Origin of the sequence: Acinetobacter chengduensis, from assembly GCF_003664645.1 — a bacterium.
Classification (GTDB): domain Bacteria; phylum Pseudomonadota; class Gammaproteobacteria; order Pseudomonadales; family Moraxellaceae; genus Acinetobacter; species Acinetobacter chengduensis.
In genome coordinates this window covers 1-115,343 of sequence record NZ_RCHC01000005.1, presented here as the reverse complement: position 1 = coordinate 115,343, position 115,343 = coordinate 1, and the positions used below count along the sequence as shown (strand labels likewise).

General features: G+C 40.3%; 97 protein-coding genes, 3 tRNA genes, 1 other RNA gene and 1 pseudogene (1 of these 102 running past the window's edge). 37 read left to right on the top strand and 65 right to left on the bottom strand.

Annotated features, from left to right (window positions below; all coding sequences use genetic code 11):
* The 5 genes in view from D9K81_RS06085 to D9K81_RS06065 are tightly spaced (at most 59 nt apart) and all read right to left on the bottom strand, a layout consistent with a single transcriptional unit that may run on beyond the window.
* Positions 1 to 76, bottom strand: partial view of an ABC transporter ATP-binding protein gene (locus D9K81_RS06085; protein ID WP_120374407.1) — the 5' portion only. It extends 1,517 nt beyond the left edge of the window; 76 of the gene's 1,593 nt are visible here — the first part of the coding sequence; it begins with the start codon at positions 74 to 76; its stop codon lies off the left edge, out of view.
* Positions 51 to 1,064: an ABC transporter permease gene (locus D9K81_RS06080; RefSeq protein WP_120374406.1), complete on the bottom strand. Its 1,014-nt coding sequence runs from the start codon at positions 1,062 to 1,064 to the stop codon at positions 51 to 53. The genes D9K81_RS06085 and D9K81_RS06080 overlap by 26 nt, the downstream gene beginning before the upstream one ends.
* Entirely contained in the window at positions 1,064 to 2,131 is a 1,068-nt protein-coding gene (locus tag D9K81_RS06075; protein ID WP_120374405.1) for a microcin C ABC transporter permease YejB, read from the bottom strand. Before D9K81_RS06075 ends, D9K81_RS06080 begins: the two co-directional genes overlap by 1 nt.
* Positions 2,132 to 2,155: 24 nt before the next feature.
* Positions 2,156 to 3,964: an extracellular solute-binding protein gene (locus D9K81_RS06070; protein ID WP_120374404.1), complete on the bottom strand. Its 1,809-nt coding sequence runs from the start codon at positions 3,962 to 3,964 to the stop codon at positions 2,156 to 2,158.
* A gap of 59 nt (positions 3,965 to 4,023) precedes the next feature.
* Positions 4,024 to 7,317, bottom strand: coding sequence for a lytic transglycosylase (locus D9K81_RS06065; protein ID WP_120374403.1), 3,294 nt, complete (start codon positions 7,315 to 7,317; stop codon positions 4,024 to 4,026).
* A 205-nt stretch (positions 7,318 to 7,522) separates the two neighbouring features.
* Here D9K81_RS06065 and dnaQ point away from each other — a divergent pair, with 205 nt between their 5' ends.
* The 3 genes from dnaQ to nudC all read left to right on the top strand — a co-directional run bounded on the left by dnaQ (position 7,523) and on the right by nudC (position 11,534).
* Positions 7,523 to 8,989, top strand: coding sequence for a DNA polymerase III subunit epsilon (gene dnaQ, locus D9K81_RS06060; protein WP_120374402.1), 1,467 nt, complete (start codon positions 7,523 to 7,525; stop codon positions 8,987 to 8,989).
* A 128-nt stretch (positions 8,990 to 9,117) separates the two neighbouring features.
* Entirely contained in the window at positions 9,118 to 10,761 is a 1,644-nt protein-coding gene (locus tag D9K81_RS06055; RefSeq protein ID WP_120374401.1) for a chemotaxis protein, read from the top strand.
* Positions 10,761 to 11,534 (top strand): NAD(+) diphosphatase, encoded by a 774-nt coding sequence (gene nudC / locus D9K81_RS06050; protein ID WP_120374400.1) that lies wholly within the window; start codon positions 10,761 to 10,763, stop codon positions 11,532 to 11,534. The genes D9K81_RS06055 and nudC overlap by 1 nt, the downstream gene beginning before the upstream one ends.
* 86 nt (positions 11,535 to 11,620) lie before the next feature.
* Here the strand turns inward: nudC and D9K81_RS06045 are convergent, their stop codons facing one another.
* The 4 genes from D9K81_RS06045 to D9K81_RS06030 form a co-directional block, all read right to left on the bottom strand.
* Positions 11,621 to 12,517, bottom strand: coding sequence for an alpha/beta hydrolase (locus D9K81_RS06045; protein ID WP_120374399.1), 897 nt, complete (start codon positions 12,515 to 12,517; stop codon positions 11,621 to 11,623).
* Positions 12,507 to 13,196 carry a BON domain-containing protein gene (locus D9K81_RS06040; protein WP_120374398.1) on the bottom strand — a complete coding sequence of 230 codons (690 nt, stop codon included), beginning with the start codon at positions 13,194 to 13,196 and terminating at the stop codon, positions 12,507 to 12,509. The genes D9K81_RS06045 and D9K81_RS06040 overlap by 11 nt, the downstream gene beginning before the upstream one ends.
* 65 nt (positions 13,197 to 13,261) lie before the next feature.
* Positions 13,262 to 13,681, bottom strand: coding sequence for a YraN family protein (locus tag D9K81_RS06035; RefSeq protein ID WP_120374397.1), 420 nt, complete (start codon positions 13,679 to 13,681; stop codon positions 13,262 to 13,264).
* A 41-nt stretch (positions 13,682 to 13,722) separates the two neighbouring features.
* Complete coding sequence (locus tag D9K81_RS06030) at positions 13,723 to 14,673, bottom strand: penicillin-binding protein activator (protein WP_120374396.1); 951 nt, start codon at positions 14,671 to 14,673, stop codon at positions 13,723 to 13,725.
* 10 nt (positions 14,674 to 14,683) lie between these two features.
* Between D9K81_RS06030 and rsmI the strand changes: the two genes are divergently transcribed.
* Positions 14,684 to 15,526, top strand: a complete 843-nt coding sequence (gene rsmI / locus D9K81_RS06025) for a 16S rRNA (cytidine(1402)-2'-O)-methyltransferase (protein ID WP_120374395.1) — start codon at positions 14,684 to 14,686, stop codon at positions 15,524 to 15,526.
* A 679-nt stretch (positions 15,527 to 16,205) separates the two neighbouring features.
* Here rsmI and D9K81_RS06015 read toward each other — a convergent pair.
* The 5 genes from D9K81_RS06015 to D9K81_RS05995 all read right to left on the bottom strand — a co-directional run bounded on the left by D9K81_RS06015 (position 16,206) and on the right by D9K81_RS05995 (position 21,504).
* Positions 16,206 to 16,457: a hypothetical protein gene (locus D9K81_RS06015; protein WP_117007963.1), complete on the bottom strand. Its 252-nt coding sequence runs from the start codon at positions 16,455 to 16,457 to the stop codon at positions 16,206 to 16,208.
* Between the two features lie 172 nt (positions 16,458 to 16,629).
* Complete coding sequence (locus D9K81_RS06010; RefSeq protein ID WP_120374393.1) at positions 16,630 to 17,871, bottom strand: FAD-dependent monooxygenase; 1,242 nt, start codon at positions 17,869 to 17,871, stop codon at positions 16,630 to 16,632.
* Positions 17,868 to 19,076, bottom strand: coding sequence for a 2-octaprenyl-6-methoxyphenyl hydroxylase (gene ubiH / locus D9K81_RS06005; RefSeq protein WP_120374392.1), 1,209 nt, complete (start codon positions 19,074 to 19,076; stop codon positions 17,868 to 17,870). Before ubiH ends, D9K81_RS06010 begins: the two co-directional genes overlap by 4 nt.
* Positions 19,077 to 19,497: 421 nt before the next feature.
* A complete protein-coding gene (pepP, locus tag D9K81_RS06000) occupies positions 19,498 to 20,823 on the bottom strand; it encodes a Xaa-Pro aminopeptidase (protein WP_120374391.1) in 1,326 nt (441 codons plus the stop codon).
* A gap of 51 nt (positions 20,824 to 20,874) precedes the next feature.
* Positions 20,875 to 21,504: a UPF0149 family protein gene (locus D9K81_RS05995; RefSeq protein WP_120374390.1), complete on the bottom strand. Its 630-nt coding sequence runs from the start codon at positions 21,502 to 21,504 to the stop codon at positions 20,875 to 20,877.
* A gap of 64 nt (positions 21,505 to 21,568) precedes the next feature.
* Between D9K81_RS05995 and D9K81_RS05990 the strand changes: the two genes are divergently transcribed.
* From D9K81_RS05990 to ssrS, 3 genes are all read left to right on the top strand, one after another.
* A complete protein-coding gene (locus tag D9K81_RS05990) occupies positions 21,569 to 22,120 on the top strand; it encodes a hypothetical protein (RefSeq protein ID WP_120374389.1) in 552 nt (183 codons plus the stop codon).
* A 2-nt stretch (positions 22,121 to 22,122) separates the two neighbouring features.
* Positions 22,123 to 22,410 carry a cell division protein ZapA gene (locus D9K81_RS05985; RefSeq protein ID WP_106986130.1) on the top strand — a complete coding sequence of 96 codons (288 nt, stop codon included), beginning with the start codon at positions 22,123 to 22,125 and terminating at the stop codon, positions 22,408 to 22,410.
* 99 nt (positions 22,411 to 22,509) lie between these two features.
* A non-coding RNA gene (ssrS, locus tag D9K81_RS05980) (6S RNA) lies at positions 22,510 to 22,693 on the top strand.
* Positions 22,694 to 22,904: 211 nt separating this feature from the next.
* On the opposite strand, the gene D9K81_RS05975 is transcribed toward ssrS, so the two are convergent.
* The 5 genes from D9K81_RS05975 to D9K81_RS05955 form a co-directional block, all read right to left on the bottom strand.
* Entirely contained in the window at positions 22,905 to 23,717 is an 813-nt protein-coding gene (locus D9K81_RS05975; protein WP_120374388.1) for a DUF4198 domain-containing protein, read from the bottom strand.
* A 122-nt stretch (positions 23,718 to 23,839) separates the two neighbouring features.
* Entirely contained in the window at positions 23,840 to 24,649 is an 810-nt protein-coding gene (locus D9K81_RS05970; RefSeq protein WP_120374387.1) for a hypothetical protein, read from the bottom strand.
* A gap of 62 nt (positions 24,650 to 24,711) precedes the next feature.
* Positions 24,712 to 26,976 carry a TonB-dependent hemoglobin/transferrin/lactoferrin family receptor gene (locus D9K81_RS05965; RefSeq protein WP_121523155.1) on the bottom strand — a complete coding sequence of 755 codons (2,265 nt, stop codon included), beginning with the start codon at positions 26,974 to 26,976 and terminating at the stop codon, positions 24,712 to 24,714.
* A 264-nt stretch (positions 26,977 to 27,240) separates the two neighbouring features.
* The gene (locus D9K81_RS05960; protein WP_120374385.1) at positions 27,241 to 27,918 is read right to left on the bottom strand and encodes a hypothetical protein; all 678 of its coding nucleotides are present in this window, start codon (positions 27,916 to 27,918) and stop codon (positions 27,241 to 27,243) included.
* A 48-nt stretch (positions 27,919 to 27,966) separates the two neighbouring features.
* The gene (locus tag D9K81_RS05955) at positions 27,967 to 28,626 is read right to left on the bottom strand and encodes a TetR/AcrR family transcriptional regulator (RefSeq protein ID WP_171406887.1); all 660 of its coding nucleotides are present in this window, start codon (positions 28,624 to 28,626) and stop codon (positions 27,967 to 27,969) included.
* A gap of 264 nt (positions 28,627 to 28,890) precedes the next feature.
* Here D9K81_RS05955 and D9K81_RS05950 point away from each other — a divergent pair, with 264 nt between their 5' ends.
* Positions 28,891 to 31,089 carry an OsmC domain/YcaO domain-containing protein gene (locus D9K81_RS05950; protein WP_120374383.1) on the top strand — a complete coding sequence of 733 codons (2,199 nt, stop codon included), beginning with the start codon at positions 28,891 to 28,893 and terminating at the stop codon, positions 31,087 to 31,089.
* A 157-nt stretch (positions 31,090 to 31,246) separates the two neighbouring features.
* Here D9K81_RS05950 and D9K81_RS05945 read toward each other — a convergent pair whose 3' ends face one another.
* Both D9K81_RS05945 and D9K81_RS05940 read right to left on the bottom strand, forming a co-directional pair.
* Positions 31,247 to 31,714 (bottom strand): hypothetical protein, encoded by a 468-nt coding sequence (locus D9K81_RS05945; RefSeq protein WP_120374382.1) that lies wholly within the window; start codon positions 31,712 to 31,714, stop codon positions 31,247 to 31,249.
* Positions 31,715 to 31,811: 97 nt separating this feature from the next.
* Complete coding sequence (locus D9K81_RS05940) at positions 31,812 to 33,038, bottom strand: YncE family protein (RefSeq protein WP_120374381.1); 1,227 nt, start codon at positions 33,036 to 33,038, stop codon at positions 31,812 to 31,814.
* A 264-nt stretch (positions 33,039 to 33,302) separates the two neighbouring features.
* Here D9K81_RS05940 and D9K81_RS05935 point away from each other — a divergent pair, with 264 nt between their 5' ends.
* Together D9K81_RS05935 and lon are read left to right on the top strand one after the other, a co-directional pair.
* Positions 33,303 to 33,899, top strand: coding sequence for a 5-formyltetrahydrofolate cyclo-ligase (locus D9K81_RS05935; protein ID WP_120374380.1), 597 nt, complete (start codon positions 33,303 to 33,305; stop codon positions 33,897 to 33,899).
* 146 nt (positions 33,900 to 34,045) lie between these two features.
* Entirely contained in the window at positions 34,046 to 36,472 is a 2,427-nt protein-coding gene (gene lon, locus D9K81_RS05930) for an endopeptidase La (protein ID WP_120374379.1), read from the top strand.
* 451 nt (positions 36,473 to 36,923) lie between these two features.
* Here lon and D9K81_RS05925 read toward each other — a convergent pair.
* Positions 36,924 to 37,872: pseudogene (locus tag D9K81_RS05925) on the bottom strand (M28 family peptidase).
* 185 nt (positions 37,873 to 38,057) lie between these two features.
* Between D9K81_RS05925 and rlmH the strand changes: the two are divergent.
* From rlmH to D9K81_RS05910, 3 genes are all read left to right on the top strand, one after another.
* Positions 38,058 to 38,540 carry a 23S rRNA (pseudouridine(1915)-N(3))-methyltransferase RlmH gene (gene rlmH / locus D9K81_RS05920; RefSeq protein ID WP_106986135.1) on the top strand — a complete coding sequence of 161 codons (483 nt, stop codon included), beginning with the start codon at positions 38,058 to 38,060 and terminating at the stop codon, positions 38,538 to 38,540.
* 136 nt (positions 38,541 to 38,676) lie between these two features.
* Entirely contained in the window at positions 38,677 to 39,453 is a 777-nt protein-coding gene (locus D9K81_RS05915; protein ID WP_120374377.1) for a dioxygenase family protein, read from the top strand.
* Positions 39,454 to 39,621: 168 nt separating this feature from the next.
* Positions 39,622 to 40,395, top strand: a complete 774-nt coding sequence (locus D9K81_RS05910) for a DUF4377 domain-containing protein (RefSeq protein WP_120374376.1) — start codon at positions 39,622 to 39,624, stop codon at positions 40,393 to 40,395.
* Positions 40,396 to 40,485: 90 nt separating this feature from the next.
* On the opposite strand, the gene gdhA is transcribed toward D9K81_RS05910, so the two are convergent.
* Complete coding sequence (gdhA, locus tag D9K81_RS05905; protein WP_120374375.1) at positions 40,486 to 41,829, bottom strand: NADP-specific glutamate dehydrogenase; 1,344 nt, start codon at positions 41,827 to 41,829, stop codon at positions 40,486 to 40,488.
* Positions 41,830 to 42,134: 305 nt separating this feature from the next.
* Here gdhA and D9K81_RS05900 point away from each other — a divergent pair, with 305 nt between their 5' ends.
* Together D9K81_RS05900 and nth are read left to right on the top strand one after the other, a co-directional pair.
* On the top strand, positions 42,135 to 42,962 hold the full coding sequence (locus tag D9K81_RS05900; RefSeq protein ID WP_227601946.1) for an RnfABCDGE type electron transport complex subunit B: 828 nt from the start codon (positions 42,135 to 42,137) through the stop codon (positions 42,960 to 42,962).
* Entirely contained in the window at positions 42,959 to 43,654 is a 696-nt protein-coding gene (gene nth / locus D9K81_RS05895) for an endonuclease III (protein WP_120374373.1), read from the top strand. Before D9K81_RS05900 ends, nth begins: the two co-directional genes overlap by 4 nt.
* A gap of 38 nt (positions 43,655 to 43,692) precedes the next feature.
* Here the strand turns inward: nth and D9K81_RS05890 are convergent, their stop codons facing one another.
* The 4 genes from D9K81_RS05890 to D9K81_RS05875 all read right to left on the bottom strand — a co-directional run bounded on the left by D9K81_RS05890 (position 43,693) and on the right by D9K81_RS05875 (position 46,602).
* A complete protein-coding gene (locus tag D9K81_RS05890; protein ID WP_120374372.1) occupies positions 43,693 to 43,878 on the bottom strand; it encodes a hypothetical protein in 186 nt (61 codons plus the stop codon).
* An 83-nt stretch (positions 43,879 to 43,961) separates the two neighbouring features.
* On the bottom strand, positions 43,962 to 44,621 hold the full coding sequence (gene adk, locus D9K81_RS05885) for an adenylate kinase (RefSeq protein ID WP_120374371.1): 660 nt from the start codon (positions 44,619 to 44,621) through the stop codon (positions 43,962 to 43,964).
* A gap of 83 nt (positions 44,622 to 44,704) precedes the next feature.
* The gene (locus D9K81_RS05880; protein ID WP_120374370.1) at positions 44,705 to 46,021 is read right to left on the bottom strand and encodes a hypothetical protein; all 1,317 of its coding nucleotides are present in this window, start codon (positions 46,019 to 46,021) and stop codon (positions 44,705 to 44,707) included.
* 62 nt (positions 46,022 to 46,083) lie between these two features.
* Positions 46,084 to 46,602 carry a hypothetical protein gene (locus D9K81_RS05875; RefSeq protein ID WP_120374369.1) on the bottom strand — a complete coding sequence of 173 codons (519 nt, stop codon included), beginning with the start codon at positions 46,600 to 46,602 and terminating at the stop codon, positions 46,084 to 46,086.
* A 236-nt stretch (positions 46,603 to 46,838) separates the two neighbouring features.
* Here D9K81_RS05875 and mrdA point away from each other — a divergent pair, with 236 nt between their 5' ends.
* The 3 genes from mrdA (at position 46,839) to D9K81_RS05860 (ending at position 50,424) form a co-directional block, all read left to right on the top strand.
* Complete coding sequence (gene mrdA / locus D9K81_RS05870; protein WP_120374368.1) at positions 46,839 to 48,902, top strand: penicillin-binding protein 2; 2,064 nt, start codon at positions 46,839 to 46,841, stop codon at positions 48,900 to 48,902.
* Positions 48,903 to 48,910: 8 nt separating this feature from the next.
* Positions 48,911 to 49,471, top strand: a complete 561-nt coding sequence (gene rsmD, locus D9K81_RS05865; protein ID WP_120374367.1) for a 16S rRNA (guanine(966)-N(2))-methyltransferase RsmD — start codon at positions 48,911 to 48,913, stop codon at positions 49,469 to 49,471.
* Between the two features lie 209 nt (positions 49,472 to 49,680).
* Complete coding sequence (locus D9K81_RS05860; RefSeq protein ID WP_120374439.1) at positions 49,681 to 50,424, top strand: sulfite exporter TauE/SafE family protein; 744 nt, start codon at positions 49,681 to 49,683, stop codon at positions 50,422 to 50,424.
* Between the two features lie 13 nt (positions 50,425 to 50,437).
* Here the strand turns inward: D9K81_RS05860 and D9K81_RS05855 are convergent, their stop codons facing one another.
* Complete coding sequence (locus tag D9K81_RS05855) at positions 50,438 to 50,695, bottom strand: hypothetical protein (protein WP_120374366.1); 258 nt, start codon at positions 50,693 to 50,695, stop codon at positions 50,438 to 50,440.
* A gap of 332 nt (positions 50,696 to 51,027) precedes the next feature.
* On the opposite strand from D9K81_RS05855, the gene D9K81_RS05850 reads away from it, so the two are divergent.
* Positions 51,028 to 51,345, top strand: coding sequence for a hypothetical protein (locus tag D9K81_RS05850; RefSeq protein WP_120374365.1), 318 nt, complete (start codon positions 51,028 to 51,030; stop codon positions 51,343 to 51,345).
* A gap of 71 nt (positions 51,346 to 51,416) precedes the next feature.
* On the opposite strand, the gene D9K81_RS05845 is transcribed toward D9K81_RS05850, so the two are convergent.
* Complete coding sequence (locus D9K81_RS05845; RefSeq protein WP_228199826.1) at positions 51,417 to 52,001, bottom strand: 1-acyl-sn-glycerol-3-phosphate acyltransferase; 585 nt, start codon at positions 51,999 to 52,001, stop codon at positions 51,417 to 51,419.
* Between the two features lie 217 nt (positions 52,002 to 52,218).
* Here D9K81_RS05845 and D9K81_RS05840 point away from each other — a divergent pair, with 217 nt between their 5' ends.
* Entirely contained in the window at positions 52,219 to 52,698 is a 480-nt protein-coding gene (locus D9K81_RS05840) for a copper resistance protein NlpE (RefSeq protein WP_120374364.1), read from the top strand.
* Between the two features lie 142 nt (positions 52,699 to 52,840).
* Here the strand turns inward: D9K81_RS05840 and D9K81_RS05835 are convergent, their stop codons facing one another.
* Both D9K81_RS05835 and D9K81_RS05830 read right to left on the bottom strand, forming a co-directional pair.
* Positions 52,841 to 54,886, bottom strand: coding sequence for a TonB-dependent siderophore receptor (locus D9K81_RS05835; RefSeq protein ID WP_227601960.1), 2,046 nt, complete (start codon positions 54,884 to 54,886; stop codon positions 52,841 to 52,843).
* 502 nt (positions 54,887 to 55,388) lie between these two features.
* Positions 55,389 to 57,116: a YadA-like family protein gene (locus D9K81_RS05830; RefSeq protein WP_120374362.1), complete on the bottom strand. Its 1,728-nt coding sequence runs from the start codon at positions 57,114 to 57,116 to the stop codon at positions 55,389 to 55,391.
* 467 nt (positions 57,117 to 57,583) lie between these two features.
* Here D9K81_RS05830 and D9K81_RS05825 point away from each other — a divergent pair, with 467 nt between their 5' ends.
* Entirely contained in the window at positions 57,584 to 57,967 is a 384-nt protein-coding gene (locus D9K81_RS05825) for a hypothetical protein (RefSeq protein WP_120374361.1), read from the top strand.
* Here D9K81_RS05825 and D9K81_RS18765 read toward each other — a convergent pair.
* The 5 genes from D9K81_RS18765 to D9K81_RS05805 form a co-directional block, all read right to left on the bottom strand.
* Positions 57,964 to 58,098 (bottom strand): hypothetical protein, encoded by a 135-nt coding sequence (locus tag D9K81_RS18765; RefSeq protein ID WP_268916019.1) that lies wholly within the window; start codon positions 58,096 to 58,098, stop codon positions 57,964 to 57,966. The two genes, D9K81_RS05825 and D9K81_RS18765, sit on opposite strands and share 4 nt — an antisense overlap.
* A gap of 258 nt (positions 58,099 to 58,356) precedes the next feature.
* Entirely contained in the window at positions 58,357 to 59,991 is a 1,635-nt protein-coding gene (groL, locus tag D9K81_RS05820) for a chaperonin GroEL (protein ID WP_120374360.1), read from the bottom strand.
* Between the two features lie 60 nt (positions 59,992 to 60,051).
* Entirely contained in the window at positions 60,052 to 60,342 is a 291-nt protein-coding gene (locus D9K81_RS05815) for a co-chaperone GroES (RefSeq protein ID WP_120374359.1), read from the bottom strand.
* Positions 60,343 to 60,541: 199 nt separating this feature from the next.
* Positions 60,542 to 61,300 (bottom strand): metallophosphoesterase family protein, encoded by a 759-nt coding sequence (locus D9K81_RS05810; protein WP_120374358.1) that lies wholly within the window; start codon positions 61,298 to 61,300, stop codon positions 60,542 to 60,544.
* Positions 61,281 to 62,219 (bottom strand): diacylglycerol/lipid kinase family protein, encoded by a 939-nt coding sequence (locus D9K81_RS05805; RefSeq protein WP_120374357.1) that lies wholly within the window; start codon positions 62,217 to 62,219, stop codon positions 61,281 to 61,283. Before D9K81_RS05805 ends, D9K81_RS05810 begins: the two co-directional genes overlap by 20 nt.
* Positions 62,220 to 62,630: 411 nt before the next feature.
* Between D9K81_RS05805 and D9K81_RS05800 the strand changes: the two genes are divergently transcribed.
* Both D9K81_RS05800 and D9K81_RS05795 read left to right on the top strand, forming a co-directional pair.
* Positions 62,631 to 64,460, top strand: a complete 1,830-nt coding sequence (locus D9K81_RS05800) for a phosphoenolpyruvate carboxykinase (GTP) (protein WP_120374356.1) — start codon at positions 62,631 to 62,633, stop codon at positions 64,458 to 64,460.
* A gap of 99 nt (positions 64,461 to 64,559) precedes the next feature.
* Positions 64,560 to 64,982 carry a DUF6988 family protein gene (locus D9K81_RS05795; protein ID WP_120374355.1) on the top strand — a complete coding sequence of 141 codons (423 nt, stop codon included), beginning with the start codon at positions 64,560 to 64,562 and terminating at the stop codon, positions 64,980 to 64,982.
* Between the two features lie 113 nt (positions 64,983 to 65,095).
* Here D9K81_RS05795 and glpD read toward each other — a convergent pair whose 3' ends face one another.
* Positions 65,096 to 66,610: a glycerol-3-phosphate dehydrogenase gene (glpD, locus tag D9K81_RS05790; RefSeq protein ID WP_407923622.1), complete on the bottom strand. Its 1,515-nt coding sequence runs from the start codon at positions 66,608 to 66,610 to the stop codon at positions 65,096 to 65,098.
* A 272-nt stretch (positions 66,611 to 66,882) separates the two neighbouring features.
* Here glpD and D9K81_RS05785 point away from each other — a divergent pair, with 272 nt between their 5' ends.
* Positions 66,883 to 68,190: an MFS transporter gene (locus D9K81_RS05785; protein WP_120374353.1), complete on the top strand. Its 1,308-nt coding sequence runs from the start codon at positions 66,883 to 66,885 to the stop codon at positions 68,188 to 68,190.
* A 151-nt stretch (positions 68,191 to 68,341) separates the two neighbouring features.
* Positions 68,342 to 68,770, top strand: a complete 429-nt coding sequence (locus D9K81_RS05780; protein WP_120374352.1) for a hypothetical protein — start codon at positions 68,342 to 68,344, stop codon at positions 68,768 to 68,770.
* A 62-nt stretch (positions 68,771 to 68,832) separates the two neighbouring features.
* Here the strand turns inward: D9K81_RS05780 and D9K81_RS05775 are convergent, their stop codons facing one another.
* A complete protein-coding gene (locus D9K81_RS05775; protein ID WP_120374351.1) occupies positions 68,833 to 69,501 on the bottom strand; it encodes a class I SAM-dependent methyltransferase in 669 nt (222 codons plus the stop codon).
* 137 nt (positions 69,502 to 69,638) lie between these two features.
* Complete coding sequence (gene folD, locus D9K81_RS05770; RefSeq protein ID WP_120374350.1) at positions 69,639 to 70,487, bottom strand: bifunctional methylenetetrahydrofolate dehydrogenase/methenyltetrahydrofolate cyclohydrolase FolD; 849 nt, start codon at positions 70,485 to 70,487, stop codon at positions 69,639 to 69,641.
* A 152-nt stretch (positions 70,488 to 70,639) separates the two neighbouring features.
* On the opposite strand from folD, the gene D9K81_RS05765 reads away from it, so the two are divergent.
* A tRNA-Cys gene (locus D9K81_RS05765) sits at positions 70,640 to 70,713 on the top strand.
* Positions 70,714 to 70,722: 9 nt separating this feature from the next.
* Positions 70,723 to 70,809 (top strand) — tRNA-Leu (locus D9K81_RS05760).
* A gap of 191 nt (positions 70,810 to 71,000) precedes the next feature.
* Here the strand turns inward: D9K81_RS05760 and D9K81_RS05755 are convergent.
* From D9K81_RS05755 to D9K81_RS05750, 3 genes are all read right to left on the bottom strand, one after another.
* A complete protein-coding gene (locus D9K81_RS05755; protein WP_120374349.1) occupies positions 71,001 to 71,909 on the bottom strand; it encodes a helix-turn-helix transcriptional regulator in 909 nt (302 codons plus the stop codon).
* Between the two features lie 97 nt (positions 71,910 to 72,006).
* Complete coding sequence (locus tag D9K81_RS18405; protein WP_171406885.1) at positions 72,007 to 72,171, bottom strand: hypothetical protein; 165 nt, start codon at positions 72,169 to 72,171, stop codon at positions 72,007 to 72,009.
* Between the two features lie 228 nt (positions 72,172 to 72,399).
* Positions 72,400 to 73,395: an NAD(P)H-quinone oxidoreductase gene (locus tag D9K81_RS05750; protein ID WP_120374348.1), complete on the bottom strand. Its 996-nt coding sequence runs from the start codon at positions 73,393 to 73,395 to the stop codon at positions 72,400 to 72,402.
* A gap of 132 nt (positions 73,396 to 73,527) precedes the next feature.
* Here D9K81_RS05750 and D9K81_RS05745 point away from each other — a divergent pair, with 132 nt between their 5' ends.
* A complete protein-coding gene (locus D9K81_RS05745; RefSeq protein ID WP_120374347.1) occupies positions 73,528 to 73,878 on the top strand; it encodes a thioredoxin family protein in 351 nt (116 codons plus the stop codon).
* 19 nt (positions 73,879 to 73,897) lie between these two features.
* On the opposite strand, the gene D9K81_RS05740 is transcribed toward D9K81_RS05745, so the two are convergent.
* The 3 genes from D9K81_RS05740 to D9K81_RS05730 are packed head-to-tail and all read right to left on the bottom strand — an operon-like array spanning position 73,898 to position 75,007.
* The gene (locus D9K81_RS05740) at positions 73,898 to 74,161 is read right to left on the bottom strand and encodes a DUF2798 domain-containing protein (protein WP_120374346.1); all 264 of its coding nucleotides are present in this window, start codon (positions 74,159 to 74,161) and stop codon (positions 73,898 to 73,900) included.
* Entirely contained in the window at positions 74,151 to 74,489 is a 339-nt protein-coding gene (locus D9K81_RS05735; protein ID WP_120374345.1) for a DUF3861 domain-containing protein, read from the bottom strand. The genes D9K81_RS05740 and D9K81_RS05735 overlap by 11 nt, the downstream gene beginning before the upstream one ends.
* On the bottom strand, positions 74,486 to 75,007 hold the full coding sequence (locus tag D9K81_RS05730) for a PadR family transcriptional regulator (protein ID WP_120374344.1): 522 nt from the start codon (positions 75,005 to 75,007) through the stop codon (positions 74,486 to 74,488). Before D9K81_RS05730 ends, D9K81_RS05735 begins: the two co-directional genes overlap by 4 nt.
* Positions 75,008 to 75,180: 173 nt before the next feature.
* Here D9K81_RS05730 and D9K81_RS05725 point away from each other — a divergent pair, with 173 nt between their 5' ends.
* Positions 75,181 to 76,338: a sterol desaturase family protein gene (locus D9K81_RS05725; protein WP_120374343.1), complete on the top strand. Its 1,158-nt coding sequence runs from the start codon at positions 75,181 to 75,183 to the stop codon at positions 76,336 to 76,338.
* Between the two features lie 92 nt (positions 76,339 to 76,430).
* Here D9K81_RS05725 and D9K81_RS05720 read toward each other — a convergent pair whose 3' ends face one another.
* From D9K81_RS05720 to cysD, 3 genes are all read right to left on the bottom strand, one after another.
* A complete protein-coding gene (locus D9K81_RS05720) occupies positions 76,431 to 76,706 on the bottom strand; it encodes a hypothetical protein (RefSeq protein ID WP_120374342.1) in 276 nt (91 codons plus the stop codon).
* Positions 76,707 to 76,851: 145 nt separating this feature from the next.
* Positions 76,852 to 78,465 (bottom strand): sulfate adenylyltransferase subunit CysN, encoded by a 1,614-nt coding sequence (cysN, locus tag D9K81_RS05715; protein WP_120374341.1) that lies wholly within the window; start codon positions 78,463 to 78,465, stop codon positions 76,852 to 76,854.
* Between the two features lie 152 nt (positions 78,466 to 78,617).
* Positions 78,618 to 79,532, bottom strand: coding sequence for a sulfate adenylyltransferase subunit CysD (gene cysD / locus D9K81_RS05710; protein WP_106985716.1), 915 nt, complete (start codon positions 79,530 to 79,532; stop codon positions 78,618 to 78,620).
* A gap of 323 nt (positions 79,533 to 79,855) precedes the next feature.
* On the opposite strand from cysD, the gene D9K81_RS05705 reads away from it, so the two are divergent.
* The 3 genes from D9K81_RS05705 to D9K81_RS05695 all read left to right on the top strand — a co-directional run bounded on the left by D9K81_RS05705 (position 79,856) and on the right by D9K81_RS05695 (position 83,250).
* Positions 79,856 to 80,398: a hypothetical protein gene (locus D9K81_RS05705; protein WP_120374340.1), complete on the top strand. Its 543-nt coding sequence runs from the start codon at positions 79,856 to 79,858 to the stop codon at positions 80,396 to 80,398.
* 443 nt (positions 80,399 to 80,841) lie between these two features.
* Complete coding sequence (locus D9K81_RS05700; protein WP_120374339.1) at positions 80,842 to 81,480, top strand: YqiJ family protein; 639 nt, start codon at positions 80,842 to 80,844, stop codon at positions 81,478 to 81,480.
* A gap of 66 nt (positions 81,481 to 81,546) precedes the next feature.
* Entirely contained in the window at positions 81,547 to 83,250 is a 1,704-nt protein-coding gene (locus D9K81_RS05695; protein ID WP_120374338.1) for a flotillin family protein, read from the top strand.
* 151 nt (positions 83,251 to 83,401) lie between these two features.
* On the opposite strand, the gene sucD is transcribed toward D9K81_RS05695, so the two are convergent.
* From sucD to sdhC, 9 genes are all read right to left on the bottom strand, one after another.
* Complete coding sequence (gene sucD, locus D9K81_RS05690; protein ID WP_120374337.1) at positions 83,402 to 84,292, bottom strand: succinate--CoA ligase subunit alpha; 891 nt, start codon at positions 84,290 to 84,292, stop codon at positions 83,402 to 83,404.
* A 12-nt stretch (positions 84,293 to 84,304) separates the two neighbouring features.
* Positions 84,305 to 85,471 carry an ADP-forming succinate--CoA ligase subunit beta gene (gene sucC, locus D9K81_RS05685; RefSeq protein WP_120374336.1) on the bottom strand — a complete coding sequence of 389 codons (1,167 nt, stop codon included), beginning with the start codon at positions 85,469 to 85,471 and terminating at the stop codon, positions 84,305 to 84,307.
* A 172-nt stretch (positions 85,472 to 85,643) separates the two neighbouring features.
* Positions 85,644 to 87,074: a dihydrolipoyl dehydrogenase gene (lpdA, locus tag D9K81_RS05680; protein ID WP_106985722.1), complete on the bottom strand. Its 1,431-nt coding sequence runs from the start codon at positions 87,072 to 87,074 to the stop codon at positions 85,644 to 85,646.
* 60 nt (positions 87,075 to 87,134) lie between these two features.
* Positions 87,135 to 88,349, bottom strand: coding sequence for a 2-oxoglutarate dehydrogenase complex dihydrolipoyllysine-residue succinyltransferase (odhB, locus tag D9K81_RS05675; RefSeq protein ID WP_120374335.1), 1,215 nt, complete (start codon positions 88,347 to 88,349; stop codon positions 87,135 to 87,137).
* A 16-nt stretch (positions 88,350 to 88,365) separates the two neighbouring features.
* Positions 88,366 to 91,188: a 2-oxoglutarate dehydrogenase E1 component gene (locus tag D9K81_RS05670; RefSeq protein WP_120374437.1), complete on the bottom strand. Its 2,823-nt coding sequence runs from the start codon at positions 91,186 to 91,188 to the stop codon at positions 88,366 to 88,368.
* 822 nt (positions 91,189 to 92,010) lie between these two features.
* Positions 92,011 to 92,721, bottom strand: coding sequence for a succinate dehydrogenase iron-sulfur subunit (locus D9K81_RS05665; RefSeq protein WP_120374334.1), 711 nt, complete (start codon positions 92,719 to 92,721; stop codon positions 92,011 to 92,013).
* A gap of 14 nt (positions 92,722 to 92,735) precedes the next feature.
* Positions 92,736 to 94,634 (bottom strand): succinate dehydrogenase flavoprotein subunit, encoded by a 1,899-nt coding sequence (gene sdhA, locus D9K81_RS05660; RefSeq protein WP_120374333.1) that lies wholly within the window; start codon positions 94,632 to 94,634, stop codon positions 92,736 to 92,738.
* 12 nt (positions 94,635 to 94,646) lie between these two features.
* Positions 94,647 to 95,012: a succinate dehydrogenase, hydrophobic membrane anchor protein gene (sdhD, locus tag D9K81_RS05655; protein ID WP_106985726.1), complete on the bottom strand. Its 366-nt coding sequence runs from the start codon at positions 95,010 to 95,012 to the stop codon at positions 94,647 to 94,649.
* Positions 95,012 to 95,410 (bottom strand): succinate dehydrogenase, cytochrome b556 subunit, encoded by a 399-nt coding sequence (gene sdhC / locus D9K81_RS05650; RefSeq protein ID WP_130125670.1) that lies wholly within the window; start codon positions 95,408 to 95,410, stop codon positions 95,012 to 95,014. The genes sdhD and sdhC overlap by 1 nt, the downstream gene beginning before the upstream one ends.
* 1,030 nt (positions 95,411 to 96,440) lie before the next feature.
* Here sdhC and gltA point away from each other — a divergent pair.
* Positions 96,441 to 97,718, top strand: coding sequence for a citrate synthase (gene gltA, locus D9K81_RS05645; protein WP_120374332.1), 1,278 nt, complete (start codon positions 96,441 to 96,443; stop codon positions 97,716 to 97,718).
* Positions 97,719 to 98,011: 293 nt separating this feature from the next.
* Here the strand turns inward: gltA and D9K81_RS05640 are convergent, their stop codons facing one another.
* From D9K81_RS05640 to D9K81_RS05620, 5 genes are all read right to left on the bottom strand, one after another.
* Positions 98,012 to 99,592, bottom strand: a complete 1,581-nt coding sequence (locus tag D9K81_RS05640; RefSeq protein WP_120374331.1) for a flavin-containing monooxygenase — start codon at positions 99,590 to 99,592, stop codon at positions 98,012 to 98,014.
* A gap of 16 nt (positions 99,593 to 99,608) precedes the next feature.
* Positions 99,609 to 100,454 carry an SDR family NAD(P)-dependent oxidoreductase gene (locus D9K81_RS05635; protein ID WP_120374330.1) on the bottom strand — a complete coding sequence of 282 codons (846 nt, stop codon included), beginning with the start codon at positions 100,452 to 100,454 and terminating at the stop codon, positions 99,609 to 99,611.
* Between the two features lie 26 nt (positions 100,455 to 100,480).
* Entirely contained in the window at positions 100,481 to 101,437 is a 957-nt protein-coding gene (locus tag D9K81_RS05630; RefSeq protein WP_120374329.1) for a metal-dependent hydrolase, read from the bottom strand.
* 217 nt (positions 101,438 to 101,654) lie between these two features.
* On the bottom strand, positions 101,655 to 103,124 hold the full coding sequence (locus D9K81_RS05625) for a VWA domain-containing protein (RefSeq protein ID WP_120374328.1): 1,470 nt from the start codon (positions 103,122 to 103,124) through the stop codon (positions 101,655 to 101,657).
* Complete coding sequence (locus D9K81_RS05620; protein ID WP_120374327.1) at positions 103,112 to 104,614, bottom strand: AAA family ATPase; 1,503 nt, start codon at positions 104,612 to 104,614, stop codon at positions 103,112 to 103,114. The genes D9K81_RS05625 and D9K81_RS05620 overlap by 13 nt, the downstream gene beginning before the upstream one ends.
* 133 nt (positions 104,615 to 104,747) lie before the next feature.
* On the opposite strand from D9K81_RS05620, the gene D9K81_RS05615 reads away from it, so the two are divergent.
* Together D9K81_RS05615 and D9K81_RS05610 are read left to right on the top strand one after the other, a co-directional pair.
* Positions 104,748 to 105,257 carry a hypothetical protein gene (locus D9K81_RS05615; protein ID WP_120374326.1) on the top strand — a complete coding sequence of 170 codons (510 nt, stop codon included), beginning with the start codon at positions 104,748 to 104,750 and terminating at the stop codon, positions 105,255 to 105,257.
* A gap of 374 nt (positions 105,258 to 105,631) precedes the next feature.
* Positions 105,632 to 107,257, top strand: coding sequence for an NAD+ synthase (locus D9K81_RS05610; RefSeq protein WP_120374325.1), 1,626 nt, complete (start codon positions 105,632 to 105,634; stop codon positions 107,255 to 107,257).
* Between the two features lie 206 nt (positions 107,258 to 107,463).
* On the opposite strand, the gene D9K81_RS05605 is transcribed toward D9K81_RS05610, so the two are convergent.
* Positions 107,464 to 107,540, bottom strand: a tRNA-Met gene (locus D9K81_RS05605).
* 183 nt (positions 107,541 to 107,723) lie between these two features.
* Here D9K81_RS05605 and D9K81_RS05600 point away from each other — a divergent pair.
* Complete coding sequence (locus D9K81_RS05600; protein WP_120374324.1) at positions 107,724 to 108,125, top strand: hypothetical protein; 402 nt, start codon at positions 107,724 to 107,726, stop codon at positions 108,123 to 108,125.
* Positions 108,126 to 108,421: 296 nt separating this feature from the next.
* Positions 108,422 to 108,862, top strand: coding sequence for a universal stress protein (locus D9K81_RS05595; RefSeq protein WP_120374323.1), 441 nt, complete (start codon positions 108,422 to 108,424; stop codon positions 108,860 to 108,862).
* An 85-nt stretch (positions 108,863 to 108,947) separates the two neighbouring features.
* On the opposite strand, the gene D9K81_RS05590 is transcribed toward D9K81_RS05595, so the two are convergent.
* Together D9K81_RS05590 and D9K81_RS05585 are read right to left on the bottom strand one after the other, a co-directional pair.
* Entirely contained in the window at positions 108,948 to 109,268 is a 321-nt protein-coding gene (locus tag D9K81_RS05590) for an MGMT family protein (protein ID WP_120374436.1), read from the bottom strand.
* An 83-nt stretch (positions 109,269 to 109,351) separates the two neighbouring features.
* Positions 109,352 to 115,342 carry a BapA/Bap/LapF family large adhesin gene (locus D9K81_RS05585; protein WP_228199823.1) on the bottom strand — a complete coding sequence of 1,997 codons (5,991 nt, stop codon included), beginning with the start codon at positions 115,340 to 115,342 and terminating at the stop codon, positions 109,352 to 109,354.
* Between the last annotated feature and the right edge of the window lies 1 nt (position 115,343).

Sequence of the window (115,343 nt, the reverse complement as noted above, 5' to 3'; positions counted from 1 at the left end):
CGTTGTAAATACTCAGTTGTTGAACTGAAAGTATGCTATTCGTTAGCATGTTATTGACGTCTTGGATCGAATGCATCACGCGCCGCCTCCCCAATATAAATCAATAATGACAATACAATCGCCAATGTGAAAAAGCCCGATAGTGCTAGCCACGGCGCATTTAAATTATTTTTACCTTGTAGTAATAGCTCACCTAAAGAAGCCGCATCGGGGGGTAAGCCATAACCTAAAAAGTCTAAAGCTGTTAAAGCTGTAATATTGGCCGTCAGCATAAATGGCAACTGCGACAAGCTTGAACTCATCGCATTGGGCAAAATATGTCGAAAAATAATGGTTTTATCCGATACCCCTAGGCTCCGTGCTGCCCGCACATAATCAAAATTACGTGCACGCAAAAACTCTGCCCGTACCAGCCCCACCAAAGCAGTCCAGCCAAACAAAAGCATAATCACAAACAGCCAGTACACACTTGGGGTAAACATGCTGACCAAAATCATCACCATGAACAGCATAGGCAAACCGCCCCACACTTCTAATATGCGTTGCCCAATCAGATCAATCCATCCGCCATAATAGCCTTGCAGGGCGCCAACGATAATACCCAGAAATGCCGATGCCAGTGTCAGTGCAAAACCAAATAACAGCGATACGCGTAAACCATACAGAATACGAGCCAAGACATCTCGGCCTTGGTCATCCGTTCCCAACCAGTTTTGCGATGTAGGTGCTGAAGGTACTGGCACAGCCAATTCTAAATTTGGCGTTTGATAAGAAAAATGGTTAATTGGCCACACTGCCCAGCCTTTTTGCTCAATCAGCTGTTGCACCGCAGGGTCTTTATAATCTGCTTCCGTTTCAAATACACCACCAAATTCAGTTTCTGGATAGCTTTTGAAAGCAGGTACATACAGACTGTTGCCATACTTCACCAGTAGTGGCTTATCATTGGCAATCAGTTCTGAGCCAAGTGACAACACAAATATGATGGCAAATAAAATGAAACAGCCAAAGCCTAATTTATTCTCTTTAAAGCGCTTTAAACGCGCCTGCATAATCGGGGACATTATTTGGCTCCCCGTGAATCGAAGTTAATCCTCGGATCAATCACTTGATACATGACATCACTGATTAAACGTAAAATTAAGCCCAATAAGGTAAAAATAAATAAGGTACCAAAAATAACTGGATAATCTCGTTGTACAATGGCTTCAAAGCCCAGTAAACCTAATCCATCTAAGTTAAAAATAATTTCAATAAATAAGTTGCCGACAAAAAAGATGCCGATTAAAGCTTCTGGCAAGCCAGCTATCACAATTAACATCGCATTACGAAAAACATGCCCATACAACACGCGGGATTCCGTTAATCCCTTAGATCGCGCTGCCAAAACATACTGCTTATTCAGCTCTTCCATAAATGAGTATTTAGTTAAATAGGTGAGCCCTGCAAAACCACCAATCACCATGGCAAGTAAGGGTAATGCCATGTGCCAGAAATAATCTGCAATTTTTCCAAACAGGCTGAGCTCGGCAAAGTTTTCCGAGATCAAACCTTGTAGTGGAAACCACTGAAAATAAGAACCACCCGCAAAAAATACAATTAACAAAATAGCAAAAGCAAAGGCTGGAATCGCATAACCTACAGCCAACAGCAAGGAGGTCGCTTTATCAAAGATTAAGCCATGCTGGCGTGCCTTTTTAATTCCCAAAGGAATAGATACCAAATATATTAGTAAGGTGCTCCACAAGCCCAAAGATAAAGAAACTGGAAGCTTTTCCCACAGCAATTGCGTCACCGGCTTATCTTTAAAAAAACTGGTGCCAAAATCTAAAGTGGCGTAGCCTTTGAGCATGTTCCAAAAACGAATATGTGCAGGCTGATCGAAACCATATTGTGCTTCAATCTTTTGCACCATTTCTTCACTTAAGCCTTTTGCTCCTTGGTACTTACTTGTGTCTTGCGCTGTTTCCCCACCACCGCCTGTGCCCATCCCCTGAAAAGACTCAGCCTGTTGAATGGCTTGCTCTACTGGCCCACCAGGTGCAATCTGAATCACCACAAAGTTAATCAGCAAAATCACCAACAGCGTGGGGATAATCAGCAACAGCCGTTTTAATATATAAGTGCCCATTCTTATCTTCCTTTTACTTTGGGCCTATTGCTTACGCAAATATTGAGCAACTTTTTGTGCTTGCTTGGCATCGCTCCACCAGTAATCAATCCCTGTCGATAGCTTTGGTTTGATCGCTGGTTGCTTGTACATATTCCAATAAGCCAGCCAGTTTTCCCCTTTGCCATAGGTCGGAATTTGATAGTAACCCGCTCTTAACATACGGTCTAAGGCACGGGTACGTGTGACTAAAGCAGGTCTGTCTGGTGCTCGAATCACTTGTTCGATCATGGCATCAATCGCTGGGTTTTTAATGCCCGCATAGTTATAATTTCCCGGCTGATCTGCCGATGCACTACCCCAAAATTGTGCCTGTTCATTCCCTGGGCTTAAAGACTGTGGCATCACACTGGTAGTCATATCAAAGTCTTTGCTACGCATACGTTCAATATATTGGGGTACATCGACTTGGCGAATATTCACCTGTATGCCCAGACGTTTCATATTACGCACAAAAGGCATCAACGTGCGTTGTAAACCATCTTGATGAATCAAAAACTCAATTTGTATGGGTTGTCCTTTTTTATCCAGCAAATTACCATTTTTATATTGATAACCCGCATTTAATAACAGCTGACGCGCCGTTAATAAATTATTACGATTAAAACCACTGGCATCCGAAACAGGATACTTCCAATTTTTGAGCACCCCAGCGCGCTGAATCGGGTCGAGCTTTGCCAGCACGGGTTTTAATACCGCCATTTCTTCTGCTGAGGGCGTACCTTTGGCTTCTAACTCACTATTGGCAAAATAACTTTGCAGGCGCATATATTGACCATAAAACAGCGCCTTGTTTTGCCATTCAAAATCGTAAGCATACGTTAAAGCCTGACGCAGACGGATATCCTGAAAAGGGTTACGGCGAGTATTAAATACAAAGCTCTGTGTTGCAATCGGGTTATTGTGCTTAAAGCGGTATTTCACCACCATGCCGTCTTTGACTGCTGGAAAGTTATAAGCCGTCACCCATTTTCGTGCGGTGTACTCTTCATGTAAGGTGTATTGGCCCGATTTAAACCCCTCAAAAGCAATGTCTAAATTACGATAATACACATACTTTAAACGGTCGAAATTATAACGGCCTTTGTTGACTGGTAAATCTTTGGCCCAATAGTTCGGGTTGCGCTTATAACTTAAACTACGTCCTGCATCAATCCGATCTAGCACATAAGGGCCTGAACCTAAAATCGGTTGCATACTAATGCGGGTAAAATCTTTTTTGGCCCAATCTTTTTTGGAGTAAATCGGCAACTGCGACAAAATCAGTGGCATTTCTGCATTGTTGTCCGACTTAAAACTCATTTTGACTTGATGCTTAGACAGAACTTCTGTTTTTGCCAAATCGGCCAAATACATTTGTAAGCCTGGATTGGACTTGGTTTGATAAGCATCAAAACTGAATTTAACATCCTCTGCAGTGACAGCAGAACCATCACTGAACCGCGCTTTCGGATTTAGATTAAAAATCACATACGAGGTCTTTTTCGGATCAAAGGTCGCACTGGTGGCAAGCAAGGGATACATGACCCCCGGCTCATCTAGCGAACTACTCATGAGTGAATCAAACAGATAATTCACGCCATCAGCAGCACTTCCCTTACCGTTCATGCTATTGAGGTTATCAAATGTGCCATTGCTGGCAGTACTTAAATATCCCCCTTTAGGCGCTTGAGCATTCGCATACGGCATGGCCACTAAGTTGGCATATAAAGGCTGACTATGGATAGCAATATAGGGCGTAGTCTGAGCTGTAGCCCAAGCCCCTTGCATAGCCATGACACAGCCCAACGCCATTACATAAGAATGCCCCTTGGCAAATAAATTATTCACGTTGCTTCCTGCAAGGTATAGGCTTAGTTAGGTACTTTAATTACATCACCAATGCGTAATGATGCGCTCGGTTGCATATTATTCATATCAGCTAAAGTAGCAGTATCTAGACCATAGCGATTTGCTAAACCAATCATGGTATCACCGCGTTTAATACGGTATTCCGTAACCAACTTTGGCACATTAATTTTTTGCCCAACACGTAAACCTGCACGTGCATTAAGCTTATTCATAGCCGCTAAATCGGCCACACTCACGCCTGTACGACTTGCAATCGAATTGAGTGATTCACCTGACTTAACCGTGTAGCTTTCAGTGCTTCCGCTGTACGATGAGCTCGCTTGTGCAGTTGCTTTACTGGTTTTAGGCGTATCTACTTCTTCTTTAGGCACATCACCATCAATCTTTAAGCGTTGCCCAACACGTACCGTACTATTACGTGACAAACCATTTAGATCGGCTAAATAGCTCAACTGCAACTGATACTTTTGCGCAATCGCAGACAATGTTTCACCTGCTTTTACCACATGCGTGTCTTTCGCTTCACCGCTACTGACACGTGTATCTGCTTTGCTGTCCTTATGCACCTCAGTTTTAACTTCTACTGGTACTTCACCTGTCAACTTTAAACGCTGACCTACACGTAAAGATGCATTGCGACTAAAGCCATTTAAACTTGCAATATCATCCATGTTCAGTTCAAAACGATTTGCAATCGCACTGAGCGTATCACCAGACTGTACAGTATATTGTTCTGGAACTTTAGTTAACGCTGGAATTTTTAGAGTCTGACCAATACGTAAAGATGCTGTAGCAGCAATATTATTTAAATTTGCTAAGTCTGAAACCGACATTTTGCTTTGATTGGCTAAGCTGTACAACGTATCACCACGTTGCACATTGTAGCTTTCAGTTTTAAAGCTTGGCTCAGATTTTGTTTCTGGCTTCACTCCAACCTTATTTGAATTGCTTGAAGCGCTTTCAACTTCATTTAATGGCACATTAATTTTCTGCCCAACCATTAAACTACTACCTGCTGTAAGGCCCGTAGTAAGGTCTGCCAATTCCTGATTTGATAAAGCATAACGGTCAGCAATCAGTTTTAAATACTCACCACGCTTCACCGTATACACTTTGGTTTGTACCTTTTGTGCTTTACTTTCGGCTTCTACTTTTTTAGCTTCGGCAGCTAATTTTGCTTTTGATGCTGGTGTTTCTTTCAATGACAGCTTTTGACCAACAAATAAACCACTCGTGGTAGTTAAACCGTTAAAATCTGCCAGCTGTTTTACAGACAAATCAAACTGGCTTGCCACGCCAGTCAATGTATCATTGGCTTTTACCACATAATGCTCAGGTTGCGCTTTTGCTTTCGGCTCTTCAGTAACAGTCGGTTTTGCATCATATAAATAAATACTTGTACCCACATAAAGCTTGGCATCAGCATCCATTTGGTTCCACTTGGCTACATCACGCCAGTTGACGCCATTTTTCATCGCAATGACTGCTAAAGTATCACCCGCCTGAACGGTATAGGTACTACGTTTACCCTTAGGCGCAACCACAACAATTTCAGAGTCAGTTTTAATAACATTTTTACCTAGATTACGTTTTACTTCATCAGAATCATTGCTTGTCTGATCAGTAACGCTCTTCGGATAAGCGAAGCCTTTGGTTAACTCTTTACCTTGCTGATCTGCAATCGATTGGCTCGTTTGAATAGCGGTGAGCTTAATTTTTCCATCATAAGGATCGACAATTTCAGTTCCTTGAGGCGCTAAAGCTTTCAGCTCTTTAACCACCTCAGCTTGCTCGGCCTGAGTTGCAACTGGTTTTAAAACTTCATCAACCGTTTTATTTTCACCTTCGGCCTTAATGGCTGCCATAATCTGTTCACGCTCTTTCAAGCTGACAGGCGGTTCAGCACTCACTTTAACTGTCGTGGTTTTACTTGGGCTGACAGCAACAGGAATACGTGGTGCACTTGGAATATCTGTATTTGCTGCAAAGGCTGCCAAAGCAGAAGAACCTTGTGGTGTCACAGACAGCGGTTTACCTTTGGTTGTGGTAGCCGTACTTGCTATGAGCGTTGGTGATGTCGTTTTCGTTGGTTGCGTCGAAGCAATCACAGGTGGCGCCACTTTAGATGGTGTTATCACCGTTGCATTCATCTCAGGTGGTGTTACTTTTGATGGCGTAATCGTGGCATTATTTTTCGGTAAGCTTGGTGCCGCACCACCTGCCCAATAGCCAGTCGATGCAGAAGATAATTTTTTCAGTTTTGCATCCACTGAAGGGCTAATATCAGCAGGAATTAAAATCTTCATTGGACTTGCCGCATCAATTTGATCCCCACGATGACCTGGGTTCAATGCATACAGTTCCGCACGACTGAGTCCTGTTACAGAAGAAATTTCATTTAAATTGGCAGCCCCAACAGCCACTTCTCTAAAGTGTGGGCGGTTGGCAATCGGTGGCAAACTCACACCATACGCATTTGGATTTTTAATAATTTGTGCAACAGCCAAAAAGCGTGGCACATAATTCATCGTCTCTTGTGGTAATTTTAATGACCAATAATCCGTTGGTAAGCCTGCTGCTTGGTTACGGTTAATCGCCTGCTGAATACGGCCTGGGCCTGCGTTATAAGCAGCTAAAGCCAATTCCCAAGAACCAAACTGATTATACAAACTGCCTAAAAACTCATAAGCAGCACGTGTTGATTCCACTACATCACGACGACCATCGTATTGCGTGGTTTGTTTTAAACCATAAATACGGCCAGTACTTGGAATAAACTGCCACAAACCTGCTGCAGCTGCACTTGATGTTGCGGCGGGGTCATACGAGCTTTCAATTACAGGTAATAACGCCAACTCAGTTGGCATACCACGACGTTCAGCTTCTTTTACAGTATGGTACAAGTAACGTGATGCACGCGCACTTAAACGGTCAATATATGGCTGACGTGATGCGAACCAACCACGCTGCGCTTCAATACGCGAATCCCAATGATTCAAATCCATTTTGAAACCGACCGTCATTCGCTTCCAAACATCACCATGTTTGAGCACCAATAGGCGATCACCTTCTACTGCACGCATATCTGTTGCAGATAACAAATCCTCTAAGCCATCCAAGCTATTTGCATCTAAGAAACCTGACGAGCCTGCCGTTTTAGACTTATGCGCACTTGTCGCTGTGGTCGAGGATGCACAGCCCACTAAACCTAGGGTTGCTAGTGCCGATCCTAAAACAGTAATTTTGAATAATGCAGGCAAAGTCGACTCGTACCAGTTCTTGCTTGGTTTATACATAAAAGAATCCGAACATCTCGTATAAATTTTTTTTTGATATGCCATTGTAGTGAAGCATGGCGCAGACACAAGGCGTTAATTTAACGCTATTTCAGTATAAATGTTACAAGAAATTAAAAAATAAGCCTGATATAGACCTATCGAATGGATTTGCGTTATACAATATGCCATTCAGTTTTGATGTTTTTATTCGGATTCAGTTTTTATGGCTCAGACAATTACGCTTTATGTCGATGGCGCTTGCAAAGGTAACCCAGGATTGGGTGGCTGGGGCGCATATATTATTGGCGAAAATGCTGAGGAAAAAATCTGTGGTGGTGAAGCCCAAACCACCAATAACCGCATGGAACTTACTGCAGCCATCGAAGGCATTTTACACTGCCCAACAGATGCTAAATTAGTGATTTGGACCGACTCTAACTATGTCAAACAAGGCATTACCGAGTGGATTCATGGCTGGAAAAAGAAAAACTGGAAAGATGTTAAAAACCCAGATCTCTGGAAAAAATTAGATGCGACTTGCCAAGGTCGTGATATTGAATGGAACTGGATCAAAGGTCATGCAGGACACCCAGGCAATGAAATGGCTGACCAATTGGCGAATCAAGGTGCAGAAAACACCGCTTTAGCGCTCAAGCAAGCTCCCTTAACTGAAACGAAAAAAAAAATTGAACCCGACTGGCTATTAAACGATCCTTTTGGTTTAGACCTTGCGAGTGACGAGGAAGAACTCGAAGACGAGTCAGAATGGGAAGCTGAGATTGAGCCACAATCAGAACTTGCTGCTGTCGCAGAAACAGCGCCTGTAGTGAAAAATGATTCAGCTTTAAACGTAGCAGAAACACCTGTAGCTATTCAAAAATCGCAACCCAACGAGACACTTGCAACCACCTTTAACGAAAATTCAAGCTCAGTGATTTTGCCTGCCGAAGGCTTACATCCAATGATTGTGGTTACACCGCCTAGCATTGAAGCGCATGGCCCACGCCAACTGATTCTCGATACCGAAACCACAGGTTTTTACTATCAAGATGGCGACCGTATTATTGAAGTCGGCGCGATTGAAATGATCAACCGTAAGCTGACCGGTAGTTCTATTCATATTTATATCAAACCACTTAAGCCCGTGGGCGACTCTGAAAATGTCCACGGTATCAGTGATGATTTCTTAAAAGATAAACCGCTGTACGAAGAAATCGCCCCTGCACTGTTTGAATATCTCAAAGGTGCAGAAATTATTGCGCATAATGCCAGCTTCGACATGAACTTCTTAGATATGGAGTTCAAACGTGCAGGCTTCCCTGCACTTTCTGAAGTTTGTGCAGTGACCGATACATTGGCAATGGCGAAAGCCAAACATCCAGGGCAAAAAAACTCGCTGGATGCACTTAGCCGTCGTTACGAAATTGTACAGCGTGACCGTACCTTCCACGGCGCTTTACTCGATGCTGAAATTTTGGCAGATGTATACCTAGCCATGACAGGCGGTCAGGTATCTTTTGATATTGATGCCCTAACCCACGCCGAAAGTCAGCTCGGTGAAAACGTCCGTCAATCGATTCAAATTGATTTACCCGTAATCCTTCCAAGTGCTGAAGAACTCGAAGCGCATGAGAATTGGATCAAACAATTTGAAGAAAAACATGGAACGCCTTGCCTTTTTGCAAAATAAAAACTAAATTTCCTAGTATATTTTTGTATTTAAAACATTAACACTTACGTTATAGTTAAAGATAAAAGATGGTCCGCCTTTTATGGCGGTTCACAAACAAGATAAAACACTAGGAAAGGTGCAGATCCATGTCTTACCAAACCTCTATACATTTTGATCCAACAGCATTGCTGATAATAAAAAATGAGGTTGATAACTCGATCAAATTGGTCGAATCAGCAGTCAGCACTTTAGTCGAAGATCAAACCCTTCCTTTCGGTATTGACGACGCTCTTAATCAATTTGAACAATGTGCGCAAGTACTTGCACTGATTGATATGGCAAGTTTAGCGAAAATCGCTCAGTACTCAGCAGAATTGATGCGCAAGATCATGGGGAATCCTGCCACAATTCAAACCAAAGATGTCATCGCACTTAGCGAAGGCACCACCATGCTAAAACGTTATATCGAGTTCATTTGCTTACGTGAAGTGAAAATTCCGCAGTTTTTATTGGATACACTTAACCGCTTAGAAGCGTGTTTGGGTAAACCAATGACTACAGAGGGCCAGCACATTGAATCACTACTCGACTGCATTACTCCAGATTTCGACCTGCCTCAAGCACCAAGTCTAGAAAAATCTAAGTACGTGCATCGCTTATACAAGTTGTCACTCAACAAACTGATTAAGCAAGAAGAGAACGAGCTAGACTTACAGGCCTTGAAAATTGTAGGTACGTATTTAGCGAGTCTGTCGGAAAAACACCCGAGCAAACAGTATTGGAATTTGGTATTTGTCGCATTAAATCAAATTGATCAACTGCTGATTAATGAGCCACGCTTACGTACATTGGTGTCGATTGAGCGTAATATTGCTCAGTACTTCAACTCCCCTGATCGCTTTAAAGCTAATTTAGTAGATTTATCAAATATTTTAAGTCTATGTATTAGCCAAGAAGATGAAGTTTCTCAGCATATTCGTGGCAAGTTAAATATTGGTGAAGACCTATTAACTGACATGCAATTACAAGTGTTTAGCCGTCATTTATATGGCCCAGACTTTGGTACGATGCATACGATTAGCGAACTCGTGACCACTGAAATGGCACAGATTCGTAACGATATCGAGTTTAACTACCAAAACATGTCGCCTGAAAAAACACAGGAACTTCAAGCTAAGCTGTTAGAACTGGCAAATATCTTTAAAGTGCTGAACTTAAATGAAGCATATAAAGATTTAGAACGTCAGGCCAATTCATTGAGCCAAAGCGAAATCTTGAAAGAAGAGACTTTTGCCCAGCAATTAATGAATTGCATTCTATCTGCAATGAACTCAATTGGCGTTTTAGAACGTCATCATACGTCAAGCCGTCTACAACTTCGTGTAAACAACATGAATATTTCGCTAGACCGTTTAGATGAAGCACACGAAGTGCTATTGAACGAAACCAAAGCATTAATTGATCAAGCAAGCGAAACACTGGTTCAATATTTACAAAATAATGACCTACAGAGCCTTGCACCTGTCGCAACTCAATTACGTGAAATTGGCGGTTCAATGCTGTTCTTAAATGCAGAAACAGGACAAGCTGCGCTCAATACCAATGCACAATTCGTCACTGCACGTGTTGAGTCTTCTACGGCAATTGAGGCCGCTGAAATTAACCATCTGCTTGATGGTCTTGCAAGTGCAGACATGCTGATTGAAAATTTAAAAAACAAACAGCCTGTTCTACATAGCATGTTTCAGGTAGCATTGGACAGTAGTGAGAAACTTAAAGCCGTGGCCTAATGTCAAATCTATCGCTTGCCTATATTTTTAAACAACAGCAATTATTGGTCGATGACCAATTCCAACTTCCTCGCGTCGAAAGTATAGCAAGTGATTTGAGGCTTCAAACGGGTGATCAAGTGATTGCCCGTGATCTTACAGAACAAGATGAAATCCCTGAAGGCTATCAACTGGTTCCCATTCGGCAGTTGTTACAACTCTGGAACGTGAAAGAGTTTGAACAAGCCAGCCGTGCAATTCAGCTCCTTGAATGGCGTCGCAATCACAAATTTTGTAGTCATTGTGGCCATAAAACTGAAGTGCATGCCACTGAATATGCCATGGTCTGCCCTGCATGCCAATATCACCAATACCCTCGCGTTAATCCATGTGTCATTACGGTTATCACCCGTGGTGAAGACGAAATCTTACTGGCCCAAAATGCACGAGCTACCCGTAAAATGTATGGCTTAATTGCTGGTTTTGTGGAAGTGGGTGAAACACTTGAAGAAGCTGTACGCCGCGAAACCGAAGAAGAAGTTGGCTTAAAGGTCAAAAATATTCAATACTTGGCGAGTCAACCTTGGCCCTTTCCTAGTAATCTGATGATTGCATTTAAAGCTGAATATGCTTCTGGTGAGCTGTGCTTACAAGAAGAAGAAATTAGTGATGCTGCCTTCTTTAAATTTGATCAATTACCCGAAATTCCGTTTAAAGGCAGTATTGCACATGCCATGATTATGCATGTGATTCACGGCACAGCGACCGCTGATGATACTCAAAAATGGCTATAAATAAAGATTCATAAATATGCAATTGCATAAAAAACCGCTCATTTGAAGCGGTTTTTTATGATTTAAACATGCTCATAGCGATATGTTTATTTAAAAACATCGTCCAAAGCCTGCAAAATTTGACGTTTTGTACTAAAGAATCGACTAAACAAGCTAGAAACTGAGCCAATCATCGTGATATGCCCTACACGAGGCACTTGTATTAACTGGCTGTGATTACCCAAAGCCAAAAGCTTTTCGTTCAAATCTGTACTGTTACTTAGGCCAACTACATTGTCGTTGTCGGCCGTAAATAAATAATGCTTCACGTGATTTTGTTCAATAAAATAATATGGCATCACTTGTTGATATGGTACGTCTTGATCAAAAGCATCTGCACACAGCGGGTCACCCTTATAATCAAAATGATAAGGGCCAGCCAAGCCGATAATTGCCCGAATAGCCTGACGATTTTGCAAATTATAAGGCGTTGGATGATACAGCGCAGACATGACATTAAATGCGCCAGCTGAATGCCCCATTAACACAATATTTTCAACTGCAATTTTCAACTTCTGATTGGATTGATTTAAAAAATTCAATGCCAAGGTTAAATCATCAATTGAACTTGGAAATATATGCTCAGGTGCCAAATGGTAATTAATGACTGCGACATTAAAACCTTCTTTGGCAAAAGCTTCACCTACAAAATGATATTCTTTTTTATCACCATGCCTCCAAGCCCCGCCATGTACGAACACCAATAAAGGCTGCGTATCTCGCAATTGCTGTGCTTTGTACAAATCTAATCGGTGACGTGCTTTTAAACCGTACGCAATATTACGCTGAACTGAATAACCCAATTTAGGCGTCATTCGGTTCAGTGCAAAGCTACCTAAGTCATAAACACGAAACTCTTTATACAAAGTTTTGGCCAACGTTGCCTTTTGATCAAGTTGGCTTTTCAGACGTTGTAAATGAAACTGAAGTTGTTTAAGGGGCATTAGGTTCTACTGCATCAGGGTCTATGGCAACAGGTGTTTGCGTGTCAGGTACGGCATTTACCGTAGGTGCAAAACTTGATGCTACCGCAGGTGTGCTCGAAGAAACTTGGTCAATATTATCAATTAAAGTCACAATTTTGGTGACATTACCTACTTGTTGCAGGACTTGATTCAGATCGTTCACTTCAGCTGTATTTAGACGTCCCATCACGTACAGCACTGCATCTTCGGTATGCACATGTACTTTACTTTCAGCAACCACGGGTGCTTTCATTAATAAAGCACGTGTATTTGCAGTGACGGCTGTATCTTGCATAATCGTACCGTAGCTAATCTGATTGCCTACAGTAATATAATTATGAATTGTTTTTACATCACTCATGGCTCTGACGTTATCTTCAGCCAATTGCTTTAAAGCTTGGTCTGGTACTTGGCCCGTGAGCAAAACATTGCCATGAAAACTTTCAATATTGACACGCGACTGTTTGAAGCGTGTGTCGAGTTTATATAAATTAATTTTTGCAGTGCGCACAATAGATGAGTCAATAAAAACTTGACCCAAAGAACGTGCACCAGTTTCTGTGCCTACAGGAGCTGTACCTGTACCACCAGAAATAAAACTTGCACAGCCAGATAAACTTGCTACACACAACATTGTCATTGCAATACGTTTAAGCACTCAGCAAGACTCCTCAACTATTTTTTGATCGTATTCTATCTATGCATTTACACAGGGTATTTTGTTCAAAGAGTAATAAACTCTTGCTCAAAAGTAAAAGCATTTTCTATCCATTGCTGATCATAAGGGCATTTTGAAAAGTCATACTGTATGGATTTTGCAAAGTGTTGATAAAAATCAAAACAAATGACGTCAAAACGGCAATAACATGCGTTGTATTGTGGTGATTGCTGTAAAAAGATTAAGGCCGTTTGCATGAGTTTGCGCTGTTTGCTACGTGATACTGTTTCACTTGCCTGTGCATAACGTGTTTGTGAGCGCGCTTTAACTTCTATAAAAACCAAATCTTGGTCTTTTTGCACGATTAAATCTATTTCACCATAACGGCTATGGTAGTTTGCATGTACCAAAACATAGCCCGCTGCCAATGTTATTTTGAGTGCTTCCTCTTCTGCCCATTGGCCTAATTTTCGTGCCTGTATCATGTCTATGCTCAGCTCATGCTCATTCCATCAGTACAAAATTATTAAACTTGCTTTAGCCCTTTTGCCTGATAGGCATAACAATGTGGAGTACGCTGAATTTGGTTGCCGTTTAGACTCAGTTGTCCAGTTCGTCCTTCAAAATTGGCAGTTTTCATTTTAGGCGTTTTTAAATACAGCGTAGTGATTTGCCATGCATCTCCACCAAAAGCCAATAAACGCTGGTATGGCAAACCTACAGGCTGTTGTGCGTATGCATGCTTCATATCTTCCCAATCGGCTTCAAACAATGCAGGTGCATCACAAAACTGTATTCCTAGTGGCAAAGGTTTATGTTGTTCTAAAGCATTAGATAGGGTGTAAATATTTTTTTTCGGTAATGACTTTAAACTGAGTAACCATTCATTATTGCCAAGTAACAGCAAAGCTTGGCCTTTTTTTAATTTTGTAGGCTGTTGCTCAAGCACATGAATAGGCAATTCTGTTTTGCTCATCAGTGCCATTAAAAACAGTTCATTTTCGGCTTCTGTACCCGGCTGACGTAGTACCAAAATATCGTCTATTTGATCTTGCTTAATCACGCGCGCTAATGCGCTCGCATCATCTTTTTTTGCAAGACTAAATTGCAGTACATTATTTGCCTGTAAAGTTCCTTCATTTAAGCTCAAGACTTTTAATTTGGGTTTAACCTTTATAAGTGCATCCACATCTGCTCTTGCTAGAGGCCCAACAATCATTTGTGTTTTTGAATTCACATTTTTTTTCAACAGCGCAGGCATATTTGCCTGATCCGAATTAACAAATTTTACAGGTACTTTTGAGCCTGATGCCTGATAAGCACTCATGAAACCTTGCTTAATGCTGTTTGCGGCTCGCGCCATAGGGCCAGATTCAGGTAAAATAACCAAAACCTCTGCTTGGGCATAAGATACTGCCCCCACCAAAATGGTGGCCACAAGTATTTTATTTTTATTATTTGCTCTTATATTCCACATGGAGAAACCTATGAGTGCTCAGTTATTTGTTGTTGCGACTCCAATCGGGCACTTAGATGATATTAGTTATCGTGCAATTAACGTTTTGAAGTCTGTTCATATTATTGCCGCTGAGGATACACGAACTTCTGCACAATTGCTCAAACACTTTAATATTCCAACACCTTTGACCGCATGTCATGAGCACAATGAAAGCAATAAAATTGAACAGCTCATTCAGCGTTTGTTAAATGGTGAAAATATGGCACTGATTAGTGATGCAGGTACACCATTAATTAGTGACCCCGGTTTTAAACTGGTTCGTGCCGCGCAAGAACAAGGCATCCAAGTGATTCCTGTACCGGGTGCATGTGCAGCCATTGCGGCGCTCAGTGCTGTAGGCCTACCCAGTGACCGCTTTAGTTTTGAAGGATTTTTACCCTCAAAACAGTCACAACGTCTAAATGCTTTAAACAAGCTCAAAGACGAAACGCAAACCATGATTATTTATGAAGCGCCACACCGTATTTTAGACTGCGTAAAAGATATGGCTGAAGTCTTTGGTGCAGATCGCCCAGTCGGTTTTGCACGCGAAATTACCAAAACATTTGAAACCATTAAAAAAATGACTTTGGGTGAGTTGGTTAATTTTGTTGAATCTGATCACCACCAACAAAAAGGTGAGATTGTACTGGTGATTGGCGGTGCAACTGAGGAAAAAGATTTGGAACAAGAAAAGCTAGATCAGCTTTTAACACGCTTACTCCAAGACCTCTCTGTGAAAGCGGCTTCTCAATTGGCAGCAGACCTCACTGGCATCAAGAAAAAAATTGCCTATCAACGCGCTTTGGAACTCACCCAACAAGAAGATTAAAAACCTCTATGGATGATACTGACCCAATCAGTGCATGAAAGCGTATCGCCTACAAAGCAATACGCTTTTTTAATGTTAGATGCACTCTCGTTTTGATGCAGATGTGGCCAAACTTTTTCATTCTCTCCACTGCCTCATCACTGCATATTGTTTTACGCTATCTGACGATAAAATCTGAGCATCATTTTACGCATGAGAGTCATGATAAAAAGCGTATACCTTCTTTGTATATTCAATCTATTTTGGATTTTAGGTTTATTACATATTGGTTTTTATGGAACACGACCGTATCGACACTACCGATTTGAGGATTTGGTCGACCCTGCGCCTGATGCAGTTCTTATGGTCTGTGCACTATATTCAATTTATTTTCTGATTGGCAATGTGGTCCAATTTACCCATTTTTCGGTACATCATCGCTACACGGCTTATCTTTTTTTAAGTGTTATTCTTATCTTTCAAAGCTTTATTGCGTGTATGGGTGCTATGCATGCACCGCCCTATTGGATAGCTTTTATTATCAATTGTATGTTCGTTTTACTGGCACATTTTGTGTTGTATCCTATTTTTGCACTTTGGCATAAATACTCAAATTAGCCCAATCTTAAAACAATAATAAATAAGATGATGACAAAAAAAACACCGCATAATGCAGTGTTTTTAATGGGCTTTTAGGCACTTAATCGCGTGACGCAGATTCGTCTGGCGGTACTTCAGTAATACGACCACCACGCGCTAAGAAAGCAGCAACTTCATCTTCTAAAGCATCACGTTGCTTTTGCTTTGCTGTTACAGTCAGTGTTTCAGCTTCAGCAACATCTGTGTCTGATGCGCTATCTTCACTATCAGATGCGCCTTTTTCAGCAGCTTTGGCTTCATCATCATCAACTGCAGAATCTTCTGCATCATCATAATCATTCATATCCGTCATCTTAAATCTCCCCACCAATGACTTGTATGTTTAAAAAATTTAAATCTCAATTTAGAAGGAATTTAGCAATCTCTGAGCTTTTCGCCTAGAGGCTAATCTCTAAAAATTGTATTTTTTTTAACCAAAATCGTAATCTTGTATGAACGATTGCTTAAAAAATATCACATCTGAGCTAAGCTGAATAACGCGTTTGTTTTAAAAGGCCTAAACCATTGGCTTGAGCCATAAAAGCATCTTTTAACATGGGGCGTTTTTCAACTTGCTCTAAGCCAAAATTACGCGCCCATACTACAGGGAAAAGTTGCGTTGTTTCCAACCAACCTATAGCAGACATGCTGTGCATCATGGCATCATTTTGGCCTTTACGGCGGTGCTCATAACGCTTTAAGCTTTGTTCATGCGCCCATACACCACGCGCTTTGTCATGTAACAGCACATCACATAATATTGCTGCATCTAAACAGCCAATATTCACGCCTTGCCCTGCCAAAGGATGAATCACGTGTGCAGCATCACCAATCAGTGCCAAGCCATCTTGTACATATTGCTGTGCAGCACGAGCTTTAAGTGGGAAGGTTGCGCGAGGCGTTGCCTCTAATACTTCCCCAAGCATGTGATGACTTTCACGGGTTAATAATGCCGTAAATTCAGCATCAGAAAGTTTGGCATATTCTCCTACATAGTCATCTGGCAAAGTCCATACAATCGATTGCCAATGACCATTTTCTTCAGGTTTTAAGCTGGTCATAGGTAAAAATGCCAATGGCCCAGTTTCTAAGAAAATTTGACGGGCAATGTGTTGATTTTTTTGTGCTGTACGAATACCGCAGCTTAGACCTGCTTGTTGATAGTCCAAGACATCTAAACCAATAAAGGCTTGCTCACGTACAAAGGAGTTTGCGCCATCAGCGCCAATTAACAATTTGGTCTGCAACATTGTTCCATCTGCCAAATGGATCAACCAAACACCTACACCGCGTTCGATGCGCTGTACTTTAACTTGAGTACGATAATCTTGCACTGCTTCTAGCATTTTTTGCTGAATGGCCAAATTTAAAATACTCGGTTCAACCATTGAACCTAAAGCATTTTCTACACTTGGCGTACTGCGTGAAGCTGTACCAAAGTTAATTTCACCATAGCCATTTTTATTCCACACTTGCATGCCAGTATACGGTTGCTGGCGGGCCAGTTTTTCCCACACGCCTACAGTTTTTAACAAGTGAATTGTGGCTTGGCTGAGTGCCAATACACGTGGATTGGTTACAGCTAAAGTTTTGTCTGCATCTAATATCGGTGCAGCATCAAGTACTGTAGCTTGTACACCACCTTGCGCCAAAAGCAGTGCAGTGAGGCCACCGACTAAACCACCACCCACAATCACAGCATCAAGAACAGTATTTGAGCTACTCATGATTTTAGCCCCATCGCATAATTGGCAACCAGTTGCTTCATACCCGGAATATTTTCAAAACACATTAGGCCAGTATTACGAATTAATTTCAGCATTGGATTTTGGTTACTAAAGCCACGCACCACAGAATCACAAAACTTAATCACACGTTGCTGATCTTTTAAACGCGACTTTTCATAGTCTTGTAGCATAGCTGCTTCGCCTAAATCTGCTTGCTTTTGAACTTGTTCCGTTAAATAACGTACCAAAACATGCGCATCTCGCATACAGAGGTTAAAACCCTGACCAGCCACAGGGTGAATGGTATGCGCCGCATTGCCCATTAATACCACACGACCCACCGCTTGTTTTTCTGCAAGCACTTGAGACAATGGGAAGCTAAAACGTTTGCCTGTTTTTTGGAATTTTCCTGCTCGATCGCCATAAGTTTTTTGCAAAGCATCTAGGAAATGCTGGTCTTTATCTTCGCCAATCCATTCATGTTCTGTGCCTTTAGGTACAGGCCATACCACAGAGCGACGGAATTCACCTGGCAAAGGTAATAATGCCAGCGGGCCAAGTGGACTAAAGCGTTCAAAGCCTACGTGACCATGTGGTTTAGAGGTTTGCACCGTAGTTACAATGGCCACTTGGTCATAATCATGCTCAGAAGCACCAATCCCTAATGCTTTACGGCAAAATGAGTCACGACCATCCGCTGCAATCACAATTTTTGATTGGAGTTTATGGGTATATTCACCACGCTTTGCTTCAATATATGCGAAGTCTGCATCTTGTGTGAGTGATGAAACTTGCACGCCATCAATGAGTTCAATTAACGGTTGTTTTTTTACTTCTGTAAGTAGTACACGACCGAGCCATGCATTTTCAATCACCTGACCAAAACTTTCGACTTTTTCTTGATCGGCCAATAAACGTGCCTTACCAAAGCTACCTTGCTCAGTAATATTCACTTCTAAAATAGGTACAGCATGTTCTTGTAATGCGTCCCATAAACCCAATTCTTGATAAATTTGTACACTACGACGTGACAGAGCGCTGTTTCGCGCATCAAAACTTGAATGGTACGGCGCAAGGTTTACATCATCATAATTTGGGTATTTGATGGCTTCTAAAAGTTTTACGCCAATTTTGGCTTTGGCTAACATGAGCGCCAAACTTAAACCAACCATCCCACCACCGACAATGATGACTTCTTGTTGCATGCTTGCTTCCTTTTTATCAAGTATCCGAATTTAGGAAATTCACTCGAAATACATATAATCTGTAATGGATTTTATATTACATCAAGGGCATGATTTTTTATAATGAAATACAAATTTGTTGCAAGCATTTGCACTGAATAGATACAAACCACATCACTTTCAGCAGTAAAAATTATGACTAGAAATTGGTCATTAGTATCAGTTTTGCATAAATCAAAACAGGATGATCTTGCTTTAAACTAAAATTACCTCTCTGTAGACTTCTGCTAAAAGAAGAAGGAATTTATAAACAAGGCTGACCATAGAGCAAAATTAAACAACCAATCCAAGCTACATTTCACTCAAGTCTGATCTTATTTAAAGGCTATTATAAAAATAAAAGCCGATCATCTGACCGGCTTTTATTCAATTGCGAGACAACTTAAACTTTTGCCATTAAGGCTTCAATATCATCTACAGATTTTACCACCGCAGCCGTTAAAACATATGGGCCATTTGGCATCGCCACTACATCATCTTCAATACGAATACCAATACCACGCCATTTTGCATCGACCGTTTCATCATCTGGCGCAATGTACAAGCCCGGCTCAACAGTTACAACCATACCCGCTTCATAAGTACGCCATTCACCATCTAGTTTATATGAGCCTACATCATGCACATCCATACCAAGCCAGTGGCCTGTACCATGCATATAAAACTGACGATAGCTTTCTGTTTCAATAATTTGGTCAAGATCACCTTGCATAATACCCAAATCCAGCAAGCCTTGAACTAAAATGCGGACTGCAACGTTATGCGGTTCTTTATATGAGTTTCCAATACGTACAGCATCAATCGCTGCAATTTGTGAATCAAGTACAATGTTATACAGTGCCTTTTGCTCTGGGCTAAACTTACCATTTACCGGGAAGGTGCGGGTAATATCTGAAGCATACAGCTGATATTCACAGGCTGCATCAATCAGCACCAAATCACCATCTTTTAATTCTTTATCATTTTCTACATAGTGCAAAATACAGCCATTTTCACCACCACCCACAATACTGTTATACGACGGCACACAGCCATTTTGACCAAAAACATAATTCAGTTCAGCTTCTAGCGCATATTCCATCATGCCTGGTTTAACCGTTTGCATCGCACGCGTATGCGCTTGCGCTGAAATATTCGAAGCAATTTGCATAAGCTCAATTTCATCTGCCGATTTTTTCAAACGCATTTCATCGACTATACGATCAAGCTGAATAACTTGACCTGGTGTTGCATGACCACGACGGCTTTCACCACCTGCTTTGGCCAACCACTGTGTAACACGCGCATCAAATTCTGCATTTTGCCCAATGCGATAAAATAATTTATCTTTATCTTGAAGCTTGGTTAGAATTTCTTCATCGAGCAAATCAATCGCAAATGCTTCATCTGCTTCATAGTCGTCTACCGCACCGTCTATACCAGCGCGGTAGCCATTCCAAATTTCCATTTCGCGGTCACGTTCACGGCAAAATAAACTATAGCTGTAGCCGTCTTCTTCCGAATCAAAAGTTTCAATCACAGCAACCGCTTCAGGCTCTGCAAAACCCGTCAAATAGAAAAAACTGCTATCGCTACGATACTTATAGTCAGCATCTCGGTTGCGGAGCATTTCTGCACGCGTCGAAATAATAGCAATACTACGTAAACCCATTTCAGCTGCGAGATGATCACGACGTTCTTGAAAGTCTTCTTGAGTCAGTTTTTTCATTGGTTTTTAAAAGCTCGAATTGAAAATGAAATTTGGAAACACAACGCCCGATTAACTCGGACGATGTGGTGTAAACATTTCTACAACATTAGTACTATCAGCATCTGCTTTGCTATTTGATTTACCAAGGTGAAGTTGTAATAAAGGTGTTTCAGACACTTCTACTTTCTTACGGCCCATCGATAAACTTACAGGAATTAAACGCACAAATTCGTATAATTCTTGATAGCTTTCTTCGCCTTCTTCGTCGTCATCAGACTCATCAAATTCTACAGCAGCGACATCTTGCAAATGCTCAATCAGCTCATGTTCTTCAGCACGTAAGTGACCTGCTGCCAAACCAAAACCCAGCACCACACCTGCACACCAATCTGCCAAAGCTTGTACACGCTCAGCCAAGGTATGTGTGTCATCTGGAAGAAGCGGTAAATAGTCTAATTCGTCATCAGACAACGCGTTTGCAATGTCTTCTGATTCGTCTGTCAGTATTGCGAGTGCTTCAGGGTGAACTTCAAGCACTTCAAGTGTTGATAAAATTTGTTCCCACTCATCACGCGTAGGTGCTTGAGACACACAAACTATACCTGTAAGCAGGCCATGTAACTCACTTGGGCTTGAAATCTCTTCAATTGCCTTAAAATTTTGGTCCCATTCCGACCAACCTGAAATATCGTCTTGCATTCGTTTATCCAATCTCTATACTTCTTATATATTACCTTTGTTTGCCATACTGTGCGACCACGATATGTTAGAAGAATTACAGCGTCTGCAAGCGCATATAGGTGTTTTAAAAACACGCCTCGCGCATTATGAATCTGAAAATGATGCTTTAGCTGAAGATAAGAACTCAGCGAATGAACAGCATCATAGTCAAATTGTGCAAAAAAATAGCATCATTACCAAGAAACAAGAAGAAATTGACGAACTGACGGAGCAACTCGCTGAATCACGTAGCCAATTTCAGAAACTGAATACTGATGCTTCGGCCTTAGCTGATCGTTATAGCCGTTTAGAAAAAAGTTGCACGGATTTAAAAAATCGCTTTCAAGAAATTTTGTCAGAGCGTAATGAGTTACGCATCGTCAAAGAAAAAATTCAAAATGAGCAACGCCACGCGCAACAAGAAGTTCAAAACCTAGAAAAAGAACGCGAACGCTTATTACAAAAAAATGAGCACGCCAAAGCAAAAGTTGAAGCGATTATTCAGCGTTTATCTGTGTTGGGTACAGCACAAGATCATCATGCGCAAGAAATTCAACAGTTGGCCCACCCTGCCGATGTTAATGAGGAAGTTTAAGCATGAGCGAAGCAATTCCAGTAGATTTAAAAGTTTTAGGGCATAACTTTCGTTTAGCTACAACGCAAGAAAAACAACCTGAACTTGAACGGGCCGCTCAACTCCTCAATGACAAATATGATGAGTTTCGTCGTAAAGCACCTCGTATGGAACCTAGCAAGCTCATCATTATGGTGGCACTGGAGTTAATGCAAGAAGTGCTGAGTATGAATAAAAGTTTACAAGAGTATGAACATTGTGAACGTTTACTCCAAGCAATCCTTGAAGAAGTGGAAGATCTTGCTGAATAAGCAAGATTTTTTTTGCCTAAAGCCTAGCCAATTAAACATTGCTTTACAGTTATGCAGGCCAAAAGATTTGCCAAAGCCTCGTTATTCGCTATACTTGGCATAACTCTGAGGTGTTCGCCAGCGCGTCTATATCCCTGCCGATACTTAAATCTCCGGATTGTGTTCTGCATATTTAGAGTGTATGCCTATCTTCGTGTAGGAAACCCAGCAAGTATGCGTCGCGTCCACCTTGAACTTCTTCGGGTTCAGGGTAACGACATGCAGCGGCATCTTCGGAGCTACTTATTTTTCACTTAAATAATTAAAATAAATCTCACTTAACTTTTATTATTTTCTCACTCTATTTTATTTTCTATTCAGCTTTGCTGAGCAATTTAATTCTTTTAAGCCTATTTGTTAAAATTCTGATTTCTGCATTTGTTCACGCATCAAAGCACCACACGAATGTTTCGTATGATGCCCATATCATTAACGATCTCGTATACAACATCCAACTAAGGCTGAACGTTTAAACTCACAATCGTACGATATGTATTTGCTTCAGGTTTCTGCTTCGCATCTAACTCTGGTGAAGTCAACGTTAAAATATAATTGCCAGCAACTGGAAATTGAAGCTGTAATTCACCCCGTGCATTCGCAGTCGTCTCAATCTTCAGCTCTTGCTCATCTGCCGAAGCTTTTTGCTTTTCTAGCACGGCTTTAAAGTGTTGTGCAGGTTGCTTATTCACCGTTACTGTTAAGGTCAATGGTACAGATTGACGAAGCTTACGCGGATGAACTGAATATTTTAAATTCACATTTTCTTCAGCCACGGGCATCAGATCTGAATCATTTTGCTTAGAAAAATAACTGCGCACTTCGTCAAAACGCATCACCGACATTTGTTGCATTTTGTTGGTCAATTCAGATTCTGCAATAAAATGATTTTTTTGCGCTGGAGCTAAAGCAGCGCCTTTTGTATCCAGTATCCGTAACCAACGTTGCCCTACTTTTGCATATTTAATAGCTGCTTCACGCTGTCCTAAAATTTGATAAGTACCTGCCTCAGTAGTTTCTATATCGCCTACACTGACAGTTTGAGTATTGGTTAAATTGAGTGATTTTGTTGCACCACTTGGCGTAATCACCTTAAATTCAAAGCCACGAATGGCCACTTCTGAATCGAATGGTGCATCGGCAAAGCCCGCAAGCACTGCACTATGGCCACCAGTGACATTAAAGCTAACTGGTGCTGTATAAGGTGCATGTGCATTCGCCAACGTAGAAAACAGTCCCATTATGAGTGCTGTTAGCAGGGTTTTGTTCATGGTATTTCCAGTTTATTGTTGTCATGTGGCTCTCATACATGACACATAAAAATTATTGCGCTCACTGCTTGAAGCGACCCAATCAATCGTTTGGGCTCGCTCAAACAGCAGAATGATCTGCCTTACTGGCTAATTGCTTTGTCTAATTTATTGGCAAATTGGGCAATATCTTTGGCCTGAATGTGTGACTTCCCTTGCGCAATCGCTTGGAATTGTAGTTTGCTCAATTCCTTCATTTTTTCTTGACCATCAATGCTATTACGGTCAAAACGTTGCATAAATTCATCCACATACTCTTGTTCAGAAACCACTAAGTCTGCGTTAGTATCTGTTGCCATGAACTGCTTATCACGCTCGGTTAGATAATCACCCAAAGTGGCGTATGCTTTGCCTTGGCCATATTTTTGAATAAATTCTTGCTGATTATTTGCCATTGGCATTGCAATTGGCAGTCTCACTCGGAAACCATCATGAGTTGATGCGCCATTACCTGCAGCCAATTTCACATCTTCTGCACTGATCAGACCATCTTTATTTTTGTCCATTTCATCAAAAGTTTTCATGCCCGAAGCTTGAAACTCTTTTAAGGTCATTTTCTGGTCTTTATTGCTATCCAAAATACCAAAGCGCACATGGCTTTGTTTGAGTGACATTTCACGGCGTTGTTTCATTAGTTCCGTCAAGCGCTGTTGCTCAAATGCCGTAAACTGCGCTACATCAACCTTTTTATGTGTTGCAAATAAATCAACAAAATCTGCACTGAATTGTTTTTTCAGCGCAACACTACTCTGATCTTTAGTCTCAGGATGATACAACATATACAGTGCATAGCTCTGCTGATACACATCTGCTTGTGGTGCAGCTACTGCCTGTGTTCCCCATGCGGTTACGAGCATACCCAATCCAGTGGCGATAAGCGCTAAATGTTTCATTTAAAAAATTCCTCTAATACATAATGTTTCAATAAAATAGTGACTTAAAGTTGAGCGTTGAATTAGTATTTAAATTCAACACTTGCCACGATGTTGCGACCTGGCTCTGCAGCTCGATCAATAATTGAAGCCTTGCTGTCTGCATCTAATGTGCCTACAGAGGCATAGTTCCAATAGGTCTTGTCAAATATGTTATTGACCGCCAAATTCAGCTTGGTCGATTTGTTGACATTCCAATAACCCGCTAAATCAAACACGCTATAACCTGCAACTTTTTTATAATTTGGCGTAGTCGCAGTTTGGAACGTACTTGCATCTCTAGCTGCGGTTTTAGCCCCGACTGCCGTTGCTGTTAAACCTAAACCAAAAGCTTTATTCGGATCATCATAAGCAAAAGTTAAACTACCTTTTTCAGGTTGTACGGAGTTCATCCCAGTTTTTTGGCCTTCTTTATTTTTTGCTGTACCGCGTGACTTTCCTGCAACCAGTGCCAAACTAAATCCATCTGAATGTGGAACAAATTGGCCTAAATCTAAGTGCGCCGAAAGTTCAGCTCCCCAAATTTTGGCATCTGCAATATTCTCTGCACGGTAAAGACTCCAATAGCCATCCACACTACTGCCATGGTCAAAGTAATCAATAAAGTCGTTATAGGCTGTATAAAATGCCGTGATATCAAATTTTAGACCTTTGAATGCTGTATTTTTCAGTCCAAGCTCAAATGCATCACTGGTTTCTTTTTTCAAATCTGAATTGCCCATGACCAAATAGCTTGCGCCATTCGAGGTTTCATAAGAGCCACCCATTTCCATGGCAGAAGGCACGCGCGCACCACGTGAATACTTAAAGTAGCTAAAGTTTTCTGGTGTCATTTGATAGGCAATCGAAAGCCCTGGTGCAAAATAGGTAAAATCTTTGGCTTTTACTTTTGATTCAGCATCATCTGGTTTGTATTGCTGATGTTCTACACGTAAAGACGGGGTAATACTGAGGGCTTTTCCATTCGGCTCAAAATTAAATTGATCCGAAACATAGGCTGCATAGCGACTCGTTTCCGCATCTGCCAAATATGTGCCCGTAAATGGCGGTGTTTTACCATTACTACGTACTTCATGACGGTCGCTTGAATACTCTTTACGATCAAATGCTAAACCATATTTGAGTTTTTGCTGATTGAGCTCTTTTTGCGCATCCAGCTTTAAGCCTGCTGTTTTTTGTGTATAACCATTAAAGAAATCGCGGATATAACTCCCTGTATCGTAAATCGTACGTGTATCACTGCGACTTTCCTGCAACCATGCTTTACTGGTTAAACGGTCAAATAAAGCAAATTCTGCTGGTGTGTAAATATCTTCTAATGAAACTGTATTACGCTCAATTTCTTGATTCTGTGTGGCGGTATCTGTTTTAAATGCAATAAATGCAGATCCATCCATGCCCAAGGTGTCAGCTTTTTTCTGATAACGGTCAAATACAAGATTCAGCTGGTGCTGTTCATTCACATTCCAGCTGAGGTTTGCTAGTACTGCATCCAAATTCCAATCTGTTTTAAATGCTTTGGTTTTGGAGTTGCCATCTGTTTCATGACCATCTCGATGTGCATACGCCACTAAAGCTTTGACGGTATCGTTACCTACAGCACCTGTTACGGCGTTTAGCCATGCTTGATCTGCAGAGCTATAGCCCGCTTTGTACGCACCATATAATGATTTATCAGCTGTGAGATAATCATGAGGCGATTTATTTTTAAATGAAACACGACCACCAATCCCATCGGTTGATGCATTGGTCGTACCCGAAACAATATCTACAGCGTTGAGCATTTCTGGCTCAACATAATCACGCCCAGTTCCACGGGTACTCATGCTGGCTGGTGGCATATAAGGACTAATTGAAGCCTCAGCTAAATCAACTCCATCAATATCCAAACCAATACGGTTCGCATCTACACCACGGATGTTATAACTACTGGTACCAGCACTGTCTATATAGGTACCACCACCATAAACAGAAAATGGCGCATTCACTAAAGGTAAATACTTCACTACGTCGGCCATATCCGACACGCCAGTCTTGTCTAAGTTATCACGACTGATGGTTGCAATAGATTCTGCTTGGTCATTTTGGCGTTCTGCATACACTGTAATTGCAGGGAAAGATGCATGAACATTAAGTGCTACTTCATTTTTTGCATTTGCATACGTGGTGGCACTCAGGCCAGCCCCCAATAAAGTCGCCAAACATATTGCCAAATGGCACTGTTTAAATTGTTTGACATGAATTAATCCACTGGCCTGTGCAAACAAGTTGTTCTGACTTACACCCATTTTATTTATCCCAAGAATAATAAATGATAATCATTTACTAAATTTATAAAAAAATTGAGCACAGCTTTCCCTTCTGAGCTCAATTCATAGAAATGCACATTATTTAAATGCGAATCATAATCATTTATCTTATTGTTTACAATATTTTACTTTGTACTTTAGTTATAATAAAAATTAAGCCAATGATTTTTAAAATATAAAAAAACTCCCTGAAGGGAGTTTTAATAAGCACTTCAACGCTTTTTTAGTACAAATATGCTCGATCTAGTATTGTGCTTGTATACGAGCACTACGTTTATATAGCCAAGCTAAAATCATGGTTGGAACAATAAAACCGACTGCAACCAATATGCCATGTGCGATTGAGGCATACGGTTCTGGCAACATCGCAACATGCTTCATTGGAGAAGTCCAAGGTGACATTTGAAGCGCCAATACTGCAATAAAACAAAGTTGCCAAGTGATATTTTCCCCTACCGCAACATGTTTTTTGTATGCATAGCCTAATAATATCGCAGCAAAGCCGATTTCAAACACCCAAGACCAAATTCCCCATTTGCCCCATAAACCCCAACCTAAATACTGCTGCGCATAAGGATAAAGTGCTAAATCCGCATTATGCATTGGAATATCGGCAACAAAATGCAAAAAGCATGACAACGCGGCCACAGTTGCAATGCGCAGATCTTTATAGAAAAAAGCACCCCATAAGAGCGACCATACTATCGCCATAAGCAAAGAATGATCCCAATCGATAAAGGTTAGATCAAAATATAAGTATGGCAATGCTTGTAGATTAGGCGTGACTTTTTCAATGCCTATGGCAACCAATGTGCCATTAATTATATCTAAAAAACCTGCACCTAAAATGATGGGCAACAACGGCACATCACGATATTTAGCCTTAAGCGCCATACCTACTGCAAAATGTCCAAAATACATGATTAGCTCCAATTTACTGAACAATCGTTCAATTAAAAGTTAAAAAAATTAAATAGCGACTTGCCAGAGCTTCAGCGTATGGTCAATCATACGTTGTCGTTGTTCCGCATCGGCAATATCACAACCAATATTTAAGTTGAGTAAGCCCGTCATTCCATATTGAATATTCATTGCCATAAATTGCTGTGCTGCTAACATAAAATCCATTTGCCTGATTTGCCCTTGCTGAGAACGTTGCTCAAGCAGTGCCGCCAACCATTGTTGACGGCCTTCAAATAATTGGCTAATCACATGAATTTCTGACAACTGCATACTTTCACTTTCACGTAAAATAATTTTCAGTAATGCACGATGCTGTGAAAATAGCTGTACACACATTTCACATAAAGCATCCAGCACTACGTTTAACGGTGCTTGTGACAAATTCTGATTCATACTATTTAGGTGTGCCATGGCCTGCTGTACCCCTTGTGTCAATAACACGGCCAGAATTTCCTGCTTACCCTTTGGAAAATGATGATACAAAATGCCGTCAGAAAGCCCTGCCATTCGTGCTAAGCCACGGATTGAGCTCTTGCTATAGCCTTGTTCTGAGAACAGTACTAAAGCCGATTCTAGTAATTTCTTTTTGGTTTCTTCCGCTTGTTCGGCACGTGAAATCACAGATTTTGCCACCACAATAAACTCATTGAACACTTGTTCATCCAAATATATGCCTTTTTAGTCAAGATGACAAGTACAGCCTAATTGAAGTTATTTTCAGAAAAGCGTAGCAAAACCCAGCTCGTAGTTATCATCCCTGCAAATTCCCTTTATAATATGTGGCATTCAGGACTGTAACTTGCAAAACAATTAAGTTTTCACCTCAGCTTCCGCTCATATTTTTTAAGTCAATGTTGATCTTAGCCTTCGGCTTAATTCATTTTTACTGCTTATTTGTCCGTGACGACAACTAAGAATTTAGGTGCCTACATGGAAATCAAAGTTAATTATCTCGACAACCTTCGACAAGAAGCTAAGTTCGATGACTTCACGGTGATTGCCGATCAGCCAATCCGCTATAAAGGTGATGGTTCGGCACCAGGCCCTTTTGATTATTTTTTAGCATCTTCTGCACTTTGCGCCGCTTATTTTGTGAAAGTTTACTGTTTGGCTCGCGATATCCCGACTGACAATATCCGTCTTTCTCAAAATAATATTGTTGACCCTGAAAACCGCTACAAGCAAATTTTCAAAATTCAGGTTGAATTACCTGCAGATATTTCTGAAAAAGATCGTCAAGGTATTTTACGCTCAATCGACCGCTGTACAGTTAAAAAGGTCATTCAAACAGGCCCAGAATTTATTATTGAAGAAGTTGAAAGTATTGATGCTGATGCTCAAGCCTTACTCATTCCAAGCCTGACTGCTGAAAACAATACTTATATTCTTGGTAAAGACCGTCCTTTAGAAGAAACCATTGCCAAAATGTCGGGTATTTTGGCTGACTTAGGCATGAAAATTGAGATCGCATCTTGGCGTAATATTGTGCCCAATGTATGGTCATTACACATTCGTGATGCGCAATCTCCTATGTGCTTTACCAATGGTAAAGGCGCAACCAAAGAAAGTGCTTTGGCTTCTGCGCTGGGTGAGTTTATTGAGCGTCTGAACTGTAACTTCTTCTATAACGACCAATTCTGGGGTGAAGAAATTGCCAATGCACCTTTTGTGCATTACCCAGAAGAACAATGGTTCCAACCAGGTCCAAATGGTGAATTACCTAGCGAAATTCTAGATGAATACACGCTCGAGATTTACAATCCAGATGAAGAGTTATTAGGTACACATCTTTACGACACTAACTCTGGCAATACAGCACGTGGCATCTGCTCACTTCCTTTTGTACGCCAATCGGATAAAGAAACCGTATATTTCCCATCAAATTTGATTGAAAATTTATATCTTTCAAACGGTATGAGTGCGGGGAATACCTTAGCGGAAGCACAAGTACAGTGCCTATCTGAAATTTTTGAGCGTGCGGTTAAGCGTGAGATTTTAGAAGGTGAATTGACTTTGCCTGATGTACCTGCTGAGGTTTTGGCTAAGTACCCAAGTATTGTCGCGGGCATTCAAGGTCTGGAAGAACAAGGTTTCCCTGTACTGGTTAAAGATGCCTCATTAGGCGGTGAATTCCCTGTCATGTGTGTCACTTTAATGAACCCACGTACAGGCGGTGTATTTGCTTCTTTTGGTGCACATCCAAAAATGGAAGTAGCCATTGAGCGTAGCCTAACTGAGCTATTACAAGGCCGTAGTTTTGAAGGTTTAAATGATCTACCAAAACCGACCTTTAGCTCAAATGCCGTCACTGAACCCAATAACTTTGTTGAACACTTTATTGACTCAAGTGGTGTGGTGTCTTGGCGCTTCTTTAGTGCAAAATCTGACTACGAATTTGTAGAATGGGATTTTGCAGGTGAAGGTGAACATGCCAACCAAGAATCTGCAGATGCTTTGTTTGGTATTTTGGAAAATATGGGCAAAGAGGTTTATATGGCAGTGTATGAACACCTAGGTGCAACAGCTTGCCGTATTTTAGTGCCTGATTATTCTGAAATTTATTTGGTTGAAGACCTCGTATGGGACAATACCAATAAAGCACTACTCTACCGTGAAGATATTTTAAATTTGCATCGTTTAGATGACGAACAACTGGAAGCTTTAGTTGAGCGTCTAGAAGAAGCGGATGAAGATGATTACACTGAAATTAAAACCTTAATTGGTATTGAATTTGATGACAATACCGTTTGGGGCCAATTGACTATTTTAGAGCTGAAAATTCTCATCTACCTTGCCTTAGAGCAATTTGAAGAAGCGCATGATTTGGTAGGTCAATTCCTTCAATTCAACACCAATACCGTTGAACGTGGTCTTTTCTATCAATGCATGAACGTGGTACTTGAAGTGATGCTTGATGATGAAATGGAACTCGAAGACTATACATACAACTTCCGTCGCATGTTTGGTGATGAACGTATGGATGCAGTCATGGGTACGGTTGAAGGTGATGTTCGCTTCTATGGCTTAACTGAAACTAGTATGCAACTTGAAGGTCTAGACCGTCATTTACGCCTGATTGAAAGCTATAAAAAGCTGCATGCTGCGCGTGCCAAAATCGCTGGTCTTTAATACCTAAAGCAGAGGATGATGGGTATTAAATCAGATTCAACCTCCCCCATTCACCAAAGATAAAAAACTTCCTACGGGAAGTTTTTTTATATGGTTACGTTATATATCAAGGCCTAGCTCTACAGTCCCTACCTGATAACTAAACCTATAACTTAGATCATGATTTTAATTGTTCAAGCTGTTGAATATATCGATCCAAACTACGCTCCATTTCAGGCATGATCTTTTTTAAGAACTGACTATACTGAATCGCATCATCAGTACTTAATGCTCCCTTGCGCACCAAATTTTCTTGAGTTTTAAGTAATTGATCGACTTCACGCGCATCAACCTGTTGCCCATGACTGAGACGATAACTTAGTTGCCCAAAGGTTTGATACAGTTCATCACGTTGCTGTATGAGTTCTGCACTCACCTGCTCTGGTGATTGAGAGCCAACTAAACTGATTTGTTGTTCAGTCTTCGATTGTGATTGTGCTACAGGAGCTTGCACTGAGTTTGGCACAGCTACATTTTTATTTTGCTGTGTTTGCATGGCCTCTGCTGGCTGAAACAATTTGCTTAGCCCCAAAAAGCTCAACACCAGCACGATAGCTAAACTGGTATAGGGTAATAAATGGCGCATCAGCACTCCTTTTTCTTATATTGCCATCTGCTCAAAAGAGCCTAAAACTTTCTGCATAAAGCAATTGGAATGTACTCGCTTTATGCAGTCCATCACCTTAGTTTCTCCATCCCGACGGTGCATAGCCAATACGCACACGTTGCGGATGGTTACCAACAGGTACGCTCAGCACTTTCTCGCCTGTCTCAAAATCAATCACCGTGACCACATCATTAGCACTCTCAGAAATCACACAACTTTTTCCATTGGGGCTACGAGTTGCCCAATAAGGTTTACCCGCTGGAATCAACTTTGTTGCTGTTAAAGTTTTACGATCAACAATAGTTGCATAATCATCCATTGTGCCTGCAACACAAAGTTTCTCACCTTCCGCACTCATGGATAAACCATGATGGCGTGAATCATTTACCCATTTAGTACGGTCAGATGGAATCGTGGAGCTACCCGGTAATTGGCCAATACGTGTGATTTTGTCTTGGTTTAAGTCATATTCAATCAGGCCATTAAAAAATGACACTTGCGCATAAATTTTTGACTCATCTTTACTTAAAACCATAGGCCTCACAGCGTTGGATAAATCTTTGCGTCCAAATGCATCCAGTGCAGGTCTAAAATCTATTTTTTTCAAAATTTTATAGTTATTGGCATCTGCAATCGTTAGATAACGTTTACCTTTGGTAAAGTCTTGCCAGCTGGCGTCCATTGGCGTTTCAACATTCCCAATTGCTGAATTAATAATTTTACTGCCACCCGCAAAATAGATATTTTCATGTGGTTTATCGCCAGTATCAAAACGGCCTAATTCCTGACCAGTTTGAATATCTAAAACCTGTACTACATTTCCAGAAGAGGCAGACACCGCCACACGTAGCCCATCAGGTGAAACCGCCATGTGATCTGCTCGGAAACCCTCTACAGAAGTTCTCCAATTAATTTTTCCGCTGGCAATATCAATTGATACAACATCAGCATAACTTGGACGTGATGCCACCACAGATTTACCATCTGGTGTGGAATACATATCGTCTACCAATTGGTCATTGCCCTCACCAGCGGTATTGCGAATGTAGCTATACGCGACCAGCTTAATGGGATTTAAATAAATTTCTTTAAGGCGCTCTTTACGATCTGGCACCATATTAATCACGCCAATTTTACCAAAGTCCCCTGATGGTCGAATTACCGTAACCGTACCATCCCAGTTATTACCTACAAAAAAAACTTGCTGACTATTGGCCGGCGTTGCATGGCTCATGCCACAGCAACTTGCCAATGCGAATACTGTCCCTAAACCGTATTTGAATAATGGCACACGCTTTGTCATTTTTATCATTCCTATATTTCCATATTTTTGTTTTATTTTGGAACACACCTTGCTAGCTTTGCATATCCATGACCAGATCAAGAGAAATTAATATACAAATGTAGTTCAATAAAAAATAAGCATATCCGACCAAATTCAGGCAATCCGACAAACTGTAAAATCTTGCTATAAATTAGAAATGCTCTATTTAGCCATACAAAGGCTATGCAGGTATTTAGTAAAAGGATTAGACTACCCGTAGGCACCATTATTTGTTCTTTTTGTATGCTTGATTTTCCTGTCGATTTAAAACAGCTTCGTAAACAGCTTAGAAAGCAACGCCGTAGCCTCAGCATATTCCAACAAAAACAAGCTGAACAAGCCACATACAACCGTTTAATCCGCCTGCCCGAATTTAAACATGCACAGCATATTGGCGTTTATTTACATGCCTTTGGCGAAATTCACACCAGCAAGATCATTGAATATTGTTTTGAGCATGGCAAAGCGGTGTATTTACCCCTCATTTGTAATATGAATCAACGCTTACAATGGGTGCGTATTTCACAGCATCAATTTCGTACACGGCGCTTTGCACCGCATCGCTTAGGTATGCGAGAACCCATGCGCTCAAGAGGTTTGCACATCAGCCGTTTGAACCTTGTGCTTATGCCATTATTGGCCTGTGACAATCTAGGCACACGGATTGGCATGGGTGGTGGTTTTTACGACAAAACCTTGGCAACAGCAGTACAGCAACCTTTTCGCTTAGGGCTTGCACATGAGTTTCAAAGATATGACGGCTATTTAAAACGTGAAAAATGGGATCAACCGCTAGATGCCTTATTAACACCACCGCATATACACCGTTTTAAACGCTAAATTGATCATTTTGACCATTAACAATGGTTAAAAAACATATATTTACTTATTTTTCGCACAATTTATATCGCGTCGCCCTTGTAATTTTAAAAATACCCATCACTATAAAAATATGGCAACACCGTTGTCACTCATTAGGAGTGCCCATGTCTGAACTTATTATGAATGAAGAAAGCTTAGAACTCGAAGTTCCTAGCATTTTACCGCTTTTAGCGCTGCGTGACGTGGTGGTTTACCCGCATATGCAAATTGCACTGTTTGTTGGTCGTGAAAAATCGATTAATGCAGTGAATGTGGCTCGTAACAGTGACAATCTAGTATTTGTAGTTGCACAAAAAGATTCGCTTACAGAAGAAATTGATCACGACAATTTATATCAATACGGTACTGTCGCGAAGATTGTGCAAGTTGTGAATCATGAAAATGATGAAAACTGTATAAAAGTATTAATTGAAGGCTTGCACCGTTCTAAGCTCGAAAAAATCATTGATGACAATGATTATTTAACGGCTGAACACAGCTTAAGCCCAATCACAATTGATCTGGAGTCTGAGTCACAAAGTACACGTATTGAAGAATTACGTACTTTATTTGCTCAGTATGCTGAGGCAAAACTGCGTAATGCACGTGAACTGATTGCAGCAGCCAACAAAATTACTGATCTTTTGCAGTTATTGTTCTTTGTTGCGACACGCGTGCCACTCAACATCGACATTAAGCAAAAGTTCTTAGAACACGATCAATTCGAAGCACATTTGCAAGAATTAATGACGTACTTACTGCAGCAGTCTGAAGAACAGCAAATTGAACAAACTTTGCATGACTCTGTAAAACGCCAAATGGAAAAAAACCAGCGTGAATACTTCCTCAATGAAAAGATGAAGGTCATTCAACGCGAACTTTCTGACATGAATGGCGGTGCAGAAGACGACGTTGCAGAAATTGAGCGTCGCTTGGCTGAAGCAGACTTGCCTGAGCATGTCCGTAAAAAAGCAGAAGCTGAGTTCCGTAAACTCAAAGCCATGCAACCTGCGTCAAGTGAAGCGGCTGTAGTGCGTAACTATTTAGAGGTGATTTTAGATACACCTTGGAATAAAGCCAGCAAAGTCAGCATTAACTTGGCCAAAGCACAAGAAATTTTAGATACAGATCATTATGGCTTAGATGACGTTAAAGATCGTATTGTGGAATATCTTGCAGTGCAATCACGCGTGAAAAAACTCCGTGGCCCAATTCTATGTTTAGTTGGTCCTCCAGGTGTGGGTAAAACTTCGCTTGGTGAATCTGTAGCAAAAGCAACAGGTCGTGAGTTTGTCCGCATGGCACTTGGTGGCGTACGTGATGAAGCTGAAATTCGTGGTCATCGTCGTACTTACATTGGTGCGATGCCAGGTAAAATTGTGCAGTCTTTAACTAAAGTCGGCGTGAAGAACCCTCTGTTCTTACTCGATGAAATTGACAAGATGGCACAAGACTACCGTGGCGACCCTGCTTCTGCGTTGCTTGAAGTACTTGATCCATCACAAAACAGTAAGTTTAACGATCACTATTTAGATCTTGATCTAGACCTGTCTGAAGTGATGTTCATCTGTACTGCAAACAGCATGAATATTCCAGAAGCATTACTTGACCGTATGGAAGTCATTCGCCTACCGGGTTATACCGAAGACGAGAAAGTGAATATTGCTGAGCGTTATCTTGTTCCTAAAGCCATTAAGAACAATGGCCTACGTGCAAAAGAATTGACGGTTCACGAAGAAGCGATTCGCGACATTGTACAGCGTTATACACGTGAAGCAGGTGTGCGTAGCTTAGAACGTGAAGTCTCTAAAATTGCGCGTAAAGTGGTTAAAGAAGCGGTAAGCAAAAAAGCGAAAAATCTTCAAATTGAAGTGAATTCGAGCAACTTACCTGACTACTTAGGTCCACACAAATTTGACTTCGGTATGGCTGAAGATGAAGCTCAAGTGGGTCGCGTAAATGGCTTAGCTTGGACTTCAGTCGGTGGTGAATTACTCACGATTGAAGTTGCTGCTGTCAAAGGTAAAGGTAAGTTCATTACCACTGGTTCTCTTGGCGATGTAATGAAAGAATCCATTACTGCTGCTATGACGGTTGTACGTACACGTGCAGATGAACTCGGCATTGAATCTTCACGTTTTGAAGAAACCGATGTGCATGTTCATTTACCAGAAGGTGCAACACCAAAAGATGGCCCATCTGCTGGTTTAGCCCTCACAACTGCTTTAGTCTCTGCTTTCACAGGTATTGCAATTCGTCCAGATATTGCAATGACAGGTGAAACCAGTCTAGGTGGTCGTGCAATGCGAATCGGTGGTCTAAAAGAGAAACTTTTAGCTGCGCACCGTGGCGGAATTAAACTGGTCTTTATTCCACAGGAAAACGTACGTGATTTGGCAGAAATTCCAGAGAACGTTAAACAAGGTCTAGAAATTAAAGCTGTGAAATCTATTGATGAGATTTTACCTTTGGCTTTGGTAGATACGCCTAAACCTTTGGCTAAAGCACCCATTGTGAAAACAACTGAAGAAGGTAAAGCTGCGCGTCATTAATCGCCTAGTTTTAGTTTTAGATAAAAGCCCTGTTTCGACAGGGCTTTTTCATTTCCAGCAGATCAACTGGATTTTTAAACTACAAAAATGTTTAAGACTATTTAAGTGCTTTCATCCCATCCAAAAGAATGGGACATACTACGAGTGCGATATACAAGCAATAGTTGATTAAGAAAATATATAAAATAACCAAATTTTTTATCAAACTTAAGCCATTGATAAATTTTTATATTTAAAAAGAAAAACCTAGCGAATCATTTTAATTTTTATAAAATTTTGATTTTTCGCTTGAAATATACACAAAATAACCCCATATCTAATTATAAGATCATACGCGCTGTATGTTTCTTTTTATGTTTTTGATGTTTTACATCTAGAATGGTTACCAACATCTCCAGGTTGGTAACCTCCTTTCGCAGTCCGAAGGCTTTCTGGGCTGCGTTTTTTATGTCTATTCCTTCAGTAGCATTTTCACTACACCATTCACTACATGCCCCATTTTTTCAGTATCCAGACGATCTAAAGTATCTTGCCGTGTGTGATAATATTTATTGCGATACATTGCTGTATCTGTGATGGTGATGGCTGGAAAATCAAATTTCCAATAATTCAAATGATCTGAAAAATCTAAATCCTGCATAAAACTCGGTGCAATTAAGCGTTCGCACTGCAGAGCGTTGAGTTTTCTCATGGCTGTGCAGTAGTCATAAGTTAAATCACGTGACATGAGATTACCCACAGCAGCAATAAAATTGCCATGCGCTGGATAAATCCACTTTAAACCTGCTGGATATTGTTGCACTTCATTTTCATCGAAATAGCCGATCATTTCTAAAATATAGACTGCCACAATCTGTTGTTTATGCTTGGCTAAAGATTTAGCATGAATAAAACTGCCCATATTTTCTGTACGGAAATACGGTGGCTCAGCCAACGTATAAAAAACAAAATCAATATTATGTTTAAGGCTGGCTTTTTCAGTCGCCAGAATACGAGCAATCTCAATTACCCCTGCTACACCAGATGCATTATCGTCTGCCCCCATGGCGTCTTGTAGAACATCATAATGCGCACCCACCACAACTTTTTTGTGATTTACCTGTGTTTAGAGAACACACCACATTACGATAAGGTAGGCTATTGACCGTATAATTTTGATATTGGCATGGCACACCAAACAAACGCATTTGTTCTCTAATCCATGCCGACACTCGATTGAGCTCTTGAATATTTTGTGCATGACGGCCCGCTTGGGCACCAATCACTTGCTCCATATAGACACGTAAGTTTTTTGCATCTGCTGGTATAGCTGCAAACGCCAGCGAGCTGAAACTGAATAGCAACAAGAAGGTTAAATACAACCCAATTTTTTGAACAGATCTTTGGCGCGGTTGGAGCATTATTATTATTCTCACTGCTGATCGTTTTATATCATTATTTTGACCCGTAATGACTTAGACCACGGACGATATTCGGGTATTAAAGCAACAATAGTTGGACTAATTCAATTGCATTTTGTGTCTGAAATTCGCAATAGTGTATTAGAGCGTTATAATAGGCCTTTCTTGCTGTTACCCTGCCCTCTATGAAAATTCGTATTTTGACCATTGGCCAAAAAATGCCTGCTTGGGTACTTACTGGCTTTGAAGATTATTTCAAGCGCATTCAACCTTTTGTACAAACACAAATTATTGAATTGCCAATGGCAAAACGCGGTAAAAATGATTCTGAAGCAGATATTTTAAAATACCGCCAAATTGAAGGCGATAGTATTTTAAATGCCATGAAACACAATGAAGTGCTGATTGCTTTAGAAGTCGGTGGCCGTGAATTTAGTACGGAAAAACTGGCAGAAACCATGAAGGGCTGGATGCTTGAAGGTAATGATATAGTTTTAGCCATTGGTGGACCAGATGGCCACTCTGAGGCAGTTCGCAAAGCTGCAGCATGGCATTGGTCGCTTTCCAAATTAACCCTACCACATCCGATGGTACGCGTTATGCTGATTGAACAGCTATATAGAGCAATGAGTATTAATAATAATCATCCTTATCATCGTGCAGGTTAATTTCGTATCTCATTCACAGGCAACTGTCATTTTTAAACGCTGTATCCTGTGTATGATCATGTTATAAAATATCCATTTTTCTCCCTTTAGGCATGTAAATGTACATGCCTAAATTTATTTAGGGCATATCTCTCCTATGAAGCTACAGACTTTGCCTGGCTTATTTATCTCTCATGGTTCACCCATGTTAGCCATCAATCCTGAGCAAATTGGGCCAGCACTCGAGCGCTTGAGCCTAAACCTGCCTCGGCCCAAAGCAATTATTGTGATGTCTGCCCATTGGGAGAGTAAAGACATAGAAGTCAGTACAGCCTCACGTCCTGAAACATGGCATGACTTCCGTGGCTTTCCTGCCGAATTGTATGAGATTCGCTATCCCGCTCCGGGTCAACCCGAACTGGCTGAGCATATTTTAGACTTGCTGGCTCAAACAGGATTTGAAGCCCATGCCAATAACACACGTCCGCGTGATCATGGCGTATGGATGCCACTACTCCACATGTATCCAGAAGCAAATATTCCACTCATTTCAATTTCTTTGCCTATGAATTTATCGGCGGAAGATATTTTCAGTATTGGCCGTGCTCTAGCAGAATTACGCGAACAACAAATTTTATTGATTGGTTCTGGCAGTATTACGCATAATTTACGGGAAATAGAATGGCAGAATCCAAAGCCAACCACTCCAGAATGGTGTTCTGTATTTCGCAATTATGTCGTAGCAAAACTACAGCACCATGATTTTGATGCCGTGCTGGATTGGCAAACCATTCCTCATGTGCTACGCAACCACCCCACCCTAGAGCATTTTGCGCCGTTATTTTTTGCTATGGGTACAGGCAAGCGTTTTAACATTGTGCACCATAGCTATTCTATGGGTGCTTTAGGGCGAGATATTTATCGCTTTGACTAGTTTTTTGAGTCAAAAAAAGCTATTGCATAAAAATATTTTATAATTTAACAATTTTTTATTTATGGATACATTTTGATACTTAAATGTTCAAAATGTATCCATTAGTTTATGTTTTAATTAATGTATTCTAAATTCTGTTATTTAAATCAATTATTTGTAGACTAAAACATGAAATTAAAATTTTTAGCCATTGCTCTTTTCCCACTCACATTGGCTGCCTGCCAAACTGCTGATTTACAAAAAGCAGGAGATTTAGCCGTGTCTGTATTACAACAGCAAAATGCAAATAAAACCTTGGCTTCCTATCAATGGAGTACCGATACAGGTGTACCAAAACCTTTAGTGCTTAATTTTTCAGACGATAATCGTCTTAGCATTAGTACATCATGCAACACAATGGCCAGCTCTTGGAAAGTTGAATCTAACATCATTGAAACAGGCACACTGATGTCTACAATGATGGCTTGTTCTGGTGATTTGATGAAACAAGAAGGTATTGCTGGTCAGATTTTTGAGAACGGTAAAACGGCATTTAAATTAAATCTAAATGATGTTAATGCACCAACCTTAACACTGATCGCAAAAGATGGTACGCCGTATGTGTTTACAGGCAAAATGACACCTGAAACAAAATACCAAACCCAAGGCGAAACTATTTTTCTCGAAGTCAGCCCTGAAACAAAAAAATGTACTGGTGTTGCACCACAAACTTGCCTACAAGTACGTGAAGTTAAATATGCAGACAATGGTGTGAAAACCCAAGTCGACAAAGATTGGACATTATTTTATAACCAAATTGAAGGTTTTGAACATCGTCCAAATGAACGTCAAATCATTCGTGTAAAACGTTATGAAATTAAAAACCCAGCAGCAGACCAGTCTAAATATGCTTATGTATATGACATGGCGGTTGAACGCGAAGCGATTAAAGGCTCACTATAAGTTTGATTTAGACCTATAGATCTTCATTTATCAGGCATAAAAAACCGAGGCATTTAGCCTCGGTTTTTTTATTTTGTACTAACTTAAAACTTAGTAAACGCCTTGCGCAAGCATCGCATCAGCAACTTTTACGAAGCCCGCAATGTTCGCACCATTTACGTAGTTTACAGTACCATCTTCTTCAGTACCGAATTTCACACAGTTACGGTGAATTTCTTTCATAATCGCGTGTAGACGCTCATCAACTTCTTCAAAAGTCCAACCCAAACGGATTGCATTTTGAGACATTTCTAGACCAGAAGTTGCAACACCGCCCGCATTTGATGCTTTACCTGGTGCATAAAGAATTTTCGCTTCTACGAATTTCTCTACAGCAGCCAAAGTTGAAGGCATGTTTGCACCTTCAGCAACACAGATCGCACCGTTTGCAAGAAGGGCTTCAGCATCAGCTTCATCTAATTCGTTTTGAGTTGCACATGGAAGCGCGATATCGCACTTAATACCCCAAGGACGTTTGCCTTCAAGATATTCGAAACCATGTTTAGATGCAAATTCAGAGATACGACCGCGTTTAACGTTTTTCAATTCCATCACTTCAGCAAGAAGCTCAGTTGTAAAACCGTCTTTAACGAATACAGTACCCGCAGAGTCAGAAAGTGAAACGACTTTTGCACCTAAATACATTGCTTTTTCAGCAGCATATTGAGCAACGTTACCAGAACCTGAAATCGTTACAACTTTATTTTTAAAGCTATCGCCACGAGTCTTGAGCATTTCCTCAGCGAAATACACAGTACCGTAACCAGTTGCTTCTGGACGAGCCAAAGAGCCACCGAAAGTTAAACCTTTACCAGTGAATACACATGAAGTGTCATTGCTGAGCTTCTTCATCATACCCGCCATGTAACCAACTTCACGGCCACCTACACCAATATCACCCGCTGGGATGTCAGTGTTAGAGCCTAAATGACGATATAACTCGATCATTAACGCTTGGCAGAAACGCATGATTTCGCCTTCAGATTTACCTTTAGGGTCAAAATCTGAACCGCCTTTACCACCGCCCATAGGCAAAGTAGTTAATGCATTTTTAAATGTTTGTTCGAAACCTAAGAATTTAAGAATTGAAAGGTTTACAGATGGGTGGAAACGCATGCCACCCTTAAAAGGACCAATTGCCGAGTTATATTGAACACGGAAAGCACGGTTTACATGAGTTTGACCTTTGTCATCAACCCAAGATACACGGAATTGAATCGCACGTTCTGGTTCTACTAGGCGTTCTAGCAAACCATAATCAGCATATTGTGGATTCTTTTCAATGAATGGCCAGAGACTAGTCATTACTTCTTCAACAGCTTGAAGAAATTCTGGTTGATGAGCATCACGTGATTTTACGTAATCTAGGAAGTCGTTAAGGCTGTTGTATTTCAACGCTTAATCCTCAGCAGAAATGGATCAAAATTGGTCAAAATTTCAATCAATGATTTATTTTGGCGCAAAACATTAAATATCTTTTGTTTACATTCGGCAACAGTTTTTTAAAAAAACTTTATTTTTTGTTTAACAACAGCAATTTAATTAAAATTAATAACACTTTTTTTTATACAATTAATAACTTTTTCACATATATGAAAGCATATTTTTGCTCGATTTTAATGCATATCTAGTGCTATTTTCGTGCAGAGGAATTATGTTCAAAAACATGCTAGTATTGCGTTTCAGCCATTTTTAACATTTTGTCTGCCCCGCAGTTTTGGTTTCACATGAACACTCAATTTTCCCTGATTCAAAGTATCGATGCTCTGTTACCGCAAACCCAGTGTGGTTTATGTGGTCACCGTGATGGTTGCTTACCTTATGCCAAATCGATTGCTGAAGGTGAAGAAGCCAATAAATGCGTCCCTGGTGGTCAGCCTGTTGCAGATGCCCTTGCCAGCTTATTAGGCCGTGCAAAACTCACTGCTGAAGAAAGCGTATGGCCAACGCAAAGCGATGGTCGTCCACAACGTATGAAGGCGATTATTCGCGAAGACGAATGCATTGGTTGCACAAAATGTATTAGTGCCTGCCCGGTCGATGCCATTATTGGCTCTGGCAAATTAATGCATACTATTTTGACTGACCTGTGTACGGGCTGCGAGCTGTGTATTCCACCATGCCCAGTAGATTGTATTGACTTGGTCGAAGACCTACAAAGTATTCCTACAGAGATCATCCGCATTACAGAACAAAATGATCTGCGCGAGCGTTATTACTCACATATTCAGCGTGAAGAAAAGCGCCGTGTTGATCGTAAAGGGCCTGTAGTACGCGCCGAAATTGATACCGCACTTTTTGCTCAATTTTCTGCGCAGTCTTCTGTGATGCCAGAAATACAAGTGGCTGAAAAACCAGAACCTGTTGCCGTTAAGCTTGATGCAAAAACCACCATTGAATTAGCTAAAATTAGAACACAAATCAAAAAGTTAGAAAAACAACTGAGCGTACGTGAAGATTCCAACAAACGCCAAATGCTTGAACAACTGATGGTTCAACTTAGCGTATTACAGGGAGCATCCGTATGACTGTAAAAAACATGACTAAAAAGCAAATTCAAACTTTTTTTGAACGTTTAAGAGCACAGCGCCCTCACCCAGAAACTGAGTTAAACTATTCTAATCCTTTTGAATTATTGGTGGCTGTGACTCTGTCTGCACAAGCAACGGATGTCAGTGTGAATAAAGCGACGGATAAGCTTTTCCCTGTTGCCAATACCCCTGAAGCAATTTATGCATTAGGTGTTGATGGGCTCAAAACATACATTAAGACCATTGGCCTATATAATTCAAAAGCCGAAAATGTGATTAAAGCCTGCAAAATGCTGATTGAAAAGCATAACAGTGTTGTGCCCAATAACCGTGCTAACCTAGAAGCTTTGCCTGGTGTAGGACGCAAAACGGCTAATGTGGTACTGAATACTGCATTTGGCCAGCCGACTATGGCTGTAGATACGCATATCTTTCGTTTGGGGAATCGTACGGGATTAGCAGTTGGTAAAAATGTTTTGGAAGTTGAACACCGCTTAGTCAAAGTGATTCCTAAAGAATTTATTGTAGATTCACATCATTGGCTGATCTTACATGGTCGTTATTGTTGTATTGCACGTAAGCCCAAGTGTAATGAATGCATTGTATCGGATGTATGCAACTGGCCAGATCGCTTTGAATTTGGTGCGACTCGACCTATACAAATCAAAAACAGCAAAGCTGAACTTTAAGTTCAGCTTTTTTTAATTCATGATTTTGACATAAGATCTTATTTATTTTTTTCATCTTGATGTTGTTTAATTTTTGGATGTAATTGGCGCTCAGGGGCACCTGCTTGCTTGCGCTCTAGAGCCTCTTGCTTACGCACATTTACCAGCATTTTATAACTCATCACAGAAACACCAATTACGACAGCAACTGTAACCAGCATCATTAAAACAACACCTATTTCCATGATTTAACCTATTCATAAAAACCAATAAAAAGAGCCCTAATATGACTTAGGGCTCTTTGAAAGTCAAAATTCGAAAAATCGAATTATTTTGACTGATCTAAAATCGCAAACAAATCAGTTTGAACGTTTTCGATTGGACGAAGACCATTCAATTTGTCGTATGTTGGCGCATTTTCACCAGAAGCCGCACGGCCTTGGTAGAAACCAACCAATTGTTCTGTTTCAGTGTGATATGAACCTAAACGCTTACGAATCGTTTCTTCTTGGTCATCTGGACGTTGCACAAGGTCTTCACCAGTTTCGTCATCTTTACCTTCCACTTTTGGTGGGTTGTAGACGATATGGTAAACACGACCAGATGCAGGGTGCTGACGACGACCAGAAAGACGTTGTACGATTTCTTCGTCTGGTACATCAATTTCAATCACGTGATCGATATTAATGCCTTCATTTTCCAACGCTTCGGCTTGTGGAATCGTACGTGGGAAACCATCGAAGATGCAACCGTTTACACAGTCAGGTTGAGCAATACGTTCTTTTACAAGACCAATAATAAGCTCATCTGAAACCAAGCCACCATTGTCCATGACGCTTTTAGCTTTAAGGCCTAGTTCAGTTCCTTCACGAATTGCAGCACGGAGCATATCACCGGTTGAAATTTGTGGGACATTGTAGCGCTTACAGATCAGCTGAGCTTGTGTACCTTTACCTGCTCCAGGTGGTCCGAGTAAAATAATGCGCATAAATAAACATCCTCATTTAAAACAATATGTATAACACTGCTCAGCGATGATCAATCAAATTCGATCTTGCTGCCAGCATCTAATTATAAGAAAGCCACGAACAAATGTATTGTACCAGCGATAAAACCAGTTACACCCCCAAGTACAATCAAAATCCATTCGTCTTCCTGAAAAGCAGGACGTAATAGGTTTTGAAATTCTTTTGGCGTTAACTCACGGATACGGTCTTTAAACATTTGAAAGATTTTCTGTGCACGGCTCGCATTAAACGCAGGGTCGCATACAGGCACCATCGTAATTTCTATTGAGCGGTCAATCAAGTCTGTCTTGAGTTTTGCGTATTCTTTTGGTCCTAAAGACAGCTGTAAAGACGTTCTGACCAACGGAGTTTCCATAATTTCATTAATATGGCGTTTCACAATACGGCGCGTTTTATCTTTTTTAGCACCATACATCATTTCGGTCATAATCGACTTTAAGGTGATTAGCTCTTCAGTGACCACACTCGCAAATACATCGGATACTTCTTCCTGACGTTTCATAAATGCGCCCTGAATATTGTAAGTACCCATACGTGGAATCACAGGTTTAATCCAAGGGAATTTATGTCCTTTAGTCAACTCAAAAAACTGTGGATAGCGCACGTAGTGTGGCTCTACAGGATTAAACACCATCCAAATGGCGATCCAGTTTGTTAAGAAACCCCAAATAGCCGCCCAAAATGGCACTGTCCAATGCCAAGGCACAACAAACCAAACGATCATTTGGAAAATACCAAAGAACATGCCTATCAATGCACTAATATGCCAAATAAAGTTAATCTCTTTTTGGCCAACCTTTAAGAACATGCGTACCATCAATTTGCGGTCGCCTTCCATTTGGCTTACCACCATGTCGCGCATGTTGACTAGTGACTCAACGTTCATGGTCAGTTCGGTCACAAGTTCCTTTAACGTACCTGGTAATTGTTTTTGCGCTTGTGCATAAATTCGGCGTTTGATCGAATATGGAAGGTTTTCCCACAATACGGCATTGCGATCGATCATAACTTCATCAATGAGATGTTCGAGCTCAAAGCCCACTTGCTCACCAATAATACGCGCCATATCTTCAGGGTCCATCGCATTTAAAAACTCTTGCAAAGAACCTAATTTGGATAGCGTATTGTCAGTAATAATCCCAGAGATACGGCCAGCTTTACGTGGCACAATCCCCTGCCATCCCACAGGCAATGGGCCTAAATGGAAACCCCAAAAATTAATTGGGTAAAACACCATTTTAAGCGCCATCCATACATGTGCCCATGTAACAAATGCAGTAACAGGGATAATGCTGAGCACGGCCCAAAAATCTGGACGCTGTGTAAAGGTTTGCCATAATTCGCTGACGTACTCAAGCATGTATCATTTCCATATTTAATTTTATTAAGTCGACTCTAAAGAGATCACAGGCAATATTGTTACTATAATCCAATACTTATAGTATAGGAGAATTGTAGCTGCGGTTTCGTTTCTGCAGCAACAGTCCCATCATTATTTGTCAATTTTTCGCCAGCGCCAATACCCACACTAAAGGTACTGATCCTTTCGCGACTCATCATGACATAGGCTAAATCTACACCACCACCTAAGCGACTTTCATAGCTATTATCGACTTTTTTACTGTCAATATGGCCTGCGTATACACCTAGGTAATAACCGTTTTTATCTTTACCTGTGAATTGCACTGGGTAGCGAAAACCGACTTGCCCACCTGCGGTATGATCATCATTTAAATATACACCGCCTTTCACATAAGCAATGCCGTAAGGATTCACCCATTCGGTATTTAAATGGATCATTTTTTGCGTAAAACCGACCCCGAGGTTCAATGTCTGCGCATCGCCTTGCTTTAACTTTGCTTCTGGCAGAAAGCTATTGTCTTGTGCATAAGCAGTATTGGTTACCAATATAAAAGCCAACAAAGAATAAACTTTGTTCATTATTTTCACCATCTTCCGTAATTATATTTGTAATAGATTTCCTATTTTTATGCGATTTGACTTTATCAGAATTATTCGCATCCTTATATACTGCAATTTACCTTTTTGATGTCTACAAAGTCAAAGTTTAGACAGAACATACAATGCAGACATTTTTTATCTATCAAAAAACTGCATTTGCGTTAGAATATTCATCTTCAAATTTCCCTCTAGTTTCTGAGTCAAGCCGATCGCGTATGAAGCAGCACTTTCCTTTAAAAAATGTACAGCAAGAAAAGCGCATTTATCGCAATCGGGTACTGATTTCAGCAGGTATAGTTATTTTCTTTATGCTGTTATTGGTGGTACGTTATGCCTATCTCCAAATCAGCAGTTATCAAGAATTTTCAACTGCATCAGATCAAAACCGTATTCGCCTACAGCCTTTAGCACCTGCACGTGGTTATATTTATGACCGTAATGGTGTGTTACTGGCAGACAACTATCCTGTATTTTCTGCCACCATGAGCCGTGCAGATATTCCAGATATCGATGACACTGTGAATCGTCTAATTCCGATCTTAAATTTAACGGAAGAAGATATCGATCGCTTTAAAAGTCGTATTAAGACCTCTAAAAAAACAGAACGTGTAGCGCTTAAGCTAAATTTAAACGAAATTGAAATCGCTAAATTTAGCGAAGTAAAATATCAATTTCCGGGTGTCAACATAGAGACCCAAATGACACGCTATTACCCACATGGCGAACTCTTTGCGCACGTGATTGGTTATGTCGGTCGTATTAATGACAAAGAACTCAAAAGTATTGATAAAGACCTCTACGCAGGCACAAACCTGATTGGTAAAATTGGGGTTGAAAAGTCTTATGAAGAATTATTACATGGGTTACCTGGCAATGAATCTGTTGAAGCAGATGCACACGGCAATGTTTTACGTCATTTAGGCCGTAAAGATCCTGTTCGTGGTAATGATCTCTTTTTATCTTTAGATTATGGCTTGCAAACTGTTGCCTCAGAACAACTAGCAGGGCGCCGTGGTGCAATTATTGCCATGGACCCACGTACAGGTGAAATTTTAGCCCTAGTGTCTAGTCCGAGTTTTAACCCTAACCTTTTTGTGACGGGGATTAGTAGCAAGGACTATAGCGCGCTACGTGATAATTTAGATCAGCCACTTTATAACCGTGCTGTACAAGGTGCGTATCCACCAGGTTCAACCATTAAACCAATGTTTGGTATGGGCGGTTTGCACTATAATTTGGTAGATTGGAATACGGCCATTGCCGATCCAGGTTATTTCACTTTACCTGGTGATAGTCATCGCTTCCGTGACCATAAAAAAACGGGGCATGGCTCTGTGAATATGCATAAAGCTCAAATTGTTTCCTGTGATACTTATTTTTATATCCTGTCGTATCGTATGGGTATTGAAAAAATGAACACTTGGATGCGCCAATTTGGCTTTGGTTCGAAAACTGGCGTCGATTTACCAAGTGAAAGTGAAGGTCTATATCCAAGCCCTGAATGGAAAATGCGTACCCGTAAGTCGAAATGGCTCAAAGGTGAAACCATTTCCGTTAGTATTGGCCAAGGTGCTTTTACAGCGACACCGCTACAGCTTGCAATGGCAACCGCAATCACAGCCAATCAAGGCGCGCATGTTACTCCCCATGTACTTCGTGACAGTAAGGGCTTTAAAGCCTATAAGGCACACAATGCACCTGATGGCCATATCGAATTTAATGGTAAGCCTGAAGATTGGATCAAAATGCGTGATGCGATGGTCGATGTTGTTGAAAGCGGTACCGGCCGTGGTATTCGTACACCGATGTATCATATTGCTGGTAAAACAGGGACAGCCCAAGTCAAAAGTATTGCGCAAGGTAAACGCTACAATGAAGCTCTTTTAACCGAGCGTCAGCTGGACCATGGTCTGTTTGTAGGCTTCGCACCTGCAGAAAATCCTGAAATTGCGATTGTTGTAGTATGGGAAAATGGTCGTCATGGTGGCTCCGCTGCCCAATTAGCACGTCCAATTTTTGATTATTGGTTATTGCAACGTAAGAAAAACCCAATTCGACCTGCAAACCATCAAATTAGCGGTGGCTTAATGACCGCAGGCATTAAACCAGGTGAACTGCCAAGTGGTAGTAATATATTGTCTGCTGACCCAAATGCAGCGACTCAAAGCAATAGCCATGCAAATAGCCACAACGCAACACCAGCATCAAGCCCAGTAGCATCAGCCCCCGTGCCTGCGCCTTTGACAGCACCTGTAGCAACATCGAATGATGTGGAATGAATTGAATTATGAAAAATCAAATACGTATTATTGGTGGTGAGTGGAAGCGTCGCCAACTCCCATTTGCATCCATTGATGGTCTTCGACCAACGCCTGACCGTGTACGTGAAACATTATTTAACTGGCTGATGTGGGATGTGCAAAACGCGCAGGTTTTAGATATTTGCACAGGTTCAGGTGCTTTGGCTTTTGAAGCACTATCACGTGGTGCCAGCCAAGTTGTAATGATTGAACCTGACCGTAATCAAGCTCAGTTTTTAACTCAAAATCTTGAGTTATTACGTGTGACCAAAGCACAAGCTCAACTCAAAGTAGGCACCGCACAACAGACCCTTCCAAGCTTAAAACAGCAATTTGATTTGGTATTTTTAGACCCTCCTTATAGCTTAGATTTGTGGCAAGAATTGGCTGAGCTGGCAGACCCTCTAATTAAACACCAAGCATTGATTTATGTAGAAGCAGATCAAGATTTAAGCAAATTAACACTTCCGACTTCTTGGCATAAAATTAAAGAGACCAAAGCGGGAACCGTACGTGCTGGCTTATTTCAAAAAACCTCTCAGCCTTAATTTTCTTAGTCGGCTCATCCTGAGCTAGCATTTAAAATATCTTTGACATAAAAAGACGCTGAATGCGTCTTTTTATAATGGCACTCAACTTATTCCCCTCTATAATGCTGAAGAATATTAAAATTTCAGCTAAGCATAGGTGAATTCCAGTTAAATAAAACTGCTATCTTTCGTTAAGATAAGCGACTCAATTTTCGTACATGATTTTCATGACTTGGCTGATTTTTATCATAGGTGCAATGCTGGCGGGCTTTATACAAGGCTTAACAGGTTTTGCATTTGCACTCGTGGCCATGTCTTTTTGGGTTTGGGTATTACCACCCCAATTGGCAGCACCTTTAGTGGTACTCGCTTCGGTGTGGAGCCATGTCATTTCCCTCAGACAAGAAAGTGGACAGCATAACTCGTCACGTCAGCTGGTTATTCCCTATATCATCGCAGGCTTAATTGGCGTGCCTTTAGGTACCTATCTTTTAGACTTAATTCAGGCACATACTTTTAAGCTATTGCTTGGAATTTTTTTAATTATTTGGTGCCCAGTTATGCTGTTTAACCCCCAAATTAAGGGCATTCAACAATCTGGTCGCTATGCTGATGCCAGTATTGGTTTTTTTGGGGGGATTTTAGGAGGCTTAGGCGGTTTTTGTGGTTCGCTACCTTCCGCATGGCTCATGCTCAAACAGCGCCCAAAACAAGAACAACGCTTTATATTGCGCCATTTTAATTTTGCTATCCAGCTCTTTACCCTTATTGCTTATTTAGCCCAAGGAACCTTACAGACTCAACTACTCCCCTATGCTTTGGTATTACTTATTGCAGTGAGCCTCCCAGCAATGCTGGGCGCAAAACTATTTTATAAAATTTCAGAGCGACAGTTTAAGCACAGTGTATTGGCTCTACTATTTTCTTCGGGTTGCTTCCTACTTTTTAGTAGTATGGTAGAAGCCAGTTAAAACACACCACTTGCTATTTAGGCCGTGCTGTACGTAAAGGTTTAGAATCACGTAAGGGAGACTCTTCCTCTCTCACCTCTTTAATATCTGGATCATCCGAATGGCCGACTGAACTTAATACTGCACCGGTCATTGGTATTGGGTGAGTAACCAATGTTATTTGCGATGTGGTCATGGCGTGTATATCTGATGGAACATCAGCCGCATAACTCGAACTAGCCAACATTAAACATAAAATTGCGAAAGACTTTTTACAGCGTTTTAATTGCATGAGCACAACCTTATACATCCAACTGTATGTGAGGCTGATTATTAAAATTTATTCTGAAGATATCTTGAAGGAGATGTAAAATTCCGTATCTTTAAGTCATCAAATTGCGAAATACGGATGGATAAAATACACAACTATATTCGTGCCTAAACATTTTAAATCGTCCAAATTTATGCTGAACTCTATAAAATTTAATCCAAATTGGTTTAGCCTTTCAATTGTGTTATCTATCTTTTTATTTTTTGATCAATTGTTCAATAAATTTATACAGTTTTAATTTTATATATTTATACAATAGCCACTTACACGCCCACACCTCCTATTGATCTCTCATGAAATACATTTTCATGCCTGTAATGCTATTTTTACTTACAGGTTGTATGTTTGGCACATCTAGCGAAATCCGTAAAGCTGAAAAATTATTTGACCAGTTTCACTGCAATAACATTGAAACCAGTCAAATGGGACGCAGCTCAATTACCAGTTTTCATGAACATAAATTGGCATCGAGTAAACAAAAAGCTCAATCCTATATTCAAAGTTACAAACAGGGAGAACATCTGTTTGACTTACCTTTAGACCAAGTGATTGAGCAGCAATTTTTCATCTACAAAGCAGCTTGTCAAAATTTAGGTGGTATACAACATTAAGTTTCTTTCATGCCTCATGTCATTCCACAGCTGTAACCATCCCATAAAAATAGGGCTTTAAGCCCTATTTTTTATTTCGCGTAATAGCGTTGGTCCACACTAAAACTTTCTCGAAATTTCGCATGAATTTGTGCGTAAAAATCCATGATTTCTGCCATGTCTTTTTCATAATCTCCTGTTGGGTAAACAATTTTACCTACACCCGTTTTTTTCTTTGCATAGTCCATATAGGCCAAAGCAATAGGTACACCTGCATTAGTTGCAACATGGTAAAAGCCTGTTTTCCACTGTTCTTGCTTTGCTCGTGTGCCTTCTGGTGTGACTAACATGACCAGCTTGGGATGATCTTTAAATAAGTTGCTCATGACATCAACCATACTTAAACGTTGCTCACCCTCAACTTTTGGTCGACGGTCAATTCCAATTCCACCCATTGCTCGAACAAAAGGTCCAAATGGAAATTTCATATAGCTGTCTTTAATGGTAATACGGACATTTACCCCCATTGCCTTTAATGCTAAGCGTGCATAAAGTGCATCCCAATTACTGGTATGTGGCGCAGCAATCATCACACATTGATCCAAATTGAGTGGCCAATGATTATCAATTTCCCAACCCATTGCATTCAGACTTTTTTCCGCAAATTTTTCTAACACAGCAACCACGCAAACCCCAATTTAAAGTGTCGTGATTGTACTGATGTTATGGTAAATTAACAGACAAACCAGCTCAACAAACAACCAAATAAAATACATCTGTTCAGGCAGATGCGTCACAGTTTTATCTGGACATTCATAAATTTACAAGATCACTGTACAACATCATTCCAAAATGAATTATTTTTTATTGATCTTCATAAGGTAGGCAAATCACGTGAAAAAAATTATCTTAATTAGTGCATTATCTATATTTGCATTAAGTGCCTGTAGCAAAAATGAAACCAGCACAGTAGCACCATCCGTTGAAAAAACTGAACAACAAACGCCTGCAAGTACAGCAACAGCAACTACGCCTGCACCAACTGGCGATAGTGCAGAAAATGCCTTAGATTGGGCAGGTGATTATAAAGGCGTATTTCCTTGCGCAGACTGCGAAGGTATTAAAACCACACTAGAATTAAAATCAGATAAAACCTATGAACTAAAAGAAGAGTATTTAGGTAAAGGCAAAGAGCTCGAATCTAAAACTAAAGGCACATTTAGCTTTGATGCAAATCAGCCATCCATTATTACACTCGATCAAAATGCCGATCAGCGTAAATTCTTTGTGGGCGAAAACTATGTAGAAGCCCGTGATATTGAAACAGGCAAAGCGTTTGAGACTAAACTGAATTATAAATTAATAAAAGAATAGCCTTAAGTGTTTTACTTTAACTCATGGCTGACAGCTCTTTAAGCATTGATCATCAGCTTGTGTAAAAAGCTTAAAAATAAAAATCCCTGCATATAAGCAGGGATTTTTATTTTTCAAAGATCGCTAAATATTCAACGCAAATTTAGTATTTGAAACTTAGGTTAAAACGTAACATTCGAGGATCGCCCCAATTGACCAGCTGAGCATTTGGCGTGGTTCCTGCCAAATATTCACGATCAAACAAATTTTTAAGACTCAAACCTGCGCTCCAATCTTTAGCTTCATAACCTGCATTAAGATCAAAAAGTACATAAGTAGGCAGTTCAACAAAATCCGTACCACGCTGTGCAGTACGCGCCCCTTGATAACGCATGCCCGCCCCTACACGCCAACCCAACTGATCGGGACTAAAGAAATATTGTGTCGATAAAGATGCGGCATTTTTAGGTATATGATTGGTTCGCATACCAATATCACTGCTAATTAGACTTTCAGTCACTTTTGCTGTTGGAATATAACTATAGCTCGCCAATACTTTCCACTGCGGAGTTAGTGTAGCAGCCAACTCCGCTTCAAAACCTTTGGTTGTCTGCTCTCCAGTTTGAATTGAAAAATTTCCTGAACTGTCCGTTTCTGTTACGTTTTTACGAGTCAAATCATAATAAGCCACATAACCCTGTAAGCGCTGATCTAAAGCTTGTAACTTAACACCAATTTCAGTTTGTTCACCTTTTTCTGGGTTTAATAAACTTCCATCTTCACCTGAATCCGTCACAGGCATAAATGATGTCGAATAACTGATATAGGGTGCAAACATATCATTGATGCGATACATAACAGAGGCACTGCCTGTAAATGCATTATCAGAATTTTTCTTGTTTGAACCATTGAGTAAATTGTTAATTTCGACTTGAGTCCAATCATGACGTCCAGATAATGAGACTTTCCATGTATCATCTATACTGAAAGTATTACGCACGTATGCACCCGCATATTGACTATAGGTCATTTCATGGCTTGGCGTACCCAGCTTTTTAATCACAACATCACCATAATTAGGTGAATTCACATTAAAGTCATTAATGGTGTCCGTGCGACGGTAATAATCACTGCGCTCGTGCATTAAATCTAAACCCGCCATCAAATCATACTGCACTGCACCAAAATCAAACTTACGCTGTATATTACTATCGAGTGCATAATTGATATCGTGTTTATCTTGATTGTTAATGGCACGTTTAATGATAGGTAATGTACTGCGTCCCGAGGCCAATATCGAATGACCAATCGTATCAGTTTGGGTAACAGCAAAATTTTGCTTAAAGATCCAATCATGATCAAAATAATGTGTATAGTTTGCGCCTAAGCGGTACACATCCACATCATAACCATAATCGGGATCACCAAAAAAAAGGTTATGTGAGTAATTGACATAATCTCCCTGACTATAAGGCACGCCTTGTTGACGTAAATAATTTCGATGCTGATAACTTGCTATAACTGAAAGTTCATCTTTCTCACCTAAATCAAAATTATAAGACGGCGCAATATAATAATTTTTAAAAAACACCTGATCTGTCGGATCATCTTGATCTGACACTCGACCTACCAATCGAAATGCCCCTTTTTCTGTGTTATTTGGTGCGTAATTCAGATCAAATGTACCTTCTTTTAATCCATAACTACCAACGCTGAGCGTTCCTTTAGCCTCTGTAGTTGCTTGTGGTCGTTTGGTGGTCAGATTCACCATTCCCCCTGGTAAGCTTAAACCAAATCCAACTGAGGTTGGCCCTTTCACAACTTCAATCGATTCAAGGCCTGAAATATCTTCAGAACGTAATACATTATCCGAAGTTTGAATTCTGAGCCCATCAATATAAGTTTGCGAACTTGAAATTTGTCCACGAATAGTAAAATCATCCCATCCTCTACGACCGTATTGGCCTGCCGTTACGCCTGCTACACCTTCTAATGCTTCGGCAACGGTTTTTACTTGCTTCTGCTCTAACTGTTGTTGAGTCAATACACTAATGGCCTGTGCAGTTTCAAACAACGGTGCATCTGTACGCAGTACAGCTTGTGCTTGAGTTGCAACATATTTGGAACCTTGCTTGGAGGCCTCAACTGTAATGGTTTGCAGTTGTTGAGCTGTTTTTAGCCCTTCTGTAGATGTTTCTGCATAAGCCATGGGACTTAAAGCAACAAGAATGGATAATGACAAAGATGAGCGTGGATATTGCACTTCACATGACCAGATAAGAAATTAATGCGAATTATAATCATTTATATTTATAAAATATGTCTATTATTTCAGCACTAGTTTTTAGATAAAATAAGCAATTGAATCTGAAAAATAATTTATTAAATTTTTTGTATTGTTTAAATTAATCTAGCTAAACTCTAATGCAGGATTTTTAGATTATAAAAATTTATATTATATAAAATAAAAACTTAATAATTAATGCTGTCAGCAGTATTTAATACATGACTAAACTCAACTATGGCTTAATCTGCTGTAGAGCAAAGACTGGGGATGCGACCTCAACTCAAGATAAATATTTTTCTAAAATTATTTTTTAGCTCTGCATCCAGAATAGCCTTCTCATTACTCAAAAATGCTTCAATTTGAAATATAAAAAATCCCCGCAAAGCGGGGATCTTTTGTTTAATCCAAATGTACTTACGGGTAATTATTTACCACCAAATACATAAGATACGCCTACACGGCCACCAACTTCATTACCGCCAGCAAAACCTAGAGCAGCACTGAATGCAGTACGGCCATCAGCCAATACGCTTGCAACACCTAAAGCAGCTGCAGATTCGCCTTCATAGTGACCAGCGCCACCAAATACTGCAAATTGACCTGCACCAATGTTTGGAATTTGCTGTTGAGCAGCTAATGCAATTGCAATACCACGGTAAGAAGTTTTCTCTACGTCATCAATACGTTTGTTTAATTGATCAACACGACCACCCAATTGACCAACCTGAGCAGTCAAACGAGAATCCACTTCAACAACTTTTGCATCAATAGTGCCAACTTTTGTATCAATAGCTTCAACTTTTGTGTCAACTAAAGCTAGCTTTTCATTTACTTGGGTTTCTACTTTAGCTGTTGTTGCTTGTACGAAACTACCAACCGTGGTTTCCTTATCAGAACCCGCAAAAATAGTTAAATCCCCAGTTGTAGAAATTCCATCTGCCGAAATACTAGTTTGATTGGTACCATTGCTTACAACTAAGCCTTTACCAGTCAATTCAGACGTTTGCTCTGTTTTAGTACCTGTAGTTGCATCAGTTGTAATGTTAGAAGCTACAACACCATAAACATTATTATTATCGGCATCTTGACCAATAATACCTGTCACAACTGACTGCTCATTAACAACAGTACCCTGACCACTTACAACAAAAGTTTGATCTAAAGCTTTATCCGTACCTGCGATTTTCTTACCTGCAGCATCTACATCATAAAGATCACCAACTACGTTGGTACCCTTTTGCTGAGTTGTTTTTTCACCATAAGTGACATTACTATCTGTAACTTTCTTAACAACTTCAGACTGGCTAACTGTAACAGCTTGTGTACCACCTGCACCAACTGAAACTAAAGTCACTTGGCTATAATCTGGATTATCTACATTGAATGCAGTACCGTCTGCCAATTTCCCATCAAAAGTTTCAACTTTTGATGTTTTACCATTTTGGGTAACTTCATAGATAGCATAAGCCTGACCTTTCTTCCAATCACCAGTCGCAACCTTTTGCGAGCTTGTTCCGCTACCTAGGTCAATGTTTCCTGCAGTAATAGTTGTAGATTTATTTACATTATCTTTACTTTGAGTAACTTGGAATGAGTAATGTTCATCATTTTTTTCCAATTTACCAACACTAATAGTGTGGGTACCATTATTTTTATTAGCCTCATACTTAGTAGTTGCTGATGTATTTGGTTTTAGCCCCAGAGCTAAACTACCAACATATTCACCATTTGCATCATAAGTCACTTCAGATTGACGAACTTCACTCGTTGTATATTTCCCAGATGAAGAACTTTGTGTTAACTGAATTAGATCAGCTGTAACTTTTTGAGTTTGCTTAACTTCATCAGCAGCAATTGAACTCGAGTAATTGTAATCAAGTACTGTTTGACCACCCGTACCATTAAAAGAATTATCAATTGTCGGGATTAATAAATCCTCAGAAATTGTCGCTGAACCATTTGTTTTTATATCAGATAACTCTGCGTTAATATTAACCAAGCCATTTTTCACATCAACGTTTACTTTAGTATCATTTGTGGTCCATGAACCTAAAGGACCTGTACTGTCGCTGAGTGTAACATCTGCAGCATTTACTGTATGTGATGCAATAATTGCCATAGTAGCTGCTAGCAATGTTTTTTGAAACTTCATGAATTTCTCCAATTTTTATAAAAAGACTGGTTTGCCCTAGGATGATGCAAACCAGTGAAAGCCTAAAAAAAAAGACAAGATAAAGTGTCTTTTTTGAGCCAGTCCTCTGGTGGATGTGGAGATAATACCCAAAGAGAAAGTTAATTATTAATCAAAATTTGATTTATTTTACAATTATTTTATTGTTAACTTAAATAATTCATATATTACAATAGCTTAAAATTATTAATTTTCAAATTATGATTGATATTAAGCAATATGAACTTTCTTATGCTCAAATGCTAACTTTAAAGTTCATAAGCCCTACAAATACTTACAGTGATCAAAACTGATATCATGTAGTATAATTAAGACGTGTTGTTAGTCTCGAGTCCGCACAAACCAAATATTGATTAATCAAATTAAGTTAGCTTTAAGATTTGTCAATTAACTTAGAATCCAAAATTGAAATTTGATACGTAGTAGCAATGAGTAGTCAAAAAGAAAAGTTATTGTTCTCAGAACGATTAAAACAAGCTTTAACGCAAGAGCATCACCCGATCAGTCCCACTTTTATTTCTAAGCAATTCAATGCGCGTTATTCTGGTGAGCCCATTTCTGTTCAGTCAGCAAACAATTGGTTGCTTGCAAAAGCCATCCCCAATCAAGATAAGCTTTCAATCTTATCATTATGGCTTAATGTGTCAAATCAATGGCTTAGATTTGGTGATAACGATACCCAAACAGATAAAAGCACTTTAAATACTGAGATATTAAGTGCTAAGGACTATGATTTTTTATTAAAATTTAACGCGTTAACTGAAACACAAAAGACGCTTATTTTAAATATCATTGAAGAATTTCAAAATTAAGTGATTTTATAGTTACTCATCATCGCCTTCAGCCTGCGAATTTCTTCACAGCTTAACAAGCTAAACATGCGTTCATATTCCTGAATTTTTGCATATAAACGTTTAAGCTCTTGAGTACTTACCATCACCATCTCGTGATCTTCATCACCCTTACACACAAACACCCCCAAACTAATTTAAATATGTTATAAATCATTTATTGATTGATATTAAAGCAAAAGTTTATAAAAATCTATTAATAGTGCTACAAAAAACATTTTTATAAAGCTTAAGTCTTATATCTGACATATTGTGTGACATATATTACATTGGTTTTTTTTAAATATATATAAAATATAAAAAAATCCCCGCCGAAGCGGGGATTTTTAGATCAACTGAGAGGTGATAATTTACATCATACCGCCCATGCCACCCATACCGCCCATATCAGGCATTGCTGGTTTGTCTTCTGGAATTTCAGTGATCATACATTCTGTTGTCAACATTAAGCCCGCAACAGAAGCCGCATGTTCAAGTGCAGAACGAGTCACTTTAGCAGGGTCAAGAATACCCATTTCTAACATATCGCCATACTCTGAAGTTGCAGCGTTATAACCGAAGTTACCTTCACCATTTTTCACCGCGTTAATTACAACTGATGGTTCATCACCAGAGTTTGCAACAATTTGGCGAAGTGGCGCTTCAATTGCGCGACGTAAAATGTTGATACCTACATTTTGATCATCGTTTGCACCAGTAACACCTTCAAGTGATTTCGCAGCACGAACTAGTGCAACACCACCACCCGCTACAACACCTTCTTCAACCGCAGCGCGAGTTGCATGAAGTGCGTCGTCTACACGGTCTTTTTTCTCTTTCATTTCAACTTCAGTTGCTGCACCAATTTTAATAACAGCTACACCGCCTGCCAATTTAGCAACGCGTTCTTGAAGTTTTTCTTTGTCGTATTCTGAAGTCGATTCTTCAATTTGAGCACGGATTTGAGTTACACGCTCAGCGATTTGAGCAGCATTACCAGCACCATCCACAATTACTGTGTTTTCTTTAGATACAGTCACTTTATGTGCAGTACCCAAATCTTGAAGTGATGCTTGTTCAAGTGACATACCAACTTCTTCAGAAATAACAGTCGCGCCAGTTAAGATCGCGATGTCTTGAAGCATTGCTTTACGACGGTCACCAAAACCAGGTGCTTTAACCGCACATACTTTAATAATGCCACGCATGTTGTTCACTACAAGTGTAGCCAACGCTTCACCTTCAACATCTTCAGCAATAATAAGAAGCGGTTTACCAGTTTTAGCAACAGCTTCAAGTACAGCAATCAATTCACGAATGTTGCTGATTTTTTTATCTACAAGAAGAATGAATGGGTTTTCGAGTTCCGCAGTCAAAGTATCTTGTTTGTTTGCGAAGTATGGAGAGATATAACCACGGTCAAACTGCATACCTTCTACAACGTCCAGCGAGTCTTCGAAGCCTGAACCTTCTTCAACTGTGATTACGCCTTCTTTACCCACTTTTTCCATTGCTTGCGCAATAAGTTTACCTACAGTCGTATCTGAGTTCGCAGAGATCGAACCCACTTGTTCAATCGCTTTAGAGTCAGAAGCTGGTTTAGCAGTTGCTTTAATTTCAGCAACAACAGCTTTCACAGCAATGTCGATACCGCGTTTAAGATCCATTGGGTTCATACCAGCAGTTACTGATTTGATCCCTTCGTTTAGAATCGCTTGAGCAAGTACAGTCGCAGTTGTCGTACCATCACCCGCGATGTCATTTGTTTTTGAAGATACTTCACGTACAAGTTGAGCACCCATGTTTTCAAACTTGTCTTTTAACGTAATTTCTTTCGCAACAGAAACACCATCTTTAGTGATGTGTGGTGCACCAAAAGAACGGTCGATTACAACGTTACGGCCTTTAGGACCTAAAGTTACTTTCACTGCATCTGCAAGTACGTTTACACCAGCGATCATTTTTGAACGCGCTGAATCACCAAATTTTACGTCTTTAGCTGACATGGTTTACTCCAAAATTTTTTAATCTATTTTCAAATTGAATTCGGATCGAAAGATCTAAGCTTAGCCTTCGAGTACAGCTAAAATGTCAGACTCTTTCATTACAAGTAGCTCTTCGCCTTCAACTTTTACTTTAGTTCCAGCATAAGCACCAAAAAGTACGTTGTCGCCAACTTTAACATCAAGTGCACGTACACCATTGTCAGTGACTTTGCCGTTACCTACAGCAATAATTTCACCTTGAGCTGGTTGTTCAGCAGCAGAAGTACTCAAGATTAAACCGCCAGCAGTTTTAGTTTCTTTCTCAACACGGCGGATTACAACGTTGTCATGTAAAGGACGAATCGTGCTCATTTCTAGCTCCATAGACATTTAAAATGTCATTGATTACGATGTGAAGATGACTTCTTATTCCTAGGTCATCGACAATTTTTTGATATGACACTTTTGTGGGGATGGAAAAATCTGCTTCAAGGGCAAAAATTAAAAAAAATGCTTTTTTTGTAGATTTTTTATTCAGTTTCAATCTTTTCTAAAGTAAAGCTTCAAATTGTTACGCTAAACAAAACTGTTGGCTTGCTACATCAAATACATAAGATTGCATATTTCCATGTAAATCCAGAGTATTAAAACTATTAGTTACACCATGATGCAATCGATGCGAAGTTGCAGTACCTGCATGAATATCCCAAATTGGATGTACACATCCGAGCTGATAAATGTCATTTAAATCATAGCGTGCTGATTGGTGTAAATGCCCATGCAAAAGACCATTTAATCCATTTTGTGCCCAAGTTTGTAAAGCCATACGTCCCAATACTGGACAGTCCTTCACCCCTTCTTTGTCTTGTGGCGGAATATAAAATGGTTGATGTGCAACCACATATTTAAGCTTGTGCCGAGGTGCTTGTTTTAAGTGCTGATCAACGCGGGTAATTTGCGATAAGGAGATATGGCCACGTGTATGGAAACGCCTGCGTATACTATTAACGCCCACCAGAAAAAAATGCTCAGTTTCTAGTGTCATTTCCATATTGCCAAAAAAAAGCTGGTAGCGTGCAAAAGGGCTAAAAAAACGATTCCATAAATGAAATAACGGAATATCGTGATTCCCAGGCACAACCAAATATGGACATTTCAAACGATCTAAAAATTGTCTGCAACTATAAAACTGTTTAAACCGCGCCCGTTGCGTTAAGTCCCCGCTCACCACAATTGCTTCAGGTTGATGTTTTGCACAAAAGGCTTCTAATGCACGTATGCATTCGGGTTGCTCTGTCCCAAAATGTAAATCAGAGAGATGAACTAACATAAGGCACCATGATCTTTAACGCATGTTTATGTACCTTTATAGATAAAGGTGGACATAATTCTTTAAGCTCGCCATCCATAGCGACAGTTATCTTTTTACTGCTCGCATGTATGCAGACTTCTTCAGCAGCAAAACTATAAACATCTGGGGTATGTTCTAAATTTCCGCGGATCAATTGCCACAGCATTTTAAACAAACTGAGCTTATCACTCTTAGCCACCACTACACCTGCGACCTTGCCTAGTGCTGCCTGATTTGCAATTTTTAAATTTAAATCTGCCAGTTGTAGCTGATTATTTCCAAAAAAAATCAGCGGAGTTTTGACAGGATAACGAATATGATCGACTTCAATCTGTAGTTTTAATTCTTTTCGATCTCGTATTAATACATCCAAACCAGAAGTGTATGCATGAACAGGAAAACGCCCAAAACGTTGATTATAAATTTCACGTTTTTTTATAAATAAAGGATATAAACCCAAACTCGCATTATTTAAATAAATATTATTATTAATGCTAGCGACATGCGTTTCACGTATTACACCCTGCGCAATCACTTCAGCCGCTTGTTTTAAGTCGAGTGGAATATTCAACACACGAGCAACATAATTAAATGTGCCCAAAGGTAGTATCCCCATCGGGATTGGCGTTCCCATTAGGTACTGAGCAACTGAGTTTAAGGTTCCATCACCACCAGCAACCACCACAATTCCATGATTATCAAGTTGTTGATGGCGACTTAACACATGCGACATGAAGCTTTCAAAGCTTACAAAATCACTGATTTCAAATGACTGTATTTCAAATCCATGCGCTGAGAAAATATGCAATATTTCCTCATATCCATCTTCTTTTTGATTCGCATGAAAACCTGAATTTTGATTATATATAATAGATAAAGGTTTCGTTTGTTTAGACATTTTTTATACGTCTCAACCCTGAATATTATTATTTTGTAGAATTTATCAACAATTAATAGCCCCTTTATGTAAAATTCGAATTACCACCATTTATTTAATCAATAACATTCATCATGTTTAGATCGAATATAAATTATTGTTTTATATAACTATATAAAAAATAAATAATACTCATTAAAATAAAAAATGATATTAAAAAACAATATAAATTACGCAAGATGTTGTTTTATAATAAATAAAAAACTAAATAGCATTATCTACCAAAAAAAATCTACCACTTCTTTAGTCTTATTTTTTTTATGAAATTATGCTTTAATAGCGCCACTTTTTTTCATATTTCATCTGAGCATTGCACCCCTTTGCACAGATTATACTTTGTACAGTTTGTACACACTTTAGATAGGCCTCACCATGACCCAAGTGAACGCACCAGAATTCGTTCGTCACCCTAAGCTTATTGCTTGGGTGGAAGAAATTGCTAAATTAACAAAACCAGCAAAAATTGAATGGTGTGACGGTAGCGCAGAAGAATATCAACGTTATATCGACTTGATGATCGCTAACGGCACAATGCAAGAACTTAACCAAGAGACTCATCCTGGTTCTTATCTTGCAAATTCTGATCCTTCTGACGTTGCTCGTGTTGAAGGTCGTACTTTTATTTGTTCAGAAAACAAAGAAGATGCTGGCGCAACAAACAACTGGGAAGCTCCAGCTGAAATGCGTGCACGTTTGAATGGTTTATTTGACGGTTCAATGAAAGGTCGTACTTTGTACGTTGTTCCTTTCTCTATGGGTCCTTTAGGTTCTCATATTGCACACATCGGTATCGAACTTACTGATTCTCCTTACGTAGCTGTAAGCATGTCTAAAATGGCTCGTATGGGTAAAGCTGTTTATGACGTTCTTGGTACTGATGGCGACTACATTCCTTGCGTACACACTGTTGGTGCACCGCTTGCTGAAGGCGAAAAAGACGTTGCTTGGCCTTGTAACCCAGACAAATGGATCGTTCATTACCCAGAAACTCGTGAAATCTGGTCATTCGGTTCTGGTTACGGCGGTAACGCTTTGCTTGGTAAAAAATGCCTAGCTTTACGTATTGCTTCTTACATGGGTCGTCAACAAGGCTGGTTAGCTGAGCACATGCTTGTTCTTGGCGTGACTAACCCACAAGGCGAAAAACACTACATCGCAGCTGCATTCCCATCTGCTTGTGGTAAAACAAACTTCGCTATGTTGATTCCACCAGCTGGTTACGAAGGTTGGAAAATTGAAACTGTAGGTGACGATATTGCTTGGATCAAACCAGGTGAAGATGGTCGTCTATATGCAATCAACCCTGAAGCTGGTTTCTTTGGTGTAGCGCCTGGTACCAATACCAAAACTAACCCGAACTGTATGTCTACACTTCACAAAGACGTAATTTATACAAACGTTGCTGTGACTGACAACGGTGAAGTTTGGTGGGAAGGTCTTTCTAAAGAAGCGCCTGCTAACCTTACAAACTGGAAAGGCCAACCACACGTTACTGGTGAAAAAGCTGCGCATCCAAACGCACGTTTCACAGTTTCTGCTGGTCAATGCCCTTCTATCGATGCTGACTGGGAAAATCCAGCGGGTGTTCCAATCTCTGCGTTCATCTTTGGTGGTCGCCGTGCAGACACAGTACCTCTAATTTCAGAAGCATTTGACTGGGTTGACGGTGTTTACAAAGCGGCAACTATGGGCTCTGAAACTACAGCTGCTGCTGTTGGTCAACAAGGTGTTGTTCGTCGTGACCCATTCGCGATGCTTCCATTTGCTGGCTACAACATGGCTGACTACTTCACTCACTGGTTAGAAATGGGTGAGCAAGTTGCTGCTAAAGCTGAAGCTGCTGGCAACAAACTTCCTGGTATCTACAATGTGAACTGGTTCCGTCGTGATGCTGAAGGCAACTTCGTATGGCCTGGTTTCGGTCAAAACATGCGTGTTCTTGAGTGGATAATTGACCGTTGTGAAGGTCGTGCTACTGCAATTGACACTCCAATTGGCCGTGTACCAACTTACGAACAATTGAACTGGACTGGTTCTGACTTCACTAAAGAGCAATTTGACCTTGTAACAGCACAAGACAAAGCACAGTGGATTAAAGAACTTGAAAGCCACACTGAATTGTTTGAAAAATTAGGCGATCGCCTTCCAGCTGCACTAAAAGCGCGTCAAGACGAACTTTTAGAAGCTGTTAAATCTGCTTAATCATTTAAGCGATTAGAAAAAAGACCGCTATATGCGGTCTTTTTTTATGCCTCTAGAATAAGCTACATTATTTTTATACCATCTATTTTTAAAACAACTATGCAATTAGAACACGCATTTAAAGTAGCCAATGAGGAAGCTGAGTATTTAACATTAAGAATAATTCATCCTGACTTGCGCTCACGAGTAGTGGCCTCTTTATTTGCAATTGCACAACAGCATCAATATTCAATTTTTCTACTTTTACAAAATTCTCCAACACTTCAAGCCTCAGCATTTACACTCCTAAGACCTCTTTGCGAAGCAGTAATTAAAGGTCTATGGATTAAGCTTGTCGCAACTGAGAACCAGATCAATAAGTACCTAAATGGCGAAGAAATAAAAAATACAAAACAAATGGTTGAATTAATTGCAATTCAATACCGTTCTACCAACAACCAATTCAATCAAAAGAACTGGAGTGCCGTAAGCTCATACGTTCACTCTAATCATTTACAGCTACAATTTTGGTTAACTTCATAAAGCGTAGAGCCACGGTATCCTGATGAAGCAATTGCTGAATTAATAAAAATAACAAGACTATTTTCCAATCTTGCCTTTCAGTCTATTCAAACCATATCAGAGGAACACAAACTTTAAGCGACTTCTTTTGGCAACCCTCGTACATGTAGTACTGTTAAATACTTTTCCAATTCCTGAACTTCGTTTTTATCAAACTGCAAATACAGTTTTGTCCTACGCTTTAAAATATCCTCTGATGTGACAGCCCATTCATACTGAACCAAATAATCCACTTCTCGCGCATATAAGCCATGACCAAAGCTTTGTCCCAATTCATGAACGGATACAACTTGCTTAATAAAATGCCATACACGCGTGCCGTAGGCATAAGCCCAACGCTGTATAGTATGTTCATCTAACCCTTTGACTTTATGCTCAATCTCAGCCGCAAGTTGCTCAATAGATGAAAACTGCTCCGCACCTGGTAATAAAGCCTCTGCTGTCCAACGATCTTTTAAATCACCAAAATAAGGTGCCAAGTGCTCTAAAGCTGCTTCCGCTAATTTACGATAGGTCGTCAACTTACCGCCAAATACAGAAAGCAAAGGCGCCTCATCATGATGAACATCTAAGGCCAAGGTGTAATCACGCGTTACCGCTGCGGGATTATCCGACTCATCATCACATAAGGGTCGCACTCCAGAAAAACTCGCCACAATATCAACTGCTGTCAGTTGTGTTTTAAAGTGATTATTGGATACATCCAATAAATAATGAATTTCTTCAGGGCTAATTTCGACATTATTCCTATCACCCGTATACTCGCGATCTGTCGTACCAATTAAGCTATATTGGTTTAAGTAAGGAATAACAAAAACAATGCGTTGATCATAATTTTGCAAAATAAAGGCTTTGTTTTGCATATACAACTTAGGCACAATAATATGACTGCCTTGTACCAGCCGTATGCCGTAGGAAGGTTTTAACTTTAATTCCTGTTGAATAAACTGCGCCACCCAAGGGCCAGTCGCATTCACCAGTGCCTTAGCCTTTACCCACAATTGCTGTCCATCTTTTTCGAGTTCTAACACCCAAACACCAGCCATCCGTTGAGCAGAAACACACTGTGTTCGGGTCATAATTTTAGCGCCATGTTCACGCGCTTGAATCGCATTCAGCACGACTAAACGCGCGTCATCTACAGTACAGTCTGAATATTCAAACCCACGGCTGAAATTTGCTTTTAAAGGGCTAGCAGAATTTTCAAAAAATACCTGTTCCGAACCCATCAACTGTTCACGTTTGCCTAAATAATCATATATAAACAGGCCTGCCCGAATTAGCCATGCAGGTCTTAAATGAGGCTGATGTGGCATGATAAAACGCATAGGATGCACCAAATGCGGTGCTTTCTTTAACAATATCTCACGCTCTACTAATGCTTCACGCACTAAGCGGAATTCTTTGTGCTCCAAATAACGTAAACCGCCATGGATTAACTTAGAACTGGCAGATGATGTATGCGAAGCCAAATCATCCTTTTCGCACAAGAAGACACTTAAACCACGCCCAGCTGCGTCTGTTGCAATACCTACACCATTGATACCACCACCAATCACAGCCAAGTCATACAAATCATGCATAAGCATCTCCTTTTGTTATTGTTTTTAACCTATTTTTTAATTTTCTCTAATCCTATATAAGCTTAAGCCTTTTATTTATTCACATCATTAAATCTACATAACTAACGATAGTTTCCCGCGCCACAATAAGCATGCTAAATTTTCAAAACCTTTCACTTCAATGTAACACCACTTCAGCACAATGAACACTTTATATACAATTTGTTTAATTTAGTTACCTTTCCAGTAACTCAGCAGATTTAATATAAAAAATTAAATAAGAAGAAACGGATATAACAATGACTGATACCGCAATGCAACCCGCACCACTCGACACCAAAACGCGGGTGAAATCCATTCTTGGTGGTTCTGCTGGTAACCTTGTTGAATGGTACGACTGGTATGTATATGCCGCCTTCACCTTATATTTCGCACATGCCTTTTTCCCGCAAGGTAGCCAAACCGCCCAACTGCTTCAAGCAGCCGCAATTTTTGCCGTAGGCTTCCTTATGCGACCGATTGGCGCATGGATTATGGGGGTATATTCTGACAAAAAAGGCCGAAAGTCTGGCTTAACACTTTCTGTGACCCTCATGTGTATTGGCTCATTAATGATTGCCATCTCACCCACGCACGACCAAATTGGGATTTTTGCACCCATTATTCTAGTGGTCGCACGGCTTATACAAGGCTTAAGTGTTGGTGGTGAATATGGTGCCAGTGCAACTTATTTGAGTGAAATGGCCGAAAAAAACCGCCGTGGTTTTTTCTCTAGCTTTCAATATGTCACATTAATTGCAGGACAGCTGACTGCACTCTGTGTACTACTCATCCTGCAATGGGTACTTACAGAACAGCAATTACATGACTGGGGCTGGCGTATTCCATTTTTCATTGGTGCCTGTTTAGCAATTGTAGTGTTCCGCATCCGCCGTGGCCTACTTGAAACACAATCCTTTCAAAATGCTCAAAAAGAAAAAAATCAGCCTGAATCTGGCCTACTTTCATTGTTTAAACACTATCCTAAAGAAGCCTTTACTGTGCTGTTTCTTACCGCAGGGGGTACTTTAGCTTTTTATACCTACACCACCTATTTGCAAAAATATTTGGTGAATACCTCTGGCTTTAGCAAACCAGCCGCAACGCAAATTACCACTTTAGCGCTATTTATATTTATGTGCCTACAACCTATGGCAGGTGCGCTATCGGACAAAATTGGTCGTAAACCCATTATGATTGCCTTTGGTGTATTGGGCGTACTGTTCACCTATGTGCTATTTGATGCATTAGGACAAACACAGGACTATTGGACTGCATTTTGGTTATGCTTAGCTGGTCTGGTGATTGTTACAGGCTACACTTCTATTAATGCCGTGGTAAAAGCAGAAATGTTCCCTGCTCATATTCGTGCCTTAGGTGTCGCGCTTCCCTATGCATTGGCCAATACCATTTTTGGTGGTACAGCGGAATTTTTTGCGCTTAGCTTTAAAGAAGCAGGTCATGAATCTTGGTTCTTTATCTACGTGACTATCATGATCTTTATTTCATTGCTGGTGTATATCTTTATGAAAGACACCAAACACCATTCTAAAATTAAAGAACATTAACTTAAAGTGTTTAACTGCCACTGCTTCAGCGCAGTGGCAAGTTTTAGCAGATAAAATAATTTTATTGTTTTCCCTACCTTTATACCATCGAGTCTAATGCCTGTTTATGTCATACTCATCTATAGAAATAACAAGACTGGAAATGACTTTCATGAAAATAGCGCTTAAATTATTGACTTTAGGATGTTGCACTACATTATTAGTGGCTTGCCAAAGCACTCCCCAAAGTTATAACGGTCATGCTGGCTATCAAATTGAAGCCCAAAACGACACGAGTGCCACTTTAGCTTACACATTGGCAGGTCGTCAAAATCAACAATTAGACGAAAATAAATTACAACGCGCTTGCCAAAAAGTACTTGGCCAACATCGTACATTTAAACTCAATATTTTAAGTATTAATGAAATTGCTAATCCTGCAACCACAACACAGCAATATGGCCGTCAAATTGGCAACTCTCGTGCAAGCTTTGGGCTAAGCAACACACCAGATATACGCAATACAGAAAACTTAGGCGCGCAAAATGCATTAGATGCACGTCCTGCGACCTTACGTGTAGTACGTTACACTTGCTCATAATACAGTGTATGCATATATAAAAATAAGGCGCATTAGCGTCTTATTTTTATAGCACTTCATCTTTAGAGCGTCTTATAAAAGCTGACATTGCGAAACTCGGGTGATTCATCTAAATCAGGCCAAGTGGTTGCACTACGCTCATCCAGTTTTTCATATTTTGGATGGCTAAAGTTTTTGACGCGACTGTCCGCGACCCATACCTCTGGTGCAAACTTCAAAAATTCATCTAAGAAAAAGCGATTACACTGGTCATACAGCACATCTGCGGCTAACAAAATATCTACCTGCTCTGCTTTATACAGATCATCAAGATATTCAAGCTCTACATCATTTAATGCTGCATTGGCACGACAGGCATCTAAGCTCACTTGATCAATGTCACAGCAAATCACTCGCTTTGCACCTGCCATTTTAGCTGCAATCGCAACTACACCTGAGCCCGCACCAAAATCCAACACCACTTTGTCTTTTACATGCTGAGGTTCTGCCAGCAACCACTGCGCCATAGCAAGGCCCGATGCCCAACAAAAAATCCAATACGGCGTATCATTCCAAATACGGCGAATGACTTCGTCATCCATTTTATCCGTTGGAAACACAGGTGGAATCAACCACAAAGAAATGGGCGTTTCAGGCAATTGCTGTGCATGTAATTCGCAGTGTGGAATCACCTGATGCAGTGCATTAAGCAAATGTTCAGGGGCTTGGGGAAATTGAAAAGTGCAACTCATTGGATTTCTTTTAATTGGTATTTATATCTTTAAAGAATCTCCCCCCTAGCCCCTCTTTAAAAAAGAGGGGAAACTCTATCCAAGAAAGTGATCAGAGTTCCCTCCTTTGAAAAAGGAGGGTTAGGGAGGATTTAAAATTAAGCTAAAGCTTTCTCAGCAGCTTCTACAGTTTGACGAATCAATGTGGTAATCGTCATTGGGCCTACACCACCCGGAACTGGTGTATACGCAGAAGCAACATCTTCAATACCCACCAATTGAATATCACCTACGCCACCGCCATCACGTGGATGGAAGCCAGCATCTACTACAACTGCACCTTGCTTAATCCAATCTTTTTGAATTAATTCTGCTTTACCTACTGCACCCACAATAATGTCTGCTTGCTTAACAAAGCTTGCAAGGTCTTGTGTACGTGAGTGACAAATCGTTACGGTTGCATTCGCTTCAAGTAGCATTGCAGCCATTGGTTTACCCAAAATAGCCGAACGACCTACAACAACCGCATGTTTACCCGCGATTTCAATGTTGTTTTCTTTCAGAATCGTCATAATGCCCGCAGGAGTTGCTGAACCATACGCAACTTCACCCATTGCCATACGGCCAAAGCCTAGACAAGTCACACCATCAACGTCTTTTGCAAGTGAAATTGCATCGAAGCACGCACGTTCATCAATTTGAGCAGGTACTGGGTGTTGTAACAAAATACCATGAACATCTGGGTTTGCATTTAATTTTTCAATTTCTGCAAGCAATTGTTCAGTTGTGGTTTCTTTAGAAAGTTCAACTTTTAATGAATCCATACCGACACGGCGGCAAGCATTTCCTTTCATACGCACATAAGTTGCAGATGCACCATCGTCACCTACCAAAATAGTCGCAAGAATTGGGGTACGACCTGACTTCTCTTTTAACGCTTCTACACGTGTTAATAAGTCAGCTTCAATTTGCTTCGCCAATGCACGACCATCTAAAACTAATGCCACGGCACATCTCCAAGTGATGATATGAATCAATTTTGCACATAATACATGATAATTTTAATTATTTTCCGCTATATGCTGTTTTTATGCGCATCCGAATGAACAAGCTATTGTTTTTTTTTCTGAGCTTGATAATATACGCATCAACAAGACATGGCGGGGTGGCAGAGTGGTCATGCAGCGGACTGCAACTCCGTGTACGCCGGTTCGATTCCGACCTCCGCCTCCATCTTGTTAAGCCCGAGTGGTGAAATCGGTAGACACAGGGGATTTAAAATCCCCCGACCTTCAAGTCGTGCCAGTTCGAGTCTGGCCTCGGGCACCATTCTTCTAATACAGAAAATGGTGTAAATAAAGAACTCAGCTTAAAGCTGGTTTTTTTATGCCTGAAATTTGGTTTTTACATCATTTTTATTTATCCCCTTCCTTTATTTTGCATAAAAAAAGCACCCTTACGGATGCTGTGGAAAAACAATTAAACTTTTATTTATTCTTAGATATTTTCAACATTTATAACTAAGCACAATGATCCTGTAAATATGTTGCTAAGCTCTGTTTAAGCTCTTGCTTCAAACTTTCTGGTTGCAAAATAGTGAGTCCAGGAATCCAAAAACGAATTAGAGGCAAAAGTTGCATGGTATGTCCAATCTGACAACTTAAAATTAAAGCCCCATCTTCCAGTTCGTGTTCTGTCTTCTGCTCTGGCAATAAACGTCGTTGTTTAAAATAACTGGCAATAGTTGATGCAACTTTAATTTGAACTTCAAACTTATCTTGCCCAAACCAAATACTGTCTTCATCTTGCAAACTGCTGAGTACAGCATGATCTGGACTAAATGTCTCATATTCATGCTGAGTCGTTTGTAGTTGTATGTGGCTTAAACGATAGGTTCTTAATTGGCCTTTCCGCACAGCAGCCAAGTACCAACTGCCATGATGATGGATCAAGCGATAAGGCTGTACCAATTTCGGTTCATTTTTATATAAGAAGCCAATTTGGCGATGTTGTTGTATAGCTACACTCAAGCTTTGAAATAGTTCAATATACCGTGAAGCATCTTCGTATTCATAGCCTTTAGCACTATATACCTCAGGTGTATGCTGACTCAAAATTTCCTTTAAAAAAGGCAAATCCAATGACGGGTAAAGTTGTTCTACCCCAGAAACTTGTGCAAAATATTTAAAATCTTGAGGTTTGAGTTTTGTTAAATAGGCAGGATCTAAATAGAATTTTTTACTTTGATCATCTTGCAACAATGGTAAATTACTGCTCATACGATCGAAGTCACGGCTGATCGTTCTCGTGCTGACCGAATATTCAAGCGCTAACTCTTTAATCGACAAACGCGCCCCTGCATTCAGCTTTGTGAGTATGCTCGCCAAGCGCTCTGCAAGACGTTCATGTGTCGACGGATTTTCTTTCATATATTCTCTTTTTAAACGCTTTCTAAACAGCGTTATTTTTTAGCGACAATCCAGCCAATTTAATTCCAATACACCTGAACCCATATTAAATTATGGTTTAATTTTGCGCCAAACGGTCAATATATCGCTCTAAATGCAACATGGCTTTATAGAGTTTATGCAAATCTCGCACCGCTACTTTATTGCGTACAATCCCTTTGTGTAGACGCTTTAAAGCTCGACCACTATGCAAATCTGTATAAGCATTTGGAATAATTTTCATAATCCCCCCTGAATGTGATTTAACACAAATCTTCAAAAAATAGTGTGATTTATTAATTACCTAATTTATACAAAACTTTTGACAGGTTGTGTCTAATAATTTGCATTTTTTTTACTTTTTGGCAAATTTTATGATTTATTTTAAGTACATAATTTGACGCAACTCACATTTTATTATAAAAATAAAAACCAACTCAAAGAGTTGGCTTTTATTCAGTTTTTTTGTAATTTATACAGTGATATTCACCACAACTTTCCCAATATGCTCACCTGTATCCATACACGCATGTGCTTCTTGAATTTGCTTAAACTCAAAGGTCTTGTAAATCATCGGTAAACACTCACCTTTTGCCCATAGCGGTGCAACATGTGTTTGTAAACCCTGAGCAATCTCAGCTTTTTCTGCCGTATTACGCGCACGCATCGTAGAACCTGTAATCGTCAAACGCTTCATCATGATTTGACCCAATTTTACCTCTTTGGCTTTAGCACCGCCCAAGAATGCGATATATACCAAACGACCATCACGACGTAAAAGATTCAAGTTTTTTTCTAAATACGGCGCACCCACCATATCTAAAACAACATCGACACCACCATTATCAGTCGCTTCATTAATCACTTGCTCAAAGTCTTGAGTTTTATAGTTAATCGCCGTGGTTAAATCTGAAATCGCTTTAACTTTTTCATCTGAACCCACGGTTGCAAAAGATTTTAAGCCCAACGATTTACACAGCATAAGCGCGGTTGTACCAATACCGCTTGCACCACCATGCACCAGCACAGTTTCACCTGCTTTGGCATGTGCCATTTGAAACACATTGGCCCATACGGTAAAGAAGGTCTCTGGGATCGCTGCGGCTTGGGTAAAACTTACACCTTCTGGAATGCGAATGGTTTGGCTTTCAGGCACAACGCAATATTCTGCATAACCACCGCCATTGGTTAGGCCACACACTTGATCGCCTACCTTAAACAAAGTGACATCTGTACCTACAGCAACCACTTCACCTGCAACTTCTAAACCCGGTACTGGTGTTACGCCTTTAGGCATTGGGTACAAGCCTTGACGCTGTAAAATGTCTGGGCGGTTAATACCAAAGGCATGTACTTTTACCAGCACTTCATCTGCCTTTGCTTCTGGGATTGCAACGCTTTCATAAGCCAGTTTATCTACACCACCTGGCTCAGTAATAATGACCTGTTGCATGGTTTGCTGTGACATTGTTCTTCCTTTTTCAATTATTGACTATTCATCTATCTAAGCACTATTTGAACATAGAAATAGCACAGAATGAATAAGCATGGACTTATGTATAATCAGTAGGGTATTTCATTTATAAATAATAGGCCGAGTATGTCTCAGATCATTGAATACAATGAAAATAATGCCAAAGACTATGAATGGTTTGATGGTTTTGCTGTGATTCGCTTCTATGCAAACTGGTGTACACCCTGCATACAAAATTTCCCTGTATTTGAGCAATGTGCGAACCAAATGTCTACACAGTATGCAGCACTTAAATTTGGCAAAGTGAATGTCGATGCCTCACCTATTCTTACCTTGCGCTATAACGTGTATGGCTTACCCTCAACCTTAGTGTTTTATCGTGGGCAAGTAGTTCAGCGTATTGCAGGCGTCAAATCGCTTGGTGAATTACAGGCAATCATTCAACACGCCATACAATCGCATGTGACACAGGACTAATCTTATTTCCAAGTCTTTATTATTTTTGCATTGGCTCATTTGGAAGGCGTACAAATTTCATTAGAAAGTTACGCACCAATGGCAACACAATTAAAATTAACGGAAATGCCATTGCCCACGACATTGCCCAAGCATGCAGCCACATGTCCATAAAGCCTTCAATCCAGCCTTTATTCATCAGCATGTTAAAGCAAGAAATCGCGCCACTCATAATTCCAGATAGAAACAACGGCATCAGCCATGCTAAGTGTTTTGGGTGAAATTTAGGAAGACTATTGCTCATGTTGCACCTCTGTAGCGATCTGATCATTCTTTTGCGCTTTGATGGTTTGTTTGAGTGTTTTCATAAATTCAATAAACTGCGGTAAAAAATCTTTAAATAAAGGATGTTGCTTATTTTCCAATAAGGTTTCACCAAACAGTTTTAAACCGATAGCAAAGGCTTGGGCTTTTTCATCTTCTAGCAAATTGCTTTGCTGAATACGCTCTAAAACCTTAAATAGGTCATCATGGTTATAGGCATTAAACTGTAATTCTTCTGTATATGCCGATGGATTACCCTGCGCATCAGCCACGTGCTTTACAGTAATCTGATATTGATGCTGTTTCATTGCGTCACCTCCATACGGCTAATTTCCACTGCTGCTTTATCGATTTTTTCTGCAATCGCATAGACCTGTTCAGGCGTCAGCTCACTGTACTGGATTTTAATCCGCAGTGATGCTTTTAGGTTTTCCATAGCGCGCTTAATGTCCACATAGACTTCATTGTTATGAATTTGCTTACGGGTATCAAAACGGCACAGAATTTTATCTACAGTCGCTTTTTCTGCAGACAGATGCTGTATACCCTGCTCTGTAATACTGTACTGCTTACGCTCTTCTGCATTGAGTTCTGCATGAATGTAATGCTGATCTTCTAAGTAATTTATTGTAGGGCAAATGGTGCCTGTACTTGGTTTGTAGTTACCACCAACCAAATTTGCAACGTCTTTAATGATGTCATAGCTGAACTTAGGTGCTTGAGAAACCAAATGTAGTACCAACAGCTTCATTTCGCCCGCTTCGAATAAGCGTTTTCGGGTTTTAATAGGACTTTCGATGTCTGCAATGAGGTCTGAATTTGACATAGCAAAGATACACCTTAAGATTAATTAAGATATATCTTAATGGTATTTTTAGTTTTTGAATAGTCTATTTTTCGGTTTTTCACTTTTTCTAAAATACTTAATAAGTATTTTTTCCTCGATTTACATTTTACTTAGTGTTTCAATATGCTCAAAATAAAAACAATTTCATTTCTATGACTGATCAACTCCGTAAAAAATTCGAAAATATTGAACTCAATGCTGGTCAAGGCAAGATCAGTGCTTTTCTTTCAATTTCACTAGGATTATTGGCAATCTTTTCAGCACTATGCTTTTTATTTCCTAGTGTTCTAACCACGCCTGAACTTAGACCATTCTATGCGAAACACTATGATATTTTTTATTATGCGCTCTTAATAGGTATTTGTATCAGTGCTTGTTTTGGTGCTTATAGCGCAATCTTTAAACAGAATAAATATGGATTCTATGGTCTTTGCTTTAGCATTATTGCTGTCATTTTAGGTTGTGGATTAATCAAAGCACCTTCGATTCCAGCATTACCTTTTTATGCAGGATTTGATTATTTTGTCATTACACTTGTTATTCTTGCACTTGTATTTATTCCACTTGAAGGTTTTTTTGCAAAGAATAGTGAACAGAATCTACTTCGTACCGGATGGGTCACCGACATGAAATATTTCATGTTTAGTCATATTGGTATTCAGCTGTTTTCATTTTTAACTGTGATGCCAATTCAATATTGGATTACGCACATATCTCACAATCCAATTGTTCCATACATACAAGCTCAACCGATTTGGCTACAGTTTATTGAATTATTGATTGTTGTTGATTTCACCACATATTGGATTCATCGTGCCTTACATGAAGTTAACTTCTTATGGAGATTTCATGCGATCCACCACTCTTCCGAACAAATGGATTGGTTAGCATCATCACGATTACACATTATAGAAGTCTTAATCACTCGCTTTATTGCCACTCTACCCATCTTTTTATTAGGTTTTCACACATCCGCAGTTTTTGCCTATCTTATATTTATTTCTTTCCATGCAATATTTATCCACTCAAACGTAAGATTTAGATTTCCATATTTACGCTGGTTAATTGCTACACCTGAATTCCATCACTGGCATCATTCGTCAGAAAAGCCTGCAATTGATAAAAACTATGCAGCATTTATTCCTTTATATGATGTTATCTTCAAAACAATTTACATGCCTAATCACCTTGCTCGTGTATATGGTACTGTGGGTTATAAAATTCCCAATAGTTTTATGAAGCAGTTTACTTGGCCGTTTAAGCGTTATATCAATAAGTTGAAAAAGCGCTTTGGAAAAAATCCTTATTAACGATCGTGTTCTAATTAAACAAAAAATGTAACCCGTCTAGCAGTAGGTTACATTTTAAAATTTATATACGACTTATTCCATGTAAAAGAAAACTACCCTCTTCCTTTATACTCTCTCACCATTCGATCACTCACATCTTCAGAATAACAAAGTGGAGTATAGCCGCCTGCTCGATTGTAGGCACTACGCTTGCCACATCGGCTTCCATTGCGTGCCGTGTTGTAAGGACAAGGACAATTACCAGGATAACTCTCAATCGATTGCTGAATAATTTTCTGCTTTATTTGCTCAACATTTTGACTACTTTGTTTTGCATCAACACTTAAAGTGATTGAACACAACCCCATTAAAAATAATAATTTTTTCATAAATACCCCTCTTACAGAAATATTCTATAGAGAAAATATTTATGTGAATCATCACACACAATTTAACTGTTTTATTTTTCAACAGTTAATTTCAAAGCAATAAAAAACCCGCCTCTCGGCAGGTTTTTTATATCAATTCAATCTATTACAAACGAACCAACTCAACAATTTTATCAGCAACTTCTTCAGCAGATTCTGCCGTATAAGCTACATCAGTGCCTTCGGTCGCATCTGTAATCACAACTACACCAGTCTCACGAACAAGCGCAACTTGTTCCGCACTTAAACCAGCTTTCGCAATCGCAACCACACCTTGCTGAATCAACAAGCTTTCAATTGCTTGTGCATTTTCAAGGGCTTTTGCAGTCACAGTTACAGCTGCAGGCTTTTGACCCAAACGCGCAGCACGTGCTTCAGCCGTTACTGGCTCATTGTGCGCAGTCCATTCAATCGCAGCTTCAACCATACCCGCACCAACGGTTACGTTGTTTAAGCGGTCAATAAAGATGAATGAACCTGTATAACGACTGTCTTGGTAACGGTCAAATACCACTGGTGCATCAAATTCAATAGTCACATCAGCAATTGAGTTTAACTCAAGCTCAGCCACTTCCATTTTTTCCAATGTGTTTACATTGGTACGGTAGTTAATTTTCGCAACTTTCGCAGGAATGGTTTGTGTACCAAACTTCACGTTATACAGCTTACCAACCACTAAAGGTTGATCTGTCATCCACACCACAGATGCACGTGCAGAGCGTGAAATTAACGGCTGTTCGCCAGCTTTCACCAACACGTTACCACGTGAAATATCAATTTCATCATTCAGCGTAAGTGTTACAGCTTGACCTGCAACAGCATGGTCTAAATTACCGTCAAATGTCACAATCTCTTTAACAGTAGACGACTTACCAGATGGCAATGCTGTAATGGTATCGCCAACTTTCACTTGACCAAGCGCAACAGTACCGCAAAAACCACGGAAGTCGAGGTTTGGACGGTTTACGTATTGAACAGGGAAACGGAATTCGTGCTTGCTAGTGTCATGCGCAATTTCAACAGTTTCCAAAGTCTCCATTAAGGTTTGACCTTGGTACCATGGCGTATTTGCTGATTTGTTAACGACGTTATCACCATTCAACGCAGAAATAGGCGTGAAGATGATGTTTGCAGGCTTACGATCACCCAATTGGTTTACGAACTCGTTGTATTCCGCTTGAATTTCATTAAAGCGTGCTTCAGAGAATTCCACCAAGTCCATTTTGTTAATCGCAACCACAATGTTACGAATACCCAAAAGGCTTGCAATAAACGAGTGACGGCGAGTTTGTGTTTGCACACCATAACGTGCATCAATCAAGATGATTGCTAAATCCGCAGTAGACGCACCTGTTGCCATGTTACGTGTGTACTGTTCGTGCCCTGGGGTGTCGGCAATAATGAACTTACGCTTTTCTGTAGAGAAATAACGATAAGCCACATCAATAGTAATCCCTTGCTCACGTTCAGCTTGTAAGCCATCTACAAGTAAAGCTAAGTCAGGCGCATCGCCAGTCGTACCCACTTTTTTAGAATCACGGGTTACGGCTTGCAATTGATCTTCGTAAATCAATTTTGAATCGTAAAGTAAACGGCCGATTAAAGTCGACTTACCATCATCCACGTTACCGCAAGTGAGGAAACGTAGAAGGTCTTTATTTTCGTGTTGTTTTAAATACGCCAAGATGTCTTGGCTAATTAAATCTGATTGGTGAGACATTGCTCAAAGCTCCACATATTCTTTTGAAATCGGTTTGGAATCTTTTTAATCCCTCTAAATATCCCTTTGTTAAGGGAGACTTGACTCCGCTTTGAAGCCCCTCTTTCTCAAAGAGGGGTTTGAGGAGATTTTTAGAGGAGATTTCGAGATTCTTAGAAGTAACCTTCCTGCTTTTTCTTTTCCATCGAACCTGCTTCATCATGGTCGATCATACGACCTTGACGTTCAGATGTAGTGGCTAAAAGCATCTCTTGGATAATTTCCGGCAAGGTTGTTGCAGTTGATTCAACCGCACCAGTCAATGGGTAACAACCTAAAGTACGGAAACGCACCGATTTCATTTGCGGTACTTCACCTTCGTTTAAACGCATACGCTCATCATCAACCATGATCAGTGTACCGCTACGCTCAACTACTGGACGTTCAGCAGCCAAGTACAAAGGAACCAGTTTAATATTTTCGAGGTAGATGTATTGCCAGATATCCAACTCAGTCCAGTTAGATAATGGGAACACTCGAATACTTTCGCCTTTGTTCACTTTACCATTGTAAAGGTTCCAAAGTTCAGGACGTTGGTTTTTAGGGTCCCAACGGTGTTTGGTATCACGGAATGAATAAACACGTTCTTTAGCACGTGATTTCTCTTCATCACGACGCGCACCACCGAAAGCAGCATCAAACTGATATTTATCCAACGCTTGTTTTAAGCCTTGGGTTTTCATAATGTCAGTGTATTTTGAACTACCGTAATCGAATGGGTTTACACCCGCATCTTTACCTTCTTTGTTTTGATGCACGATCAAATCAAAGCCATGCTCTTTCGCCATGTTGTCACGGAAAGTAATCATGTCTTTAAACTTCCAGCCCGTATCTACATGTAGTAGTGGGAATGGTAATTTGGCAGGATAAAACGCTTTCAATGCAAGATGCAGCATGACTGCTGAATCTTTACCGATTGAATACAGCATGACTGGGTTTTCAAACTCAGCAGCAACTTCACGGATGATATGAATACTCTCAGCTTCTAGCTGTTTAAGATGAGTAAGTCTTTCCTCATTTAACGACATGGACAACACCAGCTTAGAAAAACGTGTACTTATGACACTTTTGAAAATTTATATTCATTATAGTGATTTAGTTATCTAGACTATTGCTTGTTTTATTATATTGATATGCAAATTCGTCATATAAAACTTTGCTGATAGTATATATCAATTTTAATTAATCAATCAGCTACATGATATAAAGCCAACTGATTGTAGCGCTTTAGCACCCAAATATTAAGTTTACTCAACAATAACATCATAGCTAATAACTCTTAACCAGCAATATGCAAGTCTGACTTTTCAATTTAGATTAGAGTGAATCTAGCCAATCTTCCCCATAGACTATGCCTTACAGCCATTTTGACCTCGAAGCACTTAAAGCTCGCTTAGCACAGGCGAAACTTGCAGGCTTTATCTATCAACACCAGCAACACATGCTTATTTTGCAAGAAGCACTGAATGAAGATGGTTCAGCACTAAATAATTTTGTGCAACATGAACTGAGTTCTGACCAATTAGGCCTGCAATTTGGTCTACGACTTTCGGAGCAAAAGTGGGAATTTGTGATTGGAATTACTCACAGCAATCAAGACCGTCGCTATGAAATTGGTGCTGGCAATTTAAAAGCCGACCAACGTGCTTTTAACCTACTGTATGCGTTTTATAATTATCCTAAAGGTTTTTACACCATTAGTATGCCCTTAGCCTGCAATGCCAACCAATTAAAAAATGCCATTGCAGAGCAATTATATACGCTACCTGAAATGGCATTTTTAGACAGCGCTGTAAAAACCAATCCTATGGGCGAACAAGTGCAATGGATGAAAGCATTTATTGAACAAAATGCCTTAGACATGAAAGTCCGCATTCAAACGTCTTTACTATAAACATGCGTCCTAATCCCCAAAAAACACAGCCAATAAAAGGGTAAAAATTTGATTAAGCTCCATTAAAAATGAGCTGTAAAAGTCAATAAGCCAGTCGAACGAAGACTGGCTGGGCTCCAACCAGATAGCCTGAATACAAAACAATAAACATGGGTCAATTTAAAACTTGTAATTGAAGCATGGGTACGTTGCTAAAACGATAGACTTTAAAACCTGACCCAATCCCATAAAGTTTGAACATTTTAAGATTTAAAGCACACTTTATGCTAAAAACATGCAATTTAGATGAAAATTTCTTATACATTTTGACAATTTTTGTCAGCTATTTTTTACACAAATCCATCATTCAATGATATCTTTAATTAAATAAATATGAGTAGCCAGCGATCATTTAAGCTTAAATGATTGAAAGAAAACTCCAAATATAAAAGAGAAAAACCTATATGTGGGAATTATTCACTCATCCATCAAACATCGCATTTAGCACCAGTTTGTGCTTAATGTTTTTGTTTGGGATTTTTGAAATTCTGCTAACAATTATTGGCGGTGGCTCACAAACTTTGCTAGATCAATTTTTAACAGACAGTGCCACACCAAACGCAGAAACACACCTCGATGCCGATCATGGTTTAATAGGTAAAGCTTTAGATTGGCTGTACTTAGGTCGTGTGCCTTTATTTGTTTGGTTAATTATCTTTTTAACTGCTTATGGTCTCACTGGTTTTATTATTCAAGGCATTACCCTGCAATTAACCGACATGCTGTTTAATGTTTGGCTGATTTCCTTTGCGTGTTTATTTTTATCTATGCCTATAGTTCGCACTATTGCAAAGTTAGTGGCAAAAATCTTACCTCAAGATGAAACCATGGCTATTTATAGTGATGAACTGATTGGCCGTACTGCGACCATTATTTTGGGTGAAGCCCGCCAAAACTACCCTGCTCAAGCCAAAGTAATCGATCATCATGGTACCACACACTATATTTTGGTAGAGCCAGAAACTGAAGCAACATTTGGCCAAGGTCAGTCTGTCATTTTAACGCAAAAAACCAAAACTGTTTTTCAGGCTGTATCTGCATAAGCCATGATTTGATTCTAATTCTTTTTATTTTAATTCAATTACAACAATCTCGAGTTATTTAGAACAATGTTAGACATGATTCCAAGTAGCCTACTTATTAGCGTAGGCATTATTTTTGCTGCATTTATTTTTATTGGCTTTATTTTAGCGCGACTTTACCGTCGCTCAAGCAAAGAAATTTCCTTTGTGCGTACAGGCTTTGGCGGTGAAAAAGTGATTTTAGGCGGTGGCGCCATTGTGCTCCCTGTGTTGCATGAAATTATTCCCGTAAACATGAATACCCTACGCCTCGAAGTACGCCGTGCGGATGATCAAGCATTGATTACTCGCGATCGTATGCGTGTAGACGTGATGGCAGAGTTCTATGTGCGCGTAAAACCTACAGCAGATTCTATTGCAACTGCAGCACAGACCTTAGGTCAAAAAACCATGTCGCCAAATGAGCTTAAAAATCTTGTTGAAGGTAAATTTGTAGACTCCCTGCGTGCCGTGGCTGCTGAAATGGCCATGGAGGAATTACATGAAAAACGTGTGGACTTCGTACAAAAAGTTCAACAGGTTGTGTCTGAGGATTTACATAAAAATGGTTTAGAGCTAGAAACTGTTTCACTCACTGGACTCGACCAAACTGGCTTTAAATACTTTAACCCACAAAATGCTTTCGATGCAGAAGGTTTAACTAAACTGACTGAAACCATTGAAGACCGCCGTCGTAAACGTAATGCGATTGAGCAAGATGCAGACTTAGCAATTAAAACCAAAAACCTAGAAGCAGAACAAGCTCGCTTGCAAATTCTACGTGAAGAAGAATATGCCAAGTTGCAACAAGAACGTGAAATTTCTGTGCGTCGTGCAGAACAACTGGCAGAAATTGCATCGCAAGAAGCTGCGAAAAAACGTGAAGCAGAAGAAGCACGTATTGCCGCTGAACGTGAAGTCGATTTAAAACGTATTACTGCCGCACGCGACGTTGAAAATCAAAATATTCAAAAGTCGCAAATTATTCAGCAAGCACAAGTAGAACAAAAGAAAACTATTGAATTGGCTGAACAAGATCGTGCGATTGCCATTGCAGAAAAATCACGTGCCGAATCTGAAGCCAAAGCACATGCCGATCAAGCACGTGCCCAAGCGGTAAAAGCAGAAGAAGAAGTGATTACCGTTCGTCAAATTCAACAAGCAGAGCGTCAAAAAGCAGTTGAGTTGGTCTCTGCAAAAGAAAAAGCAGAAAAAGAAGCCATTGCGATTACCGTTGCAGCTGAGGCAGGCAAACAAGCTGCTGCTGATGATGCAGAAGCTATCCGCATTGCGGCTGAAGCAGAAGCTGAAAAAGTACGCTTAAAGGCCAAAGGTGAAGCAGATGCAAAAGTTCTATTGGCTCAAGCAATGGAAAAACAATATCAAGTAGATGCTGAAGGTACACGTGCTGTAAACGAAGCCAATAACGTACTGTCTTCTGAACAGGTTGAAATGCAGATCCGTTTAGCTATGCTGAAATACTTACCAGAAATTATCCGTGAAAGCGTAAAGCCTATGGAAAATATTGACGACATTAAGATTTTACAAGTCAATGGTCTGGGCGGTGTAAGTGGCTCAACAGCAAGTACTGAAGGTGAACAAGGTCAAGTGGCTTTATCTGATCAGGTGGTGAATAGCGCCCTACGCTACCGCTCGCAAGCACCTCTCATTGACAGCTTAATGAGTGAGCTGGGCATACAAGGCGGTGATATCAATGGTTTAACTCAAAGTCTGAAAACCAACAAGAACTAAATACATAATTAAAAAAGCAGTGTTTACACTGCTTTTTTCTTTTCATCCGTGTATAGCGCATTTGTGTCGTTTAAATAACCGCTAGATAAACGTAATTTAAACATAAAAAAAGAGAATCCTAAGATTCTCTTTTTGACATTTAAGTTGGTTTTTAAACTAAGCCTTTGCCTTTAAGCACTTCATACATGGTCGAACCCAGCTCTGCTGGACTACGCGTATACGCCATACCTGCTTTTTCAAAGGCAGCAAATTTCTCTTCTGCTGTACCTTTACCACCAGAAATAATCGCACCTGCATGCCCCATACGCTTGCCTTTAGGTGCAGTTACACCAGCAATATAGCCAACCACTGGTTTGGTCACATTGGATTGAATATATTCAGCTGCTTCTTCTTCCGCTGTCCCCCCAATCTCACCAATCATAATAATGGCTTCAGTTTGTGGATCTTCTTGGAAAAGTTTTAGACAGTCAATTTGGTTCATACCAGGAATTGGGTCACCACCAATACCAATACACGTTGACTGGCCTAAACCTAGCTTGGTGGTTTGTGCCACAGCTTCGTAGGTTAAAGTACCTGAACGAGAAATAATGCCAATTTTACCCGGCTGGTGAATATGACCTGGCATAATACCAATCTTACATTCACCTGGTGTAATAATCCCTGGACAGTTTGGCCCAATTAAGCGTGCGTTATTGCCGTATGTTTCTAAGTAACGCTTTGCTTTTAACATATCTAAGGTAGGTACACCTTCCGTAATCACTACAATCAGCTCAATACCCGAGTCAATAGATTCAATAATTGAATCTAAAACAAAAGGTGCGGGTACATAAATAGAGGTTGCAGTCGCACCTGTTTCACGTACCGCTTCTTTCATCGTATTAAAAACAGGCAGATTTAAATGCTGTGTGCCACCTTTGCCCGGTGTTACACCTCCCACAACTTTGGTGCCATAAGCAATAGATTGCTCAGAATGAAATGTGCCGTTTTTACCAGTAAAGCCTTGTACCAATACTTTTGTGTCTTTATTTACTAATACGCTCATGCTTGATTCCCCTTAGCCTTTTACCGCAGCAACAATTTTTTCTGCAGCATCAGCAAGGCCGTTTGCAGAAATCAATTTCAGTCCAGATTCATCCAATATTTTTGCACCAAGCTCTGCGTTATTACCTTCTAAACGCACCACTACAGGCACAGTCACATTAACCTCTTGAACCGCCGCAATAATTGCCTCAGCAATCATGTCACAACGTACAATTCCACCGAAAATATTGATTAACACACCTTGAACCGATGTATCAGCCAAAATAATTTTAAAGGCTTCAATCACGCGCTCTTTGGTTGCGCCACCACCGACATCAAGGAAGTTGGCTGGTTGACCACCATATAATTTAATGATGTCCATCGTTGCCATCGCAAGACCTGCACCATTGACCATACAACCAATATTGCCTTCTAAGGCTACATAGTTCAGATCAAATTCAGAGGCTTTCAGCTCACGCTCATTTTCTTGCGATTTATCGCGTAGGGCTGCAATTTCAGGCAAACGATATAATGCATTTGAGTCAATGCCAATTTTGGCATCGACACATAAAATCTCACCGTTTTCACGTACAGAAAGTGGGTTAATTTCAAATAAAGCAAAGTCATTTTCAATGAAAGCTTGGTAAGCAGCCGTCATAATTTTAACAAATTGATTGATTTGACCATCTTTAAGATTTAAAGCAAATGCCACTTCACGGGCTTGAAATGGCATTAAGCCGACTAATGGATCGACTTCAACTTTAATAATTTTTTCAGGCGTTTCTTCTGCGACTTTTTCAATTTCGACACCACCTTCGGTAGATGCCATAAATGTCACACGACGGCTTGAACGATCCACGACTGCACCAAGGTACAATTCGCGCTCTACAGGATATACATCTTCAGAAACCAAAATACCACTGACAGGCTGGCCCAATGCATCAGTTTGATAAGTCACCAAGCGTGAACCAACCATTTGGTTGACGTAGTCCGTGGCTTCTTGGGCAGATTTTACCACCTTAACACCGCCAGCTTTACCACGGCCACCAGCATGTACTTGGGCTTTGAGCACTGCAAATTTACCGCCCAATTGCTCAAAAGCTTTTACCGCTTCTTCTGCAGTCGTAACAAATACGCCTTCTTGGACTGGCATGCCATATTTTTTTAATAACGCTTTGGATTGGTACTCATGTAAATTCATTCAATTACCTTTTACTACTTTTGCTTTGTTATTAACGACCAATATTCAGACATCCATCAACACAATATTGGCTTGTTATTCAATTTCTTTATTCTTTATTAATAGATGATTATTCATACAAAAACAACCACCAAAACAAAAAAGAGCGACCGAAGTCGCTCTTTTTAACATCTTATTTACGTTTACGCTGAATCGCGTGAATCGCACGTCCATCTACTGCAAGCGCAGCTTCATGAACAACTTCCGAGAATGTCGGATGACCAAAAGTCATTAACTGAAGATCTTCAACTGAAGATACGAACTCAAGAGCAATCATACCTTGGTGAACGATATCAGACGCTGCAGGTCCAATCACGTGCATACCAAGTAGACGGTCTGTTTTCGCATCAGCAACAAACTTAACGAAACCAGCGCCTTCACCAGCAGCCAACGCACGACCATTCACAGCAAAACCGAATTGACCAGTTTTCACTTCGTGACCTTTTTCAGTCGCTTGTTGTTCTGTTAAGCCTACCCACGCCGCTTCTGGGTGTGTGTAAATTACAGAAATGATTGTGTCATAGTTTACTTGTGCAGCATGACCGTGAATACGTTCAACAGCCATTACGCCTTCTTCCATTGCTTTATGCGCAAGCATTGGACCGCGTACTAAGTCACCAATTGCATATACACCTTCAACAGAAGTTGCACACCAATCATTCACTTCAACCAAACCACGTTCAGTTAGTTTAATACCACAGTCATCAGCCAATAGGCCTTCAGCATAAGCGCGACGACCCACACAAACGATTAATTTATCGAATGCTTGAGTTTTTTCTTCGCCACCTTGTGTGTATTTAACAGTAACTTCAGAACCATTGATTTCTGTACCAGCAACTTTAGCGCCAACACGGATATCAAGACCTTGTTTAGTCAAAAGTTTTTGGTAGTCTTTTGCCAAAGCTTTATCAGCCATTGGTAAAAATGCATCCATTGCTTCAAATACAACAACTTCTGCACCAAGACGACGCCAAACAGAACCAAGTTCTAGACCGATTACACCTGCACCAATCACACCTAAACGCTTAGGCACTTCTTGGAATTCTAATGCGCCAGTAGAGTCAACGATGATGTCTTGATCTACAGGTGCTACAGGGATATTTACAGGTACAGAACCAGTCGCAAGAATCACGTATTTAGGTTCTAAAATTTGAGTTTCGCCTTCGTGAGATACGAACTCAACTTTTTTACCAGCAAGTAATTTACCAGTACCTTTTAACCATTCAATACCGTTACCTTTTAATAACTGGTCAATACCGCCAGTTAATTGGTCAACGATTTTGTCTTTACGTGCAAGTAATTTTGCAAGATCAAACTTCACTTCACCCGTTGTAATACCGTGGTCATCTAAGTGATGAACTGTATCTTCGTAACGATGAGATGAATCAAGTAATGCTTTAGATGGGATACAACCCACGTTTAAGCAAGTACCACCTAAAGATGGTTTACCTTTATGAATACGTTTTTCAATACAAGCTACTTTAAAGCCTAATTGAGCAGCGCGGATCGCAGCTTCATAACCACCAGGACCGCCACCAATAACAACTAAATCAAATTGAGACATGTGTATCTCCAAAAATGGGCTTAGAGGATCACTCTAAGCCCATTGCATTATTCTGAAGTATTAAAGATCAAGGATTAGCTTAGCTGGTTCTTCTAACAATTCTTTGATTGTTACAAGGAAACCTACAGCTTCTTTACCATCAATTAAACGGTGGTCATAAGAAAGCGCTAAGTACATCATTGGTAAGATTTCTACTTGACCGTTAACTGCCATAGGACGTTCTTGGATTTTGTGCATACCCAAGATCGCAGTTTGTGGCGTATTTAGGATTGGTGTAGAAAGCAATGAACCGAAAGTACCACCATTAGTAATAGTGAAAGTACCACCAGTCATATCTTCGATACCCAATTTACCGTCACGCGCTTTACCAGCGTATGCACGGATACCGTTTTCAACTTCAGCATAGTTCATGCGGTCAGTATCACGAAGAACTGGAACCACTAGACCACGGTCACTCGATACTGCTACACCGATGTCGTAGAAACCGTGATAAACGATGTCATTACCATCAATTGAAGCGTTAACAGCTGGGTAGCGTTTAAGAGCTTCAGTTGCAGCTTTAACAAAGAATGACATGAAGCCAAGACGTGCACCATGACGCTTTTCAAAAGCATCTTTGTATTGCGCACGCATTTCCATGATTGGTTTCATGTTCACTTCGTTAAACGTAGTCAACATTGCAGTTTCTTGAGTTGCAGCAAGAAGGCGCTCAGCAACACGTTTACGAAGACGAGTCATAGGAACACGTTTTTCGATACGTTCGCCTACAGCTACACTTAGAGGTGCAACAGGAGCAGCAGCTGGTTTAGTTTGATGATTTGCAACATCTTCTTTGGTAATACGACCACCGCGACCAGTACCAGCAACATCAGTTGCTGCAATACCAGACTCAGTCAATGCTTTACGTACTGCAGGTGCTTGGTCAGCAACTTGAGCACGCTCAACAATCGGTGCATTGCCCGCTTGAGTTTGCGCAGCAGCTTGTTCTACTTTCTCTTCAGATTGAACAGCTTGAGTCGCTGCAGCGCCAGAAACAGCACCTTCAGCAAATTCAGCAATCACTTCAGCAGAAAGAACTGTATCACCTTCGTTTTTAACGATAGCAGTGATAGTACCGTCAGCAGGAGCTACAACTTCCAAAACAACTTTGTCAGTTTCAATATCACAAATCACTTCATCACGTGATACTGCTTCACCCGGTTGTTTGTGCCAAGTTGCAACTGTACCGTCAGCAACTGACTCTGGGAATACCGGTGCTTTAATTTCGGTTGCCATTATTAAGAATCTCCTGTTATTCAGCTACGATCGCTAAAGCATCATTTACGAGCTGAGCTTGTTGTTTTGCATGCAAATATGGTGAACCACATGCCGGTGCAGCTGAAGCTTCACGGCCTGCGTAACTAATTTGAAGCTGTTTGCCAGACTTCATTACACCTTCGTATAGACGTGGCGCAATGAACAACCAAGCACCTTGGTTTTTCGGTTCTTCTTGAGCCCAAACTAATTCAGTAGCGTTTGGATATTGAGCAAGAACTTCAGCAAGACGCGCTTCTGGGTACGGATACAATTGTTCGATACGAACGATTGCTGTGTTGTTCAATTCTTTTTCACGACGTTTTTCAAGTAAGTCGTAGTAAACCTTACCACCACAAAGTACTAGACGTGTTACGTCAGACTTGTTGATGTTGTCGATTTCATCGATCACAGTTTGGAATGAACCATTTGCAAGCTCTTCTAATGTAGAGGTTGCAAGTTTGTGACGAAGAAGAGACTTCGGTGAAGTCACGATCATTGGTTTACGGATTGGACGAAGTGCTTGACGACGCATCGCATGGTAAATTTGCGCTGGTGTAGTCGGTGTGATCACTTGCATGTTTTCTTCAGCACATAGCTGTAAGAAACGCTCTAAACGAGCTGATGAATGCTCAGGACCTTGACCTTCAAAACCGTGTGGAAGAAGCATAGTCAGACCGCATACGCGTTCCCACTTCGTTTCACCAGAAGCGATGAATTGGTCAATTACAACTTGCGCACAGTTCGCGAAGTCACCAAATTGTGCTTCCCAAATTACAAGGCTCTTAGGAAGAGTCGTTGCGTAACCGTATTCAAATGCAAGAACCGCCATTTCTGACAATAAAGAGTCATAAATTGCAGTACGTGGTTGGTTTTCTTTCAAGTTACATAATGGAATGTAAGTTGAACCATCTACTTGGTTATGAAGTTTTGCATGACGGTGTGAGAATGTACCACGGCCAACGTCTTCACCTGTTAAACGTACAAGGAAGCCTTCATCTAGAATAGTTGCGTAAGCTAAAGTTTCCGCAGCACCCCAGTTCAATGGCATTTCGCCAGTCTGCATTTTCAGACGATCATCAATCACTTTCGCAACTTGACGTTGCATCACGAAGCCTTCTGGAAGCTCACGCATTTTAGTGCCAAGCTCTTTTAAGCGTTCAATTGGGAAAGTTGTATCCCAAACATCTGTGTAATCGTGACCTAAGTAAGGTTTCCAATCCACAAACATTTTTGTATTTGGCTCTAATACCAATGCATTCGCAACGTGTTTGCCTGCTTCAAGGTCAGAACGATACTGTTCAACCATCGCATCAGCAGAAGCACGATCAAGCACACCTTGTTGAACCAATTGATCAGCATAAAGCGTACGAGTTGTCGCTTTTTTAGTGATCACTTGATACATCATTGGTTGAGTTGCTGCTGGTTCATCCGCTTCGTTATGACCACGGCGACGGTAGCAGAACATGTCGATTACAACGTCTTTACGGAACGTATGACGGAAATCGTGTGCCAATTGAGAAACAAATAATACAGCTTCTGGATCATCACCATTTACATGGAAGATCGGCGCTTGGATCATTTTCGCGATGTCAGTACAGTATTCTGTAGAACGCGCGTCACGTGGATCAGATGTTGTGAAACCAACTTGGTTGTTTACAACGATATGAACTGTACCACCCACTGTATAACCACGTGTTTGTGACATTTGGAAGGTTTCTTGGTTTACACCTTGACCCGCAAATGCAGCATCACCATGAACAATGATTGGTAATACGTCATCACCACCGATGTCTTTACGACGTACTTGACGAGCACGTACAGAACCTTCAACTACAGGTCCAACGATTTCTAAGTGCGATGGGTTAAACGCTAATGCTAAGTGAACTTCGCCACCTGGAGTCATTACGTTTGAAGAGAAACCTTGATGGTATTTAACGTCACCAGAACCTTTTTTATTGAGCGCTTTACCTTCAAACTCGCCAAATAGGTCAGCTGGGTTTTTACCCATGATGTTTACAAGAAGGTTTAAACGGCCACGGTGAGGCATACCGATTACAACTTCTTTACAACCTACAGAACCTGCACGTTGAATCAAAGAGTCAACCATAGGGATGAATGATTCACCACCCTCTACACCAAAACGTTTTGCACCAACGAACTTGTTACCTAGGTATTTTTCAAGGCCTTCAGCAGCTGTTAAACGTTCAAGTACATGCTTTTTCTGTTCAGCGCTAAAGCCAAATTGCCCCTTAGCACCTTCAAGGCGTTGTTGAATCCAACGTTTTTCTTTAGTGTCAACAATGTGCATGTATTCTGCACCAATAGAAGCAGCATAAGTTGCTTCCATCGCTTGAACCATTTCACCTAAAGTTGCTTCAGATTTACCAATCGCAAGGTTACCCGTGTTAAACGGAGTATCGATATCTGATTGTGTTAAACCATGCGCAGCAAGATCTAAATCTGGCACGATTTCGCGCTTAGCCAAACCAAGTGGATCTAGTTTTGCTTTTTGATGACCGCGGTTACGGTATGCAGCGATGAGTTGTAATACACCAATTTGACGGCGTTCGTGATCAGTGCTTACTGCGCTTTGAACGACAGGTTGAACACGACTTGAATTACGTCCTAATAATAGGAATTGCTCACGTACATTGCTGTGCGGTTGATCACCTTTAGGGAATTTATCGAAGTATTCGCGCCAATCAGCTTCCACTGAGTCTGGAGCCGTTAAATACTGCTCATAAAGTTCTTCAATATACGCTGCACTGTCAGCGGAAAGTTCAGTGTCAAGACGCAGTGCGTCAGCAACTTCTTGCATTTGTGGACCCATTTCCTATTGCAAAAACATTTCAGGATGCTTTTTAAGCGAACCCATGATTAATAATGTCTTATTGGTAAAAAGACATTAGTCCCCATTAGGCTTAAGCCATGAGGCGTTATCACTACATTAGGATTTCCCAATGTGATTAACGAACAATAACGCCCCTCAGCGGCATCATTACTCATTATAATACCCAGCAAAACCGGGCAATTTTTTGCAAATCGTCTTAGAAAAAATAAATTCGACCATTTACTTTGTCTAAACCGACTTCAAAATACATTATGTAATCTTTATATACTGCTTCAACGCTTTAAACTGTTGAAAAAATGTACCAAATCACTCGTGTTTTTTGCATATAGTCTTGTGTTAAATGCTAACACGTAACCCATTTTCAATTGATTTTTTTGACACATACCTCTCATAAATTGGCTAAATACAGTTCAACATTTTACAGCTAAGATATGGTGCTTTAAGTTCAAAAATCTTGCAATCAATACTAAAGTCTTAACAAACCACGCCAAATAAAACAAAAGAGTGCTCAATATTTCTACCGACACCCTCTTATGCGTTACATGATAACATTTTCCATTCACATTTACATGCCCAGCTGAGCAACGCATCACTTATTAACCAGTATAATTTTACAAATTTCATTAAATTTACTCATCACCGCCCATTCATTACTTAAGCTTTATATTTTATAGCTATTTTCAGCATCGCTATTTTGCATAAGTTTGCATGACAATCCCATGACATAAACGCTCAGCATAAAAAAACGCACCCGAAGGCGCGCTTTTTTTGACTTGCGTCAGTGCCGAATTAGCCAGCCATATCTAAAAGCATATTACGGATGTGACCGATTGCTTTAGTAGGGTTAAGACCTTTAGGACATACAGACACACAGTTCATGATACCTTTACAACGGAATAGAGAGAACGGGTCGTCAAGACGCTCCAAACGCTCTTGTGTAGATGTATCACGTGAGTCAATGATGAAACGATATGCATTCAACAATGCTGAAGGACCCAAGAACTTGTCAGGATTCCACCAGAATGATGGGCATGAAGTTGAACAACATGCACAAAGAATACATTCATACAAACCATCAAGATGTTCACGATCTTCAGGAGACTGCAAACGCTCTTTAGGCGGCGCAGGCTGGTTGTTGATTAGGAACGGATGGATTTTATTGTACTGATCGTAGAACTGATTCATGTCTACAACCAAGTCTTTAATTACAGGAAGACCTGGCAATGGACGAATCGTAATCACGTCTGGTAAATCGTTTAGGTTCCAAAGACACGCTAAACCATTTTTACCATTGATGTTTACACCATCAGAACCACAAATACCTTCACGGCATGAACGACGGAACGTTAAAGATTCGTCTTGTACTTTTAATGCAAGAAGTGCGTCAAGCAACATACGGTGCTTGTCTGTCAATTCAAGTTTAAAAGTTTGCATGTACGGAGCTGCATCCTTATCAGGATCGTAGCGGTAGATATTAAATGTACGAGTACCTCTACTCATCTTACTTCTCCCAATTAGAATGTACGTGGTTTAGGTGGAATAGCATCTACCGACAATGGACGGTAACGCACTGGTTTGTACTCTAGACGGTTGTCTACAGAGAACCATAAAGTGTGTTTCATCCACTCATCATCACGACGGCCGTATGGGTAGTCAGCGTGATCAGGTGGTAATTCGAAATCTACCACTGTATGCGCACCACGACATTCTTTACGTGCAGCTGCAGAAATAAGTGTAGCTTTTGCAACTTCATACAAGTTTTCAACTTCTAGAGCTTCAACACGCGCTGTGTTAAATACTTTAGATTTGTCTTTCAAATGAATGTTACGTACACGTGGTTCGATCGCAAGGATCTGTTTTACACCTTCTTCAAGAAGTGCAGATGTACGGAATACACCAGCGTGATCTTGAACGATGTCACGAATTGCGTCAGCAACTTCTTGAGCATTTTCACCTGAAGTTGATTCATCAAGATGACGAACACGTTTCAGTGTATTTTCAAGCACAGTTGTTGGTAATGGAGCGTATTCATCACCGTGGTGTTTAGTTACGTAGTCAACAATATGTTCACCCGCAGCTTTACCAAATACAACCAAGTCAAGCAATGAGTTCGTACCCAAACGGTTTGCACCATGTACAGATACACATGAACATTCACCGATTGCATAGAAACCTTTCACTGGTTTAGTGAAATCACGGTCGCCCGCGTTGTGTGAATACACATCTGTTTCTTTGTTGTAGTTTGCAACCAAAGCTTCTGTTTCACGAGATACTGGAACAACCACTTGACCATGAATGTTTGTAGGAATACCACCCATTTGATAATGGATTGTTGGTACTACAGGAATTGGCTCTTTAGTGATGTCAACGTTCGCGAATTTCTTACCAATCTCGAATACAGATGGAAGACGTTTCATGATTGTGTCAGCACCAAGATGCGTCATATCAAGCAAGATGTAGTCTTTCTTAGGACCACAACCACGACCTTCTTTAATTTCTTGGTCCATAGAGCGTGATACGAAGTCACGTGGTGCCAAGTCTTTAAGCGTCGGTGCGTAGCGTTCCATGAATGGCTCACCAGCATCGTTACGAAGGATTGCACCTTCACCACGACAACCTTCTGTCAATAATACGCCTGCGCCAGCAACACCCGTTGGGTGGAATTGCCAGAATTCCATATCTTGTAATGGAATACCTGCACGAGCCGCCATACCAAGACCGTCACCAGTGTTGATATAAGCATTCGTAGATGCACGGTAAACACGACCAGCACCGCCAGTAGCGAATAATGTTGCTTTACCTTGGAATACTGCAATTTTACCAGTTTCTTGGTCAATTGCTGTAACACCAAGCACATCACCAGCTTCGTTACGGATAAGATCAAGCGCAATCCATTCTACGAAGAATTGAGTACCCATTTTCACGTTGCTTTGATAAAGCGTATGAAGAAGTGCGTGACCTGTACGGTCGGCAGCAGCACATGCACGTGGAACTGGTTTTTCACCATAGTTTGCAGCATGACCACCGAACGGACGTTGGTAAATTGTACCATCAGCGTTACGGTCAAACGGCATACCTAAGTGTTCAAGCTCATATACAACTTGAGGTGCTTCACGAGTCATGAACTCGATTGCGTCTTGGTCGCCTAACCAGTCAGAACCTTTAACAGTGTCGTAGAAGTGGTAGTGCCAGTTATCTTCTTGCATGTTACCAAGAGATGCACCAATACCACCCTGCGCTGCTACAGTGTGTGAGCGAGTTGGGAATACTTTAGTGAGAACCGCAACTTTCAAACCAGCTTGAGCAAGTTGGTAAGAAGCACGCATACCTGAACCACCACCACCAACGATGACTGCATCGAAAGTTTCGTGTGGAATATTTGTGTAATCTTCTTTAGGGGTTATAGCGCCCATGATTGTTTCCTATCAATTCGCCCAAAAAATCTGGATCGCCCAGATTGCGTATGCAAATACAGCAATAATAACTGCAGAAGTCAGCACTAAACGCAGACCATTTGCTGAAGGACCCATTTGACGAGTAGTCACATAGTCTGTGAATACTTGCCACATACCGATCCACGCATGCGCAACAAGAGATAAGACAGCCAATAAAGACATAATCTTCATTGGTAATGTCATCATAAAGCCGTACCACTGTTCAAATGTAAAACCACTGTTGCAAAGGATCCAACCAAATACAACAACAGTATATACAGCCAGTACCACAGCACTTAAGCGTTGGACAAACCAATCACGAGAACCTGAACCCGAAAAACCTGAAGCACTTTTCATTAGAGTACGATCCATACAAATGCCGCAATAATACCGATTGCAGACAAGATTAATGCGATAGTAGCTGCTGTACGACCACTTTGTAGCTCTTCCGCCACGCCAACATCAGCAAGCAAATGCTTAACACCAGCAATAAAGTGATAGATTAAACCGGCTACAAATACCCATACGATGAAGCGAACAATGAAACCATTAAAGATTTCTTGAACCGCTGCAAAGCCTTCTGGTGAAGACAATGATTTGTCTAATAACCAAAGCAGTACCGGTACAAGTAAAAATACGATAACACCTGAAAGACGGTGTAAAATTGATGCAATAGCCACAGGGGATTTTAAGTTTACTGATAAAACTTGACCCATGGACAAATTGACAGGTCTGTTGCTTTTCACAGCGGGCATCCTGTAAGTAAAAACTCCATCCGGAGTTTGTTGGAATTAATTCGAAGGAAAGCTGGCATTGTTCGGACTTATTTATATATTAAAGCCAGATAAATAAGACCTAAACTTTTAACGACACTGAATTATAAAACGTGAACTATCAAAATACAAACAATGACATTTATGAAATAATCAAAAAAATCCTTAAATAAGAATCATTAACAATTAATTTAAACTTAAAAACAATCTAAAAAGATCAGATTAAGACACTATGTTGTTGGTTTTAAAAAATTAAATATATATTTCATTTATAGTTTTTGACGTTCTTTCGCAATTTTTTTTCTATAGACTAAAGCACAAAAAAAATCTTATATTTCTCCCCTCTATATTTTAATCAAAAACATGAATTTATCCAATACCATTATTTATTTACTAAATATCTATTATTTATTTTAAAAAACAATAATGAAAGATCACGTGACTTAATAAGAACTTAGTCTGTGCATAACTCTATATTCTGTATGTTTCTTAAGCTAAAAAGTCACATTTAACTGGCAAAAAAAATAAAATATGGTTATTTAATGTTCTTTTTTGCATTTTCAATGAGTCATTTTTTGAACAAACAAACTTTCTTACAACTTCTATTTAGCGCTTTTAATTATGAATAATAAATCTACAGGTTAATAAAATAGAAACGTGTAAGTTACGAGAATTATAATAATTTAAGCCAAAATATGACTTGATTAATGAAAAACATTCAGAGTTTTTAGCAATTAAAAATTGCTTACAAATAAAGCAGCAACATCATTTAATTCTGCAACTCTGCTTTGATTTGACTTATTATACTGCGTCGATGCTGCAATTGACTCATTTCAAGATGGATAAAGAGATGACCAATCCTATGCGAAGGTGGCGCTTTTATCCATAAGTATAATTGACAAAATTTCAGTACTCACTAATCTTATAGCAAATTTTGATCCGTCTGATTCTTGCATTAAAATATTAGCATTAAGAGTCAGATAAACACTCACCGGGACAGGAGATCTATTGAATGTCTGAAGCAACTGGCAAGAAAGCGATTTTACAGCTTGATGGCAAAGAAATTGAATTACCAATTTACAGCGGCACATTGGGCCCAGATGTAATCGACGTTAAAGATGTATTGGCCGCAGGTCACTTTACTTTTGATCCTGGTTTTGTATCTACAGCTGCATGTGAATCTAAAATCACATTCATCGATGGCGGTAAAGGCGTTCTTTTACACCGTGGTTACCCAATCGCACAGCTTGCAACTAAAGCAGACTACTTAGAAACTTGCTACCTTCTTTTGAATGGTGAACTCCCAACAGCTGAACAAAAAGAAGTATTTGATGCTAAAGTTCGTAACCATACTATGGTTCACGATCAAGTTAGCCGCTTCTTCAACGGTTTCCGCCGTGATGCGCACCCAATGGCCGTGATGTGTGGTGTTGTTGGCGCGCTTTCTGCGTTCTATCACAACGGTTTTGACGTTGAAAACGTTGATCACCGCGAAATTACTGCGATTCGCTTAATTGCTAAAGTACCTACTTTGGCTGCTTGGACGTATAAATATACAATCGGTCAACCGTTCGTATATCCACGTAACGATTTAAGCTATGCAGAAAACTTCTTGTACATGATGTTTGCTACTCCAGCAGATCGTGACTACAAAGTTGATCCAATTCTTGCTAAAGCAATGGACCGTATCTTCACGCTTCATGCTGACCACGAACAAAATGCTTCTACGTCTACAGTACGTTTAGCTGGTTCTACTGGTGCTAACCCGTACGCATGTATTGCTGCTGGTATCGCTGCACTTTGGGGCCCTGCTCACGGTGGTGCAAACGAAGCTGTTCTTAAGATGCTTGATGAAATCGGCACTGTAGAGAACGTTGCTCCGTTCATGGAAAAAGTGAAAACTAAAGAAGTTAAACTTATGGGCTTCGGTCACCGAGTTTACAAAAACTTCGATCCACGTGCGAAAGTAATGAAAGAAACTTGTGACGAAGTGTTAACTGCACTTGGTATCAACGATCCACAACTTGCTTTGGCTATGGAACTTGAACGTATTGCGCTTTCTGACGAATACTTCATCAAACGTAACCTTTACCCGAACGTAGACTTCTACTCAGGTATCATCCTTAAAGCGATTGGTATCCCAACAGAAATGTTTACTGTAATCTTCGCTCTTGCACGTACAGTTGGTTGGATCAGCCACTGGTTAGAAATGCACAGCGCACCTTACAAAATCGGTCGTCCACGTCAACTTTACACTGGTGAAGTTCAACGTGACATCCAAGGTCGTTAATTCTCAAGAATTATTCGATTTAAAAAACCGCCCTTGTGGCGGTTTTTTTTATATCTGAACATTTAAAACTATAGTTTGATATTTAAATCATTCGAATTAAACACCTATATTCGCGTATAAACTCAACTATATAAATCTACATTTTTTTCAGCACAATTATAGTGCCCCGCTAAGGCGAGCATTTAATCACTTTTAGTCTTAAAGTAGCTTAGCCTTATCGAAGCATTTATTTAAGCTATAAATGAAAAAACCTGAGATCAACTCAGGTTTTTAATGCTATGTATTTTTTAGCCTTAAGCCACATCATAACGCGATAAATCGAGCTTCTGTAGTCGCGATTTTAATTCGGTTAATGACCAAGGCCATGCTGCAAAGTTTCGGCCATTTTGATCTAAATAATAGCTTGAGCAACCGCCTGCATTAAATACAGTTTTATGCAGATTGGCTTGCAATTTCACATTATGATAACGCAGTACTTCTGGCTTAATCGAAATTTGTTTTAAGCCCTGCTGTTTCATTTGAAGCAAACCATCCACAATGTATTGAATTTGCGCTTCAGCAATGCCAATAAATGAGTCATAAACCAAAATATTTGGCCCTAACACCAAGAAAGCATTCGGTACTTTTTCAATACTCGCGCCCAAATACGCCTCAGGAGAACTGTCTTTCCAGCGGTCTGACAATCGTACACCGTCAGTATCCCATACTCGCTGGCCAATCGGTGGATGCGCAACCTCAAAGCCTGTACCCAGCAAGATCACATCTACCTCAAAACGCTCTCCATTGGCTGCAATCACAGTATTTCCATCTATTTCAACCAAACCTTGTGGCACGAGCGTGACATTGTCTTGTTGTAATGCAGGATAGTAATTATTGGCAAATAAAAGTCGCTTACAACCAATCGAGAAATTCGGTGTTACGGCCTCTCTGAGCGTGTCATCTTTAATTTGTAGCTTTAATAACTGGCGACTTAAATAGTTAGCGGGTTCCAAAAAGTTTGGATGACGTAAGCCAAAATTGATGCCATTTAAAATCTGAGCAACACTACCCCGCCAGAGTTGCTGAATGGCTGGGAATCGCTCCACCAAAGCTTTGGCTGTATTGCCCAGTGGCATATCTGCTTTTGGTAAAACCCAAGGCGCTGTACGCTGAAACACCACCAATTCTTTTGCCAAAGGCTGTACTTGCGGAATGAATTGTATAGCTGAAGCCCCTGTACCAATTACGGCAATCCGCTTACCTTTTAGGTCATAATCATGGTTCCAGCGTGCTGAATGAAACATTTCCCCCTTAAAGCTTTCTATGCCCTTAATTTTTGGCAAAGATGGTTCTGTAATGGGGCCTGTACTAAAAATCACTGTTTTCGCTTGATATGCTCCTTGAGAGGTTTCTAAATTCCACACCTGCTGTTGAGCATCCCATTTGGCACTCAGTAGTTCATGCTTAAACTGAATTTTATCTTTTAAATTAAACTGCTCTACAACACCTTCTAAGTAGCTTAAAATTTCAGGTTGCTTGGCAAACAAGTGGCTCCATTGATGGCTGGGCGCAAATGAAAACGAATACAGCGCAGATGGCACATCACAGCCACAGCCTGGATAGTTATTATCTCGCCAAGTACCACCCACACGTTCTGCTTTTTCCAGTACGATATAATTGTCATAGCCTGCTTGTTGCATTTTATGCGCAGCCGCAATGCCTGAAATTCCCGCGCCAATCACAATCGTGTCGTAGGTATGCAGTGCTTTTGCTGTATTATTTTTAGTGACCTTAGTACTTTTACTTTTCGTCGCTGTATTCACTATAGCCTCATCAGCGTGAGCTGAATTAACATTTTTTTGAGGCTCTTTTTTGAGTTCTAGTTGTGTTTCCATATTCTTTTATTCACTTTTATTTGGTCAAATTACTAAAAATGGGATAACCCAAAGCCAAAAGTTTGACGTACAAACTTGGTGAAGCACGCTTTAACCACCAAAATAATTTCGCGTCGGGCTGTGGAATGGTATACAGCTTGCCTGCATCCAGTTGATTTAAAGTTTTTACCACCACTGCTTCACTGGTGGTAAATGCATGTTGCATGAGCAACTTGTCTGCCAAACCTGAATAACGACTAGGTAAACGGCCATTTTTCATAATATTGGTTGGAACCAAGGTGGGACAAAGTACATTCACGCGAATATTAGAAGCACGTAGCTCAGAAGCTAAGGTTTCAGACAGTGCCAACACGCTCGACTTGGTGACGTTATAGGCAGTCATTTCTGGCGCCGCCGTGTAACCTGCAGCCGATGCGACATTAATAATTGCACCAAAACCTTGTTGCTTAAACTTTGGTACAAAATAATGGCAACCATGAATCACACCCCACAAATTGACATGCATACACCACTGCCAATCGTCTAAAGATACTTCTTCAAACCTCCCGCCCAACCCCACACCCGCATTGTTAATGAGTAAACTTACAGGATGTCCAAGTAGAATCTCCGCTTGCGTTGCTAAGGCCTGCACTGCATCTTTATCGCCAACATCGCACTGAATGGCATAAGCATTTTGCCCTGTACGCTCACGTATTTGATCTACGGTTTCTTGTGCTGCTTGCACATTAATATCTGCACAAACAATCTGGCCACCACGCTGTGCCAGCTCAAGCGCAAAACTACGCCCGATTCCACTTCCTGCACCAGTGACCACCGCATAGGCATGATAACTTGGCTTTTTCTTTTGACTGAATAATCCCATCGATATGTCCTTATCTTTATATCCGTTTACACGCGTAATGCAGGGGTAAATTCTTTGGTGAAATACGGCGTTAGCACCCCAGTTTCTGGGTTTAATAAACGATCTTTGTAATATTCTAAAAATACTGAGGTATCGTGATCATTAGGGTGGAAGCTCGGGCGTAAATAATCAAAAATATGCCCAATACTGCTACCATAAACGCCATCTTTTAGGCCAAAAATTAACTGAAAACTACGTGGTACATCTTTCCAATAACTCAAGCTGATAAGATTTGATGGCTTACGGTAAAACGGCACAAAAAACGCACCCACCGAAATTAAACCCAAAATTGTAATCAGTGCTGGGAAAAAACCTGCAACACGTAAAGCATAGTTGCTGGATAAAACCTGAAATACATCAAAGGCAATGTCTTTATGTTCTGACTCTTCTAGCATGTGCCACATCCAAATGGCACGTTGCTTTTCATCACTTGAGCGAAAGAATAGCTCTTCATGATTCATCATGTACTCCGCCAAAACAGCGGTAAAATGTTCAATAGCCGCCATCAATGACAACTTCATAGGCTGTGGTAAACGCTCAAAACCGTAAGCAAATACGTAGTGTTCCAATTTACGGAAAATCGTCACAGGTAAGCCACGAAGTAAATATGCTTCATTCAGCTCTTCATGCATTTTTGAATGAATGGCTTCTTGACCAATGAGCGATGTTACCCGCTGTTTTAATACAGGGTCTTGAATAAAGTCACGATGAAAGCGTGCGGTATCAATCACCAAATCTTCACCACGGGTTAAGAAGATGGACAATGATGCAAAATAAGCACTGGCTAATTCTGCATTCATATAAAATTTTTCATCAATTTTCTGAGGCTCGAAATCAAACTTCATGTGACGAATTGGCACGACACTTGATTGGTCATTTTCATTAAATATTGGCGTGGCGAATACTTTAGACAGTGCTTTTTTAATTGGGATAATCATTTGCATAATGGCTACTCTTTTTTGTTCGCATCCGATCTGCGAAATAATCAAAAGTGGTGTGCAATACACCAACTGATGTCAAAAAAGTAAGCCAACTTGATGGCTAATCCAGTTGCAAAAATTGTCTTTAGATTGGCATTTATTACCTATCTAAAGAGATGTCTAACAATTTTTTGAATTATTTTTCTTTAAAAACCATTTTCTTATCAGTTCAGGTCACGCGCTATTTTGAAGTCATTTTACTTAAGGGCTGATCAAGCAACTCCAACACCTTGCCCGTTGCGGACTGATATATCCATTGGTGATCAAATAAGCCTTTATCTAAATGGTCAAATCTAAAGTTACCAATCGCTACGGCGTAAAAGCCTGTACCTTGTTGTTTGTGTTGCTCAATGCTTTGCATAAGCTCAGTTCCCAATTGCCCCATAATAAAGTCTGAAATCACCACAATATCTGCCTGACGAAAGCTAGGCTGTGTAAGCATATCTACTGCATGTTGCATGGCTGGAATAATGTCGGTGCCACCATGAAAAGATTGACTCAAAAACTCAAGTACATCATCTATGGCTTGTCCTTTTTTCAACTCAATTGCAGTCAGATTGGTTGAGAAATTAATTAAATACATCGGGCGCTTTTCGCGTAGCGCTTGCATAGATAAATACAAACACATCGCCTTAGAAATCAACTCAGGTTGACCGTGCATAGACCCGCTGGTGTCTAAGCAGACGATCATTGGCCCTTTTTTAGCCATGGGTTTTTTCTTGGGTTTTGCATCATCCAAAAGACGACTAGCTTGCTGGCCTTGTAAGTGAAAACTGCTGATATTGGCTTCTAGATACTTTAAATCAAATAAAATCTGTAAATCTGGATCGGCCAACAAAGCCAATTCATTCGGGAGCGCCCAAGTCAGTTCTCGTCCTAATTGTATGCCTGCAATTTCATCCGATGCCTGCTGTATCACAGCACTATCCGGCTGGCTTTGCCACTGCACCGCAACACGCTTACGCGCAGAATGAGCGGGCTGTGCCGAACCAATTAACTTACACAGCCGTTGCAAGGCAACATCGCTGGCCAAGTATTCACTCCATTGTTCAAATTTTTCGACAGCTTCTGGAGTTAATTTCCCTCTGGAATAATCAATAAAAATCCCAGTGTCTGTGCCTAAACTATCTTGATGTTTCGACATTTTTTGCAAGGACAGTAGAAAGTCCTGAATATCTTGTAAAAATGCGTCACGCATTAGCGCTAATTGTTCAAATTCCCAGTGAGCAATTGCCTCTGTAAGTTTACGTTGCCACTTATCCTTCAACATTTGAAAATATAACTGCACGCTGGTGTCATTCAGTTGTCCGTCTACATAATGCCAAGTGTCCAAAAGTTGAGAACTTGCCAATCGCTCAAGCATGATCTGATACTGTTGTTGCATTTGCTGTAATTGTGTGACGTTAACATCAGACTGTGCGAGCCAAAACTCTAGCTGATCTACCTCAGCCAGATAAGGATGTTGTGTATCTAAATTATTTTTGGCTTGATAAGCCCATTCATGCACCCGCTCATCTAACTTTTTTGCAACTTTGCGGTCATCCAACCAATGCTTAAAACTCGACTGTCCCAGTTCGCTATATAACTGATCGGTTAAACGCTGAATCGAAGCATACGTTTGCCGTACAGATGCTGTTTTTAGCGCTGGCATAGTTGCTCCAAACGCACACAATCTTTTTGCTGAAGTTGATACAGCGCTTCTCTTGCTTGCATCGCTTCAGCCAATTTTTCTGCCTGCGCTGCCAACACAAATAATGACTGCAAGGCCTGTTGCTCCTGCACAAAGAACTGGGTTTGCTGTACAGCATCCTGTTGCAACTTGAGTTTCATTTGCTCAATCTGCGAACTCAGCTGTGTCACTTGTGCTTCATTAACCTTGCTACGGACACTTCCTTTTGGATATTTAATATAAGGTGTAACTACTTCTTCTAAACCATAGTAGCCCCCCTTTAAGGTACAACGGCGAGTCCCATTATAGTTACACACAATGCCACGCACCTCTTCACCTGTAGCATCCACGGCAAAAAAATCCTTGTTGGTGCCCATCTTATCCAGCGCCAAATACAAGGTACGATCTTTATAGTGCTCATCCAAATTCATCGTGACACGTAAATACTCTGTATCCACAATCAGGTAGCTTTCATATACATCGTCGGTGTAGTAATACGCATTTAAAATATCTTGTTCTAATTGTTCTTTTTCCACAATCAATTGATCGAGCATTGACCCATGTTTAAGTCCTACTTCTAAAATAGACTCTTCGACAATTTGCCCAATCAGCTCTACTTCTTCAGGTTGCGTCCATAGGCAATGTTGCAATATAAACACATCATTGAGCGCAACTTGACTGCGCTGATCTAAAAAAGCCACTGCTTTGAGTAAATATGCCACACGTTGCCAACGTCGATCGGACACATAAATATTCAGCTCATCCAAATTCAGTGCTAAGCGCTGTTTAATTTCATCAAATACCGCTAAAACAGCATCAGGCAATTGCACTGCATAAATCTGTATACGCCATTCATCAAGCTCATGTTTTTTAATCTTGAGCGCACTATCCACTTCAGATTTTGCCATGGCAGGCTTGGCTTGTAGCAAGGCATGAAAATGATTGACCTGCTGAATAGGAGGCACCACCAAGCGCAAAATAAAACGATCATAGAGTGCATCAAGTCCCTGATCGCTTTCTGGAATTTCATTGGAAGCGCTCATCAGCACCTTTAGGGGCACATGCTGAATCATGTCGCCATTTTTAAAACTATGTTCATTCACTAAAGTGAGTAAAGTATTTAAAATCGCGGGACTGGCTTTCCAAATTTCATCTAAAAATGCAAATTCAGCACGTGGCAAATAGTGCTCAGTTTTACGAATGTACTGATCTTCTTTTAAGGCCTTAATCGATACTGGGCCAAAAATTTCTTCAGGTGTACTAAAGCGATTCATTAAGTATTCAAAATATTCTGTAATTTCAAATGCACTCGATACACGGCGCGAAATTAAACTTTTGGCGGTCCCCGGTGGGCCATATAAGAAGGTATTTAAACCTGCTACCCCAGCCACCAAACTCAATGCAATAATATGTTCACGCTCATACATGTGCTCACTCATAGCAGTAATGAGCGTGTGAATACGTTTTTTCATAATAGTTAAAACCTGAGTGAGACCAAACTATTGTAACTTTCATGTTCCATAGATGAAACCGTCAACGGCTAGTACTTGAAAAACCGCACGACAGACTGCTATTAATATCTACAGTTTATGAATCGACTTGCTTATGTTGCCTTTATTGTCTGTATTGATTCCCTTTTTAAAACTTGATCAATTTAAGTGCCGACAACTAACGCCAGCTGAGATCCAACTGTGTGAGCCTATTTTTGGTAATTTAATTGATTACAGCAAAGTCCGAATCATGAATCATTTGTTTGTACCGTGGCAAAGCCCTTGGGTGGTGATGGCACCTTATGGTGATATTCACGCACACAATCGACATTACAAGGCAGACTACAGCCAAACCAGCTTGGCCTACCAAGCACTGTTTATCCACGAGATGACCCATATTTATCAGTACCAGCAAGGTACCAATGTTTTGCTCCGCGGTGCGCTATTACAGACGGCTTATTTTCTTTCTGGCAAAAAATATAATCCTTATGCCTATCGCTTAAAACCCAACAAAACTTTTGATTGCTACAATATTGAGCAACAAGGTGATATTGCCCGAGATATTTTTTTAAATAAAATTCCAAATATCATTCTTCAGCCTAATTCAATAAATTTTGAACATTAGTTTTATTTATAATAATGAAATATAAAGTTATTTAAAAAATCTATGATATTAAACCCCAATTAATCTATGTGAATTATTTTTATATTGAGCAAAAAACCTTGCTTAAATCGCACAAAAAATAACATTTATAAGACAAGCTCAGCGCTTTGAACTTGAAATGATATAAATAAGCCTAGTATCTATGTTAAATTCAGCTAAAATAGCTAGGGCTTAATTTATGCGGTGCCTGTAATTTTTCGCGCACATATTTTATATGTCAATTTTCGCATTTAAGTTCGTTGTTTATTAATCCGCAAATACACTCCACTGGATTATTATAATAAAAATATCAGTAATTTAAGTGTATTCACCTATAGGAATAGGATTTAGTTGGAATGAATAGTTTTAAAATTGCACTCGCTCAATTCTCTCCACATATTGGAAATATAGAAGCTAATACTGCAAAAATGCTTGAGCAAGCAAATGAAGCTAAAAAACAAGATGCCGATATTATTGTTTTCCCAGAACTTTCAACGCTAGGTTATCCTGCTGAAGATTTATTGCTACGTCCTAGCTTAAATAAACGCACTAAACTCGCTTTTGATCAATTAGCAGAAATTAAAGATATCGTTTTGGTTTTTGGCTTCGTCAACACGACTGAAGATGGCCACCGTTACAACTCAGCTGCCGTGATGAAAGACGGTCAAGTTTTGGGTGTATACAACAAGCAAAATTTACCAAACTATAGCGTGTTTGATGAAAAACGTTATTTTAGCGAAGGACATCAACACCTTGTGTTTGAATACCTTGGCCATAAATTTGGTCTGTTAATTTGTGAAGATGTGTGGTCTTTACCAACAGTACAACAGCTGGCTCAGCTGAATGTAGAAACTGTACTGGTTTTAAATGCCTCACCGTATGAAGTGGGTAAACCACAGCATCGTATTGAAACCATGGGTGCATTGGCAAAACAATTGCACGTTAACTTGGTGTACTGTAACCAAGTGGGTGGTCAAGACGACTTAGTGTTTGACGGTACTAGCTTTGTGATAAACAAAGATGGTCAAGTTGCGTTACAAGCACCAAGCTTTAAAGAAGAGTTGTATGTTGCTGAATACGATGGCACACACAAAACCTTTAAAGCAGGTTCAATTACTCCTGTACTTGAAACCATGGCTGAAATTTACCAAAGCCTTGTACTTGCAACACGTGACTATGTACAACGCTCTGGTTTTAAAGGTGTAATTCTTGGCTTATCTGGCGGTATTGACTCTGCTTTAACTTTAGCAATTGCTGCTGATGCCATTGGTGCAGACAAAGTTCAAGCGGTGATGATGCCATATACCTATACTGCACAAATCAGTGTGGAAGATGCGGCTGAGCAAGCTAAAAATATGGGTGTGACATTTGGTATTGCCGAAATCAACCCAATAGTGAACAGCTTCATGCAAACGCTATACCCTTTCTTTGGCAATGCACCAGCAGATGCAACCGAAGAAAACTTGCAAGCACGTTCACGCGGTACGCTATTGATGGCGCTTTCAAACAAATTTGGTAACTTGGTTCTATCTACAGGTAACAAGTCTGAATTATCAGTGGGTTATTGCACGCTTTACGGCGATATGGTTGGCGGCTTTGCGGTATTAAAAGACGTTTATAAAACCATTGTGTTTGAATTGGCAAAATACCGTAATAGCATTGCAGAATCACCTGTTATTCCTGAACGTGTCATTACTCGTCCACCTTCAGCTGAATTGCGTCCAGATCAAAAAGATCAAGACTCTTTACCTGCTTACGATGTCCTCGATGCAATTTTGTATGCATATATTGAAGAAGACATGAGCCAAGATGACATTATTGCCAAAGGCTTTGATGCTGAAGTCGTTGCAAAAATTATCCGCCTAGTGGATTTCAATGAATACAAACGCCGTCAGGGTGCAATTGGCCCGCGCATTAGCTCACGTGCATTTAGCCGTGAACGTCGCTACCCAATTGTAAATGGTTGGAAACCTGGTATCTAATTGAACCAAACAAATGTTTAAAACAAAAAAGCCCAAACTTAATGTTTGGGCTTTTTTCAAATTCGGAATCAGTACAATTTAGACAGATTGACTACTGCATCATCCATTCAGATAAATACAGAATTTTCATTTTATTTGTGCTGAATTATTTATACTTTTTTAAAGCACAAAAAAAGAGACCAAGCTGAGAGCTTGGTCTATAAAAATGGTGGCTATGACGAGACTTGAACTTGTGACCCCCGCATTATGAGTGCGGTGCTCTAACCAACTGAGCTACATAGCCGTAAACTGTGTGCGCATTATCTAAATTTAGCCCCCCATCGTCAAGCATTTTTATTAACAAATGTTTAGTGTTTAATCAAATACGACTTTTTCAGCCAAAAAACAAACAAATTCAACATAGTTTAGTGTTTTTTTCACGTATTTTTATATTTAATTCTTTCTAAATCAGTATCAGGACTCCAATATGCACAAAAAAATGATCCCCCTACTCCTGAGCATGGGCCTATTTACAGGTTGCCAAGTTATTTCTCCCGTGTTTGTTGACTATAATGGCGTGCGCCGTGATGTTGCACAGTGGATTAACCAGCATACATTCCTCAGCATGCAACAAAAACGCAGTATGGCGCAGCTCAGTCGTGCACAACAAAAAATCGTGCGCTTTGCAGATTTAAATGCTGAGCAACAACTCGAACTAGCACGTGAAAATCAAATCGCCTTAAGCTGTGCGTCACAACGATTAAGCCAAAAGAAAATTCAACAGTTGCAACAACAAATTTTTGATGAAAAAACTGCAAAAGTTTTACTCAGCTATGAACAATTGGCACCTAAAATTAAACTCGATGCCTCACAAATTCAATGTGACTAATTTTTTCTTTCATATTCAGTCTCAAACTTCAGTTAGGGGCTGAAATACTTTTGAGCTTGTAACGATTCATCTCTGCTTTTATTTTTAATTTTTCAATAACAAGATATTTCACACTAGACCAGAAATCACACACAAGCATCTGTTTACATGTGGTTTTTTAAGACACCATGTATAATTATCCCTATGTATTTACTAGGTTTTATTTTATTTAAAACTTAGGTATGCTCAATGAATAAGCTTTAAAACGATTTTTATATTTCTATACATTCATTTATATTTAGATCAGGAGTATTCACATGACTTTTCAGAATATTTTAGTTCCTGTAGACGGCTCAGAAACTTCTTATGCCGCAGTAGATAAAGCAATCGAAATTGCACAAGCATTCAAAAGTAAAATTACTGTGGTTCAAGTCCTAACTTTAGACCCTTATATTGCCGCTGAATATATTAGTGCATCACAAACCAATGACTTAATTGAACGCGCACGCGTTTCAATTCAAGCAACACTAAATGAAGCTTTGACTAAATTTGAAGGCACTGGCCTTACTGTTGAATCCAAGCTTCTTGAAGGCCAAGTGGTGCATAGTGAAATTGCCAAAGCAGCAGATGAATTACATGCCGATCTGATTGTGATTGGTTCACACGGGCGCACAGGTCTAAAAAAATTCTTTTTAGGTAGCGTTGCGCAAAGTGTATTAGGTTCTGCTCAAGCTCCAGTGCTGATTGTGCGTAAGTAATACACGCTCGCTAAGGTACTTTATATCTTAGCATTCTTGGTATTGAGTGATGCATCAAAACCTCTTCACCCATTGGAGAGGTTTTTTATGGTTGCCATTGATAGCGTTTCAAATTCACTTTGCCCTCAAATACAACTACACCCTCTTCCAACAACAATTGCTGTTGCTTATTCATCCCCTGCATATTCAGCTCAATCACACTAAAACGCCCCTGCGCATTAATTACCCGATGCCAAGGAATAGACTGGTCTTCATCTAATAATTTTAAAACTCGACCAACCATACGTGCATGCTTTGGTAAGCCTGCCAGTTTGGCTATCTGCCCATAAGTTGCAACGGTTCCATAAGGAATTAATTTCACTACATTTAAAATTTGTATTGCTAGCTCAGCATTTTGATTTGGCATTTTGAATACCTCAAGCATAAAAAAGAGAGCCCGTAGGCTCTCCTTTATTGTTAATGATTTAAACTATTTAGACAATTCTTAGATCAATGGTAGATCAAATGATTGTTGTCTAAAAGCTCTTGCAATGTTACATCGGTATTTTTCAATGTAAGAAGCTCAGTCTTGCCATTGAACGTGCTACCTTGACCATCACGATCGATACTAATAATCGTATTACCGTGACCATCTTTAGCAACCGATACATAGTTACCAATATTGGCCGCCGTAACGTTTTGACCTTGTAACAACTCACTGATGTCGATCTTGTCGCCATCTGCTTTCTTGAAGTCAGTCCAAGTGTCATGTCCATTACCACCAGTTGCTTCAGCAGTATTAAGTAACTTGAAGATTACGGTGTCTGCACCAGCATTGGTTGTATAAACGTCATTACCAGCAGAGCTCTTAATCACATCGTTACCAATGCTTGTGTTGTACTCATAGCCAGTCTCAATATTGAGATGCGCGACAGATGTATCACCATTTGGTGCAACCAATTTATAGGCAAATTGATCACCAGTACCTACTTTAAATGCTGAGTCTGTCACGCTGTATGTGTAGCTACCGTCAGACTTAATGGTTAAGTCACCATGTGCACCTTTCACCGTTACACCCGTGCTAGTCACAGCAGTGTAGGTTAGACCACCATCTTTCGAGATATACAGGTCAGTATATTTCGAAGCCAGTACATCTACGCCGTGACCATCATTGTCTGTAAGTAGATTACCTTTGGTTTGTGTTGCAAGTGATTTCGCAGTGAAGTCATCAAGATCAATCACACTACGTGTAATTGACGCATTTACGTTACCTCCAACACTGAGTAAACCAGAGTTACTGACGATCTCAATCGTATATTTACCCTCTTTCAGACCAGGAATGCTAAGTGCATTACCATTTGGCAAGATACCAATCACATCTACCAGTGAACTTGCATTGGTTGATGCTACGATTTTGCCTGTAGCATCTTTTACATTCACATTTGTAGTACCTAGAAGAGACACAAGCTGTGATGAACCAAAAGTGATGTTTACATTTTCAATTGTACCTTTCGCTACTGTAATGTCAGTTGTACCACTTGTTTTACCTAGCGTTATACCAAATAAACCAATCGACCAAGAGTAACTAATCGATTTAGCTGCACCTACACTTACAGCATTGGTTGCTTGAATGCCGATGGTATCCGAGTTGTCTGTTGCAACGACTGTCGTTGCATCATGTTGTGGATTCGCAGCATCCCATTTCACAGCAAGATCACTCGCTGTACCAATGTGAATAATTAAGTTTGCAGTATCAGTTTTACCAGTGACTGGATCTGTCACTGTATAGCTAAATACTTCAGACTTACCAATATTCGTTACGTTTGCAGTTGGTTTATAGGTATACGAACCATCTTTGGCAATCGTCAGTGTACCGTGGTCACCAGTAATCACTGTTGTATCAGTAGCACTCACAGCTTTGCCGTTCACAGTAGTCACTGTTGTACCTGTTGGTACATTATCTTTACCGTAAACGCCGTCAGCATCTGTAATCACGTTACCAGATTTATTGGTTACACCAGAAACTACAGGGTCTTTTGATGTATCCAATACTTGCAATGACAAGTCCGCTTTAATACTTGTAAATGCACCAAGGAAAGAACCACCTGTAAACTCAAACGCATACTTACCAGGAAGTAAATTATTTACTTTTACTTGTGTGCTTTCACCAAAGATACCGAGTAAGTCGAATAAACCTGAATCTTTATTTGAACCGAGTAATGTTCTTGTACCATCATCGTTCAATTTATAAAGCTTCATCTCTGCTTTATCAAACAAGTTGATTAATGAACCCGTTGTTACACTAATGGTTGCATTACCAACTTCATTTTCACCTACAGAGAAATTACCTGTATACGTTTTTGTACCGATATTTAATATAGATGATTCATTAAATAGTTTAGTTGAACGTGTATCAACTACAGGATAATTGAAGTTAATGCCAGCATCTACCAAGTTATCTACTGCATCCACAGTGATGTTTGGTGCTTTCGTACCTGTTTTACCAGATTCGCCACCGCCATCACTCGCACTCACTAACAATGTTTGACCATCTGTTAATGCAGTCGGTAATTTAATGCTGTAGTTACCATTCGCATCTGAATTACCCTGTGCAATAACGGTCGTACCATCTGGTGCATACACTTTAATCACAGAGTTCGCTTCTGCTGTACCCGTAACTGTATCGCCTTTGCTATTAATAGTTGCAGTTGGTGCATCTGGCGCATACAAGTCTGGTGCATTTGCTGGAGTCGCAAGTGATTCACCACCTGGGTCTTTCGCTGTCACTTTAACTGTTTCACCATCTACCAATGCTGGATTTAGCGGTACTGTGTATTTACCGTCTGCACCTGCTACTGTAGTACCAATCACTGTTGTACCTTTGCTACCGCCATAGACTTGAACGATTGCATTTGGCTCTGTTACACCTGTTACTGATTTACCATCAGCAGCTACTTGTGCAGTTGGTGCATCTGGCGCATACAAGTCTGGTGCAGTGGCTGTTACTGGTACAGATTCGCCACCTGGGTCTTTTGCAGTCACTTTAACAGTTTCGCCATCCACTTGAGCAGGATTCAATGCGACTGAGTACTGACCTGAAGCGTCCACAGTTCCTGTACCCAAGACTGTTTTACCGTCTTCAGTATATACAGTCACTGATGAACCTGGTTGTGCTTTACCTGTGACAAATGCACCTGTTTGAGCATCTACTTGTGCAGTTAAGATGCTTGGTAATGAAGTATCAACCAATGTATCTGTTGCTGTGCCTGCATTACCTGCTTTATCAGTTGCAGTTGCTGTGTATGTACCTTCTGCTGCAGTTGCTGGAACTGTTGCAGTGTACGTACCATCTGGATTAACCGTTACAGGAACGTTGTTACCTGCTGGGTCTTTCACGCTTACTGTAGCACCCGGTTCAGTTTTACCTGTAATGCTTGCTGTACCATCTGGATTAGACACTACATCAATCACAACCGTAGGAGCAACGTTATCAGCTAGGTCATCTGTTGCTGTGCTTGGATTACCTGCTTTATCGGTTGCTGTAACAGTGTAAGTCCCTTCTGGTGCTGGTGCTGGAACAGTCGCTGTGTAAGTACCATCTGGATTAACCGTTACAGGAACGTTGTTACCTGCTGGGTCTTTCACGCTTACTGTTGCGCCTGGCTCAGTTTTACCTGTTACTGTTGCTGTGCCATCTGCATTTGGTGTGATATCTACAGTCACTTGTGGACCGATATTGTCATCAAGTACATCTGTTGCCGTACCAGTATTACCCGCTTTATCGGTTGCAGTTGCTGTATATGTACCTTCTGGTGCTGGTGCTGGAACTGTTGCTGTGAACGTACCATCTGGATTAACCGTTACAGGAACGTTGTTACCTGCTGGGTCTTTCACGCTTACTGTTGCGCCTGGCTCAGTTTTACCTGTAATGCTCGCTGTACCGTCCGCATTTGGTGTTACATCCAAGTTCACAATTGTTGGAGCAACATTGTCTACAAGCACATCTGTGCCTGTACCTACGTTGCCAGCTTTATCTGTTGCAGTAGCAGTATATGTCCCTTCTGCAGCTGGTGCTGGAACAGTTGCTGTGTAAGTACCATCTGGATTCACCGTTACAGGAACGTTGTTACCTGCTGGATCTTTCACGCTTACTGTAGCGCCAGGTTCAGTTTTACCTGTTACTGTTGCTGTGCCATCTGCATTTGGTGTGATATCTACAGTCACCACAGGTGCAACATTGTCATCAAGATCCGCTGTAGATGTTGAGCTATTACCTGCAGCATCTTTCGCTGTTGCTGTGTATGTCCCTTCTGCTGCTGGTGCTGGTGCAACTGCACTGAAAGTACCGTCTGGATTTACAGTTACTTTTAGATCATTTCCGTTCGGATCTTTCACAGTCACTGTTGCGCCAGGTTCTGACTTACCTGTGATTGTTGCTGTACCGTCTGGATTTGCTGTTACTGTTAATGCATCAAGCTGTGCCACGGTGTCTACTGTGACATTTGTTGAATCTGGATCACTCAAGTTACCTGCGCGATCTTTTGCAACTACTTCAACTTTGTAAGTGCCATCTGCAAGGTTTGGCGCTGTATATGTCCAGCTACCATCCGTCGCAACTACTGCAGCACCAGATGCAAGGACTGTACCTGCTGCATCTTTCACAGTCACTGTTACAGTTGCATTCGCTTCTGTTTTACCAGAGAAGCTCGGTGTTGCATCACTCACAACGCCTGCATCATCAATATCAATTGTTGGCTTAACAGTATCAACAATGAAGCTGATATTTGCTGGAGCACTTGTTACACCATAAACATCTTTTGAAATCGCTTCTAAACGGAATTGACCATCTGCTAGTGCTTGAGTTGGTGTATATGACCAGCGACCTGTAGATGTATTTAATACAGCTTGTCCAGATTCAACTAAGTTATTATTAGCATCATAAATGTTAATTTTCACTTCCACACTGTTCATAGATGAACCGTTGAAAGTTTGTTTAGGGTTATTGGTTGCAGGTGGTAATGGCTCTGCAGCAAGTAAAGTACGCGCCGCGAACTTCATAACCGGTGCAGCCGCTGGTGCTGCAAAGAAGTCGAATGGATCGATTTCTACTGTTGGAAGTGTAATATCACCTTTCACACTCGTACCTGTACCAAGGTTGCCTGCTTTATCGGTATATGTACCATTTGCAATCGAAACTTCAACAGTTTGAATTGCAGCCGTACCGTTTCCTTTCACCAGTGCAGTCCATTGAGTATCAGAAACCTTAACAAAGTTATTTAATGTACCGCCAAGTACAGTGACATCCGATGCATCAAAACCAATTACAGGTTCGCTGAAATTAATGACCAGCGTACCATTCACATCAAATGCAACTGTCACACTTGGTGCTGTGGTATCAACACTTGCAATATCATTTGATGCGCTATTACCTTTACCATTATTACCAGCAAGATCTGTGTATGAATTATCATCAACACTTACTGTCACTGTACCCAACGCGCCTGTGTTGCCATTTGCAACAACATGACCTGTCCAAGAACCATCAGCTTGTTGAGCAAGACCACTCACTGTACCGCCAGTTACTTTCACATCAGTCGCATCAAAACCTTTCACTGGTTCACTGAAGGTAATCTTCAAGTTGCCATTTGCATCCAACGTCACTGTTGAAGTCGGCGCAATCGTATCAAAACCTGGAACGGTTTGACTACCAATTGCTAGTTGACCTGGATTACCAGCATTGTCTGTATATGAACCCGCTGGAATTGTAATATCTACTTGACCTGGTGCACCTTGTGGATCATTCGATACAACATGACCTGTCCATGAGCCGTCTGGTTGTTGAGTGAGGCCACTTACTGTGCCACCTGCTACAACTAAATCAGATGGAGTAAAGTCTTTTACCGGCTCGCTGAAGCTAATTGTCACTTCACCTGCTGGGGTAATCACAATTGTTGCTGTCGGTGCAGTCGTATCTACACTTGCAATATCATTTGATGCGCTATCACCTTTACCGTTATTGCCAGCAAGGTCGGTATATGAGTTGTCTGCAACACTCACAGTCACTGTACCGATCGCACCTGTGTTTCCATCAGCAACCACTTTGCCTGTCCAAGAACCATCAGCTTGTTGAGCAAGGCCGCTCACTGTACCACCAGCCACTTTCACATCAGTTGCATCGAAACCTTTCACTGCTTCGCTGAACGTGATCTTCAAGTTGCCATTTGCATCCAACGTCACTGTTGAAGTTGGTGCTGTGGTGTCAATACTTGGAATATCTTTAGATGCACTATTGCCTTTGCCGTTATTTCCTGCAAGGTCTGTGTATGAATTATCATCAACACTTACTGTTACTGTACCCAACGCGCCTGTGTTGCCATTTGCAACAACATGACCTGTCCAAGATCCATCTGCTTGTTGAGCAAGACCACTCACAGTACCGCCAGTTACTTTCACATCAGTTGCATCAAAGCCTTTTACTGCTTCGCTGAATGTGATTTTCAAA

Excerpts from the sequence above, each read along its gene's own strand:
- D9K81_RS06080 (WP_120374406.1), bottom strand. The coding sequence starts at position 1,064 with ATGTCCCCGATTATGCAGGCGCGTTTAAAGCGCTTTAAAGAGAATAAA.
- D9K81_RS06075 (WP_120374405.1), bottom strand. The coding sequence starts at position 2,131 with ATGGGCACTTATATATTAAAACGGCTGTTGCTGATTATCCCCACGCTG.
- D9K81_RS06070 (WP_120374404.1), bottom strand. The coding sequence starts at position 3,964 with ATGGCGTTGGGCTGTGTCATGGCTATGCAAGGGGCTTGGGCTACAGCT.
- D9K81_RS06065 (WP_120374403.1), bottom strand. The coding sequence starts at position 7,317 with ATGTATAAACCAAGCAAGAACTGGTACGAGTCGACTTTGCCTGCATTA.
- dnaQ (WP_120374402.1), top strand. The coding sequence starts at position 7,523 with ATGGCTCAGACAATTACGCTTTATGTCGATGGCGCTTGCAAAGGTAAC.
- D9K81_RS06055 (WP_120374401.1), top strand. The coding sequence starts at position 9,118 with ATGTCTTACCAAACCTCTATACATTTTGATCCAACAGCATTGCTGATA.
- nudC (WP_120374400.1), top strand. The coding sequence starts at position 10,761 with ATGTCAAATCTATCGCTTGCCTATATTTTTAAACAACAGCAATTATTG.
- D9K81_RS06045 (WP_120374399.1), bottom strand. The coding sequence starts at position 12,517 with ATGCCCCTTAAACAACTTCAGTTTCATTTACAACGTCTGAAAAGCCAA.
- D9K81_RS06035 (WP_120374397.1), bottom strand. The coding sequence starts at position 13,681 with ATGATACAGGCACGAAAATTAGGCCAATGGGCAGAAGAGGAAGCACTC.
- D9K81_RS06030 (WP_120374396.1), bottom strand. The coding sequence starts at position 14,673 with ATGTGGAATATAAGAGCAAATAATAAAAATAAAATACTTGTGGCCACC.
- rsmI (WP_120374395.1), top strand. The coding sequence starts at position 14,684 with ATGAGTGCTCAGTTATTTGTTGTTGCGACTCCAATCGGGCACTTAGAT.
- D9K81_RS06015 (WP_117007963.1), bottom strand. The coding sequence starts at position 16,457 with ATGACGGATATGAATGATTATGATGATGCAGAAGATTCTGCAGTTGAT.
- D9K81_RS06010 (WP_120374393.1), bottom strand. The coding sequence starts at position 17,871 with ATGAGTAGCTCAAATACTGTTCTTGATGCTGTGATTGTGGGTGGTGGT.
- ubiH (WP_120374392.1), bottom strand. The coding sequence starts at position 19,076 with ATGCAACAAGAAGTCATCATTGTCGGTGGTGGGATGGTTGGTTTAAGT.
- pepP (WP_120374391.1), bottom strand. The coding sequence starts at position 20,823 with ATGAAAAAACTGACTCAAGAAGACTTTCAAGAACGTCGTGATCATCTC.
- D9K81_RS05995 (WP_120374390.1), bottom strand. The coding sequence starts at position 21,504 with ATGCAAGACGATATTTCAGGTTGGTCGGAATGGGACCAAAATTTTAAG.
- D9K81_RS05990 (WP_120374389.1), top strand. The coding sequence starts at position 21,569 with ATGTTAGAAGAATTACAGCGTCTGCAAGCGCATATAGGTGTTTTAAAA.
- D9K81_RS05985 (WP_106986130.1), top strand. The coding sequence starts at position 22,123 with ATGAGCGAAGCAATTCCAGTAGATTTAAAAGTTTTAGGGCATAACTTT.
- D9K81_RS05975 (WP_120374388.1), bottom strand. The coding sequence starts at position 23,717 with ATGAACAAAACCCTGCTAACAGCACTCATAATGGGACTGTTTTCTACG.
- D9K81_RS05970 (WP_120374387.1), bottom strand. The coding sequence starts at position 24,649 with ATGAAACATTTAGCGCTTATCGCCACTGGATTGGGTATGCTCGTAACC.
- D9K81_RS05965 (WP_121523155.1), bottom strand. The coding sequence starts at position 26,976 with ATGGGTGTAAGTCAGAACAACTTGTTTGCACAGGCCAGTGGATTAATT.
- D9K81_RS05960 (WP_120374385.1), bottom strand. The coding sequence starts at position 27,918 with ATGTATTTTGGACATTTTGCAGTAGGTATGGCGCTTAAGGCTAAATAT.
- D9K81_RS05950 (WP_120374383.1), top strand. The coding sequence starts at position 28,891 with ATGGAAATCAAAGTTAATTATCTCGACAACCTTCGACAAGAAGCTAAG.
- D9K81_RS05945 (WP_120374382.1), bottom strand. The coding sequence starts at position 31,714 with ATGCGCCATTTATTACCCTATACCAGTTTAGCTATCGTGCTGGTGTTG.
- D9K81_RS05940 (WP_120374381.1), bottom strand. The coding sequence starts at position 33,038 with ATGACAAAGCGTGTGCCATTATTCAAATACGGTTTAGGGACAGTATTC.
- D9K81_RS05935 (WP_120374380.1), top strand. The coding sequence starts at position 33,303 with ATGCTTGATTTTCCTGTCGATTTAAAACAGCTTCGTAAACAGCTTAGA.
- lon (WP_120374379.1), top strand. The coding sequence starts at position 34,046 with ATGTCTGAACTTATTATGAATGAAGAAAGCTTAGAACTCGAAGTTCCT.
- rlmH (WP_106986135.1), top strand. The coding sequence starts at position 38,058 with ATGAAAATTCGTATTTTGACCATTGGCCAAAAAATGCCTGCTTGGGTA.
- D9K81_RS05915 (WP_120374377.1), top strand. The coding sequence starts at position 38,677 with ATGAAGCTACAGACTTTGCCTGGCTTATTTATCTCTCATGGTTCACCC.
- D9K81_RS05910 (WP_120374376.1), top strand. The coding sequence starts at position 39,622 with ATGAAATTAAAATTTTTAGCCATTGCTCTTTTCCCACTCACATTGGCT.
- nth (WP_120374373.1), top strand. The coding sequence starts at position 42,959 with ATGACTGTAAAAAACATGACTAAAAAGCAAATTCAAACTTTTTTTGAA.
- D9K81_RS05890 (WP_120374372.1), bottom strand. The coding sequence starts at position 43,878 with ATGGAAATAGGTGTTGTTTTAATGATGCTGGTTACAGTTGCTGTCGTA.
- adk (WP_120374371.1), bottom strand. The coding sequence starts at position 44,621 with ATGCGCATTATTTTACTCGGACCACCTGGAGCAGGTAAAGGTACACAA.
- D9K81_RS05880 (WP_120374370.1), bottom strand. The coding sequence starts at position 46,021 with ATGCTTGAGTACGTCAGCGAATTATGGCAAACCTTTACACAGCGTCCA.
- D9K81_RS05875 (WP_120374369.1), bottom strand. The coding sequence starts at position 46,602 with ATGAACAAAGTTTATTCTTTGTTGGCTTTTATATTGGTAACCAATACT.
- mrdA (WP_120374368.1), top strand. The coding sequence starts at position 46,839 with ATGAAGCAGCACTTTCCTTTAAAAAATGTACAGCAAGAAAAGCGCATT.
- rsmD (WP_120374367.1), top strand. The coding sequence starts at position 48,911 with ATGAAAAATCAAATACGTATTATTGGTGGTGAGTGGAAGCGTCGCCAA.
- D9K81_RS05860 (WP_120374439.1), top strand. The coding sequence starts at position 49,681 with ATGACTTGGCTGATTTTTATCATAGGTGCAATGCTGGCGGGCTTTATA.
- D9K81_RS05855 (WP_120374366.1), bottom strand. The coding sequence starts at position 50,695 with ATGCAATTAAAACGCTGTAAAAAGTCTTTCGCAATTTTATGTTTAATG.
- D9K81_RS05850 (WP_120374365.1), top strand. The coding sequence starts at position 51,028 with ATGAAATACATTTTCATGCCTGTAATGCTATTTTTACTTACAGGTTGT.
- D9K81_RS05835 (WP_227601960.1), bottom strand. The coding sequence starts at position 54,886 with ATGGCTTATGCAGAAACATCTACAGAAGGGCTAAAAACAGCTCAACAA.
- D9K81_RS05830 (WP_120374362.1), bottom strand. The coding sequence starts at position 57,116 with ATGAAGTTTCAAAAAACATTGCTAGCAGCTACTATGGCAATTATTGCA.
- D9K81_RS05825 (WP_120374361.1), top strand. The coding sequence starts at position 57,584 with ATGAGTAGTCAAAAAGAAAAGTTATTGTTCTCAGAACGATTAAAACAA.
- D9K81_RS18765 (WP_268916019.1), bottom strand. The coding sequence starts at position 58,098 with ATGGTGATGGTAAGTACTCAAGAGCTTAAACGTTTATATGCAAAAATT.
- groL (WP_120374360.1), bottom strand. The coding sequence starts at position 59,991 with ATGTCAGCTAAAGACGTAAAATTTGGTGATTCAGCGCGTTCAAAAATG.
- D9K81_RS05815 (WP_120374359.1), bottom strand. The coding sequence starts at position 60,342 with ATGAGCACGATTCGTCCTTTACATGACAACGTTGTAATCCGCCGTGTT.
- D9K81_RS05810 (WP_120374358.1), bottom strand. The coding sequence starts at position 61,300 with ATGTTAGTTCATCTCTCTGATTTACATTTTGGGACAGAGCAACCCGAA.
- D9K81_RS05805 (WP_120374357.1), bottom strand. The coding sequence starts at position 62,219 with ATGTCTAAACAAACGAAACCTTTATCTATTATATATAATCAAAATTCA.
- D9K81_RS05800 (WP_120374356.1), top strand. The coding sequence starts at position 62,631 with ATGACCCAAGTGAACGCACCAGAATTCGTTCGTCACCCTAAGCTTATT.
- D9K81_RS05795 (WP_120374355.1), top strand. The coding sequence starts at position 64,560 with ATGCAATTAGAACACGCATTTAAAGTAGCCAATGAGGAAGCTGAGTAT.
- glpD (WP_407923622.1), bottom strand. The coding sequence starts at position 66,610 with ATGCTTATGCATGATTTGTATGACTTGGCTGTGATTGGTGGTGGTATC.
- D9K81_RS05785 (WP_120374353.1), top strand. The coding sequence starts at position 66,883 with ATGACTGATACCGCAATGCAACCCGCACCACTCGACACCAAAACGCGG.
- D9K81_RS05780 (WP_120374352.1), top strand. The coding sequence starts at position 68,342 with ATGAAAATAGCGCTTAAATTATTGACTTTAGGATGTTGCACTACATTA.
- D9K81_RS05775 (WP_120374351.1), bottom strand. The coding sequence starts at position 69,501 with ATGAGTTGCACTTTTCAATTTCCCCAAGCCCCTGAACATTTGCTTAAT.
- D9K81_RS05755 (WP_120374349.1), bottom strand. The coding sequence starts at position 71,909 with ATGAAAGAAAATCCGTCGACACATGAACGTCTTGCAGAGCGCTTGGCG.
- D9K81_RS18405 (WP_171406885.1), bottom strand. The coding sequence starts at position 72,171 with ATGAAAATTATTCCAAATGCTTATACAGATTTGCATAGTGGTCGAGCT.
- D9K81_RS05750 (WP_120374348.1), bottom strand. The coding sequence starts at position 73,395 with ATGTCACAGCAAACCATGCAACAGGTCATTATTACTGAGCCAGGTGGT.
- D9K81_RS05745 (WP_120374347.1), top strand. The coding sequence starts at position 73,528 with ATGTCTCAGATCATTGAATACAATGAAAATAATGCCAAAGACTATGAA.
- D9K81_RS05740 (WP_120374346.1), bottom strand. The coding sequence starts at position 74,161 with ATGAGCAATAGTCTTCCTAAATTTCACCCAAAACACTTAGCATGGCTG.
- D9K81_RS05735 (WP_120374345.1), bottom strand. The coding sequence starts at position 74,489 with ATGAAACAGCATCAATATCAGATTACTGTAAAGCACGTGGCTGATGCG.
- D9K81_RS05730 (WP_120374344.1), bottom strand. The coding sequence starts at position 75,007 with ATGTCAAATTCAGACCTCATTGCAGACATCGAAAGTCCTATTAAAACC.
- D9K81_RS05725 (WP_120374343.1), top strand. The coding sequence starts at position 75,181 with ATGACTGATCAACTCCGTAAAAAATTCGAAAATATTGAACTCAATGCT.
- D9K81_RS05720 (WP_120374342.1), bottom strand. The coding sequence starts at position 76,706 with ATGAAAAAATTATTATTTTTAATGGGGTTGTGTTCAATCACTTTAAGT.
- cysN (WP_120374341.1), bottom strand. The coding sequence starts at position 78,465 with ATGTCTCACCAATCAGATTTAATTAGCCAAGACATCTTGGCGTATTTA.
- cysD (WP_106985716.1), bottom strand. The coding sequence starts at position 79,532 with ATGTCGTTAAATGAGGAAAGACTTACTCATCTTAAACAGCTAGAAGCT.
- D9K81_RS05705 (WP_120374340.1), top strand. The coding sequence starts at position 79,856 with ATGCCTTACAGCCATTTTGACCTCGAAGCACTTAAAGCTCGCTTAGCA.
- D9K81_RS05700 (WP_120374339.1), top strand. The coding sequence starts at position 80,842 with ATGTGGGAATTATTCACTCATCCATCAAACATCGCATTTAGCACCAGT.
- D9K81_RS05695 (WP_120374338.1), top strand. The coding sequence starts at position 81,547 with ATGTTAGACATGATTCCAAGTAGCCTACTTATTAGCGTAGGCATTATT.
- sucD (WP_120374337.1), bottom strand. The coding sequence starts at position 84,292 with ATGAGCGTATTAGTAAATAAAGACACAAAAGTATTGGTACAAGGCTTT.
- sucC (WP_120374336.1), bottom strand. The coding sequence starts at position 85,471 with ATGAATTTACATGAGTACCAATCCAAAGCGTTATTAAAAAAATATGGC.
- lpdA (WP_106985722.1), bottom strand. The coding sequence starts at position 87,074 with ATGTCTCAATTTGATTTAGTTGTTATTGGTGGCGGTCCTGGTGGTTAT.
- odhB (WP_120374335.1), bottom strand. The coding sequence starts at position 88,349 with ATGGCAACCGAAATTAAAGCACCGGTATTCCCAGAGTCAGTTGCTGAC.
- D9K81_RS05670 (WP_120374437.1), bottom strand. The coding sequence starts at position 91,188 with ATGCAAGAAGTTGCTGACGCACTGCGTCTTGACACTGAACTTTCCGCT.
- D9K81_RS05665 (WP_120374334.1), bottom strand. The coding sequence starts at position 92,721 with ATGAGTAGAGGTACTCGTACATTTAATATCTACCGCTACGATCCTGAT.
- sdhA (WP_120374333.1), bottom strand. The coding sequence starts at position 94,634 with ATGGGCGCTATAACCCCTAAAGAAGATTACACAAATATTCCACACGAA.
- sdhD (WP_106985726.1), bottom strand. The coding sequence starts at position 95,012 with ATGAAAAGTGCTTCAGGTTTTTCGGGTTCAGGTTCTCGTGATTGGTTT.
- sdhC (WP_130125670.1), bottom strand. The coding sequence starts at position 95,410 with ATGCCCGCTGTGAAAAGCAACAGACCTGTCAATTTGTCCATGGGTCAA.
- gltA (WP_120374332.1), top strand. The coding sequence starts at position 96,441 with ATGTCTGAAGCAACTGGCAAGAAAGCGATTTTACAGCTTGATGGCAAA.
- D9K81_RS05640 (WP_120374331.1), bottom strand. The coding sequence starts at position 99,592 with ATGGAAACACAACTAGAACTCAAAAAAGAGCCTCAAAAAAATGTTAAT.
- D9K81_RS05635 (WP_120374330.1), bottom strand. The coding sequence starts at position 100,454 with ATGGGATTATTCAGTCAAAAGAAAAAGCCAAGTTATCATGCCTATGCG.
- D9K81_RS05630 (WP_120374329.1), bottom strand. The coding sequence starts at position 101,437 with ATGCAAATGATTATCCCAATTAAAAAAGCACTGTCTAAAGTATTCGCC.
- D9K81_RS05625 (WP_120374328.1), bottom strand. The coding sequence starts at position 103,124 with ATGCCAGCGCTAAAAACAGCATCTGTACGGCAAACGTATGCTTCGATT.
- D9K81_RS05620 (WP_120374327.1), bottom strand. The coding sequence starts at position 104,614 with ATGAAAAAACGTATTCACACGCTCATTACTGCTATGAGTGAGCACATG.
- D9K81_RS05615 (WP_120374326.1), top strand. The coding sequence starts at position 104,748 with ATGTTGCCTTTATTGTCTGTATTGATTCCCTTTTTAAAACTTGATCAA.
- D9K81_RS05610 (WP_120374325.1), top strand. The coding sequence starts at position 105,632 with ATGAATAGTTTTAAAATTGCACTCGCTCAATTCTCTCCACATATTGGA.
- D9K81_RS05600 (WP_120374324.1), top strand. The coding sequence starts at position 107,724 with ATGCACAAAAAAATGATCCCCCTACTCCTGAGCATGGGCCTATTTACA.
- D9K81_RS05595 (WP_120374323.1), top strand. The coding sequence starts at position 108,422 with ATGACTTTTCAGAATATTTTAGTTCCTGTAGACGGCTCAGAAACTTCT.
- D9K81_RS05590 (WP_120374436.1), bottom strand. The coding sequence starts at position 109,268 with ATGCCAAATCAAAATGCTGAGCTAGCAATACAAATTTTAAATGTAGTG.